101 protein-coding genes and 1 tRNA gene (1 of these 102 running past the window's edge) are annotated in these 115,088 nt (G+C 72.1%); 47 read left to right on the top strand and 55 right to left on the bottom strand.

Annotated elements, in window-relative coordinates; all coding sequences use genetic code 11:
- Positions 1-771, top strand: the 3' portion of a protein-coding gene (locus J7F03_RS27705) for a right-handed parallel beta-helix repeat-containing protein (protein ID WP_214954154.1). The gene continues 354 nt to the left of window position 1, outside the view; only the last 771 of its 1,125 coding nucleotides appear in the window; its start codon lies beyond the left edge, outside the window; its stop codon occupies positions 769-771.
- Positions 772-831: 60 nt separating this feature from the next.
- On the opposite strand, the gene J7F03_RS27700 is transcribed toward J7F03_RS27705, so the two are convergent.
- Positions 832-1,923: a LacI family DNA-binding transcriptional regulator gene (locus J7F03_RS27700; protein ID WP_214954152.1), complete on the bottom strand. Its 1,092-nt coding sequence runs from the start codon at positions 1,921-1,923 to the stop codon at positions 832-834.
- Between the two features lie 407 nt (positions 1,924-2,330).
- Here J7F03_RS27700 and J7F03_RS27695 point away from each other — a divergent pair, with 407 nt between their 5' ends.
- The 4 genes from J7F03_RS27695 to J7F03_RS27680 all read left to right on the top strand — a co-directional run bounded on the left by J7F03_RS27695 (position 2,331) and on the right by J7F03_RS27680 (position 7,221).
- A complete protein-coding gene (locus J7F03_RS27695; protein WP_214954150.1) occupies positions 2,331-3,677 on the top strand; it encodes an ABC transporter substrate-binding protein in 1,347 nt (448 codons plus the stop codon).
- 90 nt (positions 3,678-3,767) lie between these two features.
- Positions 3,768-4,793 carry a carbohydrate ABC transporter permease gene (locus tag J7F03_RS27690; RefSeq protein ID WP_214954148.1) on the top strand — a complete coding sequence of 342 codons (1,026 nt, stop codon included), beginning with the start codon at positions 3,768-3,770 and terminating at the stop codon, positions 4,791-4,793.
- Between the two features lie 4 nt (positions 4,794-4,797).
- The gene (locus tag J7F03_RS27685; RefSeq protein WP_214954147.1) at positions 4,798-5,703 is read left to right on the top strand and encodes a carbohydrate ABC transporter permease; all 906 of its coding nucleotides are present in this window, start codon (positions 4,798-4,800) and stop codon (positions 5,701-5,703) included.
- A gap of 75 nt (positions 5,704-5,778) precedes the next feature.
- Entirely contained in the window at positions 5,779-7,221 is a 1,443-nt protein-coding gene (locus tag J7F03_RS27680) for a GH1 family beta-glucosidase (protein ID WP_214954146.1), read from the top strand.
- 86 nt (positions 7,222-7,307) lie between these two features.
- Here J7F03_RS27680 and J7F03_RS27675 read toward each other — a convergent pair whose 3' ends face one another.
- Positions 7,308-7,940, bottom strand: coding sequence for a TetR/AcrR family transcriptional regulator (locus tag J7F03_RS27675; RefSeq protein ID WP_214954145.1), 633 nt, complete (start codon positions 7,938-7,940; stop codon positions 7,308-7,310).
- 52 nt (positions 7,941-7,992) lie between these two features.
- Between J7F03_RS27675 and J7F03_RS27670 the strand changes: the two genes are divergently transcribed.
- A complete protein-coding gene (locus J7F03_RS27670) occupies positions 7,993-8,979 on the top strand; it encodes a GNAT family N-acetyltransferase (RefSeq protein WP_214954144.1) in 987 nt (328 codons plus the stop codon).
- Positions 8,980-9,054: 75 nt separating this feature from the next.
- Here the strand turns inward: J7F03_RS27670 and J7F03_RS27665 are convergent, their stop codons facing one another.
- From J7F03_RS27665 to J7F03_RS27655, 3 genes are all read right to left on the bottom strand, one after another.
- A complete protein-coding gene (locus J7F03_RS27665; RefSeq protein ID WP_214954143.1) occupies positions 9,055-9,243 on the bottom strand; it encodes a hypothetical protein in 189 nt (62 codons plus the stop codon).
- A 107-nt stretch (positions 9,244-9,350) separates the two neighbouring features.
- Positions 9,351-10,001, bottom strand: a complete 651-nt coding sequence (locus J7F03_RS27660) for a hypothetical protein (RefSeq protein ID WP_214954141.1) — start codon at positions 9,999-10,001, stop codon at positions 9,351-9,353.
- Positions 9,998-10,600 (bottom strand): sigma-70 family RNA polymerase sigma factor, encoded by a 603-nt coding sequence (locus J7F03_RS27655; protein WP_214954139.1) that lies wholly within the window; start codon positions 10,598-10,600, stop codon positions 9,998-10,000. The genes J7F03_RS27660 and J7F03_RS27655 overlap by 4 nt, the downstream gene beginning before the upstream one ends.
- A gap of 632 nt (positions 10,601-11,232) precedes the next feature.
- Between J7F03_RS27655 and J7F03_RS27650 the strand changes: the two genes are divergently transcribed.
- Together J7F03_RS27650 and J7F03_RS27645 are read left to right on the top strand one after the other, a co-directional pair.
- A complete protein-coding gene (locus J7F03_RS27650) occupies positions 11,233-11,436 on the top strand; it encodes a cold-shock protein (RefSeq protein ID WP_112451544.1) in 204 nt (67 codons plus the stop codon).
- Between the two features lie 129 nt (positions 11,437-11,565).
- Positions 11,566-12,723: an oxidoreductase gene (locus tag J7F03_RS27645; protein WP_214954137.1), complete on the top strand. Its 1,158-nt coding sequence runs from the start codon at positions 11,566-11,568 to the stop codon at positions 12,721-12,723.
- Positions 12,724-12,795: 72 nt separating this feature from the next.
- On the opposite strand, the gene J7F03_RS27640 is transcribed toward J7F03_RS27645, so the two are convergent.
- Positions 12,796-13,743: a helix-turn-helix domain-containing protein gene (locus J7F03_RS27640; protein ID WP_214954135.1), complete on the bottom strand. Its 948-nt coding sequence runs from the start codon at positions 13,741-13,743 to the stop codon at positions 12,796-12,798.
- Between the two features lie 97 nt (positions 13,744-13,840).
- Between J7F03_RS27640 and J7F03_RS27635 the strand changes: the two genes are divergently transcribed.
- The gene (locus J7F03_RS27635; RefSeq protein WP_214954133.1) at positions 13,841-14,872 is read left to right on the top strand and encodes a trans-acting enoyl reductase family protein; all 1,032 of its coding nucleotides are present in this window, start codon (positions 13,841-13,843) and stop codon (positions 14,870-14,872) included.
- Positions 14,873-15,135: 263 nt separating this feature from the next.
- Positions 15,136-15,300 carry a hypothetical protein gene (locus J7F03_RS27630; RefSeq protein WP_214954131.1) on the top strand — a complete coding sequence of 55 codons (165 nt, stop codon included), beginning with the start codon at positions 15,136-15,138 and terminating at the stop codon, positions 15,298-15,300.
- A 14-nt stretch (positions 15,301-15,314) separates the two neighbouring features.
- On the opposite strand, the gene J7F03_RS27625 is transcribed toward J7F03_RS27630, so the two are convergent.
- Genes J7F03_RS27625 through J7F03_RS27595 form a run of 7 tightly spaced genes read right to left on the bottom strand, consistent with a single transcriptional unit; the run spans position 15,315 to position 22,697 of the window.
- Positions 15,315-16,115, bottom strand: coding sequence for an NAD(P)-dependent oxidoreductase (locus tag J7F03_RS27625; protein WP_214954340.1), 801 nt, complete (start codon positions 16,113-16,115; stop codon positions 15,315-15,317).
- 32 nt (positions 16,116-16,147) lie between these two features.
- A complete protein-coding gene (locus J7F03_RS27620) occupies positions 16,148-17,317 on the bottom strand; it encodes a hypothetical protein (protein WP_308379992.1) in 1,170 nt (389 codons plus the stop codon).
- Positions 17,314-18,606: a glucarate dehydratase family protein gene (locus tag J7F03_RS27615; protein WP_214954129.1), complete on the bottom strand. Its 1,293-nt coding sequence runs from the start codon at positions 18,604-18,606 to the stop codon at positions 17,314-17,316. Before J7F03_RS27615 ends, J7F03_RS27620 begins: the two co-directional genes overlap by 4 nt.
- Positions 18,606-19,529, bottom strand: a complete 924-nt coding sequence (locus J7F03_RS27610) for a 5-dehydro-4-deoxyglucarate dehydratase (RefSeq protein WP_214954127.1) — start codon at positions 19,527-19,529, stop codon at positions 18,606-18,608. Before J7F03_RS27610 ends, J7F03_RS27615 begins: the two co-directional genes overlap by 1 nt.
- 36 nt (positions 19,530-19,565) lie before the next feature.
- Complete coding sequence (locus J7F03_RS27605) at positions 19,566-20,414, bottom strand: carbohydrate ABC transporter permease (RefSeq protein WP_214954124.1); 849 nt, start codon at positions 20,412-20,414, stop codon at positions 19,566-19,568.
- Positions 20,415-20,448: 34 nt separating this feature from the next.
- On the bottom strand, positions 20,449-21,345 hold the full coding sequence (locus tag J7F03_RS27600) for a carbohydrate ABC transporter permease (RefSeq protein ID WP_214954122.1): 897 nt from the start codon (positions 21,343-21,345) through the stop codon (positions 20,449-20,451).
- The gene (locus J7F03_RS27595; protein ID WP_251072575.1) at positions 21,345-22,697 is read right to left on the bottom strand and encodes a sugar ABC transporter substrate-binding protein; all 1,353 of its coding nucleotides are present in this window, start codon (positions 22,695-22,697) and stop codon (positions 21,345-21,347) included. Before J7F03_RS27595 ends, J7F03_RS27600 begins: the two co-directional genes overlap by 1 nt.
- A 139-nt stretch (positions 22,698-22,836) precedes the next feature.
- Here J7F03_RS27595 and J7F03_RS27590 point away from each other — a divergent pair, with 139 nt between their 5' ends.
- Positions 22,837-23,616, top strand: coding sequence for an IclR family transcriptional regulator (locus tag J7F03_RS27590; protein ID WP_214954120.1), 780 nt, complete (start codon positions 22,837-22,839; stop codon positions 23,614-23,616).
- Between the two features lie 8 nt (positions 23,617-23,624).
- On the opposite strand, the gene J7F03_RS27585 is transcribed toward J7F03_RS27590, so the two are convergent.
- Positions 23,625-27,047 (bottom strand): cellulose binding domain-containing protein, encoded by a 3,423-nt coding sequence (locus J7F03_RS27585; RefSeq protein ID WP_251072574.1) that lies wholly within the window; start codon positions 27,045-27,047, stop codon positions 23,625-23,627.
- A 76-nt stretch (positions 27,048-27,123) separates the two neighbouring features.
- Between J7F03_RS27585 and J7F03_RS27580 the strand changes: the two genes are divergently transcribed.
- From J7F03_RS27580 to J7F03_RS27555, 6 genes are all read left to right on the top strand, one after another.
- Positions 27,124-28,722, top strand: a complete 1,599-nt coding sequence (locus J7F03_RS27580) for a cellulase family glycosylhydrolase (RefSeq protein WP_251072573.1) — start codon at positions 27,124-27,126, stop codon at positions 28,720-28,722.
- Positions 28,723-28,894: 172 nt separating this feature from the next.
- On the top strand, positions 28,895-29,383 hold the full coding sequence (locus J7F03_RS27575; RefSeq protein WP_308379991.1) for an isochorismatase family protein: 489 nt from the start codon (positions 28,895-28,897) through the stop codon (positions 29,381-29,383).
- A gap of 70 nt (positions 29,384-29,453) precedes the next feature.
- Positions 29,454-30,077, top strand: coding sequence for an RNA 2',3'-cyclic phosphodiesterase (gene thpR / locus J7F03_RS27570; protein WP_214954110.1), 624 nt, complete (start codon positions 29,454-29,456; stop codon positions 30,075-30,077).
- A gap of 315 nt (positions 30,078-30,392) precedes the next feature.
- Complete coding sequence (locus tag J7F03_RS27565; RefSeq protein ID WP_214954108.1) at positions 30,393-31,742, top strand: discoidin domain-containing protein; 1,350 nt, start codon at positions 30,393-30,395, stop codon at positions 31,740-31,742.
- Complete coding sequence (locus tag J7F03_RS27560) at positions 31,742-33,052, top strand: MFS transporter (RefSeq protein ID WP_214954106.1); 1,311 nt, start codon at positions 31,742-31,744, stop codon at positions 33,050-33,052. The genes J7F03_RS27565 and J7F03_RS27560 overlap by 1 nt, the downstream gene beginning before the upstream one ends.
- Positions 33,049-34,071, top strand: a complete 1,023-nt coding sequence (locus J7F03_RS27555) for a hypothetical protein (protein ID WP_214954104.1) — start codon at positions 33,049-33,051, stop codon at positions 34,069-34,071. The genes J7F03_RS27560 and J7F03_RS27555 overlap by 4 nt, the downstream gene beginning before the upstream one ends.
- Positions 34,072-34,159: 88 nt before the next feature.
- On the opposite strand, the gene J7F03_RS27550 is transcribed toward J7F03_RS27555, so the two are convergent.
- Entirely contained in the window at positions 34,160-35,428 is a 1,269-nt protein-coding gene (locus J7F03_RS27550; protein ID WP_214954102.1) for a phospholipase D-like domain-containing protein, read from the bottom strand.
- 101 nt (positions 35,429-35,529) lie between these two features.
- Complete coding sequence (gene argG / locus J7F03_RS27545) at positions 35,530-36,978, bottom strand: argininosuccinate synthase (RefSeq protein WP_214954101.1); 1,449 nt, start codon at positions 36,976-36,978, stop codon at positions 35,530-35,532.
- Between the two features lie 164 nt (positions 36,979-37,142).
- On the opposite strand from argG, the gene J7F03_RS27540 reads away from it, so the two are divergent.
- Positions 37,143-37,871 carry a hypothetical protein gene (locus tag J7F03_RS27540; RefSeq protein WP_214954099.1) on the top strand — a complete coding sequence of 243 codons (729 nt, stop codon included), beginning with the start codon at positions 37,143-37,145 and terminating at the stop codon, positions 37,869-37,871.
- A 61-nt stretch (positions 37,872-37,932) separates the two neighbouring features.
- Here J7F03_RS27540 and J7F03_RS27535 read toward each other — a convergent pair whose 3' ends face one another.
- The 6 genes from J7F03_RS27535 to J7F03_RS27510 form a co-directional block, all read right to left on the bottom strand.
- The gene (locus tag J7F03_RS27535; RefSeq protein WP_214954097.1) at positions 37,933-38,652 is read right to left on the bottom strand and encodes an LmeA family phospholipid-binding protein; all 720 of its coding nucleotides are present in this window, start codon (positions 38,650-38,652) and stop codon (positions 37,933-37,935) included.
- 74 nt (positions 38,653-38,726) lie between these two features.
- Positions 38,727-39,959: an MFS transporter gene (locus J7F03_RS27530; RefSeq protein ID WP_214954095.1), complete on the bottom strand. Its 1,233-nt coding sequence runs from the start codon at positions 39,957-39,959 to the stop codon at positions 38,727-38,729.
- Positions 39,956-41,185, bottom strand: a complete 1,230-nt coding sequence (locus J7F03_RS27525) for an ATP-grasp domain-containing protein (RefSeq protein WP_214954093.1) — start codon at positions 41,183-41,185, stop codon at positions 39,956-39,958. The genes J7F03_RS27530 and J7F03_RS27525 overlap by 4 nt, the downstream gene beginning before the upstream one ends.
- 132 nt (positions 41,186-41,317) lie before the next feature.
- Positions 41,318-42,445, bottom strand: coding sequence for a peptidogalycan biosysnthesis protein (locus tag J7F03_RS27520; protein WP_214954091.1), 1,128 nt, complete (start codon positions 42,443-42,445; stop codon positions 41,318-41,320).
- Between the two features lie 112 nt (positions 42,446-42,557).
- Positions 42,558-43,454, bottom strand: a complete 897-nt coding sequence (locus J7F03_RS27515; protein WP_214954089.1) for a homocysteine S-methyltransferase family protein — start codon at positions 43,452-43,454, stop codon at positions 42,558-42,560.
- Positions 43,451-44,245: a hypothetical protein gene (locus tag J7F03_RS27510; RefSeq protein WP_214954087.1), complete on the bottom strand. Its 795-nt coding sequence runs from the start codon at positions 44,243-44,245 to the stop codon at positions 43,451-43,453. The genes J7F03_RS27515 and J7F03_RS27510 overlap by 4 nt, the downstream gene beginning before the upstream one ends.
- A gap of 320 nt (positions 44,246-44,565) precedes the next feature.
- Between J7F03_RS27510 and J7F03_RS27505 the strand changes: the two genes are divergently transcribed.
- The 5 genes from J7F03_RS27505 (at position 44,566) to J7F03_RS27485 (ending at position 51,918) form a co-directional block, all read left to right on the top strand.
- Positions 44,566-46,299 (top strand): FAD-dependent monooxygenase, encoded by a 1,734-nt coding sequence (locus tag J7F03_RS27505; protein WP_214954085.1) that lies wholly within the window; start codon positions 44,566-44,568, stop codon positions 46,297-46,299.
- 268 nt (positions 46,300-46,567) lie between these two features.
- Positions 46,568-47,665, top strand: coding sequence for a tryptophan--tRNA ligase (gene trpS / locus J7F03_RS27500; protein ID WP_214954082.1), 1,098 nt, complete (start codon positions 46,568-46,570; stop codon positions 47,663-47,665).
- A 182-nt stretch (positions 47,666-47,847) separates the two neighbouring features.
- Complete coding sequence (locus tag J7F03_RS27495; RefSeq protein WP_214954080.1) at positions 47,848-49,305, top strand: hypothetical protein; 1,458 nt, start codon at positions 47,848-47,850, stop codon at positions 49,303-49,305.
- Positions 49,306-49,402: 97 nt separating this feature from the next.
- The gene (locus J7F03_RS27490; protein ID WP_251072572.1) at positions 49,403-50,680 is read left to right on the top strand and encodes a MoxR family ATPase; all 1,278 of its coding nucleotides are present in this window, start codon (positions 49,403-49,405) and stop codon (positions 50,678-50,680) included.
- Complete coding sequence (locus J7F03_RS27485; protein ID WP_214954078.1) at positions 50,680-51,918, top strand: VWA-like domain-containing protein; 1,239 nt, start codon at positions 50,680-50,682, stop codon at positions 51,916-51,918. Before J7F03_RS27490 ends, J7F03_RS27485 begins: the two co-directional genes overlap by 1 nt.
- A 71-nt stretch (positions 51,919-51,989) precedes the next feature.
- Here J7F03_RS27485 and J7F03_RS27480 read toward each other — a convergent pair whose 3' ends face one another.
- Together J7F03_RS27480 and J7F03_RS27475 are read right to left on the bottom strand one after the other, a co-directional pair.
- Complete coding sequence (locus tag J7F03_RS27480; protein ID WP_214954076.1) at positions 51,990-52,511, bottom strand: rhodanese-like domain-containing protein; 522 nt, start codon at positions 52,509-52,511, stop codon at positions 51,990-51,992.
- Positions 52,512-52,724: 213 nt separating this feature from the next.
- Positions 52,725-53,777 (bottom strand): helix-turn-helix domain-containing protein, encoded by a 1,053-nt coding sequence (locus J7F03_RS27475; protein WP_214954073.1) that lies wholly within the window; start codon positions 53,775-53,777, stop codon positions 52,725-52,727.
- Positions 53,778-53,789: 12 nt separating this feature from the next.
- Here J7F03_RS27475 and J7F03_RS27470 point away from each other — a divergent pair, with 12 nt between their 5' ends.
- Positions 53,790-54,218, top strand: coding sequence for an RICIN domain-containing protein (locus tag J7F03_RS27470; RefSeq protein ID WP_214954071.1), 429 nt, complete (start codon positions 53,790-53,792; stop codon positions 54,216-54,218).
- A gap of 73 nt (positions 54,219-54,291) precedes the next feature.
- Here J7F03_RS27470 and J7F03_RS27465 read toward each other — a convergent pair whose 3' ends face one another.
- Positions 54,292-55,794, bottom strand: coding sequence for a cellulose binding domain-containing protein (locus J7F03_RS27465; RefSeq protein WP_214954069.1), 1,503 nt, complete (start codon positions 55,792-55,794; stop codon positions 54,292-54,294).
- Positions 55,795-56,116: 322 nt separating this feature from the next.
- Here J7F03_RS27465 and J7F03_RS27460 point away from each other — a divergent pair, with 322 nt between their 5' ends.
- The 9 genes from J7F03_RS27460 to J7F03_RS27420 all read left to right on the top strand — a co-directional run bounded on the left by J7F03_RS27460 (position 56,117) and on the right by J7F03_RS27420 (position 65,924).
- A complete protein-coding gene (locus J7F03_RS27460) occupies positions 56,117-56,716 on the top strand; it encodes an acyltransferase (protein ID WP_214954067.1) in 600 nt (199 codons plus the stop codon).
- A 430-nt stretch (positions 56,717-57,146) separates the two neighbouring features.
- On the top strand, positions 57,147-58,316 hold the full coding sequence (locus tag J7F03_RS27455) for a hypothetical protein (RefSeq protein ID WP_214954065.1): 1,170 nt from the start codon (positions 57,147-57,149) through the stop codon (positions 58,314-58,316).
- Positions 58,313-59,083, top strand: coding sequence for a WecB/TagA/CpsF family glycosyltransferase (locus J7F03_RS27450; RefSeq protein WP_214954063.1), 771 nt, complete (start codon positions 58,313-58,315; stop codon positions 59,081-59,083). The genes J7F03_RS27455 and J7F03_RS27450 overlap by 4 nt, the downstream gene beginning before the upstream one ends.
- A complete protein-coding gene (locus tag J7F03_RS27445) occupies positions 59,083-60,339 on the top strand; it encodes a nucleotide sugar dehydrogenase (protein WP_214954061.1) in 1,257 nt (418 codons plus the stop codon). Before J7F03_RS27450 ends, J7F03_RS27445 begins: the two co-directional genes overlap by 1 nt.
- A 3-nt stretch (positions 60,340-60,342) precedes the next feature.
- Positions 60,343-61,473: a non-hydrolyzing UDP-N-acetylglucosamine 2-epimerase gene (wecB, locus tag J7F03_RS27440; RefSeq protein ID WP_214954059.1), complete on the top strand. Its 1,131-nt coding sequence runs from the start codon at positions 60,343-60,345 to the stop codon at positions 61,471-61,473.
- A gap of 154 nt (positions 61,474-61,627) precedes the next feature.
- A complete protein-coding gene (locus J7F03_RS27435; protein WP_251072571.1) occupies positions 61,628-62,473 on the top strand; it encodes a chain length determinant protein in 846 nt (281 codons plus the stop codon).
- A complete protein-coding gene (locus J7F03_RS27430; protein ID WP_308379990.1) occupies positions 62,470-63,978 on the top strand; it encodes an oligosaccharide flippase family protein in 1,509 nt (502 codons plus the stop codon). Before J7F03_RS27435 ends, J7F03_RS27430 begins: the two co-directional genes overlap by 4 nt.
- Before the next feature lie 4 nt (positions 63,979-63,982).
- Complete coding sequence (locus J7F03_RS27425; RefSeq protein ID WP_214954057.1) at positions 63,983-65,086, top strand: hypothetical protein; 1,104 nt, start codon at positions 63,983-63,985, stop codon at positions 65,084-65,086.
- Between the two features lie 16 nt (positions 65,087-65,102).
- Positions 65,103-65,924 carry a glycosyltransferase family A protein gene (locus J7F03_RS27420; protein ID WP_214954055.1) on the top strand — a complete coding sequence of 274 codons (822 nt, stop codon included), beginning with the start codon at positions 65,103-65,105 and terminating at the stop codon, positions 65,922-65,924.
- A gap of 10 nt (positions 65,925-65,934) precedes the next feature.
- Here the strand turns inward: J7F03_RS27420 and J7F03_RS27415 are convergent, their stop codons facing one another.
- Entirely contained in the window at positions 65,935-66,933 is a 999-nt protein-coding gene (locus J7F03_RS27415; protein ID WP_214954053.1) for a glycosyltransferase, read from the bottom strand.
- The gene (locus tag J7F03_RS27410) at positions 66,849-68,927 is read right to left on the bottom strand and encodes an O-antigen ligase family protein (RefSeq protein WP_214954051.1); all 2,079 of its coding nucleotides are present in this window, start codon (positions 68,925-68,927) and stop codon (positions 66,849-66,851) included. Before J7F03_RS27410 ends, J7F03_RS27415 begins: the two co-directional genes overlap by 85 nt.
- An 80-nt stretch (positions 68,928-69,007) precedes the next feature.
- Between J7F03_RS27410 and J7F03_RS27405 the strand changes: the two genes are divergently transcribed.
- Positions 69,008-69,697 (top strand): hypothetical protein, encoded by a 690-nt coding sequence (locus J7F03_RS27405; RefSeq protein ID WP_214954049.1) that lies wholly within the window; start codon positions 69,008-69,010, stop codon positions 69,695-69,697.
- Between the two features lie 86 nt (positions 69,698-69,783).
- On the opposite strand, the gene J7F03_RS27400 is transcribed toward J7F03_RS27405, so the two are convergent.
- The 7 genes from J7F03_RS27400 to J7F03_RS27370 all read right to left on the bottom strand — a co-directional run bounded on the left by J7F03_RS27400 (position 69,784) and on the right by J7F03_RS27370 (position 79,481).
- Positions 69,784-70,830 carry a glycosyltransferase gene (locus J7F03_RS27400; protein WP_214954047.1) on the bottom strand — a complete coding sequence of 349 codons (1,047 nt, stop codon included), beginning with the start codon at positions 70,828-70,830 and terminating at the stop codon, positions 69,784-69,786.
- On the bottom strand, positions 70,827-74,123 hold the full coding sequence (locus J7F03_RS27395; protein ID WP_214954045.1) for a DUF4082 domain-containing protein: 3,297 nt from the start codon (positions 74,121-74,123) through the stop codon (positions 70,827-70,829). The genes J7F03_RS27400 and J7F03_RS27395 overlap by 4 nt, the downstream gene beginning before the upstream one ends.
- Before the next feature lie 35 nt (positions 74,124-74,158).
- Positions 74,159-75,274, bottom strand: coding sequence for a DegT/DnrJ/EryC1/StrS aminotransferase family protein (locus J7F03_RS27390; protein ID WP_214954043.1), 1,116 nt, complete (start codon positions 75,272-75,274; stop codon positions 74,159-74,161).
- Positions 75,271-76,098: a NeuD/PglB/VioB family sugar acetyltransferase gene (locus J7F03_RS27385; protein ID WP_214954041.1), complete on the bottom strand. Its 828-nt coding sequence runs from the start codon at positions 76,096-76,098 to the stop codon at positions 75,271-75,273. Before J7F03_RS27385 ends, J7F03_RS27390 begins: the two co-directional genes overlap by 4 nt.
- Complete coding sequence (locus J7F03_RS27380) at positions 76,095-77,261, bottom strand: DegT/DnrJ/EryC1/StrS aminotransferase family protein (protein ID WP_214954039.1); 1,167 nt, start codon at positions 77,259-77,261, stop codon at positions 76,095-76,097. Before J7F03_RS27380 ends, J7F03_RS27385 begins: the two co-directional genes overlap by 4 nt.
- Entirely contained in the window at positions 77,258-78,289 is a 1,032-nt protein-coding gene (locus J7F03_RS27375; RefSeq protein WP_214954037.1) for an NAD-dependent epimerase/dehydratase family protein, read from the bottom strand. Before J7F03_RS27375 ends, J7F03_RS27380 begins: the two co-directional genes overlap by 4 nt.
- 91 nt (positions 78,290-78,380) lie before the next feature.
- Complete coding sequence (locus J7F03_RS27370) at positions 78,381-79,481, bottom strand: Gfo/Idh/MocA family protein (RefSeq protein WP_214954035.1); 1,101 nt, start codon at positions 79,479-79,481, stop codon at positions 78,381-78,383.
- A gap of 410 nt (positions 79,482-79,891) precedes the next feature.
- Here J7F03_RS27370 and J7F03_RS27365 point away from each other — a divergent pair, with 410 nt between their 5' ends.
- The 3 genes from J7F03_RS27365 (at position 79,892) to J7F03_RS27355 (ending at position 83,259) form a co-directional block, all read left to right on the top strand.
- Positions 79,892-80,758, top strand: a complete 867-nt coding sequence (locus tag J7F03_RS27365; RefSeq protein WP_308379989.1) for a glycosyltransferase — start codon at positions 79,892-79,894, stop codon at positions 80,756-80,758.
- 114 nt (positions 80,759-80,872) lie between these two features.
- A complete protein-coding gene (locus J7F03_RS27360; protein WP_214954031.1) occupies positions 80,873-82,249 on the top strand; it encodes an MFS transporter in 1,377 nt (458 codons plus the stop codon).
- Positions 82,246-83,259: a TolB-like translocation protein gene (locus J7F03_RS27355; RefSeq protein WP_214954029.1), complete on the top strand. Its 1,014-nt coding sequence runs from the start codon at positions 82,246-82,248 to the stop codon at positions 83,257-83,259. The genes J7F03_RS27360 and J7F03_RS27355 overlap by 4 nt, the downstream gene beginning before the upstream one ends.
- Before the next feature lies 1 nt (position 83,260).
- Here the strand turns inward: J7F03_RS27355 and J7F03_RS27350 are convergent, their stop codons facing one another.
- Entirely contained in the window at positions 83,261-83,533 is a 273-nt protein-coding gene (locus J7F03_RS27350) for a MerR family transcriptional regulator (protein ID WP_251072585.1), read from the bottom strand.
- 259 nt (positions 83,534-83,792) lie between these two features.
- Between J7F03_RS27350 and J7F03_RS27345 the strand changes: the two genes are divergently transcribed.
- Positions 83,793-84,125, top strand: coding sequence for a hypothetical protein (locus tag J7F03_RS27345; protein ID WP_214954024.1), 333 nt, complete (start codon positions 83,793-83,795; stop codon positions 84,123-84,125).
- Between the two features lie 158 nt (positions 84,126-84,283).
- Here J7F03_RS27345 and J7F03_RS27340 read toward each other — a convergent pair whose 3' ends face one another.
- From J7F03_RS27340 to J7F03_RS27330, 3 genes are all read right to left on the bottom strand, one after another.
- Entirely contained in the window at positions 84,284-84,595 is a 312-nt protein-coding gene (locus J7F03_RS27340; protein ID WP_214954022.1) for an SCO5918 family protein, read from the bottom strand.
- A gap of 48 nt (positions 84,596-84,643) precedes the next feature.
- The gene (locus tag J7F03_RS27335; protein ID WP_214954020.1) at positions 84,644-86,269 is read right to left on the bottom strand and encodes a DEAD/DEAH box helicase; all 1,626 of its coding nucleotides are present in this window, start codon (positions 86,267-86,269) and stop codon (positions 84,644-84,646) included.
- 354 nt (positions 86,270-86,623) lie between these two features.
- A complete protein-coding gene (locus J7F03_RS27330; RefSeq protein WP_214954018.1) occupies positions 86,624-86,827 on the bottom strand; it encodes a cold-shock protein in 204 nt (67 codons plus the stop codon).
- A gap of 353 nt (positions 86,828-87,180) precedes the next feature.
- Here J7F03_RS27330 and J7F03_RS27325 point away from each other — a divergent pair.
- Positions 87,181-87,254: transfer RNA gene (locus J7F03_RS27325), tRNA-Met, on the top strand.
- Between the two features lie 102 nt (positions 87,255-87,356).
- Here the strand turns inward: J7F03_RS27325 and J7F03_RS27320 are convergent.
- The 4 genes from J7F03_RS27320 to J7F03_RS27305 form a co-directional block, all read right to left on the bottom strand.
- On the bottom strand, positions 87,357-88,121 hold the full coding sequence (locus tag J7F03_RS27320; RefSeq protein ID WP_214954016.1) for an SDR family NAD(P)-dependent oxidoreductase: 765 nt from the start codon (positions 88,119-88,121) through the stop codon (positions 87,357-87,359).
- A gap of 116 nt (positions 88,122-88,237) precedes the next feature.
- Positions 88,238-89,641 carry an MFS transporter gene (locus J7F03_RS27315; protein ID WP_214954014.1) on the bottom strand — a complete coding sequence of 468 codons (1,404 nt, stop codon included), beginning with the start codon at positions 89,639-89,641 and terminating at the stop codon, positions 88,238-88,240.
- Between the two features lie 70 nt (positions 89,642-89,711).
- Positions 89,712-90,296, bottom strand: coding sequence for a TetR/AcrR family transcriptional regulator (locus tag J7F03_RS27310; protein WP_214954012.1), 585 nt, complete (start codon positions 90,294-90,296; stop codon positions 89,712-89,714).
- 91 nt (positions 90,297-90,387) lie between these two features.
- Positions 90,388-90,720: a hypothetical protein gene (locus tag J7F03_RS27305; protein ID WP_214954010.1), complete on the bottom strand. Its 333-nt coding sequence runs from the start codon at positions 90,718-90,720 to the stop codon at positions 90,388-90,390.
- Positions 90,721-91,311: 591 nt separating this feature from the next.
- Between J7F03_RS27305 and J7F03_RS27300 the strand changes: the two genes are divergently transcribed.
- The 3 genes from J7F03_RS27300 to J7F03_RS27290 all read left to right on the top strand — a co-directional run bounded on the left by J7F03_RS27300 (position 91,312) and on the right by J7F03_RS27290 (position 94,223).
- Positions 91,312-91,914 carry a hypothetical protein gene (locus J7F03_RS27300; protein ID WP_214954008.1) on the top strand — a complete coding sequence of 201 codons (603 nt, stop codon included), beginning with the start codon at positions 91,312-91,314 and terminating at the stop codon, positions 91,912-91,914.
- 143 nt (positions 91,915-92,057) lie between these two features.
- On the top strand, positions 92,058-93,623 hold the full coding sequence (locus J7F03_RS27295) for an oleate hydratase (RefSeq protein ID WP_214954006.1): 1,566 nt from the start codon (positions 92,058-92,060) through the stop codon (positions 93,621-93,623).
- A gap of 111 nt (positions 93,624-93,734) precedes the next feature.
- Entirely contained in the window at positions 93,735-94,223 is a 489-nt protein-coding gene (locus tag J7F03_RS27290) for a peroxiredoxin (RefSeq protein ID WP_214954004.1), read from the top strand.
- A gap of 133 nt (positions 94,224-94,356) precedes the next feature.
- Here the strand turns inward: J7F03_RS27290 and J7F03_RS27285 are convergent, their stop codons facing one another.
- The 10 genes from J7F03_RS27285 to J7F03_RS27240 all read right to left on the bottom strand — a co-directional run bounded on the left by J7F03_RS27285 (position 94,357) and on the right by J7F03_RS27240 (position 107,686).
- Positions 94,357-94,842, bottom strand: a complete 486-nt coding sequence (locus J7F03_RS27285; RefSeq protein ID WP_214954001.1) for a hypothetical protein — start codon at positions 94,840-94,842, stop codon at positions 94,357-94,359.
- 353 nt (positions 94,843-95,195) lie between these two features.
- Positions 95,196-95,576 carry a hypothetical protein gene (locus J7F03_RS27280; protein WP_214953999.1) on the bottom strand — a complete coding sequence of 127 codons (381 nt, stop codon included), beginning with the start codon at positions 95,574-95,576 and terminating at the stop codon, positions 95,196-95,198.
- A 335-nt stretch (positions 95,577-95,911) separates the two neighbouring features.
- The gene (locus J7F03_RS27275; RefSeq protein ID WP_214953997.1) at positions 95,912-96,829 is read right to left on the bottom strand and encodes a MurR/RpiR family transcriptional regulator; all 918 of its coding nucleotides are present in this window, start codon (positions 96,827-96,829) and stop codon (positions 95,912-95,914) included.
- Positions 96,830-96,920: 91 nt separating this feature from the next.
- On the bottom strand, positions 96,921-98,255 hold the full coding sequence (locus J7F03_RS27270; protein ID WP_214954332.1) for a M14 family metallocarboxypeptidase: 1,335 nt from the start codon (positions 98,253-98,255) through the stop codon (positions 96,921-96,923).
- A gap of 152 nt (positions 98,256-98,407) precedes the next feature.
- Positions 98,408-100,684, bottom strand: coding sequence for an AAA family ATPase (locus J7F03_RS27265; protein ID WP_214953995.1), 2,277 nt, complete (start codon positions 100,682-100,684; stop codon positions 98,408-98,410).
- 407 nt (positions 100,685-101,091) lie between these two features.
- The gene (locus tag J7F03_RS27260; protein WP_214953993.1) at positions 101,092-101,472 is read right to left on the bottom strand and encodes a hypothetical protein; all 381 of its coding nucleotides are present in this window, start codon (positions 101,470-101,472) and stop codon (positions 101,092-101,094) included.
- Entirely contained in the window at positions 101,469-102,056 is a 588-nt protein-coding gene (locus J7F03_RS27255; protein WP_214953991.1) for a TetR/AcrR family transcriptional regulator, read from the bottom strand. Before J7F03_RS27255 ends, J7F03_RS27260 begins: the two co-directional genes overlap by 4 nt.
- Positions 102,057-102,224: 168 nt before the next feature.
- The gene (locus J7F03_RS27250; RefSeq protein WP_214953989.1) at positions 102,225-103,019 is read right to left on the bottom strand and encodes a carbonic anhydrase; all 795 of its coding nucleotides are present in this window, start codon (positions 103,017-103,019) and stop codon (positions 102,225-102,227) included.
- An 81-nt stretch (positions 103,020-103,100) separates the two neighbouring features.
- Complete coding sequence (locus J7F03_RS27245; RefSeq protein WP_308379987.1) at positions 103,101-104,087, bottom strand: hypothetical protein; 987 nt, start codon at positions 104,085-104,087, stop codon at positions 103,101-103,103.
- Positions 104,084-107,686: a DNA polymerase III subunit alpha gene (locus tag J7F03_RS27240; RefSeq protein WP_214953987.1), complete on the bottom strand. Its 3,603-nt coding sequence runs from the start codon at positions 107,684-107,686 to the stop codon at positions 104,084-104,086. The genes J7F03_RS27245 and J7F03_RS27240 overlap by 4 nt, the downstream gene beginning before the upstream one ends.
- 227 nt (positions 107,687-107,913) lie before the next feature.
- Here J7F03_RS27240 and J7F03_RS27235 point away from each other — a divergent pair, with 227 nt between their 5' ends.
- From J7F03_RS27235 to J7F03_RS27225, 3 genes are all read left to right on the top strand, one after another.
- Positions 107,914-108,558 carry a dihydrofolate reductase family protein gene (locus J7F03_RS27235; protein ID WP_214953984.1) on the top strand — a complete coding sequence of 215 codons (645 nt, stop codon included), beginning with the start codon at positions 107,914-107,916 and terminating at the stop codon, positions 108,556-108,558.
- Positions 108,559-108,695: 137 nt separating this feature from the next.
- Positions 108,696-109,733 carry a PP2C family protein-serine/threonine phosphatase gene (locus J7F03_RS27230; protein ID WP_308379986.1) on the top strand — a complete coding sequence of 346 codons (1,038 nt, stop codon included), beginning with the start codon at positions 108,696-108,698 and terminating at the stop codon, positions 109,731-109,733.
- Between the two features lie 955 nt (positions 109,734-110,688).
- Positions 110,689-111,024: a YnfA family protein gene (locus J7F03_RS27225; protein WP_214953980.1), complete on the top strand. Its 336-nt coding sequence runs from the start codon at positions 110,689-110,691 to the stop codon at positions 111,022-111,024.
- On the opposite strand, the gene J7F03_RS27220 is transcribed toward J7F03_RS27225, so the two are convergent.
- Complete coding sequence (locus J7F03_RS27220) at positions 110,999-111,577, bottom strand: pyridoxamine 5'-phosphate oxidase family protein (RefSeq protein ID WP_214953978.1); 579 nt, start codon at positions 111,575-111,577, stop codon at positions 110,999-111,001. The two genes, J7F03_RS27225 and J7F03_RS27220, sit on opposite strands and share 26 nt — an antisense overlap.
- 92 nt (positions 111,578-111,669) lie before the next feature.
- Complete coding sequence (locus J7F03_RS27215) at positions 111,670-113,823, bottom strand: SpoIIE family protein phosphatase (protein ID WP_308379985.1); 2,154 nt, start codon at positions 113,821-113,823, stop codon at positions 111,670-111,672.
- A 356-nt stretch (positions 113,824-114,179) separates the two neighbouring features.
- On the opposite strand from J7F03_RS27215, the gene J7F03_RS27210 reads away from it, so the two are divergent.
- Together J7F03_RS27210 and J7F03_RS27205 are read left to right on the top strand one after the other, a co-directional pair.
- Positions 114,180-114,491 (top strand): hypothetical protein, encoded by a 312-nt coding sequence (locus J7F03_RS27210; protein ID WP_214953974.1) that lies wholly within the window; start codon positions 114,180-114,182, stop codon positions 114,489-114,491.
- A 115-nt stretch (positions 114,492-114,606) separates the two neighbouring features.
- Positions 114,607-114,867, top strand: a complete 261-nt coding sequence (locus tag J7F03_RS27205) for a hypothetical protein (RefSeq protein ID WP_214953972.1) — start codon at positions 114,607-114,609, stop codon at positions 114,865-114,867.
- Between the two features lie 69 nt (positions 114,868-114,936).
- Here J7F03_RS27205 and J7F03_RS27200 read toward each other — a convergent pair.
- Positions 114,937-115,088, bottom strand: a 152-nt coding sequence (locus J7F03_RS27200; protein ID WP_214954330.1) for a zinc ribbon domain-containing protein, incomplete at its 5' end; no start/stop codon positions are given.

Genomic DNA, 115,088 nt, shown 5'->3' with positions numbered 1-115,088 from the left:
TTCCAGAACTCCCCCGACAGTGCCGTCGTCTGCACCTCATGCACCGGCACCGAGTGGTCCGGCATCAAGACGATCAACGGCGGCGACTCCGGCTTCACGCTCACGGGCGACGACACGAACAACAACACCGTCAGGAACCTTGACTCGTACGGCCATTACGATGCGGCCAACCACGGTGAGAACGCCGACGGACTCGCCGTCAAGTTCGGTTCGGGCACCGGCAACCTGATCACCGGGGCACGGCTCTCCAACAACTCCGACGACGGCATCGACCTGTGGTCCTGGTCCAGCCCCGTGACGATCGAACACACCTGGTCGTACGGAAACGGCAAGAACCGCTGGTCCGACTCCGCCTTCGCGGGAGACGGCAACGGCTACAAGCTCGGTGGCGACGGCGAGGTCGTCGCCCATGTCGTCAACAACTCGGCGGCCTGGGACAACGCGGGCAACGGATTCACCGAGAACAGCAACAAGGGCGCCATCGTCCTCAACCGTACGACCGCCTACGCCAACGGGAAGTGGGGCTACTACTTCGCGACCGGGGCGGCTCGGCTGGCCCGGAACCTCGCCGTGAGCAACGGCTCGGGGCTCTCCAAGCGGGGCTCCTCGGTCGTCTCGGCGGCCAACAACTGGGACTCTGGGATCGCGACCCCGCCCTTCCTCGGCAAGGACGCCACCAGCGCGTACGGCGCCAGGAAGTCCGACGGGTCGCTCCCGGCGACGACGTTCCTGACGACCGGTTCGACGACGATCGGCTCGACGATGAACTGACGGTCGCGGGAAGGAGCCGTACGGGGCCCTCCGGTCCCGTACGGCTCCCGGCCATGCCCCTCAGGAGGAGTCCCGCACGATCAGTTCCGTCGGAAGGACCCGGCGCTGCTCCTCGTCCTCTTCCTCCGACGCCGCGGAACCGCCCCGCTGCTCCGCCCCGGACATCTCGGCGATCTTCTGGAGCAGCAGCCGGGTCATCGTGCGGCCCATCTCCTCGATCGGCTGGCGCACGCTCGTCAGGGGCGGATCCATCAGACGGGCCACCGTGGAGTCGTCGACCCCGACCAGGGCCACGTCCTCGGGGACCCGGCGCCCGGCCTCGCGCAGCACGCCGCGCGCGCCGGCCGCCATCACGTCGGAGGCGGCGAAGACCGCGTCCAGGCCCGGTGCGCGCTCCAGGAGCTCGCGCATCGCCAGCCGGCCGCCCTCCTCGGTGAAGTCCGCGGTCGCCACGAGCGACTCGTCGGGCGCGATCCCCGCCTCGGCGAGCCCCGCGCGGTACCCGCCCAGACGCGCGCGGGCCACGTACATGTCGAGCGGCCCGCTGATGGTGGCGATCCTGCCCCTGCCCCGCGCCACGAGGTGGGCGACGGCCGCCCGGCCCGCGCCGATGTTGTCGGAGTCCACGTAGTCGACGGGTTCGGCCTCGGAACGCCGTCCGTTCATGACGACCGGCAGCCCCAGCTTCGCGATCCGATCGGGCAGCGGGTCGTCGCCGTGGACGGATGCCAGCAGTACTCCGTCGACCCGCTGGGCGGCCAGGTAGTTCTCGAACCGCTGCCGCTCCGCCTCGGTCCGGACCAAGGTGAGCAGCAACTGCTTGTCCGCTTCGGCGAGTTCGGCGCTCACCCCACGGATCAGGTCGAGGAAGTACGGCTCCGAGAACAGCCTGGCCTCGGTCTCCGGGATGACGAGGGCGACCGCGTCGGTCCGGTTGCCGGCCAGCGCTCTGGCCGCCTGGTTGGGTACGTACCCGAGTTCGGCGACGGCGCGGGCGACGGCGTCCCTGGCCTGGTCGCTCACCCGTGGCGAGCCGTTGATCACCCGGGAGACCGTGCCCCGGCCGACGCCGGCCAGGGCCGCGACCTCTTCCAGCGTGGGCCTGCCGTTCTGCCGTCCGCTCACGACTCTCGAACTCCCCTCGTGCGACATCGCTCCCGTGCCGGTAGGCGCCGGTCCGGTCGCGGCTGATCAGGCAGGACAGTGGATCCCGCCCCCGTCCCGCGCGGAACACGTTACGCCGATCCGATAGGTGGGAGCGCTCCCACACTATCCAGGATCTCCCGCCGACGCCAAGGCCGCGTTCACAACCCGACAGGTCTCTCACCAGGAACGGGTGCGTGACCCTCGGCGAACACCTTCACGTAATGAATTCGCGTTCATCTCTTGACACCCGCACCCGCCAAGCAGCAACCTTCCGGCAACGACGTGGGAGCGCTCCCACCCCAGTACCTGAGAACGACCTTCACATCGGGTCCGGGCAGGCCCTCGCCGAGCCGCGAACAGCCCGCCGGACCGCCTGGCGCACAAAGAGCACCACCTTGGACGAGGAGAGTGGAATGCGCACTTCCAGCAGCAGACGCGGACGCCGCACCGCGATCGCCGCGGTCGCCGTCGTAGCGACCGGTACGGCCTTGCTCACCGGCTGCGGCAGCGACGGCGACAGCGGCGGCAAAAGCGGCGCGGCCGGCAGCGAGAAGATCACGCTGCGGATCGGTACCTTCGGTTCCTTCGGCTACGACGACGCGACCGGGGCCAAGCTCTACGCCGAGTACGAGAAGGCCCACCCGAACATCAAGATCGAGGAATCGAACGTCGCCGACGGCCAGAAGTACTGGGACACGCTCAAGCTGCGCCTCTCCCGCGACAGCGGGCTCGCGGACATCCAGGCCCTGGAGGTGGGCTACATCGCCGAGGCGACCGGGCCCGCCATGGCGGACAAGTGGGCCGACCTCGGCAAGACGGGCGGTGCGGACCTCGGCGCGTTCCTCGACTGGAAGGTCAAGCAGGCCACCACGGGCGACGGCAAGGTCATCGGTCTCGGCACGGACATCGGCCCGATGGCCATCTGCTACAACAAGGACCTGTTCGCCGCGGCCAAGCTGCCGACCGATCGCGCCGAGGTCGCCAAGCTCTGGGCCGGCGACTGGGCGAGGTTCATCCAGACCGGCGAGACGTACAAGAAGAGCGCCCCGGAGGGGACCTCTTTCCACGACTCCGCGAGCGGCCTGTTCAACGCCGTGATCTCCAGCGAGCCGGTGCAGTACGCCAACACGAAGGGCGAGCTGGACTACGAGAACAGTCCCGGCGTGAAGAAGGCGTGGGACACCGCCGTGGCGGCGGCGAACGGCGAACTGACAGCCAAGCTGCGCCAGTTCGACGAGAAGGGCACCTGGAACGCGGCCTTCAAGAACTCGAAGTTCGCCACCGTCGCCTGCCCGAGCTGGATGACGGGCATCATCAAGGACCAGGCGGGCCCGGAGAACCAGGGCAAGTGGGACATCGCCGCGCCGCCCGTGGCCGGGAACTGGGGCGGCTCGTTCCTCGCCGTACCGAAGTCGGGCAAGCACGCGAAGGAGGCGGCCGAGCTGGCCGCCTGGCTCACCGCTCCGGCGCAGCACGCCAAGGTCTTCGGCGTGAACGGCAACATCCCGTCCTCCAAGGACACGCTCAGCTCCCCGACGGTCCAGGACGCCAAGCTGCCGTACTTCGGTGACACCCCGGTCGGCAGGATCTACTCGCAGGCCGCGGCCGGTATCGCGCCCGCCCCGATCAGCCGCTGGGACGGCCAGGTGAAGACGTTCCTCACCGACAACGGCATCCTCGACATCGAGCAGCGCGGCACCGACCCGGCGAAGGCCTGGGAGAACGTCAAGAAGCTGGTCGACGACAAGATCGACCAGTAGCGGGGGCAGTGTGACGGCCCGCCGCCTCCCGCGGGCGGCGGGCCGTCACCGTTCGCACCACCGCACGCATCCACCTGGAAGGACGCCCCCGTGGCCACCTCCGTACGGGCGACGAGCGACGGCTCCCCGCCGCCGGCCGCACAGCCCCCAGACGCCGGCTCCGGCTCCGGCTCCCGCAAGCAGCGGGCCGCCGGCCGGGGCGGCCCGCGCAGCACGCTCTACCGCCTGGACATCAAGGCGATCCCCTACGTCTTCGTCGCCCCCTTCTTCCTCACCTTCGCGGCCTTCGGCCTCTTCCCCCTGATCTACACGGGCTGGCTCTCGCTCCACCGGGTCGAGCTCGGGGGCAGCGCACAGTGGAAGGGCCTGGAGAACTACACGTCCCTGGCGACCAGCGAGTTCTTCTGGAACGCGCTCGCCAACACCTTCACCATCGGTGCGATCTCGACGGTCCCCCAGCTGCTGATGGCCCTCGGCCTGGCACATCTGCTCAACTACGAACTCCGCGGCCGGGCGTTCCTCCGCGTCGCGGTCCTCGCCCCCTACGCCACCTCGATCGCGGCCGCGACGCTCGTCTTCGCCCAGCTGTTCAACACCGACTACGGTCTGATCAACACGGCGCTGGGCTGGGTCGGCTTCGAACCGGTCTCCTGGGAGTCCTCCAAGTGGCCTGCTCAGATAGCCATTTCGGCGATCGTGACGTGGCGCTGGACGGGCTACAACGCGCTGATCTACCTGGCGGCGATGCAGGCCGTACCGCAGGACCTGTACGAGGCCGCGGCACTGGACGGGGCTTCGCGCTGGCGCCAGTTCCTCAGCGTCACCATCCCCTCCATCCGGCCGACGATCCTCTTCACGATCATCGTCTCCACCATCGGCGCGACCCAGCTGTTCGGCGAGCCGATGCTCTTCGGCGGCAGCGTCGGCATCAGCGGCGGAAGCGGCAACCAGTTCCAGACGCTGAGCCTGCTCATGTACGAGAAGGGGTGGGTGACCGGCGCGCTGGGCCAGGCCTCCGCCATCGCCTGGGTCATGCTGCTGCTCCTCCTGCTCATCGGCGGCGTCCAGACGCTGATCACCCGCTCGAACCGCAAGCGCAAGAAGCCGGGGAGCTGAGCTCATGGCCCGCACACTCGATACGACCACGACGGCCACCACCGCCGCGGCTCCGCGCCCCAGGCGTTTTCGCCAGTCGGCGGGCCGCCAGCACCACGCGGGACCGCTGACGTACGTCCTGCTGGGGCTGGCCGCGCTGGTCTCGCTGTTCCCGCTGTACTGGAACCTCGTCGCCGCCTCCCACACGGGCGAGCGCGTGGTCAAGACCCCGGCCCCGCTCCTGCCCGGCCCCCGGCTCTTCGACAACCTCGCCTTCGCCTGGAACCAGGTCGACATGGGCGAGGCGCTGGTCAACACGACGATCGTGGCCGGGCTCGTGGCCCTGTCCACGGTCCTGTTCTCCACCCTGGCCGGCTTCGCCTTCGCCAAGCTGCCCTTCAAGGGCCGGGGCGCCATGCTGGCGCTCGTGGTGGCGACCATGACGATCCCGCCGCAGCTCAGCGTGATCCCGCTCTACCAGATCATCACCGACCTGGGCTGGGTCGACCAGCTCCAGTCGGTCGTCCTGCCCTCGCTGGTCGCAGCCTTCGGCGTGTTCTTCATGCGCCAGTACCTGATCGAAGCCTTGCCGGTGGAGCTGGTGGAGGCGGCCCGGATGGACGGCGCGCACAGCCTGCGCATCATCTGGCACGTGGTGTTCCCGGTGGCCAGGCCCGCGATGGCGGTCCTGGGAATGCTCGTCTTCGTCCAGGCCTGGAACGACTTCTTCTGGCCGTTCATCGCCCTGACCCCCGACGGGAACCCCACCCTGCAGGTCGCCCTGGCCGGCCTCGGCGCGGGAAACCACACGGTCGACCAGGCCGTCGTGCTGACCGGCGCGCTCATATCCACACTGCCGCTGCTGCTGGTCTTCGCCGTACTCGGCAAGCACGTCGTGGGCGGCATCACGGCCGGCGCCGTCAAGAACTGACCGGCCGGCCACGTCCCTGACCCCATCCCCCTGTCCGTACCGCATCATCCGCACTCGCCTTGGGAGCGCTCTCCTATGACCGCGTCCGATACCCGGCCACTCGCCGCCGTCCGCTCTTTCCCGTCCGATTTCCTGTGGGGCACGGCTACCGCCGCATACCAGATCGAGGGCGCCGCCCGTGAGGACGGCCGGACGCCGTCCATCTGGGACACCTTCTCGCACACCCCGGGCAAGGTCTTCGAAGGCCACACCGGTGACGTGGCGGTGGACCATTACCACCGGTTCCGCGACGACGTCCGACTGATGTCCGAACTCGGCCTGGGTGCCTACCGGTTCTCCGTCTCCTGGTCCCGGGTCCAGCCGACCGGCCGGGGCCCGGCCGTCCAACGGGGCCTGGACTTCTACCGCCGGCTCGTCGACGAACTGCTCGCCGCCGGCATCGAGCCCGCCCTCACCCTCTACCACTGGGACCTGCCCCAGGAGCTGGAGGACGCGGGCGGCTGGCCGGAGCGCTCGACCGCCGAGCGGTTCGCCGAGTACACGGGCCTCGTCGCGGACGCCCTGGGAGACCGGGTGAAGCGCTGGATCACGCTCAACGAGCCCTGGTGCAGCGCGTTCCTCGGCTACGGCTCCGGGGTCCACGCCCCGGGGCGTACCAGCCCGGTCGCCGCCCTGCGCGCGGCCCATCACCTCAACGTCGGCCACGGCCTCGCCGTCCAGGCCCTGCGGGCCGCGCTGCCCGCGGGCGGCCAGATCGCCGTTTCCCTCAACCTCCACGAGGTCCGCCCTCTGACCCCCTCGCCCGAGGACGTGGAGGCGGCCCGCCGCATCGACGCCGTCGGCAACCGGGTCTGGCTGGGGCCGATGCTGGAGGGCGCCTACCCCGACGACCTGTTCGCGGACACCGCGCACCTGACCGACTGGTCCTTCGTCCGGGACGGCGACACCGCCACGATCCACCAGCCCCTGGACCTGCTGGCCGTCAACTACTACACCCCGACGGTCGTCTCGCACGTGGCGAAGGGTGCGCGGAAGCCCCAGGACGACGGCCACGGCAACAGCGAGCACTCCCCCTGGCCCGGCGCGGACGACGTCGCCTTCCACCGGGCGGCGGGCGAGCGCACGGCGATGGGCTGGCCGGTGGATCCCGGCGCGCTGTACGACCTGCTGACCCGGACCGCCGCCCGGTATCCCGGCCTGCCGCTCGTGATCAGCGAGAACGGTGCGGCGTACGAGGACGAGATCGGCCCGGACGGCACGGTCCACGATCCGGAACGCGCCGCCTACGTCCACGCGCACCTCGACGCCGTGCACCGGGCGATCGCCGCCGGGGTGGACGTGCGCGGCTACTTCCTCTGGTCGCTGCTCGACAACTTCGAGTGGGCGTACGGGTACGCGAAGCGGTTCGGAGCGGTCCACGTCGACTACGAGACCCTGGAGCGCACGCCCAAGTCGAGCGCGCGCTGGTACGCGAGCGTGGCGCGGACGGGCGAACTGCGCGCTCCCGGCGAGGCGTAGCGACACGGAACGGCACGGAACGGCGTGGGACGTCCCGGCGGCCGACGAGGCGGGCCCGGGCTGCGCAACGGCGGCGGAGAGCTGCCCTACTGCTCGGATGCCGGCCCTCCGGCACCGGTGTCCGGCCGCGTCGGCGTCATCGAAGCGAGGAACTCTTCGACCATGGCGATCTGTACGTCTCCGGGGAAGCGGACGGGGTCGAAGAGGGCCTGGACGACGAGCCCGTGGGTGAACGCGACGGTGGTCGCCGCGAGTTGCTCCGGGTCGGCGGTTTCGAGGAGTTCGCCCAGGGCGCGAGCGGCCTCGAAGTGAGGGCGGATCGCCGCGCGCAGCCGGGTGTAGCGGTCGGCCTGGTCGGCGGCCAGCCCGTCGTCGGCGAGGGCCAGATCCCAGGAGCTGACCCAGATGCGGTTGCGGGCGGTGTCGTCCGGGGTCAGCGGCAGGATGTCGAGCACCACGGCTCGTGCGGCGGCCAGGCCCTCGGTGGGGCGTTCGCGGCGGGGACGTTCGGCGGTGCGCTTCTCCAGCAGGTCCAGGGCGTGCGCGATCAGGGCCCGCTTGGTCGGGAAGTAGTGCATGAGCATCCCGGTCGAGACGTTCATCGCGGCGGCGACGGCTCGCAGGGTCAGGCCGCCGAACCCCTTGTCGGCGAGTACGTGCCACACCGCCTGGGACACGTCCTCGCGGCGGGCTTCACGGTCTCCGGGTGCGGGGGGCATGCTGTTACCTTACATACCGAACGTTTGTTACGGACCGAGGATCGAGGTATCCGTGTTCGCACTGCCGATCGGTGACAACGCCATGCTCCGCCCGCTGGAGCCCTGGCACGCGCAGGAGTTCCTTGCCCACATCGACCGAGCCCGACCCTCGGTGGACCCGTGGATACCTTGGGCCACGTTCAGTACCGACCTCACCTCCGCCACCGCCGTCCTCCAGCGGTACGCCGACAGGCAGGCCCAGGACGGCGCCCGGATATACGGGATCTGGCTGGAAGGCACGCTGGTCGGCGGCGTCATGTTCACGCAGTTCGACGCCACCGCCGGCGTCTGCGAGATCGGCTGCTGGCTGGAGGCGGCGGGTGAGGGCCGCGGTCTGGTGACCCTCGCCTGCCGGGCATTGATCACCTGGGCCTTCGAGGACCGCGGGATGAGCCGGGTCGAGTGGTGGGTCGCTTCGGGCAACACCCGCAGCATCAACGCCGCGCGCCGGCTCGGGATGACCCGCGACGGCGTGCTGCGGCAGCGCTCCTCGTACCGGGGCGTGCGACACGACAGCGAGATCTGGTCGGTCCTCTCCGCGGAGTGGCCACCCGCCGAAGGCGCACCGGCGGGAGAACCGGCGGGAGTGGCGGTGTCGTCCGGGGTCAAGGCCGAACTCGACCGGCTGATGACCACCTTCCTCGGCGCGTTCACCAACACCGGCGGCGGCCGGCCCAACCTCCGTGCTGTGCACGAGGTGTTCATTCCGCAAGGAACGATCATCAGCAACGTCGGCGGCGAGCCCGTGGTCTACGACCTCGACTCGTTCGTCGAGCCCCGGGAGAAGATCCTCACGGACGGGACGCTGACGGAGTTCTCCGAATGGGAGGTCTCCGAACGGACCGAGGTCTTCGGCACGATCGCGCACCGGTACAGCGAGTACCGCAAGTCCGGCTTCCTCGACGGTGATTGGTTCGAGGGCTCCGGCCGCAAGACCACGCAGTTCGTGCGGACGCCCGCCGGCTGGAGGATGAACTCGATGGCCTGGGAGGACGTATAGGGGCGGCCCGGGTACGCGACAGGCCCGCGCGCCCGGTGAGGGCATGCGGGCCTGTCCGGCGGCGGCCGTACGAGGTCAGGTGCGGTTCTGGAGCCAGAGGGTGAGGGTGCCGACGAGGGCGGTGCCGATGCCGTAGCAGACGCCGCGGAACAGATGCGCGGCGGCGGCGCGGCGGCGCCTGTGTGCCCAGGCGGGCAGTCGGCGAAGCTGGACCAGGGCGGCGCGGGCCTTGCGCCACACGCGGTGTGCGCGGCTATTGTTCACGGTGGATGCCTTCTTCACAGGGGGTCGTCACATGAGGAGCCCTTTTCGGCCCGGAGGCGTAGGAACCGGGGGCCGGAGCCGGGGCTCCTCTGTCGTTGCGGGTGGGGTCAGCGCCGGGCGAAGTCGAGCAGGTGGTCGGCGAGTCGCCGGTCGGGGCGCGGGACGATGATGCAGGCGTCCTCGCCGTCCTCGGCGAGGCGGTCGACCTCCATCTCCAGGACCCCGGTGGGGCCGGTGGCTTCGGATCCGTTGGCGCCGACGTACCGGGCGAAGGTGCAGATGCCGTCGAGGAACGTGTCCGTCAGGTCCCAGGGCGCGATCGGAGCCTGCATGACCTGGCGGCGCCAGTGCTTGGCCTCCCGGCTCTCGCCGAGGGCGCGGTGGTGCAGGTGCAGGCAGTACGCGGCCGCGCGGTGCCCGGCCCCTGCGGCGAGCTGCCACCAGAACTGGGCGCTCTCGGGGTGCCCCGTGAGATGGAGCAGGCAGGCGAAGACCGCGGCGCCCTCGATGTCGAGGTCCTTGGCGCTGTTGGCCAGCCGGTCCACGTGGTGAGCGGCGTTGGGCTGGTTCAGCAGCCAGCGCGAGACGACGATCAGACTCTGCGCGGCTTCGGCGGCGCGCTCGATGTCCTGGGCGGGCGCCTGGGCCTTCGCGGCGTCCCGGGCCAGCCGGCGCAGGGCGGCGCCGACGTCGAAGTGGGAGCGGGCGGGAGTCGGGAGCCGGGCGTCGTCGAGGAGTTCGTCGATGGGGGTGGTCACTGTGCTTCTTCCTTCCGGCCGGTGGTGGTCGGCTGGGTCGCGGGCAGGCCGAGCAGGTTGCGCAGCCGCTCCTTGGCCTTGCGGCCGTGGTAGTCGACGGTGCGGGGGTCGAGTCCCATGACTCGTGCGATGCGCGCGGTGGTGTATCCGAGCATGTGCCGCAACACGATGACGTTGAACTGCTTCGAGGAGAGTTCGAGCATCGCCTCGTAGAGCCCCGCGGGGCTGTCACTGAGCTCCAGTTCGCCGCGGATCGTCCGGAGCTTGTCGGCTATCGGCCCGTTGATGAAGGCGGGGCGCCGCTTGTCCCGGAGCAGTTGGCCGCGGACGTGGCGGGTCAGTGCCGCCAGCGTCTGCTGTTCGAGGTCTCCTTCCTGGAGGAGCCGGTCCCAGTTGCCCAGGATCTGCAGGAACGTCTGGTGGACGGTCTCCTCGGCCACCGCCCGGCTGCCGAGGTGGATCTCGGCGTAGAGGTGGAAGAACTCCTGGTTGACGAGGTAGAAGGCCTCGAAGTCCAGGGGCATGTCCACCTGCCCTGCGGCGGGGCCGTGGTCCTCGCCGTGGAGCGAGAGGCCACCGAGGACGTCGTCGTCACTCATGCGGGCCTCCGGGATGCACTCATGTGGTCGATACCTCTTCGATGTGGGCAGCGCAGTCGGACGCCCTGCGCGGGACGCCCGTTGGGCTCCCTGCACTCACAATGTCGAGAACGGAGGCTGATCACTCATGACGGCCGAAGAAAAGAATCACCTGGCGATCATGGCCTGGAACGCACTGCAGTTTCGAATGTGGAACACGCGTACTAGACACCATCCTGAGCAGGCGAAATACGGGCACCCCGTCCCGACGGTGAACACAACGGGCATCAGAACAGACCATCCTGCCCATGAGATTGGCCAGAACAGCACACCTTCCGCCTCCATGAGGTCGCGTAGCCACCCATCCGATGAGGGGCACCTCGCGCGTCGCCTCACCGGGCCCCCGGCCTGCACACCAAGCCTGTCAGGGTCGGTTTTCAGCCATCCCATCGAGTGGCTGGCCGAGATACATGTATCGCAGGGGGTGTCCGGCCTCGTACCTTCCGTCATGCGGGCTGCTCGGGGCCGGTCTGGCGGACACGCCACCACCGCAACCCAGTGATCCGCAGGTGGCCGCCGGCCACCACCAAGAATCGATATCGCACGACGCACACCCTTGGGTGAGCACGGGCGCACCCGAGAAGGAGACAGCGATGGCGACTGGCATCGTGAAGTGGTTCAACGCCGAAAAGGGCTTCGGCTTCATCGAGCAGGACGGCGGCGGTCCCGACGTCTTCGCCCACTACAGCAACATCGCCGCCACCGGCTTCCGCGAGCTCCAGGAAGGCCAGAAGGTGACCTTCGACGTCACCCAGGGCCAGAAGGGCCCGCAGGCCGAGAACATCGTGGCTTCCTGACCCCACGCCACCGAGGCGCCCCCATCACACCGATGCGGGGCGCCTTCGCGTTTTCCCACGTGGGGGCCCATGCCGCGGTGCGACTCCCGAAGGGTTACCGTGTCCCTTCATTCGAGGGGGAGTACAGCGATGTCGCACAACACGGGATGGGGACAGCACCCGGGACAGCCCATGCCGCAGTGGGGAGGCGGCTGGATGCCGCCGGCCGCGCCGCAGCCGGGCGTCATACCCCTGCAGCCGCTCGGGACGGGCGAGATACTGAGCGGCGCGTTCGCGGCCTTCCGCCGCTACTGGAAGCCCCTGGTCGGCATCATGCTCGCGGTGCAGGGGGTCGGACTCCTGCTCGTGCTGGCCGCGATCGGCATCTCCGTCGCGGCGGCGCAGAGCCGGTTCACCGCCGTCTTCGACCTCGCGCCGGGGGAAGAGCCCGACGGCTCGGACGTGGCGGCACTGTTCCTGGCCTTCGTACCGGCCGGTGTGCTCCTGCTGATCACCATGACGGCGAGCGCGGCGATGATCAGCGCCCTGTGTCCCGCCGTCATCCAGGAGGCCGTGCTCGGCCGCCCCACGACCTTCGGCGCCATGTGGCGCCGCAGTTGGTCCCGGCTTCCCGCGGCGCTCGGTAGCGTGTTGCTCACCGGGCTGATCGCGGGCGGGCCGATGATCCTGCTCTACGCGATCCTCTTCCCTCTGATCATCATGTCCGCGGACGGTTCCGGCCCGCCGGCCGCCTTGTTCCTGCTGTTCCCGGGCCTCTTGGTCTGCGTGCCCCTGTCGGTCTGGCTCATGACACGGTTCAGCCTCGCGCCCGCCGCCGTGGTGTGCGAGGGGCTCGGCGCCGTCGCGGCTCTGCGGCGCTCCTCCCAGCTGGTCAAGGACGGCTGGTGGCGCGTGTTCGGCATCACGATGCTCGCGTACGTCGTGGCGGCGGCGGTGGGCTACGTCATCCAGATGCCCTTCGGCTTCGTCGGCATGATCGCGCTCCTCCCGAACCTGGCGGACGCGAACGAGAGCAGCCCGGATGTCGGCGCGATCATCCTCGGATTCGTCGTGTACGCGGTCTGCCTCCTGGTGGGCGGCATGATCGGCGCGCTGTTCCAGTACGGCTTCCCCCAGTTGGTCATCGCCCTGCTCTACGTCGACCAGCGGATGCGCAAGGAGGACCTCGCGGCGACCCTGATCGCGTCCATCGCCCCCACGTACCCGCCGGCACCCGCATCCGCCGCGGCGCCCGGCCCCGCACCGGGACAGGCACCGGTACAGGCACAGGCACCCGACCAGGTGTGACGGAGCGTCTTACGCGGCCCGGCCCGACTTCGGGCCGGGCCGTACCCGTACCCGGGCCCGCGCCCGTACTCGTCAGGCGAGCCTCGCGCTGCGGAACGAGCGCCGGTAGGTGTCCGGTGGGACCCCCACGGTCCGCTTGAACTGGCGGCGGAGCGTCGTGGCGGTACCCATGCCGGTGGCGCGGGCGACCGCCTCGATGCTCTCGTCGGTCGCCTCCAGCAGTTCCTGGGCGCGACGCACCCGCTGGATCAGGAGCCACTGGAGCGGAGTCTGCCCGAGCACCGACCGGAACTGCCGCCCGAGGTGGCGCGGGCTCGTGTTCGCCTTCCGGGCCATGTCGCTCACGGTCAGCGGCTGGTCCAGCCGCTGCTGCACCCAGGCGAGCAGGTGGGCCAGCGCGTGGTCTCCGCCGGCCTGAACCGGCGTGGCCACGAACTGGGCCTGACCGCCCGGCCGGTGCGGCGGCATGACGAGGCGGCGGGCCACGGAGTTGGCGATGGCGGCGCCGTGGTCGAGGTGGATCAGGTGGAGGCAGAGATCGACGGCGGCGGCCTTCCCGGCGGCCGTGAGCACGCTCCCGTTGTCCGTGTACAGCACGTCGGGGTCGACCTCGGCCAGCGGATGGCGTGCGCTCAGCTCCGCGGCATGGGCCCAGTGGGTGGTGGCCCGTCGGCCGTCCAGCAGGCCCGCGGCGCCGAGCACGAACGCACCGGTGCACAGGGAGGCGACCCGGGCCCCCGCCTCGTGGGCGGCGCGCACCGCTTCGACCAGCTCGGCCGGCAGCGGATCGTCGATGTCGGCGCACGCGGGCACGATCACGGTGTCGGCGTCGGCCAGGCGCTCCAGCCCGTGGTCGGGCTCGACCGTGAACGGGCCGACCTTCACCGGTCCCGGCCCGCAGAGCAGTACGTCGTACCAGCCCTCCGCGGCTTCGGGCGGGGGGTTGCCGAAGATTTCGTAGGCCACCGCCAGCTCGAAGTGCAGCTGGTGTCCGACGGCCGGCAGGGCGACAGTTGGCATGTCCGAAAGTGTACGTGTGATGTCGTTCCGGACCATCACGGTAGGCCACGCATGCGGCGAGACTGGACTCATCAAGGGATCGAGAACGGGGAGAACGATGAACACGACGGCCGCAGTGGTGGTTTACGGGGCGACGGGGCACACCGGCCGCTTCATCGTCGCCGAACTCCGGAGGCGTGGGGTTTCCACCGTCATCTCCGGCCGCAACGCGGCCCAGTTGGAGTTGCTGGCGGCCCAGTGGCCGGGTGTGGTCGTACGGCCGGCCACCGTGGACGACGCCGCCTCGCTGGACCGGGCCCTGGCCGGCGCGGCGGCGGTCGTCAACTGCGCCGGACCGTTCGCGGTGACGGGTGGCCCCCTCGTCGAGGCGGCCCTGCGCGCGGGCATCCCGTACCTCGACGTCGCGGCGGAGATCGAGGCGAATGTCGCGACGTTCGCCGACCACGCGGAAGCGGCCCGGAAGTCGGGCACGGCCGTGGTGCCGGCGATGGCCTTCTACGGCGGCCTGGGCGACCTGCTGGTGACCGCGGCGATGGGAGAGTGGACGGCCGCGGACGAGGTGCACGTCGCCTACGGGTTGACCAGCTGGCACCCCACGCCGGGCACCCGGACGGCCGGTGAGGTGTCCCATGAGCGTCGGGCGGGCCGTCGGGTGCGGTTCACGGGCGGCGCGCTGCAGTACCACGACGACAAGGCGCGGGAGCAGGACTGGCTCTTCCCGGAGCCGCTGGGCCGGCGGGCGGTGATCGCGGAGTTCACCATGGCCGATGTCGTCACCGTTCCCAGCCACTTGGCGGTGCCCGAGGTCCGCACCTACATGGCCGTCGAGGCCGCGCGGGACCTGGCCGGGGAGGACACGCCGGCGCCGGAGCCGGTCGACGCGCTGGGCCGGTCGAACCAGGTCTTCGTCGTCGACGTCCTGGTCCGCGCGGGCGGCGTGGAGCGGCGCGCGAGCGCCCGTGGCCAGGACATCTACGCGATCACCGCACCGCTGGTGGTCGAGGCCGTCCAGCGGATCCTGGCGGGGCGGACGCGGGCCACGGGCGTGGCGTCGGCCGGCGCGATGTTCGACGCGGCGGACTTCCTCCGGGCGCTCTCCCCGGTCCTGTCGGTCGAGCTTCCGCACTGACCGGCCGCTCGCCCGGCCGTCGGCGCCGCCGGCCTACGCGGGATGGACCGGGGGCCGGAGGCGGTTCACGGGACTCGCGTCCGGGCTGAGCGGTGTCCCCCGGCGCGTGTGAGATGCACCGGGAGCGGGAACGCGACAGGCAGGGTGGTGAGTTCACTCCGCTTCGAGGGCGCGACGGCCGCAACCGCAGCGCCCTGGCTCCCGTTCTCCGGGCGGCGGCCCCGTGCCGCTCGCCCCCGTCGTCTCACCCCGGAGGAGTTCTCATGGCCCTCCTCAGCACGATCGCCGTGATCCTCGTCGCCTGGTTCGCCGCCGGCGTCGCCACCGCCGCGCTGTACGCCGTCCTGCGCACCCGGCACGTCCGACGCAACCTGCCACCGGCACCGGTCCGCGCTACGGCGAGCCCTGCTGCCTCCAGAAGAAGATGAGCCGGCCTGGCGTGTCATTCGGAGCGGTGCGGGTCCGTCCGGGTGAAGGAGCCGCCGACGAAGCGGGCGTCGGGGTGGTGGTGGTCGAGGGGGCCGTGTGCGGCCAGTAGGGCCTCGGCATAGGGCTCCGCGTCGTCCTGCGGGACGTAGCCGAGGGCGCGGGCGGCGCCGAGGTCCCACCAGGCACGGGTGTTGGCGCTGATGCCGTTGACGACGGTGTGGCCGACTCCCGGGGCGGTGAGGGCGGCGTGCACGAGGCGGGCGCAGTCGGCCGGGCTGAGCCAGGTGGAAAGCATGCGGACGGTACGCGGCTCGGCGAAGCAGGAGCCGATCCGGATCGAGACGGTCTCGACCCCGTACTTGTCCGCGTAGAGGGAGGCGAGGTTCTCGCCGAAGGCCTTGGACAGGCCGTAGTAGGTGTCCGGCCGGGCCGGGATCCCGCTGCCGATGGGCTCGCCGCCGGCCAGTGGGACGTAGCCGACGGCGTGGTTGCTGCCGGCGAAGACGACGCGGCGGATCCCTTCCTGCCGGACGGCCTCGTAGAGGTGGTAGGTGCCCCGGATGTTGGCTTCGAGGACCGCCTCGAAGGTGTCCTCCAGAGAGATCCCGCCCAGGTGGACGACGGCGTCCACGCCGCGCACCGCCGCGCGCACCGCCTCGGCGTCGCGCAGGTCGAAGACGAGGGATTCGGCGCCCTCGACCGGCTTCAGGTCGGCGAGGCGCAGCCGGTATCCGTAGCCGGGGAGGCTCTCGCGCAGGAAGGCCGCGACACCTCCCGCGGCGCCGGTGAGCAGGAGGGTGCGGGGCTGGGTCACAGTGCGGGACTGGGTCACGGTGCGGGGCCGGGTCATGCGCGGAACTCCTTTGCCAGGGCGGCCAGTAGCGGCATCCGCTCCGATGGGAGCAGGCCGAGGTGGTAGAGGCTGAGCCGGCTTGCCCCGGCGGCCCGCAGCCGGCGTACGTGGGCGCCCAACTTCTGTGGCTCCGCCGGGCGTTGCGCGGTGACGTAGGCGTCGACGGGCAGGCCGAGCGGAACGGCCCGCCGGACGAGGCCGGCGGTGTCGGGCCCGGTCGGCCAGCAGGGCACGAGGAGGGCGTCCACCTCCTTCGCGGCCCGGGCCGTCAGGCCCGGGGAAGGTCCGGTGGCCCAGGGGTCCGGGTGGGCGTGCAGGGTGACCGGCGCGCCGGGCAGGGTCGCCCGTACGGCGGCCAGCACCTGCCCGCGCAGCTCGTCGGCGGCGGTGTGCCGGACGGCGAGGAGTACGGTTCCCAGCGCGTCGGGGAGGGGCGGCCCGACGGTGTCCGCCGAGCGGCGCAGCAGCGCCACCGACTCCTCGGGGTCGAGCCCGGCCGCCCGCCAGCGCTCGCGGCAGGCGACGCAGCAGCACACGGACAGGGCGCGCAGCGCGCCGGCCGGATAGGCGCCGTCGGTCTTCTCGTGACAGCCGAGGTGGACGGCGCCCAGCTGGCCGGCGGACTCCAGGGACACTCCGCGCACCGCCCCGGGGGGCAGCCCCCGCAGGGCTTCGGCGGCGAGGGTCGCACAGTACTCCCGTACCTCCGCCTGAGCGGGGCAGAGCGCGTACGGGTAGGACTCGTCGAAGCAGTTGGTGACGGCGAGCTCCGGATACAGGGTCCCCAGGCGGCTGTTGTGGGCCAGCACCAGCCAGGCGTTGACCGGGATCCCCGCCTCCGCGAGGGCTTCGACGGCGGCGCCCGCCGGGTCGGGTCCGGGCGCCCAGCCGGCGGCGGCCGGCGCCAGGCGGCGGCCGGTCCACGCCCGCTGCCGTACGGGGCGGTAGAGGGCGGAGTGGGCGGCGCCGACGAAGCGGCGGCGCGGGTGGAGCGGGGTGGCCGCGCGGGTGGAGTGGTAGGCGAAGGCCAGGGTGACGGCGTCCAGGCCCGCCTGCCGCACCCGGTCGGGGAAGGCGGGGTCGTCCAGGACGTCCCAGGGGTAGGCGTGGGCGGAGACGGACGGAGCGGGCGGGGGCGTGTCCGCCTTCGGGGGCGTGTTCACCAGCGGGGTCGCCTCTTCCGGTACGAGGGGTCGAATCGTCGCATGTAGGCGGTGTCGTCGCGGTCCCGGATGCCGCACCGCAGGTAGTTCTCGTGGAGGCGGGCCAGCGCGTCGGGGTCGAGGCTGATCCCGAGGCCGGGGCGGTCGGGTACGGCGACGGAGCCGTCGGTGATCGGCAGCGGTTCGGTGAGGACGTCCACCCCGTACTGCCAGGGGGTGTGGGTGTCCGCGGCGTAGGACAGTTCGGGCAGTGCGCCGCCTAGGTGGGTCATGGCGGCGAGGCTGATGCCGAGGTGGCTGTTGGAGTGCATGGAGACACCGATGCCGAACGTCCGGCAGATCCCCGCGAGTTCGGCGGTGCGGCGCAGCCCGCCCCAGTAGTGGTGGTCGGCGAGGACCACGCCGACGGAGCGCTCGGCGAAGCCCCGGGGGATGTCGTCCGGGCTGACCACGACCATGTTGGTGGCGAGCGCCATGGGTGCGCCGCGGGCCACCTCGGCCATGCCGTCGATGCCCGGGGTCGGGTCCTCCAGGTATTCGAGGAGTCCCTCCGTCTCGGCGGCGACCCGGCGCGAGGTCTCCACGGTCCAGGCGGCATTGGGGTCCAGGCGCAGCGGATGGTCGGGGAAGGCGGCGCGCAGGGCGCGGATCGTCTCGACCTCCCGGTCGGGCGGGAGCACGCCGCCCTTGAGCTTGATGGAGCGGAAGCCGTAGGTGTCGGTCATACGCTTGGCCTGGGCGACGATGCCGTCCGGGTCGAGCGCCTCGCCGTAGGGATCCTCGCCGTACGCCTCCTCGCCGGCGTCCGCTCCGGGGTGGGCGGCCCATTTGTGGAAGAGGTAGGCGGAGTAGGGGACTTCGCCGCGGACCTTGCCGCCGAGGAGGTCGGTGACCGGGCGCCCGATGAGCTGTCCCTGCAGGTCCAGGCAGGCCACTTCGAAGGGGCTGAGCACGCGCAGGGTGGTCTTCTGCGGGCTGGATCCGCCGGTCAGGCCGTGGCGGTCGGGGGTGTCGGTGTCATCGCCGAGGACGGCCCGGACGCGGCGCAGCAGACCGTGGGTGTCGAAGGGGTCGAGGCCGGTGAGGGCCGGGGCCACGGCTCGCAGCAGGCGCAGGTGGGCGGAGTCGCCGTACGTCTCCCCCAGGCCCACGAGCCCGTCCCCGCAGCGGAGTTCGATGACGGCGCGCAGCGCCCAGGGCTGGTGCACGCCGGCGGAGTTGAGCAAGGGCGGGTCGGGGAAGGCGACGGGCGTGACGACCGCCTCCCGGACGGTTTCCCGCACCCGCATCAGATCTCCAGTCCGGCGAGGGCGGCGCGGCCGCGGGCGATGATGTCGGCGAGGCGCTGTTCGTGCTGGGGGGTGACGTCCACGAGCGGCGGCCGTACGGGGCCCATGTCCAGGCCCGCCAGCCGGGCGCCGGCCTTGACCAGGGAGACGGCGTAGCCGGGTGCTTCGTCGCGCAGGGCGACGAAGGGCAGGTAGAACGCGGCGAGCAGGGTCCGGACGGCTTCCTTGTCCCCGGCGCGTACCGCGCGGTGGAAGGCGGTGGCGATGTCGGCGGCGAAGCAGAGCACGGCGGAGGAGTAGCACTCGACGCCGATGGCCTCGTAGGCCTGGACGGAGAGTTCGGCGGTGGGCAGGCCGTTCAGGAAGCCGAACTCCTCGGCGCGCGGGTGGCCGCTGGTGCGGACGGCGGTGACCAGGCGGAGCATCGCGTCGACGTCGCCGAGGCCGTCCTTGACTCCGGTGACGGTGGGGATGTCGAGGAGGGCGACGGCCGCGGCGGCGTCGAGGACGGCGTTGGCCCGCTGGTAGACGGTGACGGACAGCGCGGTGGCCTCGGCGACGTAGCGGATGTGTTCCACGAGCCCGGCGGGGGTGGAGGAGACGAGGTAGGGCGGGAGCAGCAGCAGTCCGTCGGCGCCGCACTCGGCGGCGAGGGTCGCGAACTCGCGGGCCAGGCGCGGTCCGCCGCCGCAGCCGGCGACGACCGGGAGGCGGCCGTCGGCGACCCGGACGGCGGTGGCGACCACGTCGCGGTACTCGTCCTGGGAGAGGGCGGTGAACTCGCCGGTGCCGCAGGCGACGAAGAGCCCGGCGGGTCCGGCGTCGATCTGCTGCTCCAGGTGTGCGGCGAAGACGGCCAGGTCCACCTTGTCGTCGGCGGTGAACGGGGTCAGTGGAAAGGACAGCAGCCCGTGCAGGCGCATGGAATCCCCTTGCTTGGAACGATGGGTGATGGCTTGTCAGCCCTTGACGGCGCCCGAGGTGAGTCCGCGAACGAACTGGCGCTGCATGACGATGAACGCGATCACGCTGGGCAGCAGGGCGAGGAGCGCGGACGCGAGCAGCACGCCGACGCCGACCTCCTCGTCGGCGCGCAGGGTCCGCAGGGCGAGCGGGAGGGTGAACTGGCGGGCGTCGGTGGCGACCAGGAGCGGGAGCATGTACTGGTCCCAGATCATGGTGAAGCCGAAGATGCCGATGACGCCGAGGGCGGGTCTGCACAGGGGCAGGATCACCGACCAGAAGACGCGGAGGTCTCCGGCCCCGTCGAGGCGGGCCGCCTCCTCCAGTTCGACGGGGATCTCCTTCATGAACTCGGCGGTGACCAGGATGGAGAACGCCCAGGCGCCGACCGGGACGATCATTCCCCAGAGGCTGCCGGTGAGGGAGAGGTCGGACAGCACCAGGGAGAGCGGGATCGCGAGGATCTCCTCGGGCAGCATCATCGTGCTGAGGATCAGCAGGAGCACGAGCCGCAGGCCCGGGAACCGCTTGCGGGCCAGGGCGTAGGCGGCGGAGACGCTCACGGCGATCTGGAGCAGCAGTCCGCCGCCGACGACGAGGAAGGAGTTGAGCAGGTAGAGCAGCACGTCGCGGTCGAAGGCTGCCTCGAAGTTCGCGAGCGTGGGGCGGGTCGGCAGCAGGGTCAGCGAGGTGGGGTCGGTCGTCCGGTTGAAGGCGCTGGCGAGCAGGGCGAGCAGCGGTCCCGCGAAGACGAGTACCAGCAGGGCGTACAGCAGGAGTTTCGCGGTGACGGCGACGGCGCCGCGGCGGTCCTCCAGACCGAGCGCGGTGTCGAGGCGGCTCATCGCGCCTGCCGTCCGGGCACGGTGTCCAGGCGGTTCATCGGGCCTCCTTTCCGGTGCGGGGACGGCCCAGGCGCACGGCCAGGGTCAGGGCGACGGAGGCGCAGAGCAGGACCATGGATCCGGCTGCGGCCACGCCGAGTTCGCCGCGTTCCAGGCCGAGTTTGTAGACGAGGGTCATCAGCACCTCGGTGGACCCGTCGGGCCCGCCGTTGGTGAGCAGGAAGATCTCGGTGAAGACGCGCAGGCCGCGGATCGCGGCGAGGGTGAGGAGGATCGTGAAGGCCGGGCGCAGGGCGGGCAGCGTCACGTGCCACACCCGTCGGCGCACCCCGGCGCCGTCGGCCGCCGCGGCCTCGTAGAGGGTGCGGTCGACGCCCGCGAGTGCCGCGATGAAGATCATCATGTCGTACGGTGCTCCGCGCCAGACGCCGACCGCCATGACCGACCACAGGGCGCTGTCGGGGCCGTTCAGGAACTGCGAGGGCGCCGCCCCGAACCAGCCGAGCAGGGTGTTGACGATTCCATCGGCGGCAGGGTGGTAGAGGATCCGCCACACCTCGGCGACCACGGCCATCGCGGTCACGGTCGGCAGGAAGACGGCGGTCCGCACGATCCACAGCCGCCGGGCGGTGCCTTCGAGCAGCAGCGCCAGCGCGAGGCCGAGGACCACCGAGCCGCCGGTCTGGCCGACGGCCAGGACGAGGGTGTGTCCGATCGCGTCGAGGAAGGCCTCGTCGGTGACGACCTGCCGGTAGTTGGCCCCGCCGACCCACCGGTCGCCCAGGTAGGGCCGCACCTCGTGGAAGCTCATCCGGGCCGCCCGCCACATCGGCAGGAACTTGAAGAGCGCGAAGAGGAGCAGCGCCGGGGCGAGGAACAGCCAGGGCGTGAGCACCGCCACGCCGCCGCCCGGCCGCCTCGGCGAGCGCATCAGGAGCCCGCTCCCTGCTTCTTCAGCTCGGCGGAGAAGGACTCGGCCAGCTTGGCGAGCATGGCCCCGGGGTCGGAACCGCAGTCGGCGACCATGCCGTTGAGCGCCTCGGCGGAGGCCTGGCGGAAGGGGGTCCACTCCTTGACCACGGGCGAGTACCGGCCGGCGTCGCGATAGACCTTGTCGAAGACCAGCCAGCGCTTGTCGGTGCGTACGGAGGCCAGGTCCACCGTCTCGTTGACGGGCAGCCGTACGACGTTGCCCGCGGTGTCGCCCGCCATGCCGGCCTTCTGGCCCTCGGCGCCGATCAGGTACTCGGCGTACGCGAGCTGGCCCTTGGGGTTCTTCGAACCGGCCATCAGGTACGCGTTCTCGCCCTCGGCCAGCACGGAGCTCTTGCCGCCCGGCCCGGCCGGGAGTGCCAGGACCTCGTACGTGTCGGCGCCGAGCGCTTTGTCGAAGCGGGCCATGTTGTAGGGGCCGGTGAGGTAGATCCCGCCCTTGCCCGCCTCGAAGAGCGGGTGGGTCTGGGTGGTCTCGGCGGTCACCGCACCCGGCACGACGTTCTTGTCCTCGCAGAACTGGCCCTTGAGTCGGCGGGCCGCCGCGAGGGCCGCGGGGCTGTCGATCGCGGGCTTCAGGTGTTCGCCGTCGCCGCCGGTGAAGTAGTCGCCGCCGGCGGACCACAGGAAGCTGGAGAAGTACCAGTCCAGGTATCCGCGTTTGGTGGTGCCGGGGATGACGTAGCCGTAGGTGTCGGCCTTGCCGTTGCCGTCGGGGTCCTTCGTGGTGAAGGCGGTGGCGAGGGCGTCGAGTTGGTCCCAGTCGGCGGGTGGCGCGATGCCCAACTTCTCGCGCCAGTCCTTGCGGACGAAGAGGGCGAAGGTCTGGGCGGAGAAGGGGACTCCGTAGTACTTGCCGTCGGCCGCCTTCGCCGCCTCCCAGGAGGCGGGTATGAGCTGGTCCCCGCCCCTGACTGCGCCCTTGTCCACCTCCCGTACGAGGCCCTGCTTGACCAGGGTGCCGAGCTGGGCGGTGTCGTTGACGATCAGGTCCGGCAGTTTCCTCTGCGCCGCCGCCTGCTGCAGCTTCGTCTCGAAGTCGTCGAACAGGGCGCTCACTTCGGCCTCGATGCCGGTCGCCCGGGTGAAGGCGGCGGCGAGGTCCTGGTGGGTCTTCTCGGTGGGCGATCCCGGGGGCTTGCGGACCCAGATCTTCAGGGGCGCCTTGTCGTCGCCGGCGGCGGGCCCGGCAGCGTCGCCGCAGGCGGTGAGGGTGGTCAGGGCGAGGAGGGCGGCGAGTGAGGCCGCGAGGGCGGTGGAGGCGCTGGGGAACACACTTCTGCGATTCATTGGATTGCGATTCATCGGATATCGAATCCCCGTCTACATATCTGGACAGGATCTGAGAATGTGGCAGCTCTGCAAGTGGAAGTTAGCGTCCGCTACCATGCCGGTCAACACTCATGCGGAAATGATCTGGAGGGTGGACATGCCCGCTGCCCCGTCGGACGTCTCGACCGTGAAGTCCGCCGAGCGGACCGTGCGCATCCTGGAGGCGCTCGCGTCCTCCGCCGACCGGCTCACGGTCTCCGAACTGCAAGAGCGGCTGGGCTATCCGCGCAGCAGCCTGCACGCGCTGATCCGAACGCTGCGCGAACTCAAGTGGGTCGAGGCCGACGAGAGCGGTTCCGCCTTCGGCGTGGGGCCGCACGCCCTGCTGTCCGGCACCGCGTATCTGGACCGCGATCCGGCGCTGCCGTACGCGCACGAGGTGATCGAGGACTTGCGCGCCGAAACGGGGTACACCGTCCACTTCGCCCGCCGCGACGACGCGTACGTCCTCTACCTCGCGAGCCGCGAGGCCCGCGACAGCGTCCGGGCCATCTCCCGGGTCGGCCGCAGGCTGCCGGCCCATGTCACCGCGCTGGGGCAGGCGTTGCTCGCCGAGCTCACCACGGAGGAGGTGGACGCCGTACTGCCGAAGCGACTTGAGGCCCTGACCCCGGGAACCGTCACCGACCGCCCGGCCCTCCACGAGGAACTGGCCCGCGCGCGCGACCGGGGCTGGGCCCTGGAGCGGGAGCAGGGCACGCCGGGCGTCGCCTGCCTGTCCGCCCCGGTCCACTACCGGATCCCGGCCACCGACGCCATCAGCTGCTCCATGCCGGTGGGCGCGGCCACCGACAAGGAGGTCGAGCGGGTGGCGAAGGCGGTGGTGGCGCACGCCACCACCCTCGCCACCACGCTCCGCAGGCACGGCATCCGGTAGCGGCCGCGCTACGGGGTCACGGGGATGTTGGTCAGGCCGCTCACCGCCCCCGTGACCGTGTTCGACGCGTGGACCACGTTCGGCCGGCCCGCGCACTGGGAAGCGGAGGTGACCTTGACGGCGTACGCGCCGACGCCGCCGAGGTCGGAGGTGTTGTTCCGCCACACCGTGCCGCAGCCGTTGGGGAAGGAGGGCGTGGTGCCCGGGTTGTGCGTCTCGTAGCCGTTGGCGAAGGTGCCGGGCGGGGCGAAGGTGCCCTTGTTGCCCTCGATCAGGTAGTCCACGCCCTTGACGTCGACCCAGGAGTCGGCGGAGTTCTGCCCGGTGATCCCGCGACCGTCGAAGGTGTTGCCGCGGATCGTCCCGCCGAAGGTTCCCTCCTTGATGTCGACGGCCTCGGCGGCGACGTACGGTCCGATCCGGTTCTTCTCCACCAGCACCCGGTCGGAGCGGTCCACACCGCCCGAGTTGCCGTGGCAACCCCAGTTGGAGCCGGCGGAGCCGAGGTACACGCCCTCGCCGTAGCCGGGCTGGACCAGGCCGGTGTACTCGATCACGGAGTTGCGGATCACGCCGTCGGCGGAGGAGCGCCGGAAGTGGACGCCCTCCTCCTCGACGTGGTGGACGTACAGCCCGTCGATCGTGACGTGCTGGGCGTTGTCCAGCACCACGCCCTTCTTGGAGTCCTTGACGGTGAAGCCCGTCAGGTTCCAGTACGGGGCCCCGTGCAGCCAGAGCCCGTACCCCGGGTCCCAGCCCGCGGTGGGCACCGGACAGGACGGAGCCTCCCCGGACGGGCCGTCGTTGACGAGCACGGCACCGCGGGGGCCGGTCAGCGTGATCGGCTCGGCCGCGGTCCCGGCCCGCTGCGTCACGAAGGAGCCCCGGTACTCCCCCGCCGCCAGGCGGATGGTCTGGCCGGGCGCGGCCGCGGCGAGCGCGCTCTTCAGCTGGGCGCTGGTCGCCACGTCGACCACGGGACCCGGGGGCAGGGTCGGGGTGGGTGTCGGGGTCGGGGTTGGCGTGGGGGTCGGCGTCGGCGTCGGGACGCCGTCGCACGGCACCCCGTTCACCTTGCAGTTGAGCGGCAGGCCGAGTCCGCTCGCGTTGAAGCCGAAGCTCGCGGTGCCGCCGGGGGCGATGTCACGGTTGTACGCGACGTTGGCGAAGGTGTAGTGCTGCCCGCTCCGGGTCTTGGTGGCCGACCAGTGGCTGGAGACGCTCGTCCCGGCCGGCAGGTCGAACTCCACCCGCCAACCGGGGACCGAGGCCGTGCAGTTGTTCCTGATGAACACGTCCATCCCGTAGCCGCTGCTCCAGGCCGAGGTCTGGACGGTCCGCGCCGACAGGCAGCTCACAGGGGTGCTGGTCGGTGTCGCAGTCGGGGTCGGGGTCGGTGTCGCAGTGGGGGTCGGGGTCGGGCTCGGTGACGAGGTGGGCGTCGGACTGGGTGAGGGGTCTGCGCCGGTGGCCGACGTGAGGAAGAGCGAAGCGCCCGTGTCCGTACGGGTGGCGTCGACACCGTGGCCGCCCGAGTAGTCCAGCTGCTCGCGCCCGGCCCAGTCGCCGATCGGCGTACCTCCCGCGTCGAGGTGCTGCCAGCCGCCGCCACCACTGCCGCTGCCGCTGCCGTTCCAGCCGAACTGGTAGACGCGCTGGTGGTCGGCGTAGTACGGGGTGTAGGCCGCGCCCGCGGTGGCCTGCTTCGTCATGGTGTTGTTGAAGAAGACGTTGCGCGGTCCGCTGGATCCCGACCACTTCACCGCCTTCTTTCCCGCGCCCCACCAGACGGGGAACCAGGTGGAGGCGTCGGGGGCGCCGCCGCCCTCCTCCCCGCAGTTGGAACGGCAGTTGGCGGAGCGGTGCTCGTAGGGCACGGTCACCTTGTTGAGCTCGAAGAGGTTGTTGCGCTCCCAGCCGCCGTGCAGGTTGAGGTCGGAGTCGAAGTCGTTGCCGATGACGACGTTGCCGGAGGCCGACCACTGGAAGGCGAAGTGGCGCAGCTCGCGGGAGGTGTTGCCGGCGTAGAGCGAGTCCCAGACGCGGGAGCCGCGGAAGTAGCCGTTGCCGCCCTTGCCCTTGTTCCAGGATCCGTGGAGCCGGCTGTCGACGATCTGGAGGTGGTAGGCCTCCTCGGTGACGATCGGATGGGAGCCGGTCATCTCCGTCCTGATGCCGCGGACCCAGGAGTTGGCGGCCCACTTGAAGACGATGCCGTGCATCTCCTGGGCGGGGTCCATGTTGCCGTAGTTGCGCACGGCGTCGGCCGGATCGAGGCCCGGTATCTCCTGCGTCAGCGCGAAGTCCTCGAAGCCGACGCCGAGCACCGGATCCACGAGGGGTGCGGCCTTGGAGTCGTAGACGGCGCCCTCGATCGGCGCGGACCCGTCGGAGGTGGAGGTGACCGGTACGTCGTACTCCAGAGGCTTGTCCAGCGTCAGCGTGCGGTTCGTGGGGTCCACGGCGGTGACGGTGAAGATCTGCTGGCGCATGTGGATGTTCTGCAGGGGGCCGTCGCCCGGCTGGATGTTCTGCTGGGCGTAGAATTTCAGCGAGTTGGCGGCGCGGATGTTGACCAGCCCGCCGACGGCGAGTGCGTCGAGCGAGCCGCTGGAGGCGAGGGGGACGACGGTGTCCCCCGCGCGCGCCGCGAATCCGGTGTCCCCGGTCTTGCCGCGCAGCTTCAGCCCGGCCTTCCAGTGCACGTTGACCGTGCCCTCGAAGAGGTCCTTGCGGTTGGCGGGGGCCGCCGCGTACTCGGAGGCGTAGCTCGCGTGCACCCCGCGCGACTGCACGCGGAACAGGCCTCGCCCGGGCCAGATCCAGCCTCCTTTGGCGGACCCGGAGGTCATGCCGTCCTCGTCCCAGTCCGAACCGTCGGGAGTGAGGGCGTCGTACCGGGTGACGGCGTCGGGGCGGAAGACGATCCGGGTGCCACCCGCGGCGCTGCCCGCTCCCCGCAGGGTCAGGTAGTCGGCGTCGACGGAGAGCTGGCGGGACACCTCGAGGATGCCCGCCGGGAGGGTGATCAGGGAGAGCTGGGTGTAGCTCGCGCCGGGTGAGCAGTCGGTGCGGATGCGGTCGATGGCGGCCTGGAGTCCGGCCGAGTCGTCCACCCCGTCACCGGGCTTCACTCCGTACTGGGCGGCGAGTTCGGCCGGGGTGATCCGGCAGGCCTCGTCCGGGGTGGTCTGGGCCGCGCCCGGCAGATCGGCGCCGCCCCTGTATCCGACCTTGGACCAGTCATAGAGGCCGGTGAGCGGGGTGCGGCGGTTGGTCTTGGACAGGTCGAGCCCGGCGAGTAACACGGGCGCGGCAATGGGCTGTTGATCGCCGGACCGGGTGTCTGCGACGCCGATCGCGACGCCCGAGGCACACAGCACGGCCGTGGCGCCGCCGAGCGCCGCAACGGCTCTCCATCGTACGGACAACGTTCCTCCTGGCATTCGTGGGGGGCGGGAGGGGTGTAGCCGTGGTACATCGTGCTGATAGGCATCCAGCTGGTCAATGGGTGTCTCTGAATCAATCAAGCGTCCACATATCTGGACTACATGCACAGACCCTTGTGCAGCCGGGCCGGACGCTGCTATTCCATTCCATGTCGTTAGGAAAGTTTCCTTACGAACAGTCGATCGTCAACAGGACGGAGACACCTTGAAACCCCCACGCATTCGGCTTCGCTCCCTCGGTGCGGCCGGAACTCTCGTCACCGCACTGCTCGTCGGCCTCACCGCCGCGCCCGGTACGGCCTCGGCGGCCCCCGTCGTCCAGGAGGCGGAGAACGCCGTCGTCTCGCAAGGTGCCGCCGAGTCCAACCACGCCGGCTACACGGGCAGCGGCTTCGTCAACTACGACAACACCACCGGCAGTTACGTCGAATGGACGGTCAATGCCGCGCAGGCCGGCGATGCCGCGGTCAGCCTGCGCTACGCCAACGGCACCACGACCAACCGACCCATGACCATCACGGTCAACGGAACCTCCGTCGCCCCGAACAAGGCGTTCAACGGCACCGGAGCCTGGACCACTTGGGCCACGACCGGGCTGACCACCACCCTCAAGGCCGGTACCAACACCATCCGGGCCACCGCCACCACCGCCAACGGCGGCCCCAACGTCGATCACCTCACCATCGACACCGGATCCACGCCGCCCGTGCCGGGCACCACCCCGGTCGCCATCAACGGCCAGCTCACGGTCTGCGGCACCAAGCTCTGCAACAAGTACGGAAAGCCCGTCCAGTTGCGCGGCATGAGCACCCACGGCACCCAGTGGTACGCGCAGTGCCTCACCGGCGGGTCGCTCGACGCCCTCGCCAAGGACTGGAACGCCGACGTCCTGCGCGTCTCGACGTACGTCCAGGAGGACGGCTACGAGACCGACCCGCAGAAGTTCACCGACCTTGCCCACTCGCTGATCGAGCAGGCGACGGCCCGCGGCATGTACGTGATCGTCGACTGGCACATGCTCGATCCGGGCGACCCCAACTACAACCTGGCCAAGGCCAAGACGTTCTTCACCGCGATCGCCAACCGCCACAAGGGCAAGAACAACATCTTCTACGAGATCGCCAACGAGCCCAGCGAGGTGAGCTGGTCCAAGATCAAGAGCTACGCGGAGCAGATCATCCCGGTCATCCGGAACATAGACTCCGACGCCCCGGTCATCGTCGGCACCCGCGCCTGGTCCTCCTTCGGCGTCTCCGAGGGCAGCGATGAGAACGAGGTCGTCGACAACCAGGTGAACGCGTCCAACATCATGTACACGTTCCACTTCTACGCCTACTCGCACCGCGAGGAGTACCTGGACACCCTCTCCCGCGCCGCCGACCGGATCCCGGTGTTCGTCACCGAGTTCGGCACGCAGAACTACGCGGGTGAGGGCAGCAACGACTTCACCATGTCGCAGAAGTACCTCGACCTGATGGCAGCCAAGAAGATCAGCTGGACCAACTGGAACTTCTCCGACGACAACCGCACCGGAGCGGTCTTCAAGACGGGCACCTGCGACGGCAACGGCCCGTGGACCGGCACCACTTCGCTCAAGCCGGCCGGCGTCTGGATCCGCGACCGCATCCGCACCGCCGACAACTTCCCCACCGCCTGACCCACCCCGGGGCCCCGGCTCGGCCCCGGCCCCCGCACGGGCACACACCACCGGCACGGGGGCCGGGGCACCGCAGCAAGCGTCTCCACGGGGGGCTGCCCCAGACCTCCTCTAGCAGCGGAACCACGTCATCACCTGCCCATGATGACGGTCCTGTCCTATGATCATCTCCGTGACTTCCGCCCTGGTCCTCATCGACCTGATGCCCCGCGTCATCGGCCTTCCGGTCGCTCCGCACTCCGGTGAAGCGGTACTCGAACGCTGCCGCCGGCTGGCCGAGGTGTTCCGGGCGAGCGGGCGTCCGGTGGTGCTGGTCCGGGTGGAGCGGCCCGGCGTGGCCGAGCAGCCGCCCGGCAGCGGCTTCGCCGACGGCCTGGCACAGCCGGGCGATGTCGTGATCGTCAAGCGCACCGTCGGGGCGTTCCACGGCACCGACCTGGACGAACGGTTGCGCGGTCTCGGCGTGGACACGCTGGTGCTCGCCGGGCTGGTCACCACGATGGGGGTCGAGTCCACCGCGCGGGCCGCGAGCGATCACGGCTACGAGCTGGAGTTCGTCGCCGACGCGATGTCCGGGTTCGCCGCCGACGAGCACGACTTCACCGTGGAGAAGATCTTTCCCCGGTTCGGTGACGTGCACGACACGGCGGACTACACCTGAGCCCGGCGCCGGCACCGCGCGTACCGGCCGAATGTGACGGGACCACCCTGAGCCCTGTACGAAGTCTCCTGTGAACGAACAGATCCAGCCCGCGACCGTTCGCGTCTTCATCGCCCTCGCCCCGCCCGACGACGCGAAGGGCGAACTGGCGCGAGCGCTCCGCCCCGCCTACGACGCGTACCCGCACATGCGGTGGAACCGCATCGAGGACTGGCACATCACCCTGGCGTTCCTCGGTGAGCTCCCGGTCACGGCCGTTCCCCTGCTGCGGCCGCCGCTCGCGGACCTCGCGGCGGCGCGCAGGCCCGTACGACTGGCCCTGCGCGGTGGCGGGCACTTCGGCGAGCGGGTGCTGTGGAGCGGGATCGACGGGGACCTCGAAGGCCTGCACCTGCTCGCCACGGACGTGCGGGCCGTGGTCAAGGAGTGCGGCATCCCCTTCGAGGACCGGCCGCTGCGCCCCCACCTCACACTGGCCCGCGCCCGCCGAAACGATCCCGCCTCCGCCGTGGAGGCCGCCGCCGGGCTCACCGCGTTCACCGGTCGCGAGTGGCGGACAGAACGGCTGCACCTGGTCGGCAGCAACATCGGCCGAGGCCCCGGACCGATCCACTACCGGGACATCGAGGCGTGGGACCTCGACGGCGGGAACCGACAGCACCCCGGCCCTCTCCCGCATGCGCAGGAGAGCTGAGTCCGGCGCCGGCTCTGGCGGCCGATCGCCCTCAAGGGGCGAAGGCCCCCACACCGCCTGCCATCGGGCCCTTGGGCGGATACCGTTCTCCGCCTTCTCAGAGGTGCTCCAGATGACTAGTAGGAAAGTTTCCTGTTTGCTAGCATCCCGCTTCGGCGGCTTGGCGCGGTGCCCGAACTCCTGGGCATGACGCGCTCAGCGAGAGCTCTGACCCGGCCGCTGTGACACCGTCCTCCGCTGCCCTCAGGCGGGTCGGGGGCGCGGGGTCACGTGCCCGTGCCAGCTCTCGCCACCCACAAGGCCAGGGAGTCAGGAATGCGCCTGAGCGCCCCAAGTACGCCCCACGTCACCGCATCACGCCGCACGGTGGGCGTGGTCCTCACCGCCGTACTCCTCCTCGTCGGCGGGCTGTTGCTCGCCTACCCCGAACGGGCCGGCGCCGCCGCCGACCCCCTGATCTCGCGCGGCAAGACCGCCACCGCGTCCTCCAGCGAGACGTCGGCCCTCGGCCCCCAGAAGGCCTTCGACGGTGATCCGGCCAGCCGTTGGGCGAGCGCGGAGGGCAAGGACCCGCAGTGGATACGCGTCGACCTCGGCGCCTCCGCCGACGTGACCCGTGTGCGGCTCAACTGGGAGGCCGCGTACGCCAAGACCTACCGCGTCGAGATATCCGCCGACGGCACCACCTGGACCCGCCTCGCCAACGAGACCGCCGGGAACGGCGGCACCGACGACTGGACCGCCCTGTCCGGCAAGGGCCGCTACCTGCGCGTGTACGGGACCGCCCGGGGCACCTCCTACGGCTACTCGCTGTACGAGGTCGAGGTGTACGGCACATTCGGCGGCGGGGAGCCCCCGCAGACCGGCGCCTTCACCGTGGTGGCCGCCGGCGACATCGCCGCCCAGTGCACCGCGTCCGACAGCTCCTGCGCGCACCCCAAGACCGCCGCGCAGGCCCAGAAGATCAACCCGAAGTTCTACCTGACGATGGGCGACAACCAGTACGACGACGCCCGGATCTCCGACTTCCGCAACTACTACGACAAGACGTGGGGCGCCTTCAAGGACAAGACGCGCCCGGTGCCGGGCAACCACGAGACCTATGACCCCGCGGGACCCCTCGCCGGCTACAAGGCGTACTTCGGGGCCATCGCCTACCCCCAGGGCAAGAGCTACTACAGCTTCGACGAGGGCAACTGGCACTTCATCGCCCTGGACTCCAACTCCTTCGACCAGAAGGCGCAGATCGACTGGCTCAAGGCCGACCTCGCCGCGAACGCCAAGTCCTGCGTCGCCGCCTACTTTCACCACCCGCTGTACTCCTCGGGCGGCCACGGGAACGACCCGGTCAGCAAGCCTGTCTGGAACATCCTGTACGGCGCCAAGGCCGACCTCGTGCTGAACGGGCACGACCACCACTACGAGCGGTTCGCCCCCCAGGACCCCAACGGCAAGGCCGTCGCCGACGGGATCACCGAGATCGTCGGCGGCATGGGCGGCGCCGAGCCCTACGACATCGAGAACGTCCAGCCCAACAGCCAGAAGCGGATCAGCGGTCAATACGGGGTCCTGAAGATGGACTTCACCGACTCCGGTTACAGCTGGACCTACGTCGGCGCCGACGGCAGCGTCAAGGACACCAGCCCGAAGTACACCTGCCACTGATGTACCTGGCGACCACAGGCCGCCGGGACACGCCGGTCCCACCCCGTTCCGACGGGGAGGGCCGGCGCGTTCCCGGCACCGTCCTGGCACTCGGCACGGTCAGTCTCGTCACCGACATCTCCTCCGAGATGGTCACGGCGGTGCTGCCGCTCTACCTCGTCCTCGGACTCGGTCTCTCACCCCTCCAGTTCGGATTCCTGGACGGCCTGCTCGGCGGCGGCGCCTCGATCGTCCGGCTCCTCGGCGGGCACTTCGCCGACCGCGGCCACCGCTACAAGCGGGTCGCCGGGATCGGCTACGCCCTGTCGGCGTGTTCCCGGCTCGGCCTGCTGCTCGCGGGCGGCAGCGCCGCCGGGATCACGGCGGCCCTGGCCGCCGACCGGGTCGGCAAGGGCATCCGCACGGCCCCCCGCGACGCCCTGATCACCTTGAGCTGCCACCCCGACGCACTGGGCCGGTCCTTCGGCGTGCACCGGGCCATGGACACCGCCGGGGCCCTGCTCGGCCCGCTCGCCGCCTTCGCCCTGCTCTGGGCGACCGCCGGCGCGTACGACGCGGTGTTCTTCGTCAGCTTCTGCGTCGGGCTGCTCGGCGTACTGCTCCTGGTCCTCTACGTTCCCGGGCGCCACCCGGTACCGCCCCCGGCACCGGTACCGCGCACCCGCAAGCCGTTCGCGACGTTCGCGGCACTGCGCGATCCCGCCTTCCGGCGGATCCTCGCGGCCGCCGCCCTGCTCGGTGCCGCCACCATCGGCGACGCCTTCCTCTACCTCCTGCTCCAACGCCGCCTGGGGCTCTCCGCGAGCTGGTTCCCGCTGCTGCCGCTCGGCGCGGCGGCGGGCTACCTTCTGCTCGCCGTCCCCGTGGGCCGGCTCGCGGACCGGATCGGGCGGCGGCGGCCGTTCCTGTACGGACACCTCGCGCTGCTCGGGGCCTACGCCGTCCTGCTCGCCCCGACCGGCGGCCCGGCCCTCCTCCTCCTCGTGCCCGTCCTCGCGCTGCTCGGCGTCTTCTACGCCTGCACCGACGGGGTGCTGATGGCCCTCGCCGGACCGGTGCTGCCGGCCGAGGGCAGGGCGGGCGGGCTCGCCCTGCTCCAGACCGGCCAGGCGGTGGCCCGGATGCTCGCCGCGGCGGGCTTCGGCGCCGCGTGGACGGTGTGGGGGCCGACGCACGCCCTGTGGGCGGCCATCGCCGTCCTGCTCGCCGCGCTGGCGGGCGGCCGGGCCCTGCTCCCCCGCGACGCGTCCGGCGCACCGGCCTCCGGGCGAACGCCGGACACCCACACCCCCGAGAGGCGGACCGGATGACCACGAGGCTTCCCAGACCCACGCTCCCGCTCGGCCGCCGGGCCCGTACCGCCGTCGTGGCGGCCGCACTGCTCCTGCTGACGGGCGGATCCGTCGGGTACGCGCTGCACGCGGGTGCCCGGCAGGACGGCCGGCCGGGCTCCGCGTCCGCGGACGCCTCTTTCACCCTCGACGGACCCGCCCTGTACTTCCGGGACTCCGCCACGGGACGCGTCGCGCACCGGCCGGTCCCGCCGGACTCCGCGGGAGCCCCGACCCCCGGCGGCCCCGCCTGCGACCGGTTCCACACCGCCGGGGAGAGCGCCCTGTGCCTGCGCGCCGAGCCCGGGGTGCTGCCGAAGACGTACGCGATCGTCCTCGACCGGCGGCTGCGCGAGGTGCGCCGGATCACCGTGCCGGGCGTTCCGACCCGGGCCCGGGTGTCCGCTTCCGGGCAGATGCTGGCCTGGACGGTGTTCGCCACCGGCGACTCCTACGCCACCACCGCCTTCTCCACCAGGACCGCCGTCCTCGACCTGCGCAGCGGCTACCTCGTCAAGTCCCTGGAGGAGATCCCCCTCACCATCGACGGCGAGCGCTACCACGCCCCCGACGTCAACTACTGGGGGGTGAGCTTCGCCCGCGACGACGACCGCTTCTACGCGACCGTGTCCACCAGGGGGCGCACGTACCTCGTCGAGGGGAACATGGGGAACTGGTCGGCGAAGACGCTGCGGCAGAACGTCGAATGCCCGTCCCTGTCGCCCGACGACACCCGGATCGCCTTCAAGAAGAAGGTGTCCGACGATCCGTCCGCGCCCTGGCGGCTGTACGTCCTCGACCTGCGGACCATGACCGAGACCGCGCTCGCGGAGACACGGAGCGTGGACGACCAGGCGGCCTGGCTGGACGACGGCACGGTCGCCTACGCGCTGCCGGGCGCGGACGGACGGCCCAGCGACATCTGGACCGTCCCCACGGACGGCACCGGTTCACCCCGGATGGCCGTCGCGGGCGGTTCCTCGCCCGCGGCCCGCTGAACCGGGGTGGCGGACGCGGACGCGGGAGGCGCGGACGGGGGGCGCGGACGGGGGGCGCGGACGGGGGGCGGCCCGACCGCGCCCGTGCCTACTGGTCCGCGGCCGTCCGCTGCGTGCGGAAGTTCTCCCGGTAGGCGTCGTGCACGTCGGCGTCGTCGTACTTCAGGAGCGCCTCGTCGTTGGTCGTCAGCCCCATGTTCGTATAGGGGTGACTACCCGTGAAGACGATCTTCTGGTTCTTCAGCCCCTTGTAAGTGCCCTCGATCAGGAGGTACTTGGAGTGGGTGGAGGTGCCGCCCTGCGCGTCGTCGTTCAGCTGGTGCAGCGAGATCCCGCCGAACTTGGTGGGCTTGGCCAGCTGGTCGGCGATCGCGGTCCCGGTGTTGTCGAGCTGGCGGTAGACGATGTCGACGTAGCAGCCGGCCTCGTCCAGCTCCCACAGCTTCTTCGCCACCTCGACGCGGGTGATCTGGTGCATGGCGATCCGGATCACCGTACGGCCGTCGGCCGTGCCGAAGCCGTCCGTGTTGCCGTAGCAGGCGGCGCTGCCCTCGACCGGATTGTCCACCGTGTTCAGGATGTTGAGGATCGGGTCCGAGGCGGACCGGGGGAAGAAGTAGGCCTTGGCCTTGCCCGCCTGGTACTCCGTCGACAGGTCGGAGACCTGCAGGGCCGGATCGGCCTGGGCGGCGGTCAGCCGGCCGAAGTAGCCGGAGTAGGCGTCGTACAGCTCCTTGTTGCCCGCCACGGTCAGGGCGTCGTTCCACGCCTTCTGGCGGTCCCACGCGGTCTGGTTCATCGACGTCTGCACGACGACGTTGTCCACCGGGACGGTTCCGGAGGCGCTGCCCGTGGTGCGGGAGAAGAGGTAGAACTTGTTGTGGTTGTTGCTGTAGGCGGTGTCGCCCGGGTTCGGATCCTTGGCCAGGCAGGCCTGCCGGTCACCACAGACGCGAACCCACGAGTTCCCGGAGGTCTGGGTCGTGACCGCGAGGCCTTCGGCGAGCTTCGTGTAGGACGGACCGCCCGCGTAGTGCTTGAGGCTCTCGCTGTCGAGCAGCACCTCGACGTTGACCCCGCGCAGGTGCGCCGCGTTCAGCCGTCCCACGAGCCAGTCGGACCCGAAGACGTACGAAGAGATCTCGATGTCGGAGCCGGGCACGGCGCCGTCGATCAGGTGCGAGAGGTGACCGAAGATCACGTCCTGCTTGGCCGGGTCGCTCGGGTCGTTGAAGAGCGCGCCCGTGGTCACGAGCGGTACGGCCTCGGCGGCCGCGGCACCGGGCGCGGCGGCGCACACGACCGAGCCGAGTATGAGGGCGGTGGCAGCCGTCATCATATTTTTGATCTTTGTCATGGCGGGCACACTACTGAACGTTTTCCCGCCACTGAAAACGGGCCGGCGCACCGTGGGCGGGTGCACCGGCCCGCCGGGCCGGGCGGTCGAGCCCGCGCCGGTCAGTCGGTGCCGAACTCCATCGCGGCGCGGTCCAGCAGCTCGTCGTCGCCGGAGACCTCGCCCCGGGAGGCGATGGCCTCGGCGCCGCCCTCGGGCATGGCGCCGATCAGGCCGGTGCCGGGCGCCTGGCCGATGCCGACCAGCTCGGGGTGGGCGGTGCCGACGATGCCGAGGCCGGCGTACTGCTCGAGCCTGGCGCGCGAGTCGGCGATGTCGAGGTTGCGCATGGTGAGCTGGCCGATCCGGTCCACCGGGCCGAAGGCCGAGTCCTCGGTGCGCTCCATCGACAGCTTGTCCGGGTGGTAGCTGAACGCGGGGCCCGTGGTGTTGAGGATCGAGTAGTCCTCGCCGCGCCGCAGCCGAAGGGTCACTTCACCGGTGACCGCCGAGCCGACCCAGCGCTGCAGGGACTCGCGGACCATCAGCGCCTGCGGGTCCAGCCAGCGGCCCTCGTACATCAGCCGGCCGAGGCGACGCCCCTCGTTGTGGTACTGGGCGAGGGTGTCCTCGTTGTGGATCGCGTTGACGAGGCGCTCGTACGCGGCGTGCAGCAGCGCCAGGCCGGGCGCCTCGTAGATGCCGCGGCTCTTGGCCTCGATGATCCGGTTCTCGATCTGGTCCGACATGCCCAGGCCGTGGCGGCCGCCGATCGCGTTCGCCTCCATCACCAGGTCGACGGCGGAGGCGAACTCCTTGCCGTTGATCGTCACCGGGCGGCCCTGCTCGAAGCCGATGGTCACGTCCTCGGTGGCGATCTCGACCGAGGGGTCCCAGAACCGCACGCCCATGATGGGTTCCACGGTCTCCACGCCGGTGTCGAGGTGCTCCAGCGTCTTGGCCTCGTGGGTGGCGCCCCAGATGTTGGCGTCGGTCGAGTACGCCTTCTCGGTGCTGTCGCGGTACGGCAGGTCGTGGGCGACCAGCCACTCCGACATCTCCTTGCGGCCGCCGAGCTCGGTGACGAAGTCGGCGTCGAGCCACGGCTTGTAGATGCGCAGGTGGGGGTTGGCGAGCAGCCCGTAGCGGTAGAACCGCTCGATGTCGTTGCCCTTGAAGGTCGATCCGTCGCCCCAGATCTGGACGCCGTCCTCGAGCATCGCGCGCACCAGCAGCGTGCCGGTGACGGCGCGGCCGAGCGGCGTGGTGTTGAAGTAGGCGCGGCCGCCGGAGCGGATGTGGAACGCGCCGCAGGCGAGCGCGGCCAGGCCCTCCTCGACGAGCGCCGCCCGGCAGTCGACCAGGCGCGCGATCTCGGCGCCGTAGGCCTTCGCACGGCCGGGCACCGAGGCGATGTCGGGCTCGTCGTACTGGCCGATGTCGGCGGTGTAGGTGCAGGGGACGGCACCCTTGTCGCGCATCCACGCGACCGCGACGGAGGTGTCGAGGCCGCCGGAGAAGGCGATGCCGACGTGCTCGCCGACGGGCAGAGAGGTGAGAACCTTAGACATGGGAAGAGTATGCACCTGGACACATGTTTATGCAAAACCGCATGGCCGGAAGCCCGTGTCCGGCCACGAGCGGGTATCCGTCCCCAGCCGGCATCCGGCCCCGGGTACCGAAGATGCCCGTGTGACCATGGCTTTTTGCCACACCCGCACCTCATGGGGGGACCATGCGCACCCGTACCACCGCCGCCCCGACCGCTCTTGCCGCCGTGCTCGCGGGGGTGCTCCTCCTGGCCGGCTGTTCCGGCTCCGGCGGGAGCCCGGACGACAAGGCAGGCAGCGCCGCCGCTTCCGCCTCGACGGGCCCCGCGGCGCCCCCGTCCGGCGGCGGATCGGGGTACGAGGGCCCGCGGCCGCAGGACCAGAACCTGCTGGCCTGGACCGGCGACCCCAACGACGCGGGGCACGTCACCGCCCAGACGGCCGCCGGGGTCGGCGGACGTGTGACCCTGGTACGGATCGTCCTGCGCGACCGGATCACCTGGTCCGACATCTGGCTGGGACTGGCCGGGATCGACGCGAACGCCCAGCTCGACCACTGCTACCTCGGCGTCTACGACGCGAGCGGCACCCTGCTCGCCGCCACCGCCGACGTCTCCCCGCAGCTGATGACCGAGCCGGTGGCCAAGCCGCTGCCCCTCGCCAAGCCGTTCACCGCCGCCCCCGGCACCTACTTCGTCGCCCTCCTCCTCAACGGCAGCTGGGCCACCAACGCCCTCACCCTCAAGGCCACGGGCGCCGGCATCTCCGTGAACGCGGGCCTGGCTCCGCCGAGCCTGCGCTACAGCACGATCCTGACCGGCCAGAAGTCCCTGCCGGCCACCCTGAACCTCGCCGAGCAGTCCACGAGCACGATCAACACCGGCTGGGGCAGCCAGTGGTACGGAATCTCCTGACCGGCCCGCGGCGCGGCGGCGGCCGGGCGCCCGGCGGCGTACGGCCCGCCGCCTGACGTCGTCAGGCCGTGCCGCATGCGGAGGCCGTGCGGGAGGAGGCGGCCCCGGGTGAGAGCGCGAAGTCGAGTACGAGGCCTGCGGCGCCCGCGTGGGCGCCGGTCAGGCGGGCTCCTTCGGGCAGATCGGGGATCTCGACGGTCCGCGGCTCCAGCTTGCCGGCGATCCGGGCGGCGCCGGGAATCGCGGAGAGGGTCTCCACCGGCACCTGGCGTCCCAGCAGGCTGACCGTCGCGGGGGTGATGGTGACGCTGTTCGCGGTGGTGGACAGGTCCGCCACCACCGTCACGGGCAGGCCGCCCGCTCCCCCGGTGACGGTGAGGCGGCTGCCGTCGGTGCCCAGTTCCATGCCCTGGCCCTCGTCGCCCGACTTCGCCGCCAGCTGCCCGTAGGCCACGGTCGCCGTGGCGCTCCCGCCGTCGATGCGCCCGTCGGTGGAGACGCCGCGCAGCGTCGCCACGAAGTCGAAGTCGGTGCCCTGGTGGTGCACTCCCCCGGCGGTGACGCGGACCGTGCCGACCGTGCCGGTGAGCGCGCCGAGGCCGGCGAGGGTGCCCTCCAGTTCGGCGTCGACGCCCTTGTCGGTGTCCAGGCGGCAGGCGAGGGCCTCGGAGACCCGCCGCTCGACCTTGCCCTCCACGTACGCGTCGGCGGCGGCCACGGCCGCCACGGCGAGGGTGAGCGCGCAGGCCGAACCGAGCAGGAGGGTGCGGCGACGTATCACTGTGCGGTGGTTCCGATCCGGGAGGGTACGGCGAACTGCTGGACCGGCCAGGGCGGGCTGGTCGGGCGGGGCGGTCAGGTCAGGGCCGGCTCCCGCGTCCGGGTGCGGGCGAGGAGGGCGCTGAGGAGGGTCCCCAGCAGGGCCACGGCCGTGAAGACGATCCAGAATCCGGAGGCCGAGGCGACCAGCAGCCAGGATCCGGCGACCGGGACGGCCACCGAGGCCACGGACCAGGACGACTGGTAGACCGACATGCAGGTGGCCTCCGTGCCCGGCTCCGCGAGGTCCGAGGCGTAGCCGTCGCTGGCCGGGGCGATCACGATCTCGCCGAGCGTGTAGACGGTCATCGCGACCAGCGCGGCGGCCACGGTGAGCGCCGGCAGCAGGTCGTCCCGCAAGGGGGCGACCAGTGCGAAGCCGAGGCCGGCCGCGGCGTACAGGGCGCCGCCGAGGAACATCATCCGCGGGGCGGGGAGGTCCGCGGTGCGTTTGACCAGCGACTGCTGGAAGAGCACGACAAGGCCGCCGTTCACGGCGAGCACGGTGCCCGCCGCCCAGCCGTCCAGCCCGGCGTGGTCCACGAGGTACAGGCCGGTGAACATCGACACGATGGTGGCGCACACGGTGAAACAGGTCTTGGCCGCTGTCAGCAGCGCGAAGCCCGGCAGGCGCATGACCTGCAGCAGACCCCCGTCGGCCTTCGCCTGCTCCTTGCGGGCGGCCGGGGCCGCCGCGCCCGCCTGGCCGCGCAGGCGCAGCAGTACGAGTGTGGTGACGGCGAAGCTGGCGGCGTTGATCAGCACGATCACCCGCAGGCCGGTCGCGCTCTGCGCCGAGGCCAGCACGCCGCCGACCAGGGAGCCCAGGCACAGACCGATGTTCCGGGCCCAGCCGACCGTACCGAACGCACGCCTGGCCTCGGGTCCGCGCGCCAGCCCGGCGATGGTGGCGCCGAGGGAGACCCAGACCACCTTGTCCAGTACGGCGGACAGGACCAGCGCGCACACCGCCGCGGGGGCGGGCAGGGTCACCGCGTAGAGGACGAACAGCGGCGTGCGCACGGCGTTGCCCACGATGAGCGAGCGCATCGAGCCGTAGGTCTGCACCACGCGCCCCATGGGTGCGCTCGCGGCGATCAGCGCCAGGTTCGCCACCGTGAGCGCGGTGCCGACGGTCCCGACGCCCAGGTCCTGGACCCGGACGAAGTACAGCAGCGCGAACGGCATGAACATCCCCGAGCCCACCGCGTCGACGATCATCGCCCACACGAAGAGCCGGGGCAGCGGCCCCTGCTCGGTCCCGCTCACGCGTCGGGCACCTTGGTCAGGCCGAGGACGTCGAGCAACCGGGAGTTGGCGTCTGCGAGCTGCGTGAGCAGTTCGCCGCGGTCCGGGCCGCTGCCCAGGACGTAGCCGGACCGCCACCAGTTGGCGTCGACGGCGCTCAGGGTCGTACCGGGGGGCAGCAGGCGCTCGGCGTGCGAGACGAGCGGTAGGCCGTCGCGGACGCCCGCCATCGTGGGGGCGTCGGCGATGGTGCCGGTGGCCGCCACGAACTCCACCGCCGCGACCTGCGGCGCACGGTCGGTCCTGGGGCGGGCGGGGTCCTGCTCGCCGAGAGCGATCGAGAGCGCGGCGTCGTACAGGTCCAGCCCGGTGGCCCGCAGCAGCACGTCGCTGATCAGCCCGCCTGCCGGGCGGAAGGCCGCCTCGATCAGGTGCCAGCGGTCTCCGTCGCGCTTGGCCTCCAGGTGCAGCACGGCGCTGTCGATGTCCAGCGCGGCCACCACGTTCTCGACGAAGGCGGTCGCCGAGGGGCCCAGTTCGGCCTGGACGGCCGGGTCGATCACGTGCCGGGTCTCCACGAACGACGGCGGCGCGGTGCAGGTCTTCTCGGTGACTCCCACGAACAGGGTGCGCCCGCCGGAGACGACGACTTCCAGGGACACCTCGGGCCCGGGCACGAAGTGCTCGACGAGGGCCTGCGGCCGGCCCGTCGTGTTCATCACGGCCGAGATCGCGGCGGCGAGTTCCGCCGGGTCGGACACCCGGCGGATGCCGAGGCTGGCCGCGCCGTCCACGGGCTTGACTATGACCTCGCCGGACGGCGCCGTACGCAGGAGCTCGGCGGCCTCCTCGGCGTCCGAGGTCAGGACGAAGGGCAGTTCGGCCCCGGTCCCGGCCAGTCGCCGGCGTACGTCGCCCTTGTGGGCCAGGTCCTGGGCGACGGCCGGGCCGGCGCCGGGCAGGCCCCACTCCTTGGCGAGCCGGGCGGCGACCCGGGTGCCCCAGTCGGTCAGGGCCAGTACGCCGTCCACCCGGCCGGCGAGCGAGTCCAGCAGGTGCAGGTCGGGGCCCGGGTCCTGGTGGTCCGTCAGGCGCCAGGCGTGGTTCTCGGTGGCCAGGCGGTCGTAGCGCGAGTAAGCGGTCTCGTCCACGAGGATCGTGTCGACGCCCCTGCGCTCCGCCGCTGCGAAGAATCGTTCACGCAGCGGTCCGATGCCGATGATGAGGACGGTGGGACGTGTGTTCAAGGCGATCCGAATCCTTCAGACGTGGCAGACGTGGCAGACGTGGCAGGCGTGGCAGGCGTGGGAGGTAGGGCGAAGAGGGCGGGCGGATCCGCGAAGCGGCGGCGGCCTGCGCGGCGGTGCGGGCTGCGGCGGTCAGGGACCGGCGGTGAAGGCCCCGTTCGTACGGTGGAGCAGCGCTCCGTGCGCGGCGGCCCCGGGCGGTACGGCGCTCAGCAGCGGCCTCGCCGTGGCCCCCCTGCGCAGTTTGGGAGTCCCGTTGCCGGTGCCGAACAGCACCCGGGAGGCTCCCGTGGCGCGGGCCAGCCGCATGGGCAGGTGGTAGGCGACGTGGAAGTACGCGCCGATCTCCTCGCTGCCCGGGCCGAGGCCCACCATGCGCAGCAGGACGTCTCGGGTGCCCAGTACCAGGGTGGCGCTCGCGACGGCCCGGCCGTCGCGGTCGCGGACCAGCGCCACGGCGTAGCCGGGGCCGAAGGCGGTGCGCAGCCGTTCGTTGACGCGCAGCAGGCGGGCCGGGTCGCCGGGGATGCCGTGCTTCTCGTCCGCGCACGCCTCCAGCCGCGCGACCTCCTGCTGGACCTCGTCGGTCACCGTGTCGCCCCGGTGGATCTCGGCGGAGGCGCCGGCCGCGTCGAGGGAGGCGAGCTCCTTGCGCAGCTGACGGCGCCGGTCCGCCGGGAAGCGGGCGAGGTAGCCGCCCTCGTCCTCGCCGACGTCCTCGATCCCGAAGTAGCGGTCGGTGACGCCCACGTGCCAGCCGCGTGCGCGCAGGACCGGCAGCACCGGGTCGGCCTCGTCGAGGTGGAGGAAGGTGAGCAGCCGGCCCTCGTCCCGCGCGTGCTCCTGGAGAGCGGTCACCAGGGCTTCCGCGTCGAAACCCGCGCCGCCCGCACCGTGCGCGCCGTCCGGCCCGGGTACGGGAACGGGGAAGACGGACTGCCCGTACCCGAGGGCACACACGTTGAGCTGGCGCAGACCCTCGGCGCGGGCCTTCTCGAGCTCGGCCTCCGGCTGCGTCACCTCCCGCCCCGTACCGGCCGCGATGTCGGTGCAGTTCATCCGGGGGAAGCCGGCGTGGTCGTCCTGGGTGCGCACCGCGCAGGCCGCGCCGGCGGCCGGGACCTCCAGGAAGCGCACGCCGTCCTCGGGCCACCGGTTCGCCGTGAGCCACGCGGCCGAAGTCCTCGGGTCCTCGGGAGCGGTGCTCCAGTACCCCTCGGACAGGCCGTCCACGGACCCGTACTCCCTGAGCGTCACCACGCCGTCCCTCCCGCTTTCACGCATGCCCGACCCCGCCGCTCCCCCTGGGCAAGGGCCTTCCCACCTGGGGAAGCGTAGTCCAGGTGATCCGCCGGACCACACGCGAGGAATGTCACGAGGCCGCCCCCGCGAGGTGCTTGGCGGCCAGGGCGGCGATGTGCTCGGGCGCGGTTCCGCAGCAGCCGCCGACGAAGCCGAGTCCGAACTCCGCGGCCCAGCCGTGCGTCAGGTCGGCGAAGGCGGTGGGCGACAGTGCCGGGGGCAGCGCGTGGGCGCTGTGCTCCCACTCGTCGAGCGCCGCCCGGTCCTCCAGGTTCGGGTAGACGCCCACGGTCACGCCGAGGCCGGTGAGCAGTTCCACGGCGCGCGGAACGGCCGCGTGCGGCAGGCAGTTGACGGACACGGCGCTCGCGCCGGCCTCGACGCACGCCCGCGCCGCGTCCCGGAGGGAGTCGCCGCCGGGGAGCGTCGCGTCGTCGGTGACGACGAAGCTGACCCAGGCCGTCAGCCCGCGCTCGGCGGCGGCCTCGACGGCGGTGACCGCCTCGCGGCGCGTGCACTGGGTCTCGACGAGCACGAGGTCGACCTCCGAGTCCGCCAGGACCGCGGCCATCCAGCGGTGTTCGCGGCGCAGGGAGTCCTGGTCCGGGGTGAGCGCGGGGGTGTAGCAGTCCTCGACGGGGGCGACGGACGCGGCGACCAGGGCGTGCGGGGCGCCGGCCTCCCGGCGGGCCCGTACCGCGCAGTCCACGGCCCGGTGGACGTAGCCGGCATGCTCGGCCGCGGCGACGCCCATGCGGGACAGCGCCCTGGTGTTGGTGCGGAAGGTGTTGGCGGTGAGGATGTCGCTGCCGGTCCGCAGGAACTCCGCGTGCACGCCCACGAGGGCGTCCGTGCCGGCCCGGTCCCGCAGTGCCGCACTGGTGAGCCAGGGTTCGGCGATGGCTATGCCGGCCGCTTGCAGACCGGTGGCCGTGCCACCGTCGAGAATTCTCGGACGCGGACTCATACCAACTCCTCGCAACGTTTCACGGTATGGCGTGCTGCGCTTTGCGCACGGCCCCATTCAAGAAATTCGGCAACCCATTCGGAAGGCATAAGATTGACCTTCTGGTCGGCGAACGGGCGCTCTGCGGGATGGATCCAGTCTTCGTCGCCGCGACGCGGAGCGGAACCGTCTTCCCGGAGGATGTGCGGGCCGAAGTAGAACCAGGAGATCTGGCCGACGAACTCGTTGAGGACCGCGCCGTGAACCTCGGGGGAAAACATCCGCAGGTGCGCGTAGGCCACGGAGAGCTCGCCCCGGAGATTGAACGGGGCCCGCACCAGATAGTGCCCGAAGTAGTCGTGCGCGGCCCGCAGGACGTCGTTGTGCAGGGCCGGGACGCCGTCGATCCCGATGCTCGACCGCAGCAGGAGCGGGTTGTCCGGGTCCTCGTACCCCTCCGGGCCGTGCCCGTGCTCGGTGGGGTAGACGTACAGGTCCGCACCCGAGTCCAGGGCTTCGCAGAGCTCCCGGGCCGTTCCGTAGGGCTGCCCGGGGTGCGGGTACATCCGGACCCGCACTCCCATGCCGGTCATGCAGGAGAGCTGGGCCCGCGCCTCGTCGGCCATCCGCAGGTACTGGGCGCGCACCTCCGGGTCGTTGGGCCGGTGTGCTTGTTCGTGAAAACGGTTCGCTATCTTCCGGACCAGGCCTTCCGGAATTTCGGAAGCCTCGAATCCGAGTTCCGATGGCCCGATCTCCATATTGGCGCTGCACAAATAGGCGCGAGCGATTTTACGAACATCGACGACCATGCATGTTCCCCCCAGGAATGCCGTTCAGGAAGCCTTTAATTCACACTGCCGTTACGAAGCCCATCATGATCATCGGCTCCCGGTTCTGCAAGTCGCACATACGGGACATCGGAGGATGTACGGGGATCAAATAAATTGGTCGACGGCATATCTGGAATGCGCTACCCGGGGTTCGATTTAGTGAGACACAAGCGGGTTCACCGTTCTTTCACAAACGGAGCGATTTATTTCCGGGTTCGGGTGTCCCGGGTCGCCTCCCGCGCACCTCCGGGCGACCATGAAGTACGGGGCCAGTCGGAGCCGGGCGCTGGGAGGCACCTGTGCCACACACCCGCACAACCGACGTACTGATCGTGGGGGCCGGTCCGGTCGGGCTGAGCGCGGCCGCCGAGCTCCGCCGGCACGCGGTGCCGTGCCGTCTCGTCGACCGGCTGCCGGCCCGCCTTCCCTACGCCAAGGCGGTCGGCATCCAGCCGCGCACCCTGGAGATCTGGGACCGCATAGGCCTGGCCCGCACCATCTTGGAGGCCGCCGTTCCGCTGCGCGGGCAGCTGCTCTACGTCAACGGCCGGGAGCAGGCGCGGCTCGACCTCACGCTGCCGCCCGAAGTGCCCTACTCGTTCGCCGCACTGCCCCAGTACGAGACCGAGCGCCTCCTGGAGGAATACGTCGCCACCCTGGGGACCGCCATCGAACGCGGCACCGAACTGCTGTCGTTCACCCAGGACCGGGACGGCGTCACCGCACGGCTGCTCACCGCCTCCGGAGCCGAGGAGGAGCTGCGCGCCCGCTATCTGGTCGGCTGCGACGGAGCGCACAGCGCCGTGCGCAAGGGACTGGGCCTCTCCTACGAGGGCGACGCCTTCGCCGAGGAGTACATGCTGGCCGACGTCGAGACCGACTGGGACCTGCCGGCCGGATACACCGTACGGTCCGTCCGCCGGGGCGTCGACGGTTCCCCCGACGACGTGCTGGTCTGCATCCCGCTGCCCGGCAAGGGCCGCTACCGCATGTCGATGCTGGTGTCGCCCGAGCTCTCCGCGCGGGCGCCGGACCCGGCGTCCGCACCCGACGACGGTGTGGCCCACGGGCTGGAGGCCGGCGGCCGCGTCCCGGAGCTGTCCCACATCCAGGCCGTCGCCGACCGCCTCGCCCCCGTGCCCACCGTCCTGTCCCGGATGCGGTGGTCGTCCGTCTTCCGCATCAGCCACCGCATCGTCGACCGCTACTGCGAAGGGCGCGTCTTCGTCGCGGGCGATGCCGCCCACATCCACCCGCCCACCGGCGCCCAGGGCATGAACACCGGTATCCAGGACGCCTGCAACCTGGCCTGGAAGCTCGCCCTCGTCCTCCGGGGAGAGGCCGGGCCCGCCCTGCTGGCCGGCTACGACGCCGAACGCCGCCCGGTCGGCGAGGAGGTCGTCGGCCGGACCGTCAGGCACGCCAGGCACGGCATGGACGCCGACCCCGACGACCCGATGACCATGCGGCTCCGCGAGGCCCAACTGCTCGTCGGCTACCGGGGCGGACCGCTCGCGCCCGACCCGTACGGGCCGCCTTTCGCGCCCCAGCCCGGCGACCGCGCGCCGGACTGCGCGGGATTGACCCTGTCCGTCTCCGCCTACCCGTGGCGGCTCCTCGACGTCCTGCGCGGCCGTACGGCGCACGTGGTGCTGCTGTACGCGGCCGGCACCGCCCTCGTGGCCGAGGCGGCCGGGGCCGTCGAGGCGGCCCGGGCCGCGGGCGGCGGTGCCGCGGGCACCGCCGGCGGGCCGACCCGCGGGCCCGCCCTGCAGACGCTCGCCGTCCTCGCCCGCGAGACCACGGCGACTTCGCCGGCCGCGCCGGCCCGCCCCGACCTGGCGGCCACTCCCGACACCCCGGCCGTTCCCGGATACCTCGACGCCGCCGGGGAGTTCGCCCGGCTCTACCGCCCCGAGGGCCCGACCGGCTTCGTCGTACGCCCGGACGGGTACCTCGCCGCCCGGTTCCCCCTCTCCGGCACGGCGGCGGCCCTGTCGGACTACCTCGCCGCCCTCTCCGCGCCGCGGTGAACGCCCCGGCGGGCCACGCCGACGGCCCTGCCCCGCCCTCGAGGACCATCGGGACCCGCTCAGGATCGAAAGTCCCGGCCCTGGGCGGGCCGGGCCCGCTAGACTCGACGCATGTCCGCTTCGTCTCGTCCGTGCTGGTGGCGCTCCCCGTAGGAGCGGCCACGGACAAGTCGTACCCACCGGGCCGTCGATCGGACGGCCCGAGGCGCATGTGCTCCCGGGTGCCCCCGGGCGGCGGTCCTCCCCCTTCCAGGCAGGAGACCCGCACATGACGACCCCCGATACCCTCCCCGCGCAGACCCAGACCCAGACGCACGCCGATGTGGCGATGGCGCAGCGGCGCAGCGCCGAGCTGGAGCTGCGGATCCAGGAGGCCCCCGGCCGTTTCCGGGTGCTGACCGGGGACCGGCCCACCGGACGGCTGCACCTGGGCCACTACTTCGGGACGCTCCAGGGCAGGGTGCGGCTGCAGGACGCGGGCGTGGACACGTACGTCGTGGTGGCGGACTACCAGGTGCTCACCGACCGCGACGTGGCCCAGCGGCTGACCGAGCACGTGGAGGACCTTGTCCTCGACTACCTGGCCGCGGGGATCGACCCCGAGCGCTCCACGATCTTCACGCACAGCGCGCTGCCCGCCCTGAACCAGCTGCTGCTGCCCTTCCTGTCCCTGGTCTCGGTCGCCGAGCTGCGCCGCAATCCGACGGTCAAGGACGAGATCGCGCACTCCCGGCAGGCCTCGGTCAGCGGGCTGATGTTCACCTATCCCGTGCACCAGGCCGCCGACATCCTCTTCTGCAAGGCGAACCTCGTGCCGGTCGGACAGGACCAGCTGCCGCACCTGGAGGTCACGCGCACGGTCGCCCGCCGCTTCAACGACCGCTACGGGCAAGGGGGTCCGGTGTTCCCGGAGCCCGACGCACTGCTGTCCGCCGCCCCGCTGCTGCTGGGGACCGACGGGACGAAGATGAGCAAGTCCCGGGGCAATGCCATCGCGTTGGCCGACACCGCGGACGAGACGGCGCGCCTGATCAAGGGCGCCAAGACCGACGCGGTGCGCCGGATCACCTACGACCCGGCCGGCCGGCCCGAGGTGTCCAGCCTGGTCCTGCTCGCCGCGCTGTGCCAGGACCGGGAACCGGAGGAGGTCGCGCGGGAGATCGGCGACGCCGGGTCGGCGGCCCTGAAGCGGACCGTCACCGAGGCGGTCAACGACCGCTTGGCGCCGCTGCGTTCGCGCCGCGCGCAGTACGCCGAGGACAGGGCTTACGTACGCAAGCTCGTGCGGGCCGGCAACGAGCGGGCCAACGCGGTCGCGGAGGCCACCTTGGAGGAGGTCCGCGCGGCCATGGGCACCCGCTACTGACGCGGTGTCCGCACGCTTCGCCGCGGCCGCGCCGGGCGGCGGCCGCCGGGGACGTCGCGGCCGGCTTCGGTGGTGAGCGAGAAAATACCTGGCAGACCCCAGCGCCGGCCCGATACGGTCTCGGCGATGACTACTTACCGCCTTCACGGAATGGGGGTCCCGTCCGCGCAAGGTGAGTGCTGATGCTCACCTTGATCGCGAACGGGGACTCCCGTCTTCTCCTCTGGCTGCGCGTGCGCGAGTTCGCCGTGCCGCCGTCCATGATCGAGACTTCGACCGCCCGCCGCTCCGCCGGGGACTGGGCGGGGGCCTGCGCCGCCGCCCGCGTCGACGTCGATCTCGACCTCCGTACCGTGGCGCGCACCCACGGCCTGGAACTCGCGGCCCGCGTCCGGGCCGATCTCCGCCGGCTCGCTCCCGACCTGCTGCGCTGGCACATGCCGAGGATCGCTCCGGACGGTCTGCTGCGCCCGGGGCTGACCATCACCCTCGCCCGGTACGACGGCGCCGGGGCCGACGGCGGGCACCCGGTGCACCTCGTGGCCCGGACTCCGCCGGCTTGGGCGGACGCCGGGCAGCGGATCAGCCTCGCGCTGTGGGACGGATCCCGCCCCAGGGCGGGCACCGGCCTCCATCCGCATCCCCATCCCCGTCCCGACCGGCGCTTCCGCCTCGACCTGCACCGCCACCTGTGGGATGCCCGAGGGAGCGATGAACTGCGGATCCGGTCCGGGGCCGACCGGCTGCCCGCCGACGGCCGTGCCGCGGCGAGCCCGGATCCCGATCCACGGGGGATGGTGCCCCTCGGGCGCGGCTGCGCCGTCGACCGGTGGGGGGCCGAGGCGGGGATCCTGCTCCGCGCCGAGGGCCGGGCCGGCGGGACCGTCACCGTACGGGTCGGGTCCCGGCACCGGCTGGACCTGGTGCTGTCCGCGGACGGGGACCGGGACGGGGATGAGGACCGGGACGGCGACCGGGCCGGACAGGTGAGCGGGCCGCCCGCATGGCGGATCACGGCGCCGTCCGCGGGCCGCGGCGGCGCCGCACCGCCGGTGCTGCCCTACGCGGCGACCTGGGTACCGCCCGACCTGGAACTGCTCCGCGCCGGTCTGATCGAGCCCGACCGGCTGCACCCCCTCGTCGCCTCCGCGCTCGTACCGGACCATGCGCCGGCGGGGCCGGACGGACACCCGGACCGGGACGGGCAACCGCGCCTCGTGGAGTGCCGGGGAGCCCGGCACCGCATCGGGCAGGTCGACGGGGTGCTCGTCCCGCTGGACCACGGCCCGGACGAGATCCGGCGGGAGGAGCTGCTGGCCGCGCTGACCGGTACTCCGCTTCCCTGCCTGCGGGTCATCGACGAGGCGCACCGCCGTCCCGACTGCCTCGCCGGCGTCCGCGAACGCCTGGACCACGGCGACACCGCCGGTGCGCTGGCCCTCGTCGAACAGCTGCTGGGCCCCGCAGCGCTGCTGCGCGACGGTCCGCTACGGGACGAGCTGGAGGACGCCGCGCTGCGGCGGGTCACCTACGGACTGTTCCGGGCGGGCCTGGTCGGACCCGGACCGGGCCGTATCCGCCCGGGCGCCGAACGTCCCCGCAACCACCGCTCGCACCCGCGCCACACGCACGGCCACTGACCCGGCACCTCCTGCTACCCGGCACCTCCTGCTACCCGGCAACTCCGCCCTCCCCCACGCCCGTTCGGCGTGCCACGAAACCCCCAGGTGATCACATATGACTCTTCACGCGCCCCTCGCCGCCACCGGCACCTCCTCCGACCCGTCCCCCGCCCACACCTCCGGCGCCGCCCGGCTCCACGTCTCCGGCGAGTTGCTGGCCCTGTTGCGCGAAGCGACCACCGAACCCCGCCCGGACACACAGCTGGAGGCCCTGACCCTGGCCGTGGCCGCGGACCTGCCCGTACTCCTGTGGGGTGAGCCGGGCATCGGCAAGACGGCGGCCCTGACACAGCTCGCCGCTTCCCTGGACCTTCCCCTGACCACGGTGATCGCCAGCGTGCACGAGCCGTCCGACTTCTCCGGCCTGCCCGTCATCGGGGACGATCCCGCGGAGCAGGGCGTCCCGATGGCCCCGCCGGACTGGGCGGTGCGGCTCGTGCGGGCCGGCCGGGGGCTGCTGTTCCTGGACGAGCTGTCCACCGCGCCGCCGGCCGTCCAGGCCGCCCTGCTCCGCCTCGTACTGGAGCGGCGGATCGGCGCCCTGCGGCTGCCGCCCGAGGTGCGGATCGTCGCCGCCGCCAATCCGCGCTCCTCGGCGGCCGACGGCTGGGAGCTCAGCCCTCCGCTGGCCAACCGGTTCGTCCACCTCCAATGGACCCACGACCACGGTGTCGTCGTACGCGGCCTCGGCGGGACCTGGCCCAGGGCGACGCTGCCGCAGCTCGACCCTACGGGGCTGCCGGAGGCCGTGGCCTTCGCCCGCCGCGCGGTGTGCGGGCTCCTCACCGCCCGCCCCGAGCTCGTCCACCGGCTGCCCAGTGGTGAAGCCCGTCGGGGCGGCCCCTGGCCGTCGCCCCGGAGCTGGGAGATGGCGCTGTGCCTGATCGCCTTCGCCACCGCGGCCGGCTCCTCCCGCGAAGTGCTTTCCCTGCTGGTCAGGGGCACCGTAGGGGACGGTCCGGGACTGGAGCTGCTGGCCTGCCTGGACCGGATGGACCTCCCGGATCCCGAGCTGCTCCTCGCCGACCCGACGGCCGCCGCACTGCCCGAGCGGGGGGACCTGCGCCAAGCCGTGCTCGACGGTGTGGTGGCGGCGGTCCGCGAACGGCCGGAGAAATCCCGCTGGGATGCGGCGTGGGCGCTCCTGGTCCGGGCGATGGAGACCGGAGCCCCCGACCTGGTGGTCGTCCCCGCGACCACGCTCGCCTCGCTGCGCCGCGACGACTGGGACGTGCCGGCGTCGATCGAGCGGCTCGCCGGAGCCGTGACCCTGTCCCGGCGTGCCGACCGGGCGGCGGCCCGGACCCTGGCCTCCGCGCAGGGCGGACGGTGATGCCGGGGCACACGGGGGCGCTGGACCTCGACAAGCTCTTCGCCGCCCGCCTGCACGCCGTCCGGGTCCGGCCCTACTTGGCCACGGCGCTCTTCGCCCTGCACGTCGTGGAGTCGCGGCGGGTACCGACGATGGGCGTCGACCGGCACTGGCGGTGCTACGTGTCCCCGGCGTTCGTGGACCGGACGCCGGTGGAGGAACTGGCCGCGGTATGGGTGCACGAGGTGTCGCACCTGCTGCGCGACCACCACGGGCGCAGTGACCGGGTCGCGCGGGCGCGCGGGCTGAACGGTCCGGGGCAACGACTGCGGATGAACATCGCGGCCGACTTCGAGATCAACGACGACGTGTTCGGCCACGGGTTGGTCCGGCCCGAAAGCGCCGTGGCGCCGGAGTCCGTGGGGCTGCCCGAAGGGCTGCTCATGGAGGACTACCTGCGCATGTTCGGGCTCGGTCCGCAGACGCAGCACATGGCCTGGCTGGACTGCGGCAGCGGCGCCGACGGCCTGGAGCGCGAGTGGGACCTGGGACCGGAGGGCGCGTACGGCCTCAGCGCGCAGGAACGTGACGCGGTCCGGTTCCGGGTGGCGCAGGGCATCACCGGCCGGCCGGGCGACGCCCCGAAGGGGTGGCGGCGGTGGGCGGAGGAGGCGTTCCACCCGCCGCAGCCCTGGCGGGAGTTGCTGGGGGCGGCACTGCGCGCGGCCACGTCGGGCTCGGGGGCGGGCGAGGACTACACCTACGGCCGGCCGTCGCGGCGCTCGGCCGGGCTGCCCGGCGTGGTCCTGCCGAGCCTTCGGCGCCGGCCGCCCCGAGTCTCCGTGATCATCGACACTTCCGCGTCGGTCAGCGACGCGGAACTGGGCAGCGCGCTGCACGAGGTCGCCGCCATCTCCCGTGCCGTGGGCGGCCGTCGGGACCTGATCACCGTGGTTCCGTGCGACGCGGCGGCCCGGATCGCGCACCCGCTGTGCCGCGCCGAGGGAATCCCCCTGCTGGGTGGCGGGGGTACGGACCTGCGCACGGGCTTCACCAAGGCGCTCCGCTCCGGGCCCCGCCCCGACGTCATCGTGGTCCTGACCGACGGTCAGACGCCCTGGCCGGACACCCGGCCACCGTGCCGGACGGTGGTGGGCCTCTTCCCCCGGGGGCGGGCGGCCGACTCGTGGGACGAGGACGACCCGGACTACGTACCGGACTCGCCGCCCGCGTGGGCCCGAGTGGTCGACATCGGATAGGCCGCCGTCGCCGTACGCGGGCCCGCGCTTCGCGGACGTACCCGCAACTCCGAGGCTCATCATCCGCGGATTCAGCAGGCGCAGGAGATGCCCGAGCGCGGCGCGGTCAGGTCGTCGACCCGGCGCTGGTCGGTGCCCTGGGCGGTCTCGTAGGCGAAGCCCTCGCGAACCCAGTACTCGAAGCCGCCGAGCATCTCCTTCACCTGGTAGCCGAGGCGGGCGAAGGCGAGTGCGGCGCGGGTGGCGCCGTTGCAGCCGGGGCCCCAGCAGTACGTGACCACGGTCAGGGCCGGGTCGATCAGGGCCGGTGCCAGCTCGGCGATCCGCGCCGTCGGGATGTGCAGCGCGCCGGGGATGTGGCCCTGGTCCCAGGATTCGACGCTGCGGGAGTCGATGACGACGATGCCCGGGACACCGGCGAGCAGGTCGGCCCGGACGTCGGAGACGTCGGCCTCGAAGGCGAGCCGGGCGGCGTAGTGGGCGGCCGCGTCGGCCGGGGCTGCGGCGGGGACGGACAGGACGGCGCTGGTGATCTCGGCGGAGGCGGCGGTCGAGAGGGTGTCGGCGGGGGCGGTCGCGAGGATGGCGGACATCGGCGTACTCCTTGTGCGGGGTGGGGTGGTGCGGGGCCGGAAGCGCCGGCCGGGTGGTTTTCCCTTGCGGCGATGACTCCATCCTCTGTCCCGCGCCCGCACGCTTCGAGTGGCGTGAACGCCTCCGTTCGTCAAGATCCCGCCAACGCCTGCCAACGCCTGCCGGGGCCCGCCAATGCCCGTCAACGCCCGTCAACGCCCGGAAAGCGTTCGTCACGGCCGTGCGGCGACCCTGACGAAGGCCTTCCGGTACGACGTCGGCGTCGTGCGCATCTGCCGGGTGAAGTGGTGGCGGAACGTCGCCGCCGAGTCGAAACCGACGGCGGCGGCCACCTCGTCCACCGTGCCCTCGCCCGACTCCAGCAGCGGGAGGCTCGCGGAGATCCGCTGGGAGACGACCCAGCGCATCGGGCTCACGCCGTTGCGACGGGTGAAATGACGCAGGAAGGACCGCTCGGACATCCGGGCCTCGCGGGCCAGGGCGGGTACCGAGAGCGGGGTGTACAGGCGCCGCATGGCCCAGGTCATGCTCTGGGTGATGCCGTCGTCCGCCGCGTCGGGGCCCATCTCGCCGACCGCCGCCTCGATGAACTGGGCCTGCCCGCCCTCGCGGTGGGGCGGTACGACGAAGCGGCGGGCCACGGTGTTCGCGACGGCGGCGCCGTGGTCGCCGCGCACCAGGTAGAGGCAGAGGTCGATGCCGGCGGCGCTGCCCGCGCTGGTCAGCACGTCGCCGTTGTCGACGTACAGGACATCGGGGTCGACGTCGATCCCGGGGTGCCGCTCGGCGAGCGTGCGGGCGTAGCGCCAGTGGGTGGTGGCGCGGCGGCCGTCGAGCAGGCCGGTCGCGGCGAGCGCGAAGGCCCCCGAACAGATCGAGACCAGGCGCGCGCCCCTGGCATGAGCCGCGAGCAGGGCCTCGACGAGCTTCGGGGGTATCGCACCGCCCGCCGAGGAGACTCCCGGAATGATCACGGTGTCGGCGGCCGCGAGCACGTCGAGGCCGTGTTCGGCTCGGAGGGTGAATCCGCCGACCGCGCGCAGGTCGCGCCCCGGCTCCGCCGAACAGACCCGCAGCTCGTACCAGGGGATGTCCCCCAGCTCGGGGCGGGAGAGCCCGAACACCTCGACCACCACGCCCAGCTCGAAGGGGGCCATGCCGTCGAAGGCGAGGACCGCCACCACGTGGGCGGGAGCCGGCTTCTTGATCTCGACGGCCACGGCGGTCGTGGCGAGAACGGCGGGAACGGCGGGCTGCGGAGTCATACCGGCACTCTAATGAACCCTGGTCACCGGCCCAGCGGGCACGTGCCGGCGGCCGACGGTCCCGGCCGGTTGCCCGCCCGTGTGGGGGTCGACCACTGGTGGACGTTCGAGTCATGGACGTACGAGGGCCGGCCCGTCGTACGCGTCGTGAGCAAGAACCTCAGCGTCAACGGCAGGTACCAGTGCCTCGCGGTACCGGGGGCAAGCAAGCAGCCCGGTGTCCAGGCGAACCAGTTCGAGTGCGGGCCGTGGAAGGACCACTTCCGGAAGCTCGTCGACCGGTCGGGGCGCGGTGACTACCGCCTCGTCAACCTGAACAGCGGCCAGTGCCTCGGAGTCGACGGCAACAGCCACAGCGCCGGAGCCAAGGTCATCCAGTGGCCCTGCAAGCCGGACGGAGGAGACTGGCCCGACCACATCTTGCACATGACCCTGGACTGATCCCGGACCCGGCCCCCGGCCGGCGGTCGCTACCGGCCGGCCGGGCACGCGTCCTCCGCGTGCCCGGCCGGCACTAGCGGAGCGCGCCGAGCGCCTTCGTGAAGGCGAGCGGCTGCTGGAGGATCGAACTGCACGTCGCGTCCGCGTAGTTGACGGCTCCGGCCGGGCACTGCTTGTCGCGGGCCCCGGACCACATCGCCAGCCGGCCGATCCCCTTCGACCGCGCGAAGTCCACGAGCCGGGTCGCGTCGGCGACGGTGAAGATCTCGCTCGCGACGTCGTTGACCCCGATCATCGGGGTGACGGCGACCGTCTTCCAGGCGGCCGCGTCGGACAGTCCGAGCACTGCCTTGACCTGTGCCTGCGTGGCCGTCGCGGCCTGGATCGCGTACTGCCCCATGTCACCGCTGTAGGCGGGCCCGTAGTCCATCGCCATGATGTTGACGCCGTCGACCCGCACGCCGGCCTTCTTCGCGTCGGCCAGCAGCGCCACGCCCGGCTGGGTGAGGCCCTCCGGCATCACGGGCAGGGTGAACGCCACGTCCAGTCCCGGGTGGGACTTCTGCAGCAGGGCGATGGCCTGCGCGCGGCGGGTGTTGGCCGCGGTGTCGGGCAGGGCCGCGCCCTCGATGTCGAAGTCGACCTTGGTCAGCCGGTACTGGTCGACGACCTTGCCGTACGCGGCGGCCAGCTCGTTCACGGATCCGCAGTTCAGGGCCAGTTCGTGCCCGGCTGCGCCGCCGAAGGAGACCCGTACGTCCCCGCCCGCGGCCCGCAGGGCCCCGATCTGCGCGGCCACCTTGTCGCTCGCGAGGTCGGTGACCCCGCCCCACAGCGGGGCGCAGCCTCCGCCGGAGGTGATGAAGGCGAGGTGGAACTCCTTCACGCCGGTCTTGGCCGCGGTGTCGGCGAGGTCGTAGGCGGGATAGAGGGAGGTGTCCACGTACGGGGCGAAGCGCGCCCCGGCGGCCGGGGTTCCGGTCGCCGGAGGTGGCGTCGGGGGTGCGGACGGGGACGGGGTCCGGGTCGGCTGCCCGGAGGGCGTGCCCGGCGCCGGAGCGCTCGCGCTCGCCGAGGTCGGCGTCGTCGGGGTCGGAGCGGTGGTGGGGCGGCCGCCCGGCGTGGGCGTCGTGCCCTGGTCCGCCGAGCACTTCGCCCCGTCGATGCGGCAGCCCGTCGGGGCGCCCGGGGCGGCGGGCCCGCTCGCCACGAAGCCGACGGTGACGGAAGCCCCGGCGGCGAGCGACGCGTTCCATTCGGCCGGCTTCACGGTGACGTGGCGCCCGGAGACGGTGTGGATGCCGTTCCACAGGGAGTCGATCTTCGTACCCACGGGCAGGTCGAACTCCAGGGTCCACCCCTGCCGCGTCTGCCCGGTGTTGTTGGTGATCACGTACTTGCCGGTGTAACCACCGCTCCAGGAACTGGACTTGGTGTACACCGCTCCCACGGCGGCGGCCTGCGCGGTCCCGGTGAACAGCAGAGCGGCGCTGCCGATCACCACCGCCGCCGCGACCGCGCCCACGGCCTTCGCCTTCTTGCCCGTCCTGCGCCGGTGACCGGTCGTGCTGCCCATCGCGTTCCTGCCTCTGACTGGGGGGTGGGGTGCGGCAGTACGCTAGCCGCCCCGAAACGGACATTTGATCGATTCGGGGCGGCATGCATGAGCCTTAGGTTCCGCTTAAGGAAGCGATCGGGAGGCGTTAAGCCGGCCGCACGCCGACATCCGGGCATCCGAGAGCCCCCGAGGAGCGCCGAGGACCGCCGGATCTCTCAAGTCCACTTCATGGACAGTCGGTTGATCTCCCGGGTGGGCTCGGCCCGTGGGGCATATGCTCCCTTCGTACGTCAGTACGCCGTGCATCCGAACGCCTCGCGAGCCGTAAGGGGACCGCCCCGTGAGTGTCCGCATTCAACCCTCCTCCCAGGTCGACGAGACGGCCGAACTCGGGGACGGGACCACGATCTGGGATCTGGCGCAGGTACGGGAGGACGCGCGGCTCGGCCGGGACTGCATCGTGGGCCGCGGGGCGTACGTCGGACCCGGCGTGCGGATCGGCGACAACGTGAAGCTGCAGAACTACGCGCTCGTGTACGAGCCGGCGGTGCTCGGCGACGGCGTGTTCATCGGCCCTGCCGTGGTGCTCACCAACGACTTCTACCCCCGGGCGGTCGATCCCGACGGACGCCAGAAGCGCGGCGGCGACTGGGAGGCGGCCGGGGTCGTGGTGGCCGAGGGCGCCTCGCTCGGGGCCCGGTCGGTGTGCGTGGCGGGGGTGCGCGTGGGGCGCTGGGCACTGGTGGCGGCCGGCGCGGTCGTCTCCCGGGACGTGCCGGACTTCGCACTGGTCGCGGGGGTTCCGGCCCGCCGCATCGGCTGGGTGGGCCGGGCCGGAGTCCGCCTGGTGGAGCGCGAGGGCGAGCCGGGCGTGTGGGAGTGTCCGCGCACCGGCGTGCTGCACCAGGAGACGGACGGGACGCTGAGCGAACGGACCTGACGGAACGTCCGCAATTTAGGTCTGCGGCATTTCCTCAAAACCACAATCAACGAACATCCTTGGGCATACCTTGTCCCTGTACACGGGATCTGAGCAGGCAACAGGCTGTGTTCAGTGGGGGGTTGTACACGACGAGGGCATCGCGGACAAGGTGACGGCCGGCGCAACAGCGCCCGCCCGGCGCCGCCGTCCGCGCGTGCTCAGGTCCGGGACGTCACTGGAGGGGGATCCAGTCGGCGGCCACGGGCGGTTCATGCCATCGGGGGGATCACACCGCGGGCACGAGCCCCGTCATGCGCACTCCCCTCCGCCGAACGACGACCGCCGGGTCTGTCCGAGGAGCAATTCAGAGGGGGTAGGTGTGTTGGAGCCGAACAGCTCGGACATACGGGGTGTGCCTCGGCACACGGGGATCCGGGGTGGGGACCCTGTGATCACCAATCGATTAGGAGCACTTGCCGACGCGGACACGTCGCTGCACGCGCTGGCCGAGCGGCTGCTCGCGCTGGCCGAGGCGGGGCTACCCGAAATGTACCTGCCGGGTGCGGAGACCTTCGTGTTCACCCGGGTGGGGACGGTCACGCCCGACGGCGCCCGCCGCGTGGAGCGGCGCGGTACGAGCACCCGGTACGCGGCCATCACCGCCCTGGGGGCGCGGTACCTTCCCGAGGAACGCCAGCGGGCCCTGTTCGGCGGTCTCACCGCCGGGGAGTTCACGGGACTGCTGGTGGACCGGCTGCCCGCGGTGACGAACCTCGGAGACGCCGCGCTCATCGCCTGGGCCGCCGCCGAGACGGGGCACCCGAAGCTGGCGGACGCCCTCGCGCGCGTGTCCGTACTGGACGTCCCCGGACGGCCGCAGTACACGGTCGAGGTGGCCTGGGTGCTCTCCGCCCTCGCCGCCGCCCGCGCCGAAGTGGACGTGGAGTACCGCCTGGCGGCCGCCCGCGACCGGCTGCTGGCGGCCAGGATCGGCGACAGCCCGCTGTTCCCGCACGCCACCGGGCCGGGGCTGGTCCCCGGCTACCGCTCCCACGTGGCCTGTTTCGCCGACCAGACCTATCCGCTCCAGGCACTGGCCCGGCTGCACGCGAGCGGTTCGGACCCGCGGGCCCTGGCCGCCGCCGACGCCTGCGCCGCCCGCATCTGCGCTCTGCAGGGGGACGGCGGACAGTGGTGGTGGCACTACGACGCCCGCACGGGCGGCGTGGTGGAGGGCTACCCCGTCTACAGCGTCCACCAGCACGCCATGGCTCCGACCGCCCTCTTCGACCTGGCCGACGCGGGCGGCACCGACTTCGGCGCCGCGATCCGCAGGGGTCTGCGGTGGATGACCGCGGTGCCCGAGATCGCCGGGCCCGACGGCACCCCGCGCGAGTCCATGATCCGCGAGGACTACGGGGTCACCTGGCGCAAGGTGTACCGCGGCGACCCCGTCAAGGCCGTCCGCGCCGCCCGAGGACTCACCACCCGGGTGCTCCCGCAGGCCCGGCTGGCACCGCTCGACCGGCTCTTCCGTCCCCTGGCGGTGGACCGCGAGTGCAGGCCCTACGAGTTCGGCTGGCTCCTGCACGCCTGGCTCGGGGGGCTCGGGAAATGAATCACAGACAGACCCTCTTCGGGGTCGCGCTCGACGCACTGACCATGGACGAGACAGTGCGGCGCTGCCTCGAAGCGGTGCGGCGCGGTGAGCAGATCGAGATCGGCATGGTCAACGCCGCCAAGCTGGTCAACATGCGCCGCGACCCCCGCCTCGCGGCGGCGGTCGCCGGCTGCGACCTCGTCCTGGCCGACGGCCAGGCCGTGGTGTGGGCGGGCCGGGTCCTCGGTGTCCGGCTGCCCGAACGGGTCGCGGGAATCGACCTGTTCATGCGGCTGCTGGCCGCCGCCGAGACCGCGGACGTACCCGTCTACCTGCTAGGCGCCCGGCAGGAGGTCCTGGAGCTGATGCTCCGCCGGATCTCCGAGCAGTTCCCGGCGCTGCGGGTGGCGGGCAGCCGCAACGGCTACTTCGAGGACTCCGACCAGGGCGCGATCGCCGACGCCGTCGCCGCGAGCGGTGCCCGGCTGCTGTTCCTCGGCATGACCTCCCCCAAGAAGGAGATCTTCACCGCGGGTTACGGCAAGCGCACCGGCACCCACGTGGTGCACGGTGTCGGCGGATCCTTCGACATCCTGGCCGGCATCACCAAGCGGGCCCCCCTGGTCTGGCAGCGGATGGGGCTCGAATGGTTCTACCGCACCCTCCAGGAGCCGCGCCGCCTCGGCAAGCGCTACCTCACCACCAATGCCGCCTTCCTCCTCATGACGGTCCGGGAACTCATCCGCCGTACACCGTCTGCCCGTTCCGCGAACAGGAGTCACTGATGCGCGTCGTCGTCGTGGGACAGGGTTACGTCGGCCTTCCACTGGCCATCAGGGCCGCCGAGGTCGGCCACCAAGTGGTCGGTTACGACGTGGACGCGCGGCGGGTCAAGAGCCTCGCCGCCGGCGAGTCGTACGTGGAGGACGTCTCCTCCGAACGGCTGAGCCGGGCACTGGAGCTCGGCACCTACCAGGCCAGCGAACTCGCCCGCGACTGCGGCGGTTTCGACGTCGCGGTCGTCACGGTCCCGACACCCTTGCAGGACGGCGCCCCCGACCTGCGCTACATCGAGGAGTCGGCGCACACCCTGGCCCGCTTCCTGCGGCCGGGCGCCACCGTCGTGCTGGAGTCCACCACCTATCCGGGCACCACCGAGGAGCTGTTCGGCCCGATCCTGGAGGACGGCTCGGGACTCACCGCCGGCGTCGACTTCCACCTGGGCTACAGCCCGGAGCGCATCGACCCCGGCAACACCGTCTGGGGCTTCCAGCAGACGCCCAAGGTCGTCTCCGGCGTGAACGCCTCGTCCCTCAAGGCCGTGGAGACCTTCTACGCGAGCCTCGTCGACACGACGGTGCCGGTGCGCTCGCCCAAGGAAGCCGAGCTCGCGAAACTGCTGGAGAACACCTTCCGGCACGTGAACATCGCCCTCGTCAACGAGATAGCCATGTTCGCCCGCCACCTCGACATCGACGTGTGGCAGACCATCGAGGCCGCCGCCAGTAAGCCGTTCGGCTTCATGAAGTTCACCCCGGGCCCCGGGGTGGGGGGGCACTGCCTGCCGATCGACCCCTCGTACCTGTCCTGGCGGGTGCAGCGCGAACTCGGCCAGAACTTCCGCTTCGTCGAACTGGCCAACGACATCAACAGCCACATGCCCGAGTACGTCGCACGCCGGGTCATGGACGCGCTCAACGCCAAGCGCCGCTCGGTCAACGGCTCCCGGATCCTGATCCTCGGGCTGGCGTACAAGAAGAACACCGGCGACGCCCGGGAGTCGCCGGCCGTGCGCGTGGCGCAGCTGCTCCTCGACATGGGCGCCAAGGTGCGCGCGGCCGACCCGCACGTGGTGGAGGGCATCACGGTCGACGCCCGTCTCTCGCGGGTCGAGCCGACCCGCAAGGAGCTGACCTCCGCCGACGTGGTGGTCCTGCTCACGGACCACGACTCCTTCGACTACGCGATGGTCACCGAGCACGCCTCGTTGATCCTGGACTGCCGCAACCGGCTGTCCGGGCCCAAGGTGGAGGTGCTCTGACCCATGACGAGGATCATCTGCGTGGCCGGGGCACGGCCCAACTACATGAAGATCAAACCGGTGATGGACGCGCTGGAGCGCCGCGGCGCCGAGGTCGTCCTCGTCCACACCGGCCAGCACTACGACGAGTCCATGAACGACGTCTTCTTCCGCGACCTCGGCATGCGCTCCCCCGACCGCTACCTGGGAGCCGGCTCCGGCAGCCACGCCCAGCAGACCGGCCGGGTGATGGCGGCCTTCGAGCCGCTGGTCGACGAACTGGCCCCGGACGCCGTCGTGGTGGTCGGAGACATCAACTCCACGCTCGCCTGCGCGCTGGTCACCGCGAAGGCCGGCCCGCTGCTGGCCCACGTGGAGGCGGGATTGCGCAGCCGGGACTGGAGCATGCCCGAGGAGGTCAACCGGGTCGCCACCGACCGCGTCAGCGACTACCTGCTGGCCCCCTCGCCCGACGCGGCCGCGAACCTGCGGGCGGAGGGGTACCGCGAGGACCAGATCCACGTCGTCGGCAACGTCATGATCGACACCCTGTTCGCCAACCTGGAGCGGGCCAGGGACTCCGACGTCCTTCACCGGTACGGGCTCACCCGGGGCGGATACGGTCTGGTCACCCTGCACCGGCCGGCCAACGTCGACGATCCCGACGCGCTGCGGGGCCTGCTGAAGGCCCTGGGCGAGATCGCCGATCGCTGCCCGCTGCTGCTGCCCGTGCACCCGCGGGCGGCCGAGCGGCTGGCCGAGATCGGGGTCCCCGGCGGCATCCGCCTGGTGCCGCCTGCCGGATACCTCGACTTCATCGCCCTGCAGGACTCCGCCCGTGTGGTCCTCACCGACTCCGGGGGCATCCAGGAGGAGAGCACCGCCCTGGGCGTGCCCTGTGTGACCCTGCGGGAGAACACCGAGCGCCCCATCACCGTCGAGCAGGGCACCAACGTCCTGGCGGGCACCGACCCGGAGCGCATCACCGCCACGGTGAACCGGGTGCTCGACGATCCGCCCGCGCCCCGCTGCCCCGAGCTCTGGGACGGCCGCGCGAGCGAGCGCATCGCCGAGGTCCTGCTGGACGGCGGGACCGGGGCGACCCGGCCGCGGCCCACCGATCTGGTTCCGTCCGGGGCGCCCGGAGCACCGTAGCGACCCGGCCCGACGCACCACCGCGATACCGCACGACCGCACCACTTCAACACCGCATCACTTCAACACCGCATCACGTCGACAACCGTAATCACCGCACAGAACAGGGCGGCGGCGCGTGGAGGACACGACGCCGCCGCGAGGGGGAAAGACCATGGATCTCGCGGAGATCTGGCGGGTCATGCGCAGGCGCTGGTACGTGCTGGTGCCCGGACTGCTGCTCACGGCCGCGCTGACCGCCGGCGTGTACCTGCTGGTCCCGGTGGAGTACCTGTCGCAGAGCACGGTGACCCTGCTGAACTCGAAGAAGGCCACGGTGGCCTTCGACGGCAACCCCTTCCTGAGCACCCAGTCCTCGCTCACCGGAATGGCCGACGGCCTGGCCCGCAACCTCAACTCCGACGACTCCAAGGCCGACCTCAAGGCCCAGGGAGTCACCGGGACGTACGAGGCGAAGATCGCCGACAACGCCCAGGGGCCCTTCATGTGGCTGAGCGTCACCGGGACCGATCCGGACGCCGTCCTGAAGTCGGACCAGATCTTCACCGCCTACGCCGAGAAGCGGCTGCAGGAGTTCCAGTCCCAGCAGTCGGTCGCACCGGAGGCCATGATCCGCATGGCGACGATCGTCCCGCCGCAGATGCCGGAACCTCAGACCAAGACCCGGATCCAGTACCTGGTCATGGCGGGCGCCCTGGGCTTCGTACTGAGCCTGGTGGCCACCTTCTTCGTGGAGGCCCGCCGCCGTAAGGCCGCCGGCCCCGGCTTTACGGGCCGGCGCCGGCCGCCGGCGGCCGAAGCCCCCGCCCCCACCTCCGAGACCACGGTGCCCGAGAGCACCCCGTCCGACGGCCCGCCCGACGCCCCCCGGTCCGACCGCGCGCCCGGCGCCTCGGCCGACACCTCGCCCGACGCCTCCTCCAGTACGGCGGACCCCACGCAGACCATGGCCCTGAAAATCCTGCCGTCCACCAAGTACCGCTCCACCGGATCACCGTGACCGGCTCCTCGACGGACGCCGCAACCGGTGTACAGACTCCGCCCGAGGGGCCAGCCCTGGGCCGCAAGGTCGGCTCCGCCGCCCGGTGGAGCCTGGTCAACACCGTGGTCATGCGCCTCGGCAACTTCGTCACCGGCATCATCCTCGCCCGCTTCTTCCTCGGCCCCGAGGCCTGGGGCGTCTACGGGATCGCCCAGACGGTCCTGCTGGTCCTGCTCTCCGCGAACGAGCTCGGCGTCTCGCTGGCCATCGTGCGCTGGGAGGGCGACCCCCGCCGCTTCGCCCCGACCGTCCTCACCCTGAGCGCCGCCTCCAGCTGCCTGCTGTACGCCGTCCTGTTCGCGGCGGCCCCAGCGGTGGCCCGGGTCCTCGGCTCGCCCGAGGCCTCCGGCGTCCTGCGGGTGATGTGCGTGTGCGTGGTCCTGGACGGGCTGTCGCAGGTGCCCGCGGGCTTCCTGACCCGGGAGTTCGCGCAGGGCCGCCGGATGGCCATCGACGCCCTCAACTTCGTCCTCAGCACCGCGGTGACCCTGCTGCTGGCCGTCCAGGGCTGGGGCGCCATGAGCTTCGCCTGGGGCTCCGTCGCCGGCAACGTGGCCGCGCTCGCCGGATGCTGCCTCGCCGCTCCCGGCACCCTGAGGTTCGGCTGGGACCGGGAGCAGGCCCGGGCCCTGCTCCGCTTCGGTCTCCCCCTGGCCGGGGCCAGCATGCTCGCCCTCGGCGTCGTCAACGTGGACACCATGGTGGTGGGCTCCGCCCTGGACCAACTGGCCCTCGGCTTCTACGTGCTCGCCTTCAACATCTCCGGCTGGCCCGTGCGGATCATCTCCGAGGCGGCCCGCCGCGTCTCCTTCGCCGGGTTCTCCCGGCTGGCCGACACACCCGGGGCGCTGGCCAGTGGGTTCGGCCGCGCCCTGGGCGTGGTGATGACGGGCACCGTGCCGCTCTGCGTCCTGCTGGCCGCCCTGTCCGCGCCGATCGTCGGGCTCGTCTACGGGGAGCGCTGGCTGCCCGCGGCCGCCGCGCTGCCCTGGCTGATGGGGCTCGGCCTCGTCCGGATCGGCTGCGAACTGGCCTACGACTGCCTGGTGGCCATCGGCCGGCGCCGCTCCCTCATCGGGGTGCAGGGCCTGTGGCTCGTCATCCTGGTCCCGGCCCTGGTGATCGGCGCCGGGGCCGGCGGGATCGTGGGAGTGGCCCAGGGGCACGTCCTGGTCGCCGGCGCCGTCGTGGTGCCGGTGTTCCTCATCGCGCTGCACCGGGGCGGCATCGGCCTGGCCACCGTGGCGCGGGCCTGCGCCTGGCCCTTCCTCGGCGGCGCCGTGATGACGGCCGTGGTCCTCGTCCTGGCGCGGCTGCTGGGCGACGGCGTCCTCGCGCTGCTCGCGACCGGGACCGCCGGCGCCCTGTGCTACGCCCTGTGCGTGCTGCCCAGCCTCGGGTTCCTGCGCGGTTCCCCGCCGACCGCCGGGACCGCGCCCGCGACCGCGACGGCGGGGGGTTAGTACCGTGGCACGTCACCGCAGGCGCCTGTTATGGGCCTGGCTGTCGGCCGGGATCCTGCTGGTCGCCGTACTGGCCCTCTACCAGGCGGAGCGGACGGGCATCAGCGAGCCCTCGGCCGGCTCGTGCCCGGCCAGCGCCCCCGAATGTCCCGGCTCGGACTCCCTCCCCACGCCCGCGCCCTCCGCGGACCCGTCCGCTTCGGGCACCCCCAGCCCTTCCGCCACCGCCGCGTCCCCCTCCGCCACTCCCCCGCCGACGAGCAGCGCGCCGCCCGCCGGAACGCCCGTGTGTTCCTCGCCGGGCGCCTGCGGGTTCCCCGACGCGCGCACCACCGGGCCGCGCATCGCGCTGGAGCGGCACGACACCGGGAACATGTCCGTGAAGACCGACGGCACGGTCATCAAGGGCTGGGACATCCACGGTTCCCTGGACATCTACGCCGACGACGTCACCATCATCGACAGCAAGATCACCTCGGCGAACTGGTGGGGCGTCAACCTGCGCCCGGGATTCAAGGGCCTCAAGGTCCTGCGCACCACGATCACCGCGGTACCGGGCAAGGGCCCCGACAACGGGGGCGTCGACTACGCGGTCTCCAACATGGGCGACAGCTCGATCGAGGTCGGCTGGTGCGACATCTCGGTGTTCGGCAACGCCCTGTCCATGGGCCAGGGCAACCTGCACGACAACTACGTGCACGATATCGCCGCCTTCCGCAACCAGGGCGGCGAGTGGCAGCACACCGACGCCGTCATCAGCGGCGGCGGCAACAAGGGCCGGCTGACCATCCGCCACAACACCCTGCTCAACGCGGTCCCGGTCGACCGGGGCGCCAGCGCGGCCCTCGGGCTGTTCGCCGACACCGGTGTGGTCTCCAACGTGGTCGTCGACCGCAACTGGCTGGCCGGCGGGGCGTACGCGCTCTACGGCGGCGGCCCGGGTGCCACGGGCATCCAGGTCACGGACAACGTCTTCTCCACCCAGTACCACCCCGCCGCCGGGACCTACGGGCCGGTCGCCGCCTGGAACTCGGGCGGCGCGGGCAACGTGTGGCGCGGCAACCGGATGAGCGACGGCCGGCCCGTCGTACCCGAACCGGCCCCCTGACGATCGAGAGGACATCATGCGCCGCATCGCCCGGGCCCCCTGGGAGCTGCTCAAGCGGGCCTTCGGCTGGCTGGTGCTCTTCGAGGCCAGGAACAAGCTCCTGCTGGCCCCTTCCGCCGTGCGGCTGCGCCGTTTCGAGGACGCCGAGACCGTCCGGCTGGCCGCTCTCCTCGGCCGGCCGCCGACCGCTCTGGTCGCCACCGTGATCGCCACGCACCGGCGCCCCGAGGCGCTGCGCGCGGCGGTCCGCTCGGCCTTGGGGCAGAGGATGGCCGACCAGGTGGTCATCGTCGTGGACGACGGCGCGGGACTGCCCGAACTGCCTTCGGATCCCAGGCTGTTCGCGGTGTCGCTGGCTCGCAACACGGCCACGGCCGGGGTCGTGCGCAATGTCGGGATCCGGCTGACCCGTTCGCGGTACGTCGCCTTCCTGGACGACGACAACCTGTGGGAACCCGACCACCTGGAGCAGGCCCTCGCGGTACTGGAGCCGGCCGGCGGGCCCGACGCCGTGTACACCGCGCTGCGCAGGGTGCTCCCCGACGGCCGCGAACGGGACGTGCTGTCGGTGCCGTTCGACCGCCGCCGCTCCGCCCACGAGGCCTTCCTCGACACGAACGCCTTCGTGGCGCGCCGCACCCGGTCCCTGTACTTCAGCCGGCTGCGGCGAACGCCCGAGGTGCTGCCCCGCGAGGACTGGGAGCTCGTACGCCGCTACAGCCGCCGCCACGAGGTCCGCCACGTGCCCCGGCCCACCGTCCGCTACCTGGTCAACCCGGAGAGCTTCTACACCGCCTGGGACGGGTCGGCGCCCACGGGGTCCGTGCCCTTCGAGTGACGCGGCCGGATCAGGGTCCCGGGGTCGCGCGCAGCGCGGACCGGCCGGCCAGGGCCCGCGCCGCCGCCCGGCTCGCGGGCCGGCCGAGGACCGCGCGCGAGGTCTCGCGCAGCAGCACGGCCGCGCGGAAGGCGGTGGTGGCCGCCGCCCCGTGCCGGCGCCCGTAGAGCCGTACGCGGTTGAGGGTCAGCAGCGTCCACAGCCGCGGTGACACCTGCGAGTCCCCGCCGAGGTGGACGGCCGCGGCGGCGGGCTCCAGCCGGGTGGCGAAGCCGAGGTCGCCGGCCCGCAGGCAGTACTCGGTCTCCTCCGAGTAAAGGAAGAACGATTCGTCCCAGGCTCCGCAGGCGTCCAGGCATTCCCGGGAGAGCGCCATCAGCGCACCGGTCGCCCAGTCCGCGACGGTGGCCCGCCGGTACGCGGACGGATCGGTGACCAGCTCGCTCCACAGCGGGAAGCGCCCCGCCCGGCGGTTGCCGATCACGGCCTCGCCCAGGGCACGCGTCACGCGCGACTCACGGCGCAGCGAGTAGTGGAGCGTCCCGTCCTCTTCGTGGAGCAGGGGGACGCTGATCCCGACCCGGCCGCCCCCGTCGAGGGGGGCGCCGAGCGCCTCGACGAGGAGTTCGGCGCAGCCCCGCCGCATCCGGACGTCCGGATTGCACACCAGCGCCGTGCCGAAGCCGCCCTCCCACCCTGCGGCGGCCTCCAGGGCCGCGTTCACCCCGGCCGCGTAGCCGGCGTTGCGGCCGGTCTGGACGACCGTCGCCTCCGGGGCGAGTGACCGGAGCAGCTCCACGGTGTCATCGGAGGAGTCGTTGTCGGCGACGACCAGGCGCCAGTCGAGCCCGGCCATGCCCTCCGGCAGCGAGGCGAGGAACTCGGGCAGCACCCGGGCGCTGTTCCAGGTGACGACGACGACGGCTACGGGACCGGCTGTACCCGGTCGGAGCGGCGGGACCGGCCGGCGCGAGGGCGGGCGGCTGGAGGCTGGGCCACTGGAAAGCACGGGGACTCCACGGTTCGGGGCTTCGGCGCGGCGCGCCGGATGAAGCCGAGGTAACTGCCTCCGGCGGCGATCGTCAGGAAGAACATCCCGGCGAACATCGGGAAGCTGAGGGCGTCGAAGGTGGCGGCGCTGACCAGGGCGACGAGGGCCGAGGCGAAGAAGGCCTGGCCGAGCTCCCGGTCGGACTCGCAGGCGGCGAGGCGGCGGACGGCGCCGCCCTGGTGGATTCCGGTGAGGAACAGCGCGAAGAGCGCGACCAGGCCCAGCAGTCCCATTTCCGCGAGGGTCAGCATGTACTGGTTGTCGGTGAAGAAGTAGAGGTCCGGGGTGAAGGTACCCAGGCCCCGCCCGAACAGCGGGCGGTCCTCCAAGTAGGGCACGATCGCGCTGTACTTGACGGTACGGGCCTGGGTGCTGCTGTCGGAGTTCGACAGGAAGGACGCGAAGAGGGTGGTGATCGTGCCGATCAGCCCCGGCACGAGGACCTTGAAGACGGCCACGGAACCCAGCAGCAGGCCGAAGGTGGTCCAGCGCCGCTGCGGCTTCCACCGCGGCACCATCACCAGCACCACGATGAGCGCGCCGATGATGGAGGTCCGCGACACGGTCAGCGGCAGGGCGCCGCCCATCAGTGCCACCGGGGCCCAGCGGCGCCAACGGCTCAGGTGCGCGCGGACCGGATCGAAGGCCTGCTGCACGGCGAAGGGCAGCAGCAGGGCGAGCATGCCGCCGAACTCCAGCGGCTGCGCCGTCGTCGAGCGGGGCCGGGTGAAGGCCCCCCGGTCCAGCGTGGTGATCTGGGCGACGCTCGACTGGAGTCCGGGAATGTTGATCTTTTCGGCGATGTTCGTCGCGGTGAAGAAGTCGTAGTAGCCGATGGCGGCCACCACCGCCCCCATCACGACGGCCCGCCGCAGCAGTACGTCGAGGCGGGCCCGGTCCTGGATGCCGGCCGAGACCAGCACCACCAGCGACACCCAGACGAGCAGCCCGATCAGGCCGCGGTCGGCCCCCAGTACCTCCTTGTGCGAGCTGCCCCTGGAGGCGTTCGCGAGGTAGGAGGCCAGTACCGACACGGTCAGCAGCCACATGGCGACCCGGGGCAGCCGGGTGCCGGGGGCCGGCCGGATCCGGCCGGTCAGCCAGGTCGCGAGGTACCAGAACAGCCCCAGCAGCGCGAACACGTTGGCCGGGGTACCCACACCTCCCAGGCCCGGGAGGGTCAGGTTCGAGGGGATGAAGAAGGCCAGCGCCAGATAGCCGGTGAGCAGCGCGGTGGCGTCCAGCTGCCGGGCCCTGTTGCGCCTGCGCACGCGCGCCTTCGCCCCGCCGGCCGCCCCGTCCGTGCGGGCGGCTTCCGCGGCTTCGGCCGCCTCGCGGCGGCGGCGCAGGGACCCCAGCAGGCTCTCGGTGACGAAGGACAGGGTGAAGCCGGCGACCAGGCCGGCGATGACGACGGCCAGGACCTGCTGGTAACGGCTCTTGAGCTGTGGCTTCGGGGTCTGCGGCAGCACGACCGGGGCGGTCTGCACGAAGTAGGCGGGTTGTACCTTGGCCGCCGCCTGGAGCGCGTTGAGCTGCTCACCGGCGAAGGCGGTGAGCGTGCTGGTCTCTTTGAGCACCTTGGCTCGGTCGGTGCCCGTGACCGTCAACGTGAGCATCGGGCCGGAGGTGTTCGCGGCGAATCCGACCGTGTAGGGGTCGGTGACTCCCAAACCCTGCAGGTCCCGCGCCGCGTCGGCTCCCGACAGGGTTCTGATGAGGACGTCGGCGGTCACGACGAGCGAACCGCCCGCGTTCGAGATGGGGTTGCCGAAGGCCGGGGCCAACTCCGCGACCGCCGTGGAGTCGAGGAGCGCCACCGAGCTCTGCGACTGGTAGGACACGGGCACCGACTGGTACAGGTGCAGACCCGCGAGGAGTCCCATGACCGTCAGGGGCGCCATCACGTACCAGCGGCGCCTGAGTACCGCGCCTATCTCACCGATGTTCACGAACGCCCCCCATGAGGGCCGGGAACCGATGGCGGGCCGACCCGCGTCCTGGGAAGATCGATCACGACGGAAGGAATCCTGTGTCGCCTGGTGAGTTGTTCCGCACGCTGCGCCGCCGCTGGTACGTCCTGGTCCTGGCGGCGGCGCTCGCGGCCGCCGGAGCCCTGCAGGTGCTCCGCCCCACCCAGACGTACGTGAGCTCGGCGATCGTCGTGCTCAAGCCGCCGGTGACCGGCAACCAGCCGAACCAGCTCGCCAACCTGCAGCCGCCGCTCGCCGCCGTCTCCTACGCGGCGGTGCAGCAGCTGGACTCCCCTGGCGGCGCGGCCGAGTTGCGCGCCGCGGGGGTGGAGGGCAAGTACCGGATGATCCCGCGCAACAGCGGTACCAGCGTCACCCCCCGCTATCTGATCCCCTCGCTCCAGGTGCAGGCGGAGCACGTGGACCCCGCCGTGGCCGACCGTTCCGTGCTGAAGGTCGTCGAGGTCTACACCAAGCACCTCTCGGACATGCAGACCGAGCAGCGGATCCCGGCGGCGGCGCGGATGAGCGTGACCCTCCTCGTCCCGCCGACGGCGGTCGCGCAGAGCGGTACCAAGAGCCGTGGCCTGGCCGGGACGGCGCTGCTGGCCGCGGTCGGCGGCGTGGCGTGCGCGCTGTGGACGGATCAGCTCCTGAAGCACCGGGGCCGGCGCCGGCGCGAAGGCGCCGACGCCGGTCCGCGGGAGACGGCCGAGGGCCGTGCGCCCGCGGCCGCGGCGGCCCGCTGAGGTAGCGGGCCGCCGGGCCGGGTGTGCCCCGGGGACGGGGCGGTCGTGCCGATGGTGCGGATGGTGCGGATGGTGCCGAAAATTCATCAAATCCCTCGACGTTTCCAGGACTGCCACCAGAGCCACTCGCGCCCCCGGTCCGCGAAGGCCGAGAGCACCAGCGGCTGGAGGTACGGCATCACGCGCGCTCCGACCCGCCGGCGCCGGCGCAGCGCCGCGTACTCGGCGAGCTCGCTGTAGTCCGGCCTGCATTCGGCGGCGAAGGCCTCCAGGTCCTCGACCGGGACCACCCCGGTGCGCCCCCGGTCGTAGGCGCGGTACGCCCTGCGCAGGGCGTACCGGGCCAGCCGCGTGCGCGCCGCCGCCGACAGCTCGGCTGCCTCGGGGAGCAGGCCGCCGCACTTCTCCAGGACGGAGTCGAAGGCGACGAGGCGCTGGCGCAGGTCGTCGAGCTGCCCGCCGAAGTCCGTGGTGGACATGTTGTTGCCGTGGACGCGGTAGAAGGCCTGGTCGGCCCCCCGGACGTAGCCCACGTCGGCGTGGGCCGCGAGCCGCATCCACATCTCGATGTCGCCGGCGTGCGGAAGCTCCGGGTCGTAGCCCCCGACCTTGCGCTGGAGGCTGGTGCGCACGACCACTTCGGGCGAGGTGATGCACCCGGTGCCCTCCCTGAAGCGCCGCTCCAGCCACCACCGCCCGGGGTAGACCACCGAACCGGTGCTCCGGGTGCGGGCCGCGGGAAGCGGCCCGCCGTGCTGGAACCGCAGCGGCCTGCCGTAGGCGAAGCCGGCCTCCGGGTGGGCGTCCAGCAGGGCCGCGGCGCGTACCAGGGCGCCGGGGACCAGCCGGTCGTCGGCCGAGAGCAGGGCCACGTAATCCCCGTCGGCCCACTCCAGCAAGCCCTCGTTGTAGGTGGCGATGTGACCCCGGTTGCGTTCGTGGACCCGGACCTCGATGCGGGGGTCGGCGGCCGCCAGGGCGCGCGCGACCTCCGCCGAGTCGTCGGGGGACGCGTCGTCGATGATCAGTACCCGTACGTCGACGCCCTCCTGCTCGTCCAGGACGCTCTTGACGCAGTCGGCCAGGAAGCGGCCGTACTTGTAGCAGGGGATCACCACGCTGACCGTGCTCACTGGCCGGACACCTCCGTGGAGCCGGCCGAGAGGCCGGACGGCGCCGTGGTGGTGAAGACTGGGCCGACCCAGTAGTTCACCGATCCGAAGGTGTTGTTCGGGAAGACCGTGCCCGCACCGTACTTGTAGAGGCCGTTGGAGCCGCCGCTGCCGTCGGCCGGCGCGACCAGCGGATAGGAGCGGTGCGCGGCCGTGAAGTACCCGCCGTCCACAGAGTACTTGCCGTTCGGCGCGTGGTACGAGGCCACGTAGGTGGTACCCGCCGTGATGGCCACGGGTGTGGTGAAGTGGAGCTGATGCCAGCCGGACAGGGTCTCGCTGCCGAAAGTTCCGGTGGCCAGGAGGGTGCCGGTGTCCGACCAGAGGCTGCCGGTGTGCGTGCCGGTGTTGCCGGGTCCCTTGTAGAAGGTGATGCCGGTGACGTAGCCACCGACGGTGGACTGGAAGCGGGTGCCCAGTTCGACGGAGTTGGTGTCGTCGCCGACGTTGGCGGTGGTCGGTTCGGTGGCCGGGCCCCACAGGGTGCACGGGCAGTTCACCGTCGGCGGGCTCGCGCTGGTGGTGAAGGTCCAGGTGACCGGCGCGGCCATGGTGTTGCCCCACAGGTCGGCCGCCTGCACCGACGCCGTGTAGGTGGTGTTCAGCACCAGTTCGGTGGACGGGGTGAAGGTGGCGCTGTTCGAGGCGCTGAGGACCTTGCTGCCCGGGACGGTGGCGCCGCCCGGGTCCTTCAGGGTGAACACGAGGGTGTCGGCGTCGACGCCCTCGCTGAAAGTGGCCTTCACCGTTGCCGTGATCGCGGTGCCCGTGGCCGCGGACTGCGGCGTGGTCGCGGTGACCGTGGGCGGTGTCGTGCTCGCGGTGGCGGTGTCCAGGACCGCGTCGACCCAGTAGTTGCTGCCGGACGAGGCCGTGGCCGGGAACCCGCCGGTGCCGCTGTAGCGGTACACGCCGTTGCCGCCGTCGGTACCGCTCTTCAGCGCGGTCAACGGGGCCAGCCCCGCGTCGGCCGAGGCGAAGGTGGTGTCGAAGGAGTAGCCGCCGTTGGGGGCGAAGTAGGAGGCGATGTAGGTGGTGTTGGCCTTGACCGGAACCGGCGAGGAGAAGTTCAGCTGCTGCCAGCCGGACGCCGTCTCGTTGGTGAAGGTGCCCGTGGCCAGACGCTGGCCCGAGCTGCTCCACAGACTGCCGGTGTGCGTACCGGTGTTGGCGGGGGACTTGTAGAAGCGGACGCCCGTGATCGAACCGGGCACCGAGGAGCGGATCTTCACGCCGAGCTCGACGGCGCTGCCGTCACCGGCGTTGACGGTGCCCGGTACGGCGGCGGCCGGCCAGACGGTGCAGGGGCACTGCTGGGGTCCCACGGTCAGCGGCACGGTGGTGGTGGCGCCGATGTTGACGCTGTCGTCCACCGCGCGGACCTTGATCTGCACGGGTCCGGGCGTGGTCGGGGTCCACTTGTAGCTCCAGGACCCGATTCCGGTGGTCGCCTTCCAGGTGGTCCCGCCGTCGGTGGAGACCTCCACGCGGGCCACGACGCCGCCGCCGCTGTCCGCAGAGGTACCCGTGATGGTCACCGGCCGCAGCGCGGGCACCGTGGCGTTCGCCGCGGGGCTGGTCACGGTGATGACCGGGCCGGTGGTGTCGGTGGAGGCGCTCGCCGCCACCAGGTTGCTCTGCAGGGACTTGGGCTGGACCCCCATGTCGGCGAAGATGTTCACCGTCGCCTGCTGCATCCGCTTGTCCTCGGTGACCACCGCGTCGTCCGGGTTGCCCGTCGGCATGTTGGTCAGGCCCCAGGACCACTGCACGGTGCCCGAGCCGAAGACCAGGGCGTGCGAGGTCTGGTCGCGGAAGGCGACCAGGCTGTGCGTCGCGGTCCCGTTCCCGTAGGTGTTCCCGTAGTCGAGGCGGTACTTGCCGTCGTTGATGTCCACCGTGGTGGACGACAGGGCGATCTGCCCGGCCGGGCGCGCCGCGTCCTCCACGTCGCTGTCCCACTCGTAGCCGAGCGTGCCGACGGGGAAGGTGGCGGTCTGGGAGGGGGTCAGGTTGGCGACGGTGGTGTTCCTCCACAGCCGCATCTTGGCGAAGGCTCCGGGCACGGTGATGGCGTCGCTGCGGTAGCCGTTCACGCTGAACAGCGAGCCGGTCACCTGGTTCTGCGGCTGGAAGGGCCGCCCGTTCGTGGCGCTGGCCGGGTCCATGAAGGTGCCCGTCCAGATCCCGCTCGGGTCGGGGATGCCGTTGGGCTGCGGGAAGGAGAGCTTGGTCTCCTTGTAGCAGACCAGCGTCCGGTTGGCCGTGTTGGCCCCGTCGATGCTGGGGGCGAGGCGGGTCTTCCAGAAGACCTCGTTGCCCGCGAAGTACGTCTGGTTGACGCCCGCGTGACGTGCGTTCAGGGCGTTGGTGAACTGGTCCTGGGTCCAGTACTCGTCGTGCCCGGAGGACATGAACACCTTGTGGTTCTGGAGCTGGGTCGCGCCCTTGGTCGACATGTCGATCCCGGACATGTAGCTGACGTCGTACCCGTTGCGCTCCAGCCAGGAGATCATCTGGTACTCGGACCCGTAGATCCCGTTCTCCCCGCCGATGTCCATCGGCCGGTTGTAACTGACCTCGTACGCACGTCCGTCGGGCGCGGGCCCGGCGCCGTCGTACAGGTCCTGGCCGCCGTAGTTGTTGTACGCCTGCCAGGTCTGGTCGCTGGTCTGCACCACGATGTCGGAGTGGCTGGAGTCGTTGCGGACCACGAACGGGTAGGGCATCACGCCGTTGCCGTCGGCCTGGTCGAAGTTCGCCATGTAGAGGCCGGAGACGGCGTCGGAGGGCACTGTCCACGTGGAGGTGACGGGCCAGTTGCCGCAGTCGACCAGGCCGGTGGAGGCCTTGGTGGTGCAGCTCAGCGGGTTGCCTCCCTGCGGGAAGTTCGCCGGGAAGTTCTGGGCGGCCTGGGCGGCGGTCGACATCAGACGGGCCCCGTCACCCCCGTAGTGGCCGAGCCGGTAGACCGACACCTTGTACGGGGTCGGCGACTGGACCTTGAACTGCACGGTCTCGCCCGCCTGGACGCTCATCTGGGCGGTGAAGCCCTTGATGTCGCCGTAGGCGCTGGGCGCGAACCAGTCGGACATCGGTGTGCCCGGCTTGGAGTTCTCGCACACGATCGCGTTCGTGCCGGGACCGCAGGGGTCCGCCGCGTCGGCCACCGCGAACGGAGGTAAGACCGTGGCCATCAGAGCCGAGACCACGGTGAAGAGGCCGTACCGGAGCAACCTTGTCCGTCTGTTCATCTGTACCTCTTTGTGTTTTACGTCAGCACAGTGCGTCAGCGCAGGGCGTCGATGAGCGCGCCCACGACCCTCTGCTGCTCCGCGGGAGTGATCTGCGGGAAGAGCGGGAGGGAGAGCATCCGGTCGGCGGCCTGCTCGGCGTGCGGGAAGTCCCCGCGGCCGTGCCCGAGGTGGCCGAAGGCCGGAGTGAGGTGGACCGGGGAGGGATAGTGCACGCCGGCGCCGATCCCCTCCGCGTTCAGCTTGCCGACGACCGCGTCGCGGTCGGCGTCGTGGACCCGGACCACGTACAGGTGCCACACGTGGACGTTGCCCGGCGCCGTGACCGGCAGGGTCAGTCGTCCGGTGGCCGCCAGGTCGCCCAGGAGCCCGTCGTACCGGGCGGCGGCGGCCCTGCGGGCCGCGTTGCCGTCGGCCAGCCTGGCCAGCTTCGCGCGCAGCACCACGGCCTGCAGACCGTCCAGCCGGCTGTTGAAGCCGGCCACGTCGTGCCGGTACTTGGCGACGCCGCCGTGGTTGGCCAGCGCGCGCACGAGGTCGGCGGTCTCCTCGTCGTCGGTCACCACCGCGCCGGCGTCCCCGTACGCGCCCAGGTTCTTGCCCGGGTAGAAGCTGGTCGCGGCGATCCCGCCCGTGCCGGGGGAACGGCCGTCCCGGGTGGCGCCCTGGCTCTGCGCGGCGTCCTCGACGAGCCTGACGTGCGACGGCAGCCGCTCGGCCAGCTCCGCGGCGGCGGCGCACTGCCCGTACAGGTCGACGGGGACCACCGCGCGGGTGGCCTTGCCGACGGCGTCGAGCGCGGCCTGCGGGTCGATCAGCAGGGTGTCGGGGACGCAGTCCACGAGGACCGGCCGTGCGCCGATCCGGGCCACGGCGCCGGCGGTGGCGACGAATGTGTTGGCCGGCAGCACGACCTCGTCGCCGACGCCCACCCCGCTGGCGCGCAGGGCCAGTTCCAGTGCGTCGGTGCCGTTGGCCACGCCGACGCAGTGGCCGACTCCGGCGAAGGCGGCGTACTCGCGCTCGAAGGCGCGGACCTCCTCACCGCCGATGAAGGCGGTGCCGGCGAGCACGCGGTCGAATCCGGCGCGTATCTCCTCCGCGACCTCGGCGTGCGCGGCTTTCAGGTCGACGAGCGGTATCTGGTTCATCCGGCTGTGCTCCCCATCCGTGTCCCCGGCCTCCGGCCGGTCTCCGACTCATCGGCCCGCAGCTCGTCGAGCGCCGGGCCCCCCGCCTCGCGCAGCCGGCGGGCCGGGCTTCCGGCCCACACCTCGCCGGGCGGCACGTCGGTCAGGACCGTGCTTCCCATTCCGGTCAGCGACCAGGCACCGACCGTGGTGTACTCCCGCACCAGCGCGCCCGCGCCCACGTAGGCCCCCCGGCCCAGCCGTACCCCGCCCCCGAGGCGGACCCCCGAGGCGAGCGTCGCGAAGTCCCCGACCGCGTCGTCGTGGGTGAGGACCGCGTGCGGCATCACCGCCACGTGGGACCCGAGCCGTACGGCCGCGGTCAGCACGCAGTGCGCGAGCAGCACCGAGCCCGCGCCGAGCACGGAGGACTCCGAGACCGCCGCCGTGGGGTGCACCACCGTCGCGTAGCGGCTCTCGGGCAGGGCCAGGCGGCGCACCAGGCGGGCCCGTACGGCGTAGTCGCGCGGGCTGCCGACGCAGACGACCACCCGGGCGGCCGGCATGCCGTGCGCCAGGTCGCAGCCGCCCAGCACCGCCGTGCCGTCGACGTCCCGGCCGTGCAGGGCCGGGTCGTCGTCCAGGTGTCCGGCGAGCCGCCAGCGCGGGGCGCGGCCCAGCCGCCGGTCCGCGGCGGCCGCGTCCCGTACGGCCTGGGCGGTCTCCCGGGCGAAGCCGCCCGCGCCGACGATCAGCAGTTCCGCGGTGTCCGGACCGCTCTGACCGGCCGGACCGCCCTGACCGACCGCGTCGGCCCGCCCGGCCGGCCCGCCCGCCCCGCTCATCCGCCGGCCTGTCCGCGCAGCGCCGCCACCACCCGGTCCTGCTGGTCCCGGGTCATCGTGTGGAACAGCGGCAGGATCAGCGAGTCGCGGCTGATCCGTTCGGTCACCGGCAGCGCCGCCGCCCCGTGCCCGGCGTACGCCGGCTCCAGGTGCGAGGCCATGATCCCGCGCCGGGCGGAGATCCCGGCCTCGGCCAGTACCGCGAGCAGTTCGTCCCGGCCGACCGGGAAGTCCTCGGCCAGCAGCACCCAGTACGACTGGAAGTTGCCCTCGCCGTGTCCGGGGTCCCGGACGGGGCGCAGGCCGGGGATCCCGGCGAGCAGCTCTTCGTAGCGGGCGGCCAGTTCGCGCCGGCGGGCCACGATCGCGTCCAGCTTGCCCAGTTGCACCAGGCCGACCGCGGCCTGGATGTCGGTCATCCGGTAGTTGTAGCCGACCTCCAGATAGCTCTCGGTGATCGGCTTGCTGCTCGCGTGCCGTTGCGCGGCGGACACGTTCATGCCGTGCTCGCGCAGCCGGCGCAGCCGCTGGGCCCACTCGGCGTCGTCCGTGGTCACCATGCCGCCCTCGCCGGTGGTGATCACCTTGCGGGGGTGGAAGGACCAGGCGGCCAGCAGGGCGCCGTGGCCGACCGACTTGCCCCCCACGGTCGCGCCGATGCCGCAGGCGGCGTCCTCCACCAGCGGTACACCCCAGTCGGCGCAGGCCTCGCGCAGGGCGTGCACGTCCGCCGGGACCCCGCCCTGGTGGACGGCGAGCACCGCCTTCGTGCGCGGGGTGCGCACCGCGTCGACGGTGGCCGGGGTCAGGTTCCCGGTGGCTTCCTCGACGTCCGCGAACACCGGGTCGGCGCCCACGTAGCGCACCGCGTTGGCCGTGGCGATGAACGACAGCGAGGGCACGACCACCTCGTCGCCCGGACCGAGGTCCAGTGCGATCAGCGCCAGGTGCAGGGCGGTGGTGCACGAGCTCACCGCGATGCCGTGCTCGGCGCCCACCCGCTCGGCGAAGGCCCGCTCGAACTCCGCGACCCTGGGGCCCTGGGCGACCCAGCCGGAGAGGACCGCGTCGGCGGCCGCCCGCGCCTCGTCCTCGCCGAGCCACGGGATCATGACCGGGATGCGGGCCGGCCCGTCCTGGGCGGGTGCGGTCCCGGCGCTCATCGGCCGGCCTCCCCGGCGGGAACCTCGCCGGCACCGGCACCCGAAGCGGCGGCGGCGGCGTCCGCCGCGCGCTCGGCGCGCCACCAGTCCACCAGGTCCCGCAGTCCCGCGCGCAGGTCGATGTCGGCCGTGAAGCCGAGGCGCTCCGTGGCTCCCGAGGTGTCCGCGAGCCGCCGGGTCACCCCGTTCACGGCGCGGGCCGGCCCGTGTTCCGCCACCATCCCCTCGGCGTCCATGGCCTCCAGCAGGCCGTTCGCCAGGTCGAGCAGGCTGGTCTCCGAGCCGCTCGCGACGTTGAACACCTCGTCGGTCAGGTCGGATTCGGCGGCGAGCAGGTTGGCCCTCGCGATGTCCCTGACGTGGACGAAGTCCATGGTCTGGGTGCCGTCGCCGAGGATCAGCGGCGGCTCGCCCGCCGCGATCCGCTCCATCCACCGGATCAGCACCTCGGTGTACAGCCCGTGGATGTCCATCCGGGGGCCGTACACGTTGAAGTAGCGCAGCGCGACGTAGTCCAGCCCGTACATGGCGTGGAAGCTGCGCAGCACGCCTTCGTTGAAGGCCTTCGCCGCCCCGTAGAAGGTGTCGTTGTTGTACGCGTGGTGGCGCTCGGTGGTCGGGAAGGACTCCGCCATCCCGTACACCGAGGCCGAGGAGGAGGCGATGACCTTGCCCACCCCGGCGGCCGCCGCGGCCTCCAGCACGTTGAAGGTGCCGTCGACCATCACCTCGTTCGCCAGCCTCGGTTCCTCCGCGCACTGGGTGATCCGGATCGCCGCCAGGTGGAAGACCAGGTCGGCTCCCTCGGTCGCCTTGCGCACCGCGGCGACGTCCCGGATATCGCCCTCGACCAGGTCCACCACGCCGCTCGGCAGGGCGCGGGCCAGGTTGGCGGTGCGCCCCCGCACGAAGTTGTCGAGCACCACGATCTCGCGCGCCCCGTTGTCCACCAGCAGGTCCACCAGGTGCGAGCCGATCGTGCCCGCTCCGCCGGTGACCAGAATCCTCTTGCCTCGTACGCTGCTCAACGTCCTGCCCCTACTGAGTCGGTCATGGTGTCACCGGTCGGGCCCGCCGCCGCACCGCGCGCGGCGCCGGGCCCGAAGGCTTCGTGGACGGTCAACGCCCCGTGCGCAGTCCGACGACCGCGCCACGGAACTCCAGGCTCCGGGAAGCCGCTTCGAGGATGTCGAGCACCTGCAGGCCCGCCCGGCCGTCGGTCAGCGCCGGCCGCCCCGCCCTGATCGCGGAGGCGAACTCCTCGACCATGGTGCGCAGGGCCTCCTTCTCGCCGAGCGCGGGCGCCACCATGTCGCCGGTCCGGTAGGAGACGAGCATGTCCCGGCGCTCGTCCGCGCCGATCTCCTGCGGAGCCGTCAGGTCCACGCCCCGGTCGAACACCGCGACGCGCTGGGTGGGGTTGAGGTCGTCCCACACCAGGGTCCGCTTGGAGCCGCCGACCATCGTGGTGCGGACCTTCACCGGGGACAGCCAGTTGACGTGCACGTGGGCGATGGCACCGGTGTTCAGCTGGAGCGTCAGATAGGCGACGCAGGACTGGCCGGCGCCTATCGGGTCGGCGCCGTGAGCGGCCACGGCGACCGGACGGACGTTCTCCGGGAGGATGAAGTCGAGGACCGAGAGGTCGTGGGGAGCCAGGTCCCACAGGACGTCGACGTCCTTCTGGACCAGCCCGAGGTTGATCCTGACCGAGTCCACGAACTGGATCTCGCCGAGTTCGCCGGAGCGGACCATGTCCCGGATGCGGGCCACCGCCGGGGTGTAGCAGTAGGTGTGGTCGCACATGAGGGTCAGGCCGCGCTCCTCGGCCTCGGTCACCAGCCGCAGCCCGTCCTCGTACGTGGCGGCGAGGGGCTTCTCCACCAGGACGTGCTTGCCGGCGCGCAGGGCCGCCAGCGCGACGTCGAGATGGGTGCCGGCCGGGGTGGCCACGGCGACGGCGTCGACGGCCGGGTCCGCGAGGACCGCCTCGTAGTCCGAGGTCGCCTGGACCGTGGAGTAGCCGCCGAGAACCTGCCGGGCCCGGTCGACGTTGAGATCGCAGAGCCAGCGCAGCCGGAACCCCGGGCTGGACTGGAAATTGCGGACCAGGTTGGGGCCCCAGTAGCCCGCGCCGACGACGGCTACGCCTAACGGCTCCGTCGGCCCCCCGCCTGCGGCTCCGGCGCCCCGCCCGAGGTCCTTCGCGGTGTCCTTCACAGCGTTCCCTTTCCTTCCGCGCACGCCCGCGGGCGTGTCGACGACCCATGGCCGGGACGCGTGCGAAGGAAGGGGGTGCCGTCGACGGCAGGCCGGGCCGCCTGCGCGACCCGTGTGCGACCCGCCCGACGGCGATGGCCCCCACGACCGATGCCGTACGTGTTCCACGTACTTCCGCCCCCCGACCGTCCGGCACCCCACGCGCCGGTCCGGCCCCGGGCAGGCGGCCTGTTCCCCCAAGCCGCCGTACCCGTCCCCGATAACTCAACTTCCCTGCTCCGATCGGATCATGGCGTCGCCGAAGCACGCCGAATCCGGTCGGCTGCGTTCAATCTAGACCACCGGGCGTACCCCCGGGGAGAGTTGGAGGAATCGGTCGGTACAGGCGTTCGGCCATGCATACTTCCGGGGTGACCAGCATCGTGATCCCGGCCCACAACGAGGGCCGGGTCATCGGCCGGCTCCTCGACGCGCTCCTGGCCGACGCCCCCGCCTCCGGGCCCGACATCGTCGTGGTGTGCAACGGCTGTACGGACGACACCGCCGCGGTGGCGGGCGCGCGCGGCCCCCGCGTACGCGTGGTGGAGATCCCGACTCCCTCCAAACACCTGGCACTTCGGGCCGGTGACGAGCACGCCCGGGGCTTTCCCCGGCTGTACGTGGACGCCGACGTCGAAGTCGGGGCCGCCGACGTGCGGGCCCTGGCCGGCGCCCTCGCCGACAGTCCGCGGCTGCTCGCCGCGGCCCCCGGGCGCGACATCCCGCTGGCCGGCTGCGCCTGGCCGGTCCGGGCGTACTACCGGGTCTGGCAGCGGCTCCCGGCCGTCCGCGAGGGGCTGTTCGGGCGCGGGGTCATCGCGGTGTCCGAACCGGGGCACGCGCGGATCGCCGCCCTGCCTCCGCTGATGGCGGACGACCTGGCCGCCTCCCTCGCCTTCGCGCCGGGAGAGCGGAGCGTGGTCGAGGCGGCCCGGGTCGTGGTGCACCCGCCGCGCACCTGGGCCGATCTGATCAAACGGCGCGTCCGGGCGGCGACTTCGTCCGCCGAGCTGGAGCGCTTCCAGGCCGCGCGGCCTTCCGGACAGCCGTCGTCCGTGCCGTCCGCGCGCACCGGTACGGGAGACCTGCGCGCGCTGCTCCGCGACCAGCCGCGGCTGCTCCCCGGGGTCGTCGTGTTCGTGATGGCGGCCCTCGCGGCCCGCCGGGGCGCCCGCAAGGCCATCCGGACCGGGGACTTCTCCACCTGGCTGCGCGACGAGAGCAGCCGACAGGGCTGAGTCCCGGTACGCGGCCGGATCGGGCCGTACCAAGCCCAGTTGGCCCGTACGACCATTAGGGTGCCATTCGTACGTACGAGTGGCTCAGACCGTCTGCACCGGGAGCTCGAGAGCATGTACCTCGCGGACCGCTCCGCGCCGGGGGGCGCGAAGACCGCACCGGACGGCAGCCCCGTCCGGGCCCCCGCGGTCGCCTCGGCCGTCCTCGCGTTGGGCTCGGTCAGCCTGATCACCGACATCTCCTCCGAGATGGTGACCGCCGTCCTGCCGCTCTACCTGGTCGCCGGACTGGGCCTGAGCCCGCTGGGCTTCGGCGCGCTCGACGGCCTGTACAACGGGGTCAGCGCACTGGTGCAGCTGACCGGCGGCCACCTCGCCGACCGGATCCGCAACCACAAGCTGATCGCCGGCATCGGCTACGGCCTGTCCGCCCTGTGCAAGCCTCTGCTGCTGCTCGCCCACAGCCTCGGCCCGGTGGGCGTGGTCCTCGCCCTGGAACGCACCGGCAAGGGCCTGCGCACCGCCCCGCGCGACGCGCTCATCTCCCTTTCCACACCTGTCGAGTCACAAGGCCGCGCCTTCGGCGTGCACCGCGCCATGGACACCACCGGCGCACTGCTCGGCCCCCTCGCCGCCTTCTTCATCCTGAGCCTGACCGTCGACGGGTACGACGCCGTCTTCGGGGTGAGTGCCTGCGTCGCCGCACTCGGCGTCGTGGTGCTCGTGCTGTTCGTCCCGTCCGGCGCCGCCCCGGACGGGAATCCCGCCCCGGCCCGCCCGCGCCCCGCCGCTCCCCCGCAACCGGACTCCGGCGACTCCGCCGCCCCCGCCGCCCCGAAGCCGGCCGCGGTCGACGTGCGCGAGGCCCTGGCCCTCCTGCGCCTGCCCCGGCTGCGCGCCCTGGCGGCCTGCGCCGCCCTGCTGGGCCTGACGACCGTCAGCGACGCCTTCCTCTACCTGCTGCTCCAGGACCGCACCGGCATCGGCGAGCAGTGGTTCCCGCTCCTCCCCCTGGGCACCGCCGCCGTGTTCCTGCTGCTGGCCGTGCCGGCCGGCGCCCTCGCCGACCGGATCGGCCGCCGCACCGTGTTCCTGACCGGGCACGCACTCCTGCTGGCCGGATACGGACTGCTCCTGTGGGCCCCCGGCTGGCCCGCCCTGCCCTACCTGGTCCTCGTGCTGCACGGCATGTTCTACGCCGCCACCGACGGGGTGCTGCCCGCCGCGGTCGCCGCGACCGTCCCGGCGAAGCTGCGGGCGACCGGAATCGCGCTCGTCGGCACCGGCCAGGCGCTGTCCCGCTTCGGGTGCTCGCTGGCCTTCGGCGGCGCGTGGACGCTTCTGGGGTCGGGCCCGGCGCTCGCCGCCGCGGCGGCCGGCCTGTGCTGCTGCGCGGCCGTCGCCGGATTCGTACTCCGCCCCACGGCCCCGGACGGCGCTGCCGACCGGACCCGGACCCCGCACCCACGACGCCCCCGAGGAACCCGATGACCCGCTCACGCCGGCTGCTCGTACTCGCCCTGGCCGTGCTGCTCCTCGGCGGCCTGGCCGGCGCGATGGTGGTGCGCGCCGCCGCCCGCTCCGAGCAGACCCGGGAGGGCGATCCGACGGCGACCGAGGGACCGGTCGCGCTCGACCGGCAGGACGGGCTGGCCTTCCTCAACGGCGCGCAGGGACCGCACCGCGGTGCCCTCGTCTCGGTACCGGCCAAGTCGCCCCAGGCCGGGCGGACCGCCTCGGACCTCAAGTGCCGGCGCTTCCACGCGGCGGCCGGCACCGGCGTCTGCCTCGGCTCCTCCCCCGGCGCGCTCGCCCAGGACAACCGGGCGCTCATCGTCGACTCGGAGCTGCGTACGCTGCGCAGCTTCCCCCTCGCGGGGACCCCTTCCCGGGCCCGGGTCTCCCCGAGCGGGCGCTTCGCCGCCTGGACCGTCTTCGTCGCCGGAGAGTCCTACGGCGCCGCGTTCTTCTCCACCCGCACCTCGATCGCGGACACCCGCACCGGCACGCTCGAAGCGGACCTGGAGAAGTTCGCCATCGAGCTGGACGGCCGGCCCTACAGCGCGGGGGACGTGAACTTCTGGGGCGTGACGTTCTCCAAGGACGACGACACCTTCTACGCCACGCTCGGCACCAACGGCCAGACGTACCTGGTGAGGGGTTCGATCTCGCGGCGCAGCGTCACCACCCTCGCCAAGAATGTCGAGTGCCCGTCCCTGTCCCCCGACGAGACCCGGGTCGCGTACAAGAAGCGCGTGCAGCGCGGCGCGTCCCTGTGGCGGGAGCACGTCCTGGACCTGCGGACCCTGCGCGAGCAGCCGCTCGCGGAGAAGCGCAGCGTGGACGACCAGGCCCTCTGGCTCGACGACCGCACCCTCGCCTACGCCCTGCCCGCCGAGGGATCGGTGGACACCACCGACCTCTGGACCGTTCCGGCCGACGGCACCGGCGCCCCCCGCGTCCTGGCGCCGGCGGCCTCCTCACCGACCCGCCTCGGCTGACTCACGCCTCGGAGTCGCCGCCCGCCGCCCGCCGGTACTCGGCGTTGATCCGCTGGGCTTCCTCCAGCTGGTCCTCGAGGATGACGATGCGGCAGGCGGACTCGATGGGCGTCCCCTGGTCGACGAGTTCCCTGGCGCGGGCCGCGATGCGCAACTGGTAGCGGGAGTAACGGCGGTGGCCGCCCTCGGAGCGCAGCGGGGTGATCAGCCGGGCTTCGCCGATCGCGCGAAGGAAGCCCGGTGTGGTGCCGAGCATCTCGGCGGCCCGGCCCATGGTGTAGGCCGGATAATCGTCGTCGTCGAGACGGCCGAGCGAATTCTCTGGTGTCACTTTCACCTCGTTTGTGGGGACGCGTCGAGGGCCCTGCTGCCGTACGGCACCAGGGCCCCGAGGGAAATTCAACACCATTTGCCGGGCCCCGTTCCCCTGCGGTCCCTCCACGAGGCCGTGCGCGCCCGCCGCGGCGCCGTCCGGGCCGCGTCCGGCGGTGCCGGGAGCGTGCCCGTGGACGCGCAGAATCGTTGGGGCGGGCATGGGTACTCCACACGCCGTCTCCCCGTCCCCGGCCCGGCACCGGGCACCCGAGCGCAGCCCCGCCGTGACGGCCCGGGGCATCCCCCGGCAGCAGCCGGGGCCGGGCAGAGCCGTCCCGGCCGGCGGGGCGGCCCTCTTCGAACAGCTCGCCCGCGAGTGGGAAGCCCGCGGCGCCACCGTTCCCGGCCGGCCGGACCCGCTGTGGGAACGGCTGATCACCTACGCGCACTTCCAGCGCGAGACGGACGCCACGCTGCGCAGCCTGCGCCTGGACGGAGCCGAGCCGCCACCGGATCCCGCCCCGGCGGGCCCGCGCTGGACCCGGGCATAGCCGGGAACGGTTCGCGCACAGCACCGAGGGCCCCGTCGGCTGCTGCCGATCGGGGCCCTCGGGGCCGTACGTGGTGTTCGCTACGCCCTAAGGCGTGTCATCAAAGTGGAGCTGGTAAGGCCCGCGTCGCGGGCCAGGCGCCACTTCGACGACAGGGCTTAGGCGCCGGTGGGGGCGCCGAGCAGCGCGGACGCCTTCTGGACCGGGGTCAGGGCGTCGGCGGGCGCGGGCTCCGGGGCGAGCACGCGGCAGGTGAAGCCCAGCGCGCTCAGGGCCCTGATCACCTCACCGGCGGTGAAGTCGCGGCGGTCCTGGCGGGTGATGACGGCACCCACCTGCTTGACGGGGTAGACGCGACGGCCGATGACCACCGACTCACCCGTGATGGGTTCGGGCTTGACGCCCTTCATCGAGTCCAGGACCCCGCTCTTGGTCAGGTCGAACGGAAAGCGGGCGATGACGCAGCGCATGATGCCTCACAGGTAGCAGAGAACCGGTCTGGGGACTGTCCGGGCGATCTACGCGGCTGCGGCGAGGGCCGAACGGCCCTCGGAACCCCTGGGCGCCGTGCCCGTGCGGCTGCGCCGGTCCTGTGCGGGACGGCTGCGCCGGCCCCGGGAGGAGCTGGTCGAGCGCTTGGCGCGCTCGGTGACGGGCGCGGTGATGACGACGGGGATGCCGGACGGTGCCTGAGCGCCGGTGATCCGGTTCAGTTCGGCCTCGCCGGAGCGGACCTGGGTGGTCTGCGGGGTGATCCCGGCGGCGGCCATCAGACGGGTCATCTCACGGCGCTGGTTGGGCAGCACCAGGGTGACCACGCTGCCGGACTCGCCGGCCCGGGCGGTACGGCCGCCGCGGTGCAGGTAGTCCTTGTGGTCGGTCGGCGGGTCCACGTTGACGACGAGGTCGAGGTTGTCGACGTGGATGCCCCGGGCGGCGACGTTGGTGGCCACCAGCACGCTGACGTGCCCGGTCTTGAACTGCGCCAGCGTACGCGTGCGCTGGGGCTGCGACTTGCCGCCGTGCAGGGCCGCGGCGCGCACGCCGCTGCTCAGCAGGTGCTCGGTCAGCCGGTCCACGGCGTGCTTGGTGTCCAGGAACATGATCACGCGGCCCTCTCGGGCGGCGATCTCGGTCGTGGCTGCCTGCTTGTCGAAGCTCTGCACGTGCAGGACGTGGTGCTCCATCGTGGTGACGGCGCCGGCCGAGGGGTCGACGGAGTGCACGACGGGGTCGGTCAGGTAGCGGCGGACCAGCAGGTCGACGTTGCGGTCGAGCGTGGCGGAGAACAGCATCCGCTGGCCCTCGGGACGCACCTGGTCGAGCAGCGCGGTGACCTGGGGCATGAACCCCATGTCGGCCATCTGGTCGGCCTCGTCCAGGACGGTGATGGCGACCTGGTTCAGCCGGCAGTCGCCCCGCTGGATGAGGTCCTTCAGACGGCCGGGCGTGGCCACGACCACCTCGGCCCCGGCGCGCAGCGCGCCGGCCTGCCGGTGGATCGGCATGCCGCCGACGACGGTGGCCATGCGCAGCTTCACCGCGCGGGCATAGGGGGTGAGCGCCGTCGTGACCTGCTGCGCGAGTTCACGCGTGGGTACGAGGATCAGCGCGAGCGGGCGACCCGGCTCGGCGCTCTGGCCGGCCGTACGGGCCAGCAGCGCGAGGCCGAAGGCCAGGGTCTTGCCGGAGCCGGTGCGGCCGCGGCCCATGACGTCCCGGCCCGCGAGCGTGTTGGGCAGCGTGGCGGCCTGGATCGGGAACGGCGTGGTCACGCCTTCGGCGGTGAGCGCGGTGAGCAGCTGGGCCGGCATGGCGAGGTCGGCGAACGCCTCGACGGCGGGCAGCCCCGGGACCACGGTCACCGGCAGGGCGAACTCGCCCTGCGGCGCGGAGCGGCGGCCGCCGCCACCGCCACCGTAACCACCACTGGAGCGCTTCGGGCCGCCGGACCGGCTGGGGGCCGACGAGCCGAAACGGCTCCCTCGGCCGGCGGACCCGGCGGAACCGCCGTAGGAGCCGCCGTAAGAGCCGGAGGAGGAACCGCCGTAAGAGCCGGAGGAGGAGCCACCGTAGGAACCGGAGGAGCCACCGCCCGTGCGGGTGCGGGAAGAACGGTCATTCATGCGAGTCGTACGGTTCATGCAGAACCTTCCTCGATACGGCACACATCGAGGAATTCTCGGCAGCGGAATACGAGCCGCACGACGAATCACAAGAATGAGCCGGAGCAATAATCAGATATGGCGGAGCCGGAATGAACTGCGACCGGCCCGTCAGGAAAGGGGCACCGCACTGCGCGCCGATGTGAAGGGCGATCGCGTGCGGGCGGGGAGCCGAGGAGTGAATCCGTCGGCCGAACAGAGGTGGCGCGTCGAAGGCTTGCGCCGTCGCGCCGCTCACGCGGGCCGGGTGAGGCCGGCGGAGCCGGGAAAACGCAACGAGCTGGGGCCCGCACCCCAAGGTGCGGGCCCCAGCTACGTGTTTACGCTTGAACGTCAGACGGTGACGATGTTCTCAGCGGTCGGGCCCTTCTGGCCCTGCGCGATGTCGAAGCTGACCTTCTGGCCTTCCTGGAGCTCGCGGAAGCCCTGGGAGGCGATGTTCGAGTAGTGGGCGAAGACGTCAGGACCGCCGCCCTCCTGCTCGATGAAGCCGAAACCCTTTTCCGCGTTGAACCACTTCACGGTGCCATTAGCCATGGTAAATCTCCTTCGGGGCACAGCCCAGAGATCCGCACTGTACGGATCTCGAGTCGCCGAATGATTGCCCAGCCCGGAAAACACCGGAAAAACTAGAACACTCGCGCCGCTCAGTGAAGAGCCGGCGAGGGTGCTGAAATTTTGGGAACCACAACTGCAACTGAAACCACAGTAGCACGCCCGATCCGGATGGGCCCGCAAATTAGGCCGCTCCTTCACGGGCCCAGAAATTCTTACCGCACGCCGTATTCAATTCTGTCTTCGCGAGCACAGATATTGCGGAGCGGTGGCGGGCCCCCGCCGGCGCGAGTGGCGGGAGGCCCGCCGGACGTCCCGTACAGTGGCATCAACGACGCGGGGTGGAGCAGCTCGGTAGCTCGCTGGGCTCATAACCCAGAGGTCGCAGGTTCAAATCCTGTCCCCGCTACGAATGGTTCGGCCCCCTTGACGCCCTGGCGTCAAGGGGGCCGAAGCCGTTTCCGGCGCCTCACGCCCGCTGGACGGCCCCGGGTGCCGGGCCGCTGGGCCTTCAGGCCGCCACGCCGCCGTCGATCACCAGGTCGGTGCCGACCACGGAGGCGGCGTCCGATGAGGCCAGGTAGAGCACGGCCGCCGCGACCTCGGCGGTGGAGGACACCCGGCCCAGCGGCGATTCGTCCTTCATCCGGGCGGCGCGATCGGCGTCGCTCTCGCCCCGCCGCAGCGACATCGACGTGGCGGACGGACCGGGGCTGACCGCGTTGATGCGGACACCCTCGGCGATGTGGTCCAAGGCCGCGGCCCGGGTCAGGGCGGAGACGGCCGCCTTGGTGGCCACGTAGCCGGCCGCCCCCGGGATACGGGCGTGCGCGCCGAGGTTCGAGGAGACGTTGACGATCGCCCCGCCGGCGGGCTGCTCCCGCATCCGGGCGATTTCGGCCTGGAGGCTGAACAGCACACCCGTGACGTTGACGTCGAGGAGGGTGCGCCAGTCCTCCTCGGGGAGGTCGGCGACGGGCGCGCCGCCTCGGAAGACGCCCGCGTTGTTCACGGCGACGTCGAGGCTGCCGAAATGTTCGACGGTGCTGCGGATCAAGGCCCGTACGTCCTCGGAGCGGGTCACGTCCGCGGTCACCGCGGCGGCGGTGCCGCCCTCCTCCTCTATCAGTGCGACGGTCTCGTCGAGCGGTGCGGCGCTGCGCCCCGCCACGACGACCGAGGCCCCTTCGGCGGCGAAGGCGAGGGCGACGGCCCGTCCGATTCCGGAACCCCCGCCGGTGACGAGGACGCTCTTGCCGGTGAAACGTGCGGACATGGTGGTGGATCCCCTGTTCGGTGACTGGTGTTCGGTGGCTGTTGAGCGGTGACCGGTGACCGTGGTGGTCACCGGTCGCGGCGGCCGGTCCGTGGGGGGCCGGCCCCGGTGTCCGGTTACTTGACCCGGCTGTTGAGGAAGGCGACGGCGGCGAAGGCGACCGCCGACACCGCGAGCGAGATCGTGTCGGAGCCGAGGGCGAGCACGGCGGCGAAGACGACCGTCGGACCGAGTTCCATCGCGGTGTTCATGACGCCGCCCGCGAGTCCCGCCTGGTGCGGCTCCACCCCGTCGGTGGCCACCACCGCGGCGCCCGCGAAGGCCGCGGCGGCGCCGGCCGGCAACAGGACCAGGCCGGGGAGGAGGCCGTAGGCGTACGGGATGTCCGCGGCCAGACCGGTGAGCGCGAGGAGCGCGAGGCCGGCCGCCGCGGTCACGAGCCCGGCCGTGCTGACGAGCGGAGCCCCGTACCGGGCGACGAGCGGGCCTGCCGCCCGGCCGGCGGCGAGCAGCACCACGGCGAAGGGGACGAAGGCGGCGGAGGTGCGCAGCGCCGACCAGCCGAGGTCCTGCTGGAGGTGGAGCGAGAGGAGGACGAAGGTCGTGGCCGTACCGGCCGCGGTCAGGCCGATGGCGGAGAGGGCCAGGACCCGGCGCCGGTCGCGGAGGAATCCGAGCGGGAGCAGCGGGTCCCGGGCCCGGCGCTCGACGAGCGGGAAGGCCAGGAGGAGCGCGGCCGCGGTGAGCAGGGAGACCATGACGGTGCTCGAACCCCAGGAGTGGGCGTCGGTGAGGACGAGGCCGTAGCTGGCCAGGCTGATTCCGGTGGTGGCCAGCAGTGCGCCCGGCAGGTCCAGCGAGCGGCCCGCGCCCGCCGGGGTGGCGGGCAGCAGCCGGGGGGCGAGGACGAGGGCGGTGACGGCCACCGCGACCGGGACGGCGAAGGACAGTCGCCAGCCGGCCAGTGCGGAGATCACCCCGGAGAGCAGGTTCCCGGCGGTCGCACCGAGGACCGAGAGGCCGCCCCAGGTGGCCATCGCCCTCCCGTACGCGGCGGGCTGGGGGAAGACGGCGCGCAGTACGGCCATGGCGGCGGGCGCGGTGAGCGCGGCGCCCACCCCTTGGGCGAAGCGGGCGGCGAGCAGGATCCCAGGCCCCTGGGCGAGCGGCGCGGCGAGGGAGGCGACGGCGAAGACGAGCAGTCCGGCGCTCAGCACGCGGCGGCCGCCGAACCGGTCGGCGAGCCGGCCGCCGAAGAGCAGGAGGCCGGCGAAGGTCAGCCCGTAGGCGGCGCTGAGGAGGATCAGGTCGTCGCGGGCCAGGGAGAACTCTCGGCCGATCGTGGGCAGCGGCACCACGAGCGAGGTGAGCGCGAAGATCAGTGACATCTGAACGGTGCCGAGCAGCGCGAAGGCGGGGCCGGTGGCAGGTCCGGCCGCTCCGGTCGCCGCGGCTGCGGTCGCCGCATGCCCGGTCGTGGTGTGCCCGGTCGTGGTGTTCTCGCTTTGAGTGACGGTCATGACTCCCCCTAAACTTGATCGTACATTCCAGAATGACCCCATAAAACAACCTCCCGGAGGGAGGTGCGATTCAGTCGAGCAGCACCAGGGCCTGCTCCGCCGCGTCGCGCACCCGGCCCGGGTCGTCCGACACCTTTCCGACGACCCGCAGGCCCTGCATGAGCACCAGCAGCATCCGGGCCAGTGCGCGCGGATCGCGGTCCGCGGGCAGTTCGCCCTGCGCGTGGGCCCGGGCCAGCGCCGAGTGGATCAGGGTCTCGATGTGGTTCCAGCTCGCCTCGACCCTGCGGGCCGCCACCGGGTCGTCCGCCCCCAGCTCCGCGGCCGTATTGGTCACGAAGCAGCCGGTAAGCCGCCGGCTGCCGGAACTCGCCTCGGCGGCGAAGCGGCGTACCACCGCCCGCACGGCCGGCAGCGCGGGTCCCGGCTGGGACAGTTCGCGGAGCAGGACCGGGTCGCGGTTCTCGTTGTAGCGGTCCAGCGCCTTCAGGTACAGCTCGTGCTTGTTGCCGAAGGTGGCGTAGATGCTGGCACGTCCGATGCCGAGACGCTCGACGAGGTCCGCCATCGACGTCGCTTCGTAACCGCGCTGCCAGAACAGCTCCAGGGCTGACTGCAGCGCGGCGTCCGGATCGAATTCCTTGGTCCTGGCCACGTTCGATACTGTAGGGGATACTGGAACGGTCAGTCAAGTAAGCCGCTCGAAGAGGCGTCGACCAGCGGAGCCGCCGGACGGCGGGGGCCGTTCAGCCGACCGGAAGGTCCGACGCCAGGCGGGCCGTGACGCCGACGACCTCCACGCAGCGGAGCAGCTTGGCCTGGGCGCGCGGCGAGTCGGTGGCGGGTACGACGATCTCGCAGACCGCGAGGCCGCCGCCTTCGGAGGCCCTGAAGGAAAGCGCCCTGACGGAGAGGTTGTTGAGCATCGCGGCGATGCGGGTGAGGGCGTGTCCGCCGTCCTGGACGGTGACGGTCAGCGTGTGACAGGCGGGGTCACCGGCCCGCACGGTACGCACGGCGGGGACGGCGGAGACGGCTGAGACGGCGGAGACGGCGGGGAGAACATCGCTGCGGGTCATGAGTGGTGGGCTCCTGTCCTGGGGCGGGGGCTTTGCCGACCGGGTTGAGAGGTTCGCAGAGCGAGAGGGCGCGTGGTCCCGGAAAACAAGAAGACCCCTCGCGGATGCGAGAGGTCTGCGTGCGGGCGGTGAGCTGCTGGGGGCATCGCGGTCAGCTCGGGGCCGGCACGCCGGCGCTAATAATCAGCTGGCGCGACATGCGGCAGAGTCTGGCACGCGGCCGCCGCTCCGCGGCAACGCATCTCACCATGCGGATGAACCGCCCCCGGCAGGAGTCACGGCGGGGCGCCGAGCGGCCCGTACTCCTCTTCCGGATTCCAGGCCCAGTGGGCGGCGAAGTCCGGCTGCGTGCCGTCGGTGTCGGTACACCCGTACTCCCGGCACAGCCCCAAGTGGCCGGCGCCCGGCCGGACTTCGCCATGACGTGGGGTCGGCGGCCGGCGCGGCGGCCGCCCGTCCCAGGCAGGCGGGGGTTTCGGGGTGGGCGAAGTCCGGGTCCTGGGCCGCGGTAGCGGGCGGTGTTGCCGTCGCGGTGCGGGACGGATCCACCCCGCCGCGAGTCACCGCCCGCCGGCCTGGCATCGTGCCGCCATGGACTCCGAACCGCGAAGCGAACCGTCCCGGCACCGCGACCCGGGCTTCGCCCTGGACCGCTTCGCCGAGCGGATGCTCGTGGTCTGCCCGCGGTGCGGCGGCTGCGCGCTGGTCGCGCCCCGGCCCGGTCTTCCCGAGCTCGCCTACTACACCGAGCTGCTGTTCCGGCCCCGTCGCATGACCTGCTCCCCTTGCGGCGCCCTCGCCGAGTGGGAGGCCGAAGTGCGGGGAGCCGGGCTGCGGGGCGCCGTCCTCGGCGGCACCGAGGACCCCTTCTTCCGGCGGCCCCTGTGGCTGCAGACCCGTTGCGCCGGCCGCGTCCTGTGGGCCTACAACGAGGAGCACGTAGACGCGCTGGCCGCCTACGTCGGCGCCCGGTTGCGCGAGCGCGGCACCGGGAGCCCGACCCGGGCGATGTTCCCCCGGCTGCCCGCCTGGATGAAGACCGCCGGCAACCGCTCCGAGGTCCTGGCCGGCCTGGACGCGCTCCGCGCCCTGGCCCGGCGCCACTCCCCCGCCGACCGGTCCGACGCCGCGCACGAACGCGGCGACCGCCCGCGCCCGGCACGGTCCGTGTACTTCCGCGGAGGGCCGTACTGAGGGCTCCCCCGGACCCGCTCCGCCCGCTCCACCCGCCCAATGGCCCACCCCCGGTCGCGACGGGCCGTGGCGGGTGGTGGGCTGGCCGGGTGACCGCGCGGCCGACCGGGGCCGGCGCGGACCCCGGTGAGCGGAGACGCGTCGTGGCCAAGGCCTATCTGGTGGGTGCCGGTATCGCTTCCCTGTCGGCGGCGGCGCTGCTGATCAGGGAAGGCCGGTTCGAGGGCTCGGACATCACGATCCTGGAGGCCCGGAACCGCACGGGCGGGAGCCTGGACGCGGCGGGCGACCCCGAGAACGGCTACACCATGCGCGGCGGGCGGATGTTCGAGCTGCACTTCGAGTGCACCTACGACCTGCTGAGCTCCATCCCCTCCCTGGACGCGCCGGGTACCTCGGTCACCGAGGACACCTTCGCCTTCCACGAGGACTTCGCCTGGAACGACAAGGCCCGCCTCGTCGACTCCGCCGGCCGCCGGGTCGACACCCGCTCGATGGGGTTCTCCGAGCGCGACCGGCTCGACCTGGTCGCGTGCGTGGCCACCCCCGAGTCGCGCCTCGACGGCAAGCGCATCTCCGACTGCTTCGCCCCGGCGTTCTTCACCACGAACTTCTGGTACATGTGGTGCACCACCTTCGCCTTCGAGCCCTGGCACTCGGCGATCGAGTTCCGGCGCTACCTCAACCGGTTCGCGCACCTGTTCAAGACCTTCGACACCATGTCGGGCATCTACCGCACCCGGTTCAACCAGTACGACTCGATCGTGCGCCCGCTCCAGTCCTGGCTGCGGAGCAACGGCGTCGTGTTCTCGATGAACACCACCGTGACCGATGTGGAGTTGGCCCAGGGCGACGCCATCACCGTCACCTCGCTCGCCTGTACGCGCGACGGCGCCGCCGAGCGCATCCCCGTCGCCCCCGAGGACCTGGTGTTCGTCACCAACGGTTCGATGACCGCGAACTCGACCCTCGGCTCCACCGACAGCCCCGCCGTACCGGACGCCTCCGCCCCCGACGCTTCGTGGCGCCTGTGGCAGACCCTGGCGGCCAAGCGCCCCGGCCTGGGCGACCCTTCGGTCTTCGTCTCCTCCGTCGCGGACTCCACCTGGGGATCCTTCACCGTCACCACCCAGGACCCGACCTTCTTCAAGGCCATGGAGGAGTTCTCCGGCAGCGAGGCCGGGAAGGGCGGGCTGATCACCTTCAAGGACTCCGGCTGGCTGCTCACCATCGTCCTCAACCACCAGCCGCACTTCCACGAGCAGCCCGAGGACACATACGTCTGGTGGGGCTACGCCCTGTTCCCGGACAAGGCCGGCGACCACGTGGGCAAGACCATGGCCGAGTGCACTGGCCGGGAGATCCTCACCGAGGTGCTCGGACACCTGCGCCTCGAGCAGAGCGAGCAGATCCTGGAGTCCTCCGTCGTGCGGCCGGCCCTCATGCCGTACATCACCAGCCAGTTCCTGGTCCGCAAGGCGGGCGACCGGCCCGAGGTCGTCCCCGAGGGGTCCACCAACCTGGCCTTCATCGGCCAGTACGCCGAGGTCCCCGACGACGTGGTGTTCACCGTCGAGTACTCGGTGCGCACCGCCTGGGCCGCCGTGGCCCGGCTGCTGCACCTGGACCGGCAGCCGCCCCCGGTCTACAAGGGCGGCCACGATCCCAAGGTGCTCCTCGAAGCCCTGCACACGATGCACCGCCGCTGAGCCGGACCGCGCCGGGCCGTCCGCGCCCGCCCGCCCGCAGCCTCCGGCCGGCGACGCGGCGGGCGCGACCGGGTACCGTACGCCCCTCGACGACAGAGAGGTGCGGCCATCGTGACCCGAATCCCGGACGTGGGCGACGCCGTGGGCGATTTCTCGCTCCCCGGCGGTCAGCTCACCGAAGACGCCTTCGTACGAGGGCGGTACTCGCTCGGCGAGCAGCGCGGGAACCCGGTCGTTCTCGCCTTCTACCCCGGCGACAACACCCCCGTGTGCACAGCGCAGTTGTGCTCCTACTCCGACGGGCTGGAGGCGCTCGGCGCCTGCGGTGCCCAGGTGTGGGGCATCAGCCCGCAGGGCGTCGACAGCCACGAGGCCTTCGCGCGGGCCCGCGGTCTGCGGATGCCGCTGCTCGCCGACACCGACCGGGAGGTGGCCCGCGCCCTGGGCATCGCCGCGCCCGTGATCGGCCTGCGGCGGGCCGTCTTCGTCATCGCGCCGGACGGCACCCTGCACTGGAAGCACGTCTCGACGCTCGGCATGAGGTTCCCGTCCGCCGAGGTCATCGCGGAGCAGCTGACCGGCGTCACCGCCGCCGGCTGAGCGACGGCCGGATCTCCCGGTCTCCGGGCCGCGGCGGGCGCGCGACGGCACGCGGGGCGCACCCACCACGGTCGGAGACCGGCGGACCCGGCGGATCAGCCGATCAGCGGGCCGACGTGTCGTCGGCGACGGTTCAGCGGACGTCGAAACTGACCGAGGTGGCCTTGTCGTTCATGCCGTCGCCGACGTACGCGTTGTAGCCGTAGTACGTCTGGTGGGCGCCGCGGAAGTCCTTGTGCTCCCAGAGGGTGATCGGGCAGGTGATGCCCTGGGCCGAGCTCACGATGTCGTTCCAGCCCCACTTGCCGAGGTCTTTGAACTCGGGGTAGCGCCAGTTGCAGCCGACGCTCCCCCGGAAGGTGAACTCGCTGCCGCCGGAGTTGGCGTCGCTCCAGATCCGCCCGAGGTCCTTGTAGTCGGCCCGCGCGCCCAGTTCGGCGGCCTGGGCCTTGGTCGCGAAGCAGCCGCCCTCGCCGGTGTCGACGATGTACGTGCAGAACGTGGGGGACTTGGGTGCCGGCAAGGGCGACGGCTCGGCGGCCGAAACCGGTCCGGCGGCGGCCGTCGCCAGCGCGAGGGCGGTGGCGCCGAGGGCGAGGGCAGGTCGAATCATGCGCATGAAGTCTCCTCGAAACGGGATGACAGACGACTCGGTTCGCGAATCGCGCCGAACCACGGCATGACTCAACAAGTCCGGCCGGACGGCCGTCGAGGGGGCGGATGTGACGGTGGCAAGTTCGGTGCACTCACCACCGGTCCCCGCCCCGGCCGTCGGCTGGCCTGATCGCTGCGGCGCCCGGCCCCGCGGCCCCGACGGACCGGCGTCCCCCACCGGTCCCGGTACGGCGGACCGGGCCACGTCCGACAAACCTGGCTGAAGAGGTGCGCACCGGGCCAGTCGGTCACCAGCATGGCGATTGTCGCGTTCGGCCCGCTCGGGCGGGGCCGCCGGGCGTCCTGATCGCCCGGCCCCTACCGCGCGCGGGCCGCGCCGTGGGCGAGGGCGTCGCCGACGAGGCGGACGGCACGGGCCAGCCGGGCGAGCTGGCGCAGCTCCCCGGCGTACATCCTGATCGAGGTCTCGATGACCGCCTCGGCCACCCCGAGGCCGGGGAGTTCGGCGCGGCTGGTCTCCAGGGCCACGCGTACGGCGCGCATCTCGTGCTGCACCTGCAGCTGGGCATGGCGTGCGAGGAGTACGGGGCTGCGGGTCAAGGTCGCGTAGCCGGCGTAGCGGGCCGGAACCAGGTCGTGGAGCCATCGCGTGGCCGTGCGCTCCCAGTCGTGGCTCCCGGGGCGCTTGACCTGACAGGGCCAGTCCGGGCTGTGCGTGGTGAGTGTCGTCTGAGACATTCTTGCCGCTTCCACAAGGTGTCGAACTGCGATCGAGAACGTGCCGGGGGCGGCCTCGGCCCAGGGGTTGGCCGAGGCCGCAGGGGCACTGCGGGATCCGAAGGCCGGACGGGACACCTGGTGCGACGTGAGGAGGAGGGCGTCACACCGGGTGTCTGTTCTGGGAGTACGTGGGGTCGTTCTCCCTGGCGTCTTGACGGATGCCCGCGCCGCCATCAGTAAACATATATACCGTTGAGTAAGCAAGCGCATGAAAATATTCATGCCCGGAGCGAGTCTGAATATGACCCGCCGCCGGCTCTCGCCGGGCACCCCTCAGGCCGTCGACGGCCTCTTTAGAGGAAGAATCCGTGCTGGTCAGCGGCCTGCTCATAGCTTTCGAGCCGTGCCTGCGTCCGCTCCGGGTCGGCATCCGACATCGCCTGGAGCAGTGCGGCGGACAGCACGCCCGGCGCCGCGTAGGAGTCGAAGACCAGTCGCGAACCGGTACCGGCCGTCAACGCCACGTCGGCCTCGTCCACCAGCGGCCCCAGCGTGCCGTCCGTGATCAAAGCGATCCGCAGCCCCGCGCTGCGCGCGACCCGCAGCGCCGCCAGGGTCTCCTTGGCGTGCCGGGGCATGGCGAAGGCCAGTACCCAGCTGCCGCCCGCCGCCCTGGCCTGCAGCAGCGCGTCGTAGGCCACGCTGCCGCCGCCGGTCACCAGGCGCACGTCGGGGTGGATGCGGCGGGCCGCGTACGCGAAGTACTCGGCCAGGGAGACGGAGATCCGCAGCCCGAGCACCGTCAGCGGCACCGAGCGGGCCAGCTCGCGGCCGATGTCGAGCACCTGGTTGGTGTCCGCGAGCAGCCTGCGCACGTTGCGCAGGTTCTCGATCTCGGCGTCGACGGCCGCCTGGAGCTCGTTGCGACGGGCCTGCTCGGGGCTGTCCGGGGAGCCGGCCACCGCGCTGAGCGCGATGGGCTGGAGCACGTCGCGCAGGGCCGGATAGCCGCTGAACCCGAGGGCGGCCGCGAACCGGGTCACGGACGGCTGGCTCACTCCGGCCCGTTCGGCGAGTTCGGTGATCGAGAGGAACGCCGCCTCGGTGAGGTGGTCGACGAGGTACTGGGCGATCCGCCGCTGGCCCGGGGAGAGCGGATGCCCGTCGAACAGCGCCCGGACCCGGTCGGAGGGTGCGCGCTCGCGGCCGGCCGCCTGCCCGCTCGGCGTGATCGCGGCCGCTTGTGCGCGCGCCTGCTGACCCGATGACACCGCCGGTCCTCCCTGTAGTGCCGCTCCGTGATCCCAACATAGCCCACCGCATCCGGCTGACCAGCGTGCTCGTGCTCCGGGTCACGGCCCGTCAGCAGCCCGGTACCGGCTCCCCCGCCGTGAGCCGGTACCGGGCGCGGCCGTCGAGGAGCAGCGGCACGAGTGCGCGCAGGGACTGGCGCAGCGGAACGTAGGCGCCGCCGTCCGCGGCTCGTACGACGCGTACGCCGTGGAGGCCGAGACGGCTGCCGGTCCCGGCGTACTGGGCGGGCGTGAGGCGGTAGCCGCAGGGCGGGTCGGTCAGGACCTCCTCCTCGGCCGCGGGAGCGTTGTCCGCGCCGCCCAGCCGGACGGGTCCCGCGTCCCGGTGGCCGGCCCGGCGGGCGGCGTCCGAGGCCGCCGCCAGGTGGCCCGTACGCTCCGACAGGTAGGAGAACAGGCCTCGCAGGCCGGTGAGTTGGGAGCTCACGCGGCGGCGGTGGTTGACGGCCGGGTCGGCCCTCTCCGCGTCGCCGATCGTGCCGCCGGGCGCCTCCACCCGGCTTTCGATCAGCAGGGTGACCGCGTGTTTGACGCCCGCGATGTTGCGCAGGATCCGCTCCTGGCCGTCCCCCGCGGACTGGGCGACCGGGAGGCCGGTGGCGGGGTCGGTCCGGATGCCGTAGGTGCCGGTGGAGTGGCCGGCCGCGCGCGCCGCCTCGCGTACGTAGCCGCCGGACAGTACGCGGGACTGCGCGTACACCCCGGGGTCGGTGTTGAGGTTGCGCGGCCAGAGGTCGAAGAGGTCCTTGTCGTAGGTGCCCGGTGTCGACCGGTACTCGTGCAGGTCGTACACGAGTTCCGGCCGGTGGTCGCGCAGCACGGCGGCGACGGCACGGGCCTCCGGCGAGGCCAGGGTGAGGTGGTCGCGGTTGACGTCGGTGCCGTCCGCGTTGGACCGGGTACCGGCCGCCCGGCCGTCCGGGTTGACGGTCGGGACGACGAGGAACGTGGCCTGCTCCAGGAGCCGCCGGGCGGCCGGATCCCGGGCGTACGCGAGGTCTCGCACGGTGGTCAGGCACGCCTCGCGCCCCGCCGGTTCGTCCCCGTGCTGCCCGCACACCAGCAGAACGGTGACGGGGCCGCGGCCCACGCCCACCAGGTGCAGCGGGCGGCCCCGCACGCTCGTGCCGATGCGCTGGACGGTGGCCCCTGCTCCGGCGCCTCCCCCGCCGCGCCGGCCGATGGCGGCGAGGAGGTCGCGCTCCTGGGGCTCGGTGGTCCAGCGCGCTCCGTACGAGGCCTCGAATCCGGTGCGGGGCGCCACTTCGGCCGCGTGCGCCGGGGCCGGGGTCGGGGCCGGGGTCGGGGCCGGGGTCGGGGCCGGGGTCGGGGCCGGCGGCACGGAGAGCACGCTCACCGCGAGAGCGGCCAAGGCGGGCGTCATCACGTTCTTGATCACGCCCCCGGTTGTAGCGGGCCGGGGGCCCCGGTGGCGGTGCGACCGCTGGGAACTCACCCGGGTGGCTGCCGCACCCTGCCCCCGGGGCGGGCGGACCGGCCGGGGCCGGTCCGCCACGCGGTGACCCGCGGGCCCCTCTACGGCTGTTCGCTCAGGCCCCGCGGAAGCCGGCCGGTGTGCAGCACCCCCAGGGTCTGGGTGGCGCGCGTCAGGGCCACGTAGAGATCGCTGGGCTCGTGGTCCGCCGGTTCCAGGACGAGCACGGTGTCGAACTCCAGCCCCTTGGCCTGGCGCGGATCCAGCAGGACGACCGGGCGGGTGAGATCCGGCTCCTCCCCCACCCGTACGCCGGGCAGCGCGGCCGCCAGCGTCCCGTGCAGCGGACGCGGGGCGATCACCGCGAGGCGGCCCTCGGCCGGGGCGTGGTCCCGTACCGCCTCGGCGAGCGCCGCGGCGAGGTCGTCCGTCCGCGTCACCCAGGGCCGCCGTCCTGTGGAGCGGATCGAGCTCGGCGGCTCGAAGCCGGGGTGGCGGGCCCGGAGCACGGCGGCCGCGACGTCCATGATCTCGGCGGGGGTGCGGTAGTTGACGCCGAGGCGGACCAGCTCCCAGCGGTCCTCGACATAGGGGGCCAGGATCTGCTGCCACGAGCCGCAGCCTGCCTCGTCGCCGGTCTGGGCCGGGTCGCCCACCAACGTCATGGAACGGGTCGGGCAGCGCCTCATCAGGAGCCGCCACGCCATGGCGGACAGCTCCTGCGCCTCGTCCACGATGACGTGTCCGAAGGCCCAGGTCCGGTCGGCGGCGGCCCGTTCGGCCGCGCTGCGGTGGTCGTCCTCCTCCTGCCGCTCGGCCATGCGTTCCGCGTCGATGATGTCGTGGGCCGCGAGGAACTCGTTCTCCATGTCCTCGAACTCGTAGCTCTCCGAGCCGGCCGACAGGTCCAGGACGCCCTGCGCGTACGCGACGCGTTCGAGGCGCTCGCGCTCCTCGGCGGCGCGCCGCGCGGTGTCGTCGACCCCGAGCAGCTCGGCGGCCTCGTCGAGCAGCGGGACGTCCGCGGGTGTCCAGTCCGCGTCGCCCGTCGTCGTGCGCCGGATCAACTCGGCTTCCTGCTCGGGGAGATGCGTGGGATCGGCGAGGTAGTCGGCGATCAGCCGCCGGGGCGTGAGCGACGGCCACAGCGTGTCGATGGCGGCGTGCACCGCGGCGCTGGTCGCGATCTCCTTGCCCAGCTGCGCGATGTCGTCCGGTCCCAGCAGGTTGGGGCCGCCGTAGGGGTCCGCGCCGAGCCTGTCGGCGAGTTGCTCGGTGAGCGCGTCGATGATCCGGAAGGCGAAGTACGGGCGCGCCAGGTTGTGCGGCAGTCCGGTGGCGCGGGCCCGGTCCCGGGCCTCGTGGGCCATGGTCCGGTCGAGCAGCAGCGTCCCGTAGTCGTCGTGGTCGATCTCCAGGGCCGGTTCGGGGACCACGTCGGCGTCCTCGCCGCTGCCGGCGGGCACGGTCTCGGGCAGTGTCTGCCGCTCGCTCACGACGCGCGCGAGGATCCCGGCCATCCGCGCGCCTCCCTTGACCGTCGCGGCGCCGGGGCGGTCGCGGCCGGTCGCGCGGACGCCCGGGAACAGCTCGCCCGGGGTGGCGAGCAGCACCCCGGTCTCGCCGAGGGCCGGGAGGACCTCGGCGATGTAGCCGAGGAAGGCCGGGTTCGGCCCGACGATCAGCACGCCTCGCTTGGCGAGCAGCTCGCGGTGCGCGTAGAGGAGGTACGCGGCCCGGTGCAGGGCAACGACGGTCTTGCCGGTGCCCGGTCCGCCCTCCACGACCAGGATCCCGCGGTGGGTGGAGCGGATGACGCGGTCCTGCTCGGCCTGGATGGTCCGCACGATGTCGTGCATCCGGCCGGTCCGCGCGGCGTCGAGCGCGGAGAGCAGCACCGCGTCCGCGTCCGCCCCCTCGTGGCCGGTGCGCTCGGTGTCGGCGAGGTCGAGGATCTCGTCGTGCAGGGCCGTGACCCTGCGGCCCTGGGTGGTGATGTGGCGGCGTCGGCGCAGCCCCATGGGGGAATACCCGGTCGCGAGATAGAACGGGCGTGCCACATCGGCCCGCCAGTCGAGTACGAGGGGTGTTCGGTCCCGGTCGTCCTGCCTGATTCCGATACGGCCGATGTGATGGTCCGAGCCGTCGGAGAACTCGAGCCTGCCGAAACACAGACCGTTCTCGCCCGTGTTCAGAGCGGAAAGCAGACCGGACTGCTCGGCGACCATGACATCCCGTTCCAGTCGCGACTGGAACCCGCTGCCGGCCGCGCTGAGCGCGCCCTGTACGGCACGTTCGGCCTCGTCACGCAGGTCGTCGAGGCGCGCGTAGAGAGAGGTGATGAATTGCTGCTCATTCCGGAATTCCTCGGTTGACAATTCCACTCCTGACCCGATACAGTGTCCCCATAAGCTTCTTCACGTCTTCGCCCTGGCGAAGATGCGAAACATCAAATATACACAAACAAACACCCCGGCCTCAATCGGCCGGGGTGTTTTTGTTTGACGGGACTCTTATTCGGTTCACAGGTCGGTCCGCATGTGCGCGATCTGCATCAGATTGCCGCAAGTGTCGTCGAAAACGGCCGTGGTGGCCGCCCCCGCCGCCTCCGGCGGTTGCTCAACCTCGCAGCTGTTTCAAGCGGACGTGGTCGGTGAGGGTTTCGGCTCGTTTCTCGGTCCTGCCGGGTTCGTTCCACTGGGCCGGCCTGCGGTTTTCCGAGCCCGCCGGCCGGCCGGCCGGGGCCGGGTCAAGAGGTCGAGCAGCGTCTGGGCTTCGACGTCGCTCACCGGGTGCCGAGCCAGCTCATGATCGCGACGGGCAGCAGCAGCATCCACTGCGGCAGCCGGAGCAGTCGCTTCGACCAGCCGGCCGATACGGTGATGACCAGGAAGACCGCTGCGTACGCGATGAAATGCACGGCCACGAACAGTGCCACCAGGTCGGTGCCCGAGCCGTGGTGCGCCATCGCCAGGTAGATCAGCGCAGCCGCGGCAAGGACCAGGTCGGCGCTCACCAGGTGCCACACCGCGTACAGAGTGCGTTTGGGGACATCTGCGAGCCCGGAGGCAAGGAGAGGCCGCACCGGGTCCCGATGTCCGGCGATGAGGTGAACACCGGCCACGCCGGCCGCGGTGACACCCGCTGCGAGAAGCCAGCCGTTCATCGGACCTCGATTCCCTTGACCACCACTGCCGCCAGCCGGCCGGCCAGCCGGCGGGTCGGGGGTTCTCCGACCAGACCGACGTGGAAGAACACCGCTCCGGCGAGCATGTCCAGCACCAGATCCACGGGAGTGCCGGCCGGCATCTCGCCGCGCTGCGCGGCTCGGTCGAAGACGTCCACCAAGCGCTCCTTGGCCGGGGCCAGGAAGCCTGTACGGATGCGCGCTTGCAGTACGGGGTCGGCGGCGAAGTCGGCAAGGAGCCCGGGCAGCGCCGCGGCACCCGCGGGTGTGCTGAATTCGTCCACCAGCCCTTGCAGGAGCACCGTCAAGTCCCCGGCCAATGTCCCGGTGTCCGGTATCGGAGCCTCATCCACAGTGGTGAACACCGCCTCGTAGACCAGCTCGGCCTTCCCCGACCACCGTCGGTAGATGGTGTCCTTGCCGACACCGGCCCGTGCGGCCACGGCCCCGATCGACGTCGCGGCATAACCCGCCTCGGCAACCAGCTCCGCGGCTGCATGGACGATCGACTCGTGCGTACGGCGATCCCGGGGGCGTCCCCTGGGGGACGGAGAAGGATTCATGGCAATACTTTACGGGTCGACCCGTTTGATAAACAAGGGGCGCGGAGCCCGGGCCCCGAGACAAGCCGACCCCGCGGCGCGGCAACGCGGCCATCACCGGTCCAAGCGGTACCGGCGCCACACCGGGTGGTCTGCGGCCATCGCCCGCCGGGGATTGAGGGACGGCCCTTAGCGCAGCGTGCGGACCTTCTGGTCGCGCAGGTCGTAGCGCGCGGCCGTCACGGCCAGTCGGCCGGTGGCGATCCTGCGGGCGATGTCGGGCTCCGCCGCCAGCAGGGCCCGGGTGCGGCGGGCGTGGGCGTCGATGGTCGCGGCTATCCGCGCCTCGCCGTGCTGGCCCCGGTCGATGGAGGGCCGGATCTGATCGGCCAAGTACTGGATGTGTGCGGGCAGTCGAGTACCCGTCTCGTCTGCGTGGACCGCGGCGCCGACGGCCCCGCACGACTCGTGGCCGAGGACCAGGATCAGGGGCACGTCCAGCTCCATGACGCCGTACACGATGCTGCCGAGCACCGCCTCGTCCAGCACCTCGCCCGCCGAGCGCACGGTCAGCAGGTCGCCGAGCCCCTGGTCGAAGACGAGCTCCGGCGGCACCCGGGAGTCGACACAGCCCAGCACGATCGCGAAGGGGTGCTGCTCCCGGGCCACCTGGAGGCGTACGGAAGGCGATTCGTGCGGGTGCTGCTGGCAGTACGCCGCCCAGCGCCGGTTGCCGGCCGTCAGGCGGCGGAGGGCCTCGTCCGGGGTGGCGGGGCGGCCGCCGCCGGCGGTTTCGGCGGCAGTCGCGGTTTCGGCGGCAGCCGCCGTTTCGGCTGAGACGGAGGAGGCGGAGGAGGCGGAAGCCGGGAAGGCGGAGGCGAGACCGAGGACGGATCCGGCGGCCGCGGTGCCCGCCAGGGCCGTGCGCAGCAGGGTCCGGCGGCTGGGCGAAGTGGCGTATGACGTCCGTATGTTCGAAGACATTGGGGGAAGTTATCCCCGCACTGCGCCATCCGGCGCTCCACCGGCGGGAATTGGCGGATTCCACCCGGAGCCCGGCTCGATTCACGCACCGGCGAGTGTCGCCGGTTTGACGGCGTCGGGGCCGTAGCGGGCGCGGGCGCGGTCGGCGGCGACCTCGATGGCGAACGCCTGGTCATCGGCCGTGTCGAAGGTGAGCTGCCTCCTGGCCTCGGAGGCGGGGCACAGGGCCTCGGCGCGGAGGTCGAAGGAGCGTACGCGTGCGCGCTGGAGGCCGAGGAGCCCGTACAGCTCGTAGGCGGCGCCGGTCAGGGGGCGCGTGTGGTTGGTGGGTTCGGTCAGGGCCCGGGTCCGGGTGGACGTGGTGCGGTCGGCGTAGCGGGCGGTGAGGGTGAGGCCGGTGGCCGCCCGGTCCTCTTCGCGCAGGCGGGCGCCGATCCGGTGGGCGAGACCGAGGAGGGCGCGGTGGTGCTGGTCCGCGTCGAGGCAGTCGGCGTCGAAGGCGTGGCCTGCGCTGAGGGACTTGGGTACGGGGTGGGCGTCGACCGGGCGCAGGTCCTCGCCGTGGGCGCGGGCGTGCAGGGAGCGGCCGGTGGCCGAGCCGAAGATCCTGGTCAGGGCGGGCAGGGGCGCGTCGGCGAGGTCTCCGACGGTGTGCAGTCCGTACGTGGCCAGCGCGGCGGCGGTGGCGGGGCCGACTCCGTAGAGGGCGGCGACGGGGCGGGGCCGCAGCCAGGCGGTGACCTCGGCCTCGGCGAGGACGGTGGCGGCGCCGAGGGGTGTGGAGGCGGCCGTCATCGTCGCGAGCATGCGGTTGGGCGCGACGGCGCAGGTCGTCGGCACGCCGTGGAGGGCGAGGGTGCGCAGCCGCAGGAGGGCGGCCAGCTCTTCGGCGTCGCGCTGCCAGTAGCGCAGGGATCCGGTGATGTCGAGGTCGGCGGCGTCGGGCGGGATCGGCTGGACGCGGGGGGTGATGTCGGCGGCGAGGTCGAGGAGTTGCCCGTAGAGGCCGGCGTCGGCGGCCTGGGGGAAGTGGAACCGGGCGTGGAGGATCTGCTTCGTGGTGATCACCCCGCCGATCCGGGGCTGGTGTAGCCGAGGGACTTGAGGTCGGCTGCGCGGGTGCCGGCGGGCTGGAGGTCCGCGTACGGGTGGAGGCGCGCTCCGCTGGTGCCGTTGGCGAGGGTGCGCCTCGTACCGTCGGCGGGGGCGTGTTCCGCGGCGGCGCCCTGGGCGGGGGTGGGGGCGGGATCGGCGCGGCCGAGGAGGGCGAGGGCGGCTTCGGGTCCGTGGTCCCGGCGCGCGGCCGCGATCTCCTCGAGGTTCCACGCCATGTGGCCGACGACGGTGCGGCGGGGGCCGCGGGCCTCGACGGTGCCCCGGACCAGGAGCAGCCCGGAGTGGAAGACCGTGTGGGCGCAGGCGTCGTGGCTGTCTTCGAAGAACGCGACGTCGACGAGCCCGCTGCCGTCCTCCAGGGTCACGAAGATGATCCTCTTGCCCGAGGGGATCGGAGGCGTCTGGGTGGACGCGCGGACGCCCGCGACGAGGACCGGCCGGCCCGGGCTCATCGTCGCCAGGTGGGCGGAGTCGGTGGCGCCGATCTCGCGGAGCAGGCGGTGGTGGTGGTCCATCAGGTGCTGGGAGACGTCGATGGACAGGATGTCGATCTCGGCGGTGAGGGCCTCGCGGCTGGTCATCTCCGGCAGGCCGGACGGTTCGGCGGTGACGAGTTCGCCGCCGAGGGCCAGTTGCCCGTCGGCTGCGGGGGCCCGGGTGTGGCGGTGGAGCTCGGACACCTGGAGGAGGAGGTCGCGGCGGGTGAGCGGCCCGCGCAGGGTGTCGAGGGCTCCGATCCGGATCAGGCGCTCGGCGACCGGCAGCGCGGGGCGGGCCCGCTCCCAGAAGTCCTGCAGGCCGCTGTACGGCCGGTTGGCGGCGATCCGGGCGGTCTGCTCCTCGCTGATCCCCTTCACCGACGACAGCGAGAGCCGCACCCCCCACGTACCGTCGGGCGTCCGCTCGACGCGGTGGCCGGCCTCGGAGCGGTTGACGTCCACGGGGAGGACGGGCACGCCGTGGCGGCGGGCGTCGGAGACGATCACCCGGGGCGGCCACATCCCGGGATCGTGCTCCAGCAGTCCGGCGTAGAGGGCGGCGGGATGGTGGGCCTTGAGCCAGGCGGACTGGAGCGCGGGCACGGCGAAGGCGACGGCGTGCGCGCGGCAGAACCCGTACGCGCCGAACGCCGCGACGATCTCCCAGACCTCGTCGAGGACCTCCGTGCCGTAGCCGCAGGCGCCCGCCTGCCGCCGGAACCACGCTTCCACCCGGGGCAGCCGGTCGGGGCCGGCGAGGGCGCGGCGCGCGATCTCGCCCAGCGCCCGGTCGCAGCCGGTCATCACCGCGAAGATGTCGATGATCTGCTCGTGCCAGATGGTCACGCCGTAGGTGTCGGCGAGTACGGGCTCCAGGTCGGGGTGGGGGTAGCGGGGGGCGGCGCCGTGGCGGGCCGCGATGTAGAGGGCCGGCATGCCGCCCTTGACCGGGCCCGGCCGGAACAGGCTGATGTCGGCGATGACGTCCTGGACGCCGCGCGGCTGGAGCCGGCCTACGAGGTCTTGCTGGCCGGGGCTCTCCAGTTGAAACATGCCCACGGTCCGGGCCTGCCTGATGAGCTCGAACGCGCCGGGGTCGTCCAGCCGGACGTGGTCGGGGTTGTCGAGGTCGAGCTGACGCCCGGTGGTGCGGCGGATCTCGGCGACGGCGTGCGCCATCGCCGACTGCATCCGCACTCCCAGGACGTCCAGCTTGACGAGGCCGAGGTCCTCGACGTCCTCCTTGTCCGCCTGGACCATCGGGTACCGGCCGCCCGGGGTGGGCTGCACGGGCAGCCGGTCGAGCAGGGAGGCGTTGGAGAGGATCACTCCGCACGGGTGCATGGCGTAGCCGCGCGGCAGGGCGTCCAGGCCCTCGGCGAGCTCCCACAGCGGCCCGAACCCGTCGGCCTCGCTCGCGAGCTGCTTCAGTTCCGGCAGCGTGTTCAGCGCGTCGCGGATGTCGCAGGCCCTGATGTGCGGGAAGGACTTCGCGATCCGGTCCACGACCTGCGGGGCCAGGCCGAGGGCGAGGCCTGTGTCGCGCAGGGCGTGGCGCGCCCGGTACGTTTCCGGCATCGAGGCGACGGCCACCCGCTCGGTGCCGAACCGTTCGATGATCCTGTCGTAGACCTCCAGCCGGCGGGCCGATTCCACGTCGAGGTCGATGTCGGGGAGCGAGGCCCTGCGGACGCTGAGGAAGCGCTCGAACAGCAGATGGTGTTCGAGGGGGTTGGCCGTGGCGATGAAGAGCGCGTGGTTGACCATGCTCCCGGCGCCGGACCCCCGGGCGGCGACCCGGATCCCCATGGACCGGATGTCCGCGACGACCTGTGCGACCGCCAGGAAGTAGGACTCGAAGCCCAGCTTCCCGATCACGCCGAGCTCGTACTCCAGCCGCTCGACCGCCCGCCGGTCGCGATCCAGGCCGCGCGCGAACATCCCCTCTTCGCAGCGTCGGCGGAGCAGGGCCGCGGCGCCGCCCGGACCGGGGTCGGCGCCCACCACTTCCGGCTCGGGGAAGGCGGGCCGACCGGTACCGAGGCCGAGGGCGGCCACCGGGTCGACGGCGCACAGCTCCGCCGTACGCGCGGTCTCCGCGAGCAGCGCCGCCGCCCGGCCGGAGCCGGGGCCCGGGTGCGAGCCCGCGGCGGCGGCGATCCGCTCGGCGGCCTCCGCCATCGCGGCCGGCCCCTTCAGCCAGCGCTCTCCGCAGTCCAGTCGGCGGCGGTCGATCGGGCGCAGCAGCCGGGCCGCGTCCAGGACGTCGGCGATGCGGTGCTGGGCGGGATCGGCGTAGCGGACGGCGTTGGTGAGGACCGCCGGGATACCGAGCCGGTCGGCCAGGGCGAGGGTGCGGGCGGCCAGCCGCAGCGAGCCCGGCCCGGTGCCGGAGAGCCCGTACCAGAGCACCTCCAGCCGGAGGTCCGGGCCCGCGATCTCCCGCCAGGGGGCGAGGAGCCGCTCGGCCACGTCGGGCCGGCCGGCCGCGAGGGCCCGTACGGGCTCGGACACCGGTCCGAGCATGACCACCAGGCCCTGGCCCGCGTACCGCTCCAACACCGCCCGGGACACGACCGGCGGCCCGCCGGCGGCGTCCGCGTGGGCGGCGGAGACCAGCCGGCACAACCGGGCCCAACCGCCCGCGTCCCGCGCGAGGAGCGTGACCCGCAGAGCGGGCTCGGCAACGTACGCCCCACCCCGCACGGGCGTCCGCCGGGGGCCGGAGGGACCGGCGGGACCTTTGAGACCGGTGGTGCCCCCGAGCCCGGATGGACCACTGGGACCTCCGAGACCTGCGGGACCTACGGGACCTGCGGAACCGAACGGAGCGTCGACCCGACCCGCGGAACCGAACGGAGCGACGGCGACATCGACCCCGAAGACCGGCCGGATCCCTGCCCCGACGGCCGCCTTCGCGAAGCGGACCGCTCCGGCGACGGTGTCACGGTCGGTGAGCGCGAGCATGCCGATCCCCCGCTCGGCGGCTCGTTTCACCAGGTCGGATGGGTGAGAGGCCCCGTAGCGGGCCGAGTAGCCGCTCGCGGCATGAAGGTGCGCACAGCCGCTCACGGGCCACCTCCGATCGACCGACCACCCCTTTCCAGCCACCCTGACCAGATACAACCAGCGTATCGAACAAAATTCGAACAGCGCGACCCCGGCTGGGTCACCCGCTCACTTCGGGCTGGTGGTCATTCCGCCCGACTGGGTGAAGCCGGTTCCGTCGCGTCGATGAGTCCGCGGGCGCGCGAAGGTCTATCTCTTGACGGAGACAACCGACTCATCGGGAGTAAGCCATGGGCCTCATCCACATCGAGCTGTTCGCGACCCTCGACCTCGTCGGGCAGGCGCCCGGCGGCCCCGACGAGGACCCGGTGGGGTTCCCGTTCGGCGGCTGGCAGGCGCCCCTGCTGGACGAGGTCGCCGGGGCGCAGGTCGGTGCCGCGTACGAGGGCACGGACGCCCTCCTCCTCGGCCGGCGGACGTACGACATCTTCGCCGCCTACTGGCCCCACCAAGAGGGTGGCGAGGACAACGAGATCGCCACGCTCTTCAACAGCGTCCCGAAGTACGTGGCCTCCCGCGGCAGGCCCGACCTCTCGTGGGCCGGGTCCACGCAGCTCGGCCCGGACCTCGCCGACGCGGTGCGTGAGATCCGTGACCGGCACGAGCACGTGAAGGTCGTCGGGAGCCTGAACCTCGTGCAGACCCTCCTGCGAGAGAAGCTCTTCGACCGTCTCGACCTCTGGCTGCACCCGATCGTGCTCGGCGTCGGGAAGAAGGTTTTCGACGGCGGCGAGGTGCCCACGAACGTGACCCTCCTCGAACCGCCGGCAGCCAGCCCGAAGGGCACCGTGTACCTGCGCTACGGGCTCGCCGACGGCACTCCCGCGACGGGCGACATGAGCGCACCCGATCGCGGTGCCGGAAGCCACGGCTGAAGCCACCCCGCGCCTGGTGGGTCCGCGCCGCCGCACAACTCTCGTCAGAGCGCTATGCCCTCATTGCACATATTCTGGGAAGTGTGATCGAGTCCGGACGGCCGCGGCTCCGCAGGCGCCCCAGCCCGGGAAGGCTTGTGCGGCTGTCGCCGGTCATCCTGACCGTCGTCATCGCCGGCCTGGCATACACCACTCCGCCGGAAATGGCCTTCAGCCGCCTCCTGCCCGCGGCGCCGGCCCTCGCCGCCGCCATGTGGCCGGTGCTCCCCACCGTCCTGCTCGGGACGGTCTGCCTCTTCCTGATGATCGGACTCAGCCTCGTCTTCCCCGATCTGGGGACGTGGTGGACGGCCGCGGGGATCATCGCGGTCACCGTGGCCGCCGCGTACGGAAGCCATGTCCGGCTCCAGCGGGAGCGCACGCTCTTCCAGGTACGGCTCGTCGCCGACGCGGCGCAGCAGGTGGTGCTGAGCCCCATGCCACGCCGCCTCGGCGGCATCGAGATCGAGTCGCTGTATCTCGCGGCCGCGGCGGAGGCCCGCATCGGCGGGGATTTCTACGAGGTGGTCGACACGCCGTACGGGGTCAGGCTGCTCATCGGTGACGTGCGGGGCAAGGGCCTGCCGGCAGTGGGGGCGGCCGCGGCGATCGTCAACGCCTTCCGGGAGGCGGCCTACGGCGAGATCGACATGGTCGACGTCGCACGCAGGCTGGACGCCAGCAGCACCCGTTACAACGCCGCCTTTCCCCCCGAGGGGCCGATGGAGCGCTTCGCCACCGCCCTTCTCGTCGAGATCCCGCACGAGGGCAGACGTATCGACATCCTCAACTGCGGGCACCCCCCGCCGCTGCTCCTGAACCGCGGGAAGCTCCGTGTCCTCGAGTCGGCCACCCCATCGCCACTGCTCAGCCTCGCTGAGCTGATCGGCGATCAGTACAGCGTCGACACCTTCGACTTCGCCCCCGACGACCTGCTGCTTCTCTATACCGACGGGATCGCCGAGGCCCGCGCCCGCGACGGCGAGTTCTTCCCGCTGGCGGCTTGGATGCGTCGACAGCCCCCGACACCGCCCCGCGAACTGCTCACGGCTCTTCACCGCGATCTCCTCCGCTACAGCAGAGGACGCCTTGACGACGACATCGCCGCCCTCGCCGTACGCCTGTGTGAGCCCTGATCATCAGCGGCGGCCACCGCGGCACGATCTGGTCGTTCGCTTCGCCGACGCCTCGGACACATTCGCCAAGTCCGCAGGCAAGCACCCTGGACCACGCTGGCGCCGCCTGCGCTGGGCAGAGCTCGCCCGGCGGACCGGAGATCCGGTGGCCGCCGAGGGACGGCTACCCTGCTACACCTCCTTCCCCTCGCTCAGGACCGGGTCGTCGGGCGGCTGGCCGGTCGGCATCACGGGTCCGTCCGAGGGCAGCCTGGACCGTGCCGACTGGAACCGACTGGTCGAGGTCCTCATCGAGCACAGCCCGCAGGGCCCGGACACCCGCTGCCTCGCCTACTACAGCCCGTTGGGGCAAGGGGCCGAGGACTTCGACAACCTGCACGTCCGGGCCGGGCGGCTCGCAGACACACCTCGACGACTCGGAGATCGAGGCCGTTCGATTGCCCTGGGCCCCCTGATCCGACCGCCCGCCGTGGGAACGACCAGGCGTGACCAGCGCTCGGGCCCGCGGGCGTCAACGGGCGAGCGAACTGCACCAGCGGCATCCCGACGCAAAGCCCCTGGACGGCCGCCAGTGGCTCATCACGGCCAGCCACTGCTACTCGGTCGACGACGTCGTCACCCACGGCCGGCGGCACCCACATCGGCCGGGGCAGGAGCAAGAAGCTCAGCATCGATTCGGCGTTCATCGACGCGGGCACGGGCCGTCACACCTGGGACGGCAGCGACGCACAGGGGTACACCCGCTACCTCAACGGCACGCGCGACATCGCGGTGGGCGACTTCACCTGCCAGCTCGGCTACGGCTCCGAAGTCGTCTGCAACATCCGCACCGAGCAGGCCGGCGACGCCAGCTGGACCAGGGCCAGAAAACCGCTGGTGAGGGCGGGTGCGACTGTAAGGGGTCCGGGGACCCGCTGAAGAACAGCGGCGCGGGCCGCCAGTAGGGTCGGCCGGTATGACTGTCGCTCGTTCCGTTGCCCTGTTCGTCGTCGCCGCCCTCTTCGAGATCGGCGGCGCCTGGCTGGTCTGGCAGGGCATCCGCGAACACAAGGGCTGGATCTGGATCGGCGCCGGCGTCATCGCCCTCGGCCTCTACGGGGTAGTGGCCACCTTCCAGTCCGACGACAACTTCGGACGCATCCTCGCCGCCTATGGCGGGATCTTCGTCGCCGGGTCGATCGCCTGGGGCATGGTCGCCGACGGCTACCGCCCCGACCGCTACGACGTCATCGGCGCCGTGGTGTGCCTCGCGGGCATGGCCGTGATCATGTACGCCCCCCGCAGCCACTGAACGCCCACTGGGTATGGGTGTAGACGCCGTCGTCCCGACCGAAGCCGTAGGCCGTGGCCGGGGCCACCGCGAACACCACCACGTCGCCCTTGCGGAACGCATCCCCGATCCCGTGGAAGGTGCCCTCCGGCGAGGTGATGTGCGGCCCGTACTTCGCCTCGTACGCCGCGATCACTTCCTCCAGCACCGCCGGATCGGCAACCTGCTCCGCCTTGCCCTCGACCACGAGGTCGAGTCCTTCGGTGAGCGAGTTCCCTCCGGTGGTCAGCGCGCAGTGCCCGTCATGAGCGAGGTTCCTCGCCTTCTGCTCGCCCACGCCGGTGGAGAAGTACAGCACCCCGTCGTGCCAGGCGGCGATCACGGGAGTGACGTGCAGCCGGCCGTCGGGCCGCACCGTGGACACCCAGAAGATCTCGGCGGCCTCCAGCTGCCGCTGGGCCTCGGCCCACTCGGTGGCGGTGACGTCCGCGGCACCCGGGCGGGGATGGAGTGCGGAGCTGTAGCGGGCGTCGAGTTCGGTCGTGGGTTGCTCTGCGGGTCCCTGCGTCGGCATGGCAGATCTCCTTCCTCGTCCTCATGATGACCGGCTACCGGCGCCGAACTCACCGCCACGCCGATCAGGGACACCACGGCCCCGACGCCGCGCTACGCCGGCGGTGGGGTGGTGCGCAGCAGGAGCATGGCGATGTCGTCGGTGTAGTGGGCGGTGGGCCGGGCGTGGTGGAGCAGGGCGTCCATGACGTGGTCGAGGGACTGCCCGCTGTACCCGGCCAGGAGGCGGGCAAGGTCGCCGGCCATCCGGTCGGGGTCGGTGCCGGGGCTTTCGACCAGACCGTCGGTGTAGAAGGCGAGGGTCGTTCCGGGGCGGAGGGGCAGGACGGTGACGGGATAGGCGACGCCCGGGTCGACTCCGAGCAAGGGGCCGGGATCGAGTGCCACGACGCCGGGCAGCCGGCCCGCCCGGTGCAGGAGCGGCGGTGGGTGACCCGCGCTGGCCAGGACCATCTCGTGGCGGACGAGGTCGATGTGGGCGTAGAGGCAGGAGACGAGCAGGTCGGTTTCCAGATCGGCCAGCACGCGGTTGGTGCGGGTGAGCACCTGGTCGGGCGGGGCGCCCGCGGTGGCGTGGATGGCGGTGCGCACCTGGCCCATGAGGGCGGCGGCGGAGACGTTGTGACCTTGGACGTCGCCGATGACGGCTGCCGCGGTGGTGGCGTCGATGCGGATGACGTCGTAGAAGTCGCCGCCGATCTCCAGGCCGTGGCTGGCGGGCAGGTAGCGGGCGGCGGTCTCCAGTCCCGGCAGGGCCGGCAGGCTGCGCGGCAGGAGGGCCTGCTGGAGGCCGTGGGCGAGGTCGCGGGTGGCGTCGTAGAGGCGGGCGCGGTCCAGGGCCTGGGCGATCAGCCCTGCCAAGGAGGTCAGGACGGCGCGTTCGTCGGCGCTGAAGTCGCGGGGCCGGTCGTAGGAAAGGATGCAGCATCCGACGGGGCGTCCGGAGATGACCAGGGGGAGGAAGGCCCACGCCTCCTTGCCGCTCATCTGCGGCGCCCTGGGGTAGCGGCGGGCCATCTCGTCGGGGCTGGCGAAGAAGGACGGGGTGCCGTCGGCGAGTACCTGTCCGGCGGGGGTGAGGTCGGTGTCCAGGGGGAGGCCGTCGAGACGGTCGATGGTCTCCCGGTCGTAGCCGTGGGATCCGGTGATCTTCAGGCGGCCCGCGTCGGCGGCGGACAGGACCAGCCCGTCGGCGCCGAACGCGGGCAGGATCTGGTCGGCGACGAGTTCGACGACGTCGCGGACGGCGACGGTCTCGGTCAAGGCCGCCGCGAGGTGGACCAGCTGGTACAGCCGTCCGGCCTGCGCGGTTCCCGAGGAGACCTGCGCGGTTCCCGAGGAGAAGGGCCGGGCGGGCTGCGGCGTCCGAGCGGTCGCTGGACGGCCGTCATCGGGAGTCGGGGCACCCGTGATGCGGACGCTGATGCCGCTGGCGTCCGGGTAGAGCTGGAAACGCAGCGGCGTGTCCGGGGGACGAAGGGCGGTGAAGGCGACCGGGTCGCGGCTGATGACGGCGGTGCGGTAGTGGTCCTCGACGATTCCGTTGTCCAGCCAGGGCAGGGACTGCCAGGGGCGGGTGCCCAGCAGCCGACCGGCATCGAGGCCCAGCAGTGATGCCGCCGCGGTGCTCAGGAAGGTGATCCGCCCCTCCAGGTCCATGCCGATGGCCCCCTCGGGCAGGCGCTCGAGGTAGTCCGCGGCGGCCTGGGGCAACAGTCCGCCGTGCGTGCGTGAGACCGCGCCGACCGGGATGAGGCGGGGTTGTTCGGGGACGGCGGGCACGACGGGGCTCTCGTCCAGGACGCGGGCGATGTGCCGGGCGGCGGAGCGGATGTGGCTCTGCTCTCGGGGCGTGGCGTCGGCTGGATGACTGGCGGGCCACAACAGGAGCAACGCGCCCCAGCACCGCCCCCTGCCCGGCAGAGGGGCCGCGGCGACTGCGAATCGGTAGGGCAGGCTCGCGGCGGCTCGCGGATAGGCGCGGGCCAGGTCCGCCTGGGATCCCACCCACACCAGACGGTTCTCGCGGACCGCGTCGCTCACGGGGACCGGCGCGCTCAATGGCACCCGCCGCCACGGCCAGACCACCTCGACGGGCACTCCGGACAACACCGCGAGGCCCAGCACTTGCGAGGCCTCGTCCAGCAGGTAGAGGGCCCCGGCGGAGGCCCCAGTACGGCGCACCGTGCCGGCCAGCACCTCGTCCAGTAGCCCGGCGCGGTCGGGCTTGTCACCGCTGCCGGCCACCACACGCCCCCATCCGGTCGGGCCTTCCGGACAGGCGAGTGAGGGCGATCCTCCGCTCCGCACGGCACCCATGATTCACACTTTGAACAATACGCCCGATTTCCTACATGAACGGGCAAGCGCAGGCAGGAGTTCCGGGCCCGCGCGCGGCGGACGCCGTCCTGGGCCACTCCCCCGTACGGCGGCGTGGAAAATGCCGGCTCAACCGGACTCTCAACCGTCATGCTGGGCACATGACACCACCACCCCTATCCGACCGGGAGACGGCTGAGGCGACAGAGGACGCGAAGTCCCCTCTGTGGTCCGTGAGGAGCGCCGCGGGGCAACGTCTCGCCGCTTCGGCGGAGATCCCGCGAGTGGCCGATGTCCTCCACCGGCTGCTGTTGGACGCCCAGGACACCGGAGTGACCCAGAGGACGGCCGAGGCTCTGCTGGCACGAGGGGACAGGGACGGACTCCGCGCGGTCCTGGCCGCCCTGTCCTGCGCGCACAGCACGTCGACTTCGGACCAGCTCGGTGCGGCGATGGACGGCAACCCCAACTGGAGGACCGAGGAAGGCGAGAACCTCCTCATCGGCCAGCTGCGGGACCTGGCAGGCGATGACGATGCCGGTGTCCGAAGCGAAGCCGAGAAACGCCTGCTGCGCATTTTCGGGCACAGCCGATAGCCGGCAGCGCGAGTCGTTCGCCCTCGGGCGGGAAAGCGGGCCAACACCGGTCAGGAGAGCCGAAGATGCCGGATCGTGATCCGCGAGCCGTACGAGCGTACGTACGATGCTCGGCATGATCACCCTGTCCGTGGACACAACCTCGCAGAGTTACGCCGTCGGCCAGGTGACGGGCGCCCTGCTCGTCGGCGTCGTCGCCATCGTGCTCGTCTGGCAGCTCACCGGTTCGTGGCGCAAGGCCGTGGCGGCCCCCGGCACCCTCGAACCCGCCGAGAAGGCGCGCGTGCAGGCCAAGCGCCGCATGCTCATCATCGGCGTCATGGTGCTGATAGGCGTCGGCTCGACGGTGCGGGCCGCGAGCATGTACTACGCGTAACCGCGGGCCGGGCGCTCGGGGACGGAGGGAAACGTGACTCCTCCCCCTCATAAATGAGGGGGCTTCTCGCTATGCCGGTTGAGGCTCGCGACGGACCAGCCCGGCCCGTAGAACGTTCAGGGCGCCCACCGTGTCAGCGTGCGCCAGGTGGCCGCGGGCTATGCAGTGGAACTTGTCCTGTGTGGTCCGGTTCTCCTTGGTGGTGTGCCCGCATTCGGGGC

It is taken from the genome of Streptomyces sp. ISL-43, from assembly GCF_018614195.1.
Taxonomy (GTDB): domain Bacteria; phylum Actinomycetota; class Actinomycetes; order Streptomycetales; family Streptomycetaceae; genus Streptomyces.
The sequence above is the reverse complement of the archived record's forward strand: the minus strand, read 5'-3'. Positions and strand labels throughout refer to the sequence as shown.

Bases quoted from the DNA above. Each gene is read 5' to 3' on its own strand.
- J7F03_RS27700 (WP_214954152.1), bottom strand. From the start codon at position 1,923: ATGTCGCACGAGGGGAGTTCGAGAGTCGTGAGCGGACGGCAGAACGGC.
- J7F03_RS27695 (WP_214954150.1), top strand. From the start codon at position 2,331: ATGCGCACTTCCAGCAGCAGACGCGGACGCCGCACCGCGATCGCCGCG.
- J7F03_RS27685 (WP_214954147.1), top strand. From the start codon at position 4,798: ATGGCCCGCACACTCGATACGACCACGACGGCCACCACCGCCGCGGCT.
- J7F03_RS27680 (WP_214954146.1), top strand. From the start codon at position 5,779: ATGACCGCGTCCGATACCCGGCCACTCGCCGCCGTCCGCTCTTTCCCG.
- J7F03_RS27675 (WP_214954145.1), bottom strand. From the start codon at position 7,940: ATGCCCCCCGCACCCGGAGACCGTGAAGCCCGCCGCGAGGACGTGTCC.
- J7F03_RS27655 (WP_214954139.1), bottom strand. From the start codon at position 10,600: ATGAGTGACGACGACGTCCTCGGTGGCCTCTCGCTCCACGGCGAGGAC.
- J7F03_RS27650 (WP_112451544.1), top strand. From the start codon at position 11,233: ATGGCGACTGGCATCGTGAAGTGGTTCAACGCCGAAAAGGGCTTCGGC.
- J7F03_RS27645 (WP_214954137.1), top strand. From the start codon at position 11,566: ATGTCGCACAACACGGGATGGGGACAGCACCCGGGACAGCCCATGCCG.
- J7F03_RS27640 (WP_214954135.1), bottom strand. From the start codon at position 13,743: ATGCCAACTGTCGCCCTGCCGGCCGTCGGACACCAGCTGCACTTCGAG.
- J7F03_RS27635 (WP_214954133.1), top strand. From the start codon at position 13,841: ATGAACACGACGGCCGCAGTGGTGGTTTACGGGGCGACGGGGCACACC.
- J7F03_RS27630 (WP_214954131.1), top strand. From the start codon at position 15,136: ATGGCCCTCCTCAGCACGATCGCCGTGATCCTCGTCGCCTGGTTCGCC.
- J7F03_RS27615 (WP_214954129.1), bottom strand. From the start codon at position 18,606: ATGCGGGTGCGGGAAACCGTCCGGGAGGCGGTCGTCACGCCCGTCGCC.
- J7F03_RS27610 (WP_214954127.1), bottom strand. From the start codon at position 19,529: ATGCGCCTGCACGGGCTGCTGTCCTTTCCACTGACCCCGTTCACCGCC.
- J7F03_RS27605 (WP_214954124.1), bottom strand. From the start codon at position 20,414: ATGAGCCGCCTCGACACCGCGCTCGGTCTGGAGGACCGCCGCGGCGCC.
- J7F03_RS27600 (WP_214954122.1), bottom strand. From the start codon at position 21,345: ATGCGCTCGCCGAGGCGGCCGGGCGGCGGCGTGGCGGTGCTCACGCCC.
- J7F03_RS27595 (WP_251072575.1), bottom strand. From the start codon at position 22,697: ATGAATCGCAGAAGTGTGTTCCCCAGCGCCTCCACCGCCCTCGCGGCC.
- J7F03_RS27590 (WP_214954120.1), top strand. From the start codon at position 22,837: ATGCCCGCTGCCCCGTCGGACGTCTCGACCGTGAAGTCCGCCGAGCGG.
- J7F03_RS27580 (WP_251072573.1), top strand. From the start codon at position 27,124: ATGGGTGTCTCTGAATCAATCAAGCGTCCACATATCTGGACTACATGC.
- J7F03_RS27565 (WP_214954108.1), top strand. From the start codon at position 30,393: ATGCGCCTGAGCGCCCCAAGTACGCCCCACGTCACCGCATCACGCCGC.
- J7F03_RS27560 (WP_214954106.1), top strand. From the start codon at position 31,742: ATGTACCTGGCGACCACAGGCCGCCGGGACACGCCGGTCCCACCCCGT.
- J7F03_RS27555 (WP_214954104.1), top strand. From the start codon at position 33,049: ATGACCACGAGGCTTCCCAGACCCACGCTCCCGCTCGGCCGCCGGGCC.
- J7F03_RS27550 (WP_214954102.1), bottom strand. From the start codon at position 35,428: ATGACAAAGATCAAAAATATGATGACGGCTGCCACCGCCCTCATACTC.
- argG (WP_214954101.1), bottom strand. From the start codon at position 36,978: ATGTCTAAGGTTCTCACCTCTCTGCCCGTCGGCGAGCACGTCGGCATC.
- J7F03_RS27540 (WP_214954099.1), top strand. From the start codon at position 37,143: ATGCGCACCCGTACCACCGCCGCCCCGACCGCTCTTGCCGCCGTGCTC.
- J7F03_RS27515 (WP_214954089.1), bottom strand. From the start codon at position 43,454: ATGAGTCCGCGTCCGAGAATTCTCGACGGTGGCACGGCCACCGGTCTG.
- J7F03_RS27510 (WP_214954087.1), bottom strand. From the start codon at position 44,245: ATGGTCGTCGATGTTCGTAAAATCGCTCGCGCCTATTTGTGCAGCGCC.
- trpS (WP_214954082.1), top strand. From the start codon at position 46,568: ATGACGACCCCCGATACCCTCCCCGCGCAGACCCAGACCCAGACGCAC.
- J7F03_RS27495 (WP_214954080.1), top strand. From the start codon at position 47,848: ATGCTCACCTTGATCGCGAACGGGGACTCCCGTCTTCTCCTCTGGCTG.
- J7F03_RS27490 (WP_251072572.1), top strand. From the start codon at position 49,403: ATGACTCTTCACGCGCCCCTCGCCGCCACCGGCACCTCCTCCGACCCG.
- J7F03_RS27485 (WP_214954078.1), top strand. From the start codon at position 50,680: ATGCCGGGGCACACGGGGGCGCTGGACCTCGACAAGCTCTTCGCCGCC.
- J7F03_RS27480 (WP_214954076.1), bottom strand. From the start codon at position 52,511: ATGTCCGCCATCCTCGCGACCGCCCCCGCCGACACCCTCTCGACCGCC.
- J7F03_RS27475 (WP_214954073.1), bottom strand. From the start codon at position 53,777: ATGACTCCGCAGCCCGCCGTTCCCGCCGTTCTCGCCACGACCGCCGTG.
- J7F03_RS27470 (WP_214954071.1), top strand. From the start codon at position 53,790: ATGAACCCTGGTCACCGGCCCAGCGGGCACGTGCCGGCGGCCGACGGT.
- J7F03_RS27465 (WP_214954069.1), bottom strand. From the start codon at position 55,794: ATGGGCAGCACGACCGGTCACCGGCGCAGGACGGGCAAGAAGGCGAAG.
- J7F03_RS27450 (WP_214954063.1), top strand. From the start codon at position 58,313: ATGAATCACAGACAGACCCTCTTCGGGGTCGCGCTCGACGCACTGACC.
- J7F03_RS27445 (WP_214954061.1), top strand. From the start codon at position 59,083: ATGCGCGTCGTCGTCGTGGGACAGGGTTACGTCGGCCTTCCACTGGCC.
- wecB (WP_214954059.1), top strand. From the start codon at position 60,343: ATGACGAGGATCATCTGCGTGGCCGGGGCACGGCCCAACTACATGAAG.
- J7F03_RS27435 (WP_251072571.1), top strand. From the start codon at position 61,628: ATGGATCTCGCGGAGATCTGGCGGGTCATGCGCAGGCGCTGGTACGTG.
- J7F03_RS27420 (WP_214954055.1), top strand. From the start codon at position 65,103: ATGCGCCGCATCGCCCGGGCCCCCTGGGAGCTGCTCAAGCGGGCCTTC.
- J7F03_RS27395 (WP_214954045.1), bottom strand. From the start codon at position 74,123: ATGAACAGACGGACAAGGTTGCTCCGGTACGGCCTCTTCACCGTGGTC.
- J7F03_RS27390 (WP_214954043.1), bottom strand. From the start codon at position 75,274: ATGAACCAGATACCGCTCGTCGACCTGAAAGCCGCGCACGCCGAGGTC.
- J7F03_RS27385 (WP_214954041.1), bottom strand. From the start codon at position 76,098: ATGAGCGGGGCGGGCGGGCCGGCCGGGCGGGCCGACGCGGTCGGTCAG.
- J7F03_RS27380 (WP_214954039.1), bottom strand. From the start codon at position 77,261: ATGAGCGCCGGGACCGCACCCGCCCAGGACGGGCCGGCCCGCATCCCG.
- J7F03_RS27360 (WP_214954031.1), top strand. From the start codon at position 80,873: ATGTACCTCGCGGACCGCTCCGCGCCGGGGGGCGCGAAGACCGCACCG.
- J7F03_RS27355 (WP_214954029.1), top strand. From the start codon at position 82,246: ATGACCCGCTCACGCCGGCTGCTCGTACTCGCCCTGGCCGTGCTGCTC.
- J7F03_RS27350 (WP_251072585.1), bottom strand. From the start codon at position 83,533: ATGGGCCGGGCCGCCGAGATGCTCGGCACCACACCGGGCTTCCTTCGC.
- J7F03_RS27345 (WP_214954024.1), top strand. From the start codon at position 83,793: ATGGGTACTCCACACGCCGTCTCCCCGTCCCCGGCCCGGCACCGGGCA.
- J7F03_RS27340 (WP_214954022.1), bottom strand. From the start codon at position 84,595: ATGCGCTGCGTCATCGCCCGCTTTCCGTTCGACCTGACCAAGAGCGGG.
- J7F03_RS27335 (WP_214954020.1), bottom strand. From the start codon at position 86,269: ATGAACCGTACGACTCGCATGAATGACCGTTCTTCCCGCACCCGCACG.
- J7F03_RS27330 (WP_214954018.1), bottom strand. From the start codon at position 86,827: ATGGCTAATGGCACCGTGAAGTGGTTCAACGCGGAAAAGGGTTTCGGC.
- J7F03_RS27320 (WP_214954016.1), bottom strand. From the start codon at position 88,121: ATGTCCGCACGTTTCACCGGCAAGAGCGTCCTCGTCACCGGCGGGGGT.
- J7F03_RS27315 (WP_214954014.1), bottom strand. From the start codon at position 89,641: ATGACCGTCACTCAAAGCGAGAACACCACGACCGGGCACACCACGACC.
- J7F03_RS27305 (WP_214954010.1), bottom strand. From the start codon at position 90,720: ATGACCCGCAGCGATGTTCTCCCCGCCGTCTCCGCCGTCTCAGCCGTC.
- J7F03_RS27300 (WP_214954008.1), top strand. From the start codon at position 91,312: ATGGACTCCGAACCGCGAAGCGAACCGTCCCGGCACCGCGACCCGGGC.
- J7F03_RS27285 (WP_214954001.1), bottom strand. From the start codon at position 94,842: ATGCGCATGATTCGACCTGCCCTCGCCCTCGGCGCCACCGCCCTCGCG.
- J7F03_RS27280 (WP_214953999.1), bottom strand. From the start codon at position 95,576: ATGTCTCAGACGACACTCACCACGCACAGCCCGGACTGGCCCTGTCAG.
- J7F03_RS27270 (WP_214954332.1), bottom strand. From the start codon at position 98,255: ATGACGCCCGCCTTGGCCGCTCTCGCGGTGAGCGTGCTCTCCGTGCCG.
- J7F03_RS27260 (WP_214953993.1), bottom strand. From the start codon at position 101,472: ATGAACGGCTGGCTTCTCGCAGCGGGTGTCACCGCGGCCGGCGTGGCC.
- J7F03_RS27255 (WP_214953991.1), bottom strand. From the start codon at position 102,056: ATGAATCCTTCTCCGTCCCCCAGGGGACGCCCCCGGGATCGCCGTACG.
- J7F03_RS27250 (WP_214953989.1), bottom strand. From the start codon at position 103,019: ATGTCTTCGAACATACGGACGTCATACGCCACTTCGCCCAGCCGCCGG.
- J7F03_RS27235 (WP_214953984.1), top strand. From the start codon at position 107,914: ATGGGCCTCATCCACATCGAGCTGTTCGCGACCCTCGACCTCGTCGGG.
- J7F03_RS27225 (WP_214953980.1), top strand. From the start codon at position 110,689: ATGACTGTCGCTCGTTCCGTTGCCCTGTTCGTCGTCGCCGCCCTCTTC.
- J7F03_RS27220 (WP_214953978.1), bottom strand. From the start codon at position 111,577: ATGCCGACGCAGGGACCCGCAGAGCAACCCACGACCGAACTCGACGCC.
- J7F03_RS27205 (WP_214953972.1), top strand. From the start codon at position 114,607: ATGATCACCCTGTCCGTGGACACAACCTCGCAGAGTTACGCCGTCGGC.